This window comes from Lactobacillus paragasseri (genome assembly GCF_003584685.1).
Lineage (GTDB): Bacteria > Bacillota > Bacilli > Lactobacillales > Lactobacillaceae > Lactobacillus > Lactobacillus paragasseri.
In genome coordinates, this window is sequence record NZ_AP018549.1 from 1,556,684 (window position 1) to 1,672,026 (window position 115,343).

Annotated in this window: 80 protein-coding genes, 48 tRNA genes, 9 rRNA genes and 3 pseudogenes (2 of these 140 running past the window's edge); 25 read left to right on the forward strand and 115 right to left on the reverse strand. The window is 36.6% G+C overall.

All coding sequences use genetic code 11. The features are described 5' to 3' along the window. Nucleotides 1-181, forward strand: the end of a protein-coding gene (locus LpgJCM5343_RS07550; protein ID WP_049151016.1) for an ATP-binding cassette domain-containing protein. The gene continues 1,388 nt to the left of window position 1, outside the view; the window shows 181 of its 1,569 coding nt (coding positions 1,389-1,569); its start codon lies off the left edge, out of view; its stop codon occupies nt 179-181. Between the two features lie 87 nt (nt 182-268). Here the strand turns inward: LpgJCM5343_RS07550 and LpgJCM5343_RS07555 are convergent, their stop codons facing one another. The 6 genes from LpgJCM5343_RS07555 to LpgJCM5343_RS07580 form a co-directional block, all read right to left on the reverse strand. Further along, nucleotides 269-2,944, reverse strand: coding sequence for a calcium-translocating P-type ATPase, PMCA-type (locus tag LpgJCM5343_RS07555; RefSeq protein WP_049151015.1), 2,676 nt, complete (start codon nt 2,942-2,944; stop codon nt 269-271). A 171-nt stretch (nt 2,945-3,115) separates the two neighbouring features. Continuing rightward, entirely contained in the window at nt 3,116-3,949 is an 834-nt protein-coding gene (gene nadE / locus LpgJCM5343_RS07560) for an ammonia-dependent NAD(+) synthetase (protein WP_049151014.1), read from the reverse strand. Between the two features lies 1 nt (nt 3,950). Next, nucleotides 3,951-5,423 (reverse strand): nicotinate phosphoribosyltransferase, encoded by a 1,473-nt coding sequence (locus LpgJCM5343_RS07565; protein ID WP_101891092.1) that lies wholly within the window; start codon nt 5,421-5,423, stop codon nt 3,951-3,953. A 111-nt stretch (nt 5,424-5,534) separates the two neighbouring features. Further along, on the reverse strand, nt 5,535-7,508 hold the full coding sequence (locus LpgJCM5343_RS07570) for a glycosyltransferase family 2 protein (RefSeq protein WP_101891093.1): 1,974 nt from the start codon (nt 7,506-7,508) through the stop codon (nt 5,535-5,537). Next, nucleotides 7,508-8,608 (reverse strand): glycosyltransferase, encoded by a 1,101-nt coding sequence (locus tag LpgJCM5343_RS07575; protein ID WP_049151011.1) that lies wholly within the window; start codon nt 8,606-8,608, stop codon nt 7,508-7,510. The genes LpgJCM5343_RS07570 and LpgJCM5343_RS07575 overlap by 1 nt, the downstream gene beginning before the upstream one ends. A 19-nt stretch (nt 8,609-8,627) precedes the next feature. Further along, nucleotides 8,628-9,356, reverse strand: coding sequence for a WecB/TagA/CpsF family glycosyltransferase (locus LpgJCM5343_RS07580; RefSeq protein WP_049151010.1), 729 nt, complete (start codon nt 9,354-9,356; stop codon nt 8,628-8,630). A 142-nt stretch (nt 9,357-9,498) separates the two neighbouring features. On the opposite strand from LpgJCM5343_RS07580, the gene tagD reads away from it, so the two are divergent. Next, nucleotides 9,499-9,885, forward strand: coding sequence for a glycerol-3-phosphate cytidylyltransferase (tagD, locus tag LpgJCM5343_RS07585; RefSeq protein WP_003646836.1), 387 nt, complete (start codon nt 9,499-9,501; stop codon nt 9,883-9,885). A gap of 49 nt (nt 9,886-9,934) precedes the next feature. Here tagD and LpgJCM5343_RS07590 read toward each other — a convergent pair whose 3' ends face one another. Further along, nucleotides 9,935-10,636 carry a GntR family transcriptional regulator gene (locus tag LpgJCM5343_RS07590; protein ID WP_020807422.1) on the reverse strand — a complete coding sequence of 234 codons (702 nt, stop codon included), beginning with the start codon at nt 10,634-10,636 and terminating at the stop codon, nt 9,935-9,937. A gap of 54 nt (nt 10,637-10,690) precedes the next feature. Beyond that, on the reverse strand, nt 10,691-11,812 hold the full coding sequence (locus tag LpgJCM5343_RS07595) for a hypothetical protein (protein ID WP_049151009.1): 1,122 nt from the start codon (nt 11,810-11,812) through the stop codon (nt 10,691-10,693). Nucleotides 11,813-11,904: 92 nt separating this feature from the next. Between LpgJCM5343_RS07595 and LpgJCM5343_RS07600 the strand changes: the two genes are divergently transcribed. Continuing rightward, nucleotides 11,905-12,207 carry a rhodanese-like domain-containing protein gene (locus LpgJCM5343_RS07600; RefSeq protein WP_020807424.1) on the forward strand — a complete coding sequence of 101 codons (303 nt, stop codon included), beginning with the start codon at nt 11,905-11,907 and terminating at the stop codon, nt 12,205-12,207. Nucleotides 12,208-12,277: 70 nt separating this feature from the next. On the opposite strand, the gene LpgJCM5343_RS07605 is transcribed toward LpgJCM5343_RS07600, so the two are convergent. The 4 genes from LpgJCM5343_RS07605 to LpgJCM5343_RS07620 all read right to left on the reverse strand — a co-directional run bounded on the left by LpgJCM5343_RS07605 (nt 12,278) and on the right by LpgJCM5343_RS07620 (nt 14,402). Further along, a tRNA-Gln gene (locus tag LpgJCM5343_RS07605) sits at nt 12,278-12,349 on the reverse strand. Nucleotides 12,350-12,403: 54 nt separating this feature from the next. Next, a tRNA-Tyr gene (locus LpgJCM5343_RS07610) sits at nt 12,404-12,485 on the reverse strand. Nucleotides 12,486-12,581: 96 nt separating this feature from the next. Beyond that, nucleotides 12,582-13,490, reverse strand: coding sequence for an L-lactate dehydrogenase (locus LpgJCM5343_RS07615; RefSeq protein ID WP_003648253.1), 909 nt, complete (start codon nt 13,488-13,490; stop codon nt 12,582-12,584). A 72-nt stretch (nt 13,491-13,562) separates the two neighbouring features. Next, complete coding sequence (locus LpgJCM5343_RS07620; protein ID WP_048685707.1) at nt 13,563-14,402, reverse strand: MurR/RpiR family transcriptional regulator; 840 nt, start codon at nt 14,400-14,402, stop codon at nt 13,563-13,565. Nucleotides 14,403-14,649: 247 nt separating this feature from the next. On the opposite strand from LpgJCM5343_RS07620, the gene LpgJCM5343_RS07625 reads away from it, so the two are divergent. Then, nucleotides 14,650-15,219, forward strand: a complete 570-nt coding sequence (locus LpgJCM5343_RS07625) for a ribose-5-phosphate isomerase A (RefSeq protein ID WP_250881822.1) — start codon at nt 14,650-14,652, stop codon at nt 15,217-15,219. Between the two features lie 5 nt (nt 15,220-15,224). Continuing rightward, nucleotides 15,225-16,211 carry a Gfo/Idh/MocA family protein gene (locus tag LpgJCM5343_RS07630; protein ID WP_049151191.1) on the forward strand — a complete coding sequence of 329 codons (987 nt, stop codon included), beginning with the start codon at nt 15,225-15,227 and terminating at the stop codon, nt 16,209-16,211. A gap of 45 nt (nt 16,212-16,256) precedes the next feature. Here the strand turns inward: LpgJCM5343_RS07630 and LpgJCM5343_RS07635 are convergent, their stop codons facing one another. From LpgJCM5343_RS07635 to LpgJCM5343_RS07655, 5 genes are all read right to left on the reverse strand, one after another. Then, nucleotides 16,257-16,577 carry a DUF898 family protein gene (locus tag LpgJCM5343_RS07635; RefSeq protein WP_020807429.1) on the reverse strand — a complete coding sequence of 107 codons (321 nt, stop codon included), beginning with the start codon at nt 16,575-16,577 and terminating at the stop codon, nt 16,257-16,259. A gap of 57 nt (nt 16,578-16,634) precedes the next feature. Further along, a tRNA-Gln gene (locus tag LpgJCM5343_RS07640) sits at nt 16,635-16,706 on the reverse strand. A gap of 183 nt (nt 16,707-16,889) precedes the next feature. After that, nucleotides 16,890-17,759 carry an aggregation-promoting factor gene (gene apf / locus LpgJCM5343_RS07645; protein WP_049151190.1) on the reverse strand — a complete coding sequence of 290 codons (870 nt, stop codon included), beginning with the start codon at nt 17,757-17,759 and terminating at the stop codon, nt 16,890-16,892. A 224-nt stretch (nt 17,760-17,983) separates the two neighbouring features. Further along, on the reverse strand, nt 17,984-18,763 hold the full coding sequence (gene apf, locus LpgJCM5343_RS07650; protein ID WP_020807431.1) for an aggregation-promoting factor: 780 nt from the start codon (nt 18,761-18,763) through the stop codon (nt 17,984-17,986). Between the two features lie 228 nt (nt 18,764-18,991). Next, a complete protein-coding gene (locus tag LpgJCM5343_RS07655; RefSeq protein WP_003648246.1) occupies nt 18,992-19,714 on the reverse strand; it encodes a putative ABC transporter permease in 723 nt (240 codons plus the stop codon). Nucleotides 19,715-19,857: 143 nt separating this feature from the next. Between LpgJCM5343_RS07655 and psiE the strand changes: the two genes are divergently transcribed. Then, on the forward strand, nt 19,858-20,262 hold the full coding sequence (psiE, locus tag LpgJCM5343_RS07660) for a phosphate-starvation-inducible protein PsiE (protein WP_048686666.1): 405 nt from the start codon (nt 19,858-19,860) through the stop codon (nt 20,260-20,262). On the opposite strand, the gene LpgJCM5343_RS07665 is transcribed toward psiE, so the two are convergent. The 5 genes from LpgJCM5343_RS07665 to LpgJCM5343_RS07685 form a co-directional block, all read right to left on the reverse strand. Continuing rightward, on the reverse strand, nt 20,257-20,778 hold the full coding sequence (locus LpgJCM5343_RS07665) for a GNAT family N-acetyltransferase (RefSeq protein ID WP_049151189.1): 522 nt from the start codon (nt 20,776-20,778) through the stop codon (nt 20,257-20,259). The genes psiE and LpgJCM5343_RS07665 overlap by 6 nt on opposite strands. Before the next feature lie 79 nt (nt 20,779-20,857). Beyond that, nucleotides 20,858-21,844, reverse strand: coding sequence for an Rpn family recombination-promoting nuclease/putative transposase (locus LpgJCM5343_RS07670; RefSeq protein ID WP_049151188.1), 987 nt, complete (start codon nt 21,842-21,844; stop codon nt 20,858-20,860). 146 nt (nt 21,845-21,990) lie between these two features. Next, a tRNA-Thr gene (locus LpgJCM5343_RS07675) sits at nt 21,991-22,063 on the reverse strand. Between the two features lie 99 nt (nt 22,064-22,162). Next, nucleotides 22,163-23,020, reverse strand: a complete 858-nt coding sequence (locus LpgJCM5343_RS07680) for an aldo/keto reductase (RefSeq protein ID WP_049151186.1) — start codon at nt 23,018-23,020, stop codon at nt 22,163-22,165. A gap of 75 nt (nt 23,021-23,095) precedes the next feature. Next, nucleotides 23,096-24,427: an FAD-containing oxidoreductase gene (locus tag LpgJCM5343_RS07685; protein WP_049151185.1), complete on the reverse strand. Its 1,332-nt coding sequence runs from the start codon at nt 24,425-24,427 to the stop codon at nt 23,096-23,098. Nucleotides 24,428-24,660: 233 nt separating this feature from the next. On the opposite strand from LpgJCM5343_RS07685, the gene galE reads away from it, so the two are divergent. After that, the gene (galE, locus tag LpgJCM5343_RS07690) at nt 24,661-25,653 is read left to right on the forward strand and encodes a UDP-glucose 4-epimerase GalE (protein ID WP_003646820.1); all 993 of its coding nucleotides are present in this window, start codon (nt 24,661-24,663) and stop codon (nt 25,651-25,653) included. Nucleotides 25,654-25,716: 63 nt separating this feature from the next. On the opposite strand, the gene LpgJCM5343_RS07695 is transcribed toward galE, so the two are convergent. From LpgJCM5343_RS07695 to LpgJCM5343_RS07705, 3 genes and pseudogenes are all read right to left on the reverse strand, one after another. Further along, nucleotides 25,717-27,108 carry an IS3 family transposase gene (locus tag LpgJCM5343_RS07695; RefSeq protein ID WP_307857701.1) on the reverse strand — a complete coding sequence of 464 codons (1,392 nt, stop codon included), beginning with the start codon at nt 27,106-27,108 and terminating at the stop codon, nt 25,717-25,719. Nucleotides 27,109-27,154: 46 nt separating this feature from the next. Next, nucleotides 27,155-28,354 (reverse strand): annotated as a pseudogene (locus tag LpgJCM5343_RS07700) (TerB N-terminal domain-containing protein); the annotation flags it as partial. Nucleotides 28,355-28,463: 109 nt separating this feature from the next. After that, nucleotides 28,464-29,171, reverse strand: coding sequence for a carboxymuconolactone decarboxylase family protein (locus tag LpgJCM5343_RS07705; protein ID WP_049148676.1), 708 nt, complete (start codon nt 29,169-29,171; stop codon nt 28,464-28,466). A 289-nt stretch (nt 29,172-29,460) separates the two neighbouring features. Here LpgJCM5343_RS07705 and LpgJCM5343_RS07710 point away from each other — a divergent pair. Then, nucleotides 29,461-29,878: pseudogene (locus LpgJCM5343_RS07710) on the forward strand (hypothetical protein). Nucleotides 29,879-29,994: 116 nt separating this feature from the next. Here the strand turns inward: LpgJCM5343_RS07710 and adhE are convergent. Further along, nucleotides 29,995-32,604, reverse strand: a complete 2,610-nt coding sequence (gene adhE / locus LpgJCM5343_RS07715) for a bifunctional acetaldehyde-CoA/alcohol dehydrogenase (RefSeq protein WP_049148682.1) — start codon at nt 32,602-32,604, stop codon at nt 29,995-29,997. A gap of 305 nt (nt 32,605-32,909) precedes the next feature. Here adhE and LpgJCM5343_RS07720 point away from each other — a divergent pair, with 305 nt between their 5' ends. Further along, complete coding sequence (locus tag LpgJCM5343_RS07720) at nt 32,910-34,283, forward strand: amino acid permease (protein WP_049148684.1); 1,374 nt, start codon at nt 32,910-32,912, stop codon at nt 34,281-34,283. Nucleotides 34,284-34,471: 188 nt separating this feature from the next. Here LpgJCM5343_RS07720 and LpgJCM5343_RS07730 read toward each other — a convergent pair. From LpgJCM5343_RS07730 to LpgJCM5343_RS07915, 38 genes are all read right to left on the reverse strand, one after another. Then, nucleotides 34,472-34,544 (reverse strand) — tRNA-Val (locus tag LpgJCM5343_RS07730). 5 nt (nt 34,545-34,549) lie between these two features. After that, nucleotides 34,550-34,666: ribosomal RNA gene (gene rrf / locus LpgJCM5343_RS07735) — 5S ribosomal RNA — on the reverse strand. Between the two features lie 60 nt (nt 34,667-34,726). Next, nucleotides 34,727-37,632: ribosomal RNA gene (locus LpgJCM5343_RS07740) — 23S ribosomal RNA — on the reverse strand. Between the two features lie 220 nt (nt 37,633-37,852). Beyond that, nucleotides 37,853-39,425 (reverse strand): 16S ribosomal RNA (locus LpgJCM5343_RS07745). Between the two features lie 383 nt (nt 39,426-39,808). Next, nucleotides 39,809-39,898: transfer RNA gene (locus LpgJCM5343_RS07750), tRNA-Ser, on the reverse strand. Nucleotides 39,899-39,900: 2 nt separating this feature from the next. Then, a tRNA-Ile gene (locus tag LpgJCM5343_RS07755) sits at nt 39,901-39,974 on the reverse strand. 12 nt (nt 39,975-39,986) lie between these two features. Next, nucleotides 39,987-40,057 (reverse strand) — tRNA-Gly (locus LpgJCM5343_RS07760). A 17-nt stretch (nt 40,058-40,074) separates the two neighbouring features. Then, a tRNA-Phe gene (locus tag LpgJCM5343_RS07765) sits at nt 40,075-40,147 on the reverse strand. A gap of 4 nt (nt 40,148-40,151) precedes the next feature. After that, a tRNA-Asp gene (locus LpgJCM5343_RS07770) sits at nt 40,152-40,224 on the reverse strand. A gap of 3 nt (nt 40,225-40,227) precedes the next feature. Then, nucleotides 40,228-40,301 (reverse strand) — tRNA-Met (locus LpgJCM5343_RS07775). 31 nt (nt 40,302-40,332) lie between these two features. Next, nucleotides 40,333-40,406, reverse strand: a tRNA-Ile gene (locus tag LpgJCM5343_RS07780). 13 nt (nt 40,407-40,419) lie between these two features. Beyond that, nucleotides 40,420-40,493: transfer RNA gene (locus LpgJCM5343_RS07785), tRNA-Met, on the reverse strand. Between the two features lie 28 nt (nt 40,494-40,521). Next, nucleotides 40,522-40,595 (reverse strand) — tRNA-Pro (locus tag LpgJCM5343_RS07790). Nucleotides 40,596-40,600: 5 nt separating this feature from the next. Further along, nucleotides 40,601-40,674: transfer RNA gene (locus LpgJCM5343_RS07795), tRNA-Arg, on the reverse strand. 9 nt (nt 40,675-40,683) lie between these two features. Further along, a tRNA-Leu gene (locus tag LpgJCM5343_RS07800) sits at nt 40,684-40,769 on the reverse strand. Between the two features lie 12 nt (nt 40,770-40,781). Continuing rightward, a tRNA-Gly gene (locus LpgJCM5343_RS07805) sits at nt 40,782-40,853 on the reverse strand. Between the two features lie 20 nt (nt 40,854-40,873). Beyond that, nucleotides 40,874-40,946: transfer RNA gene (locus LpgJCM5343_RS07810), tRNA-Thr, on the reverse strand. A gap of 1 nt (nt 40,947) precedes the next feature. After that, nucleotides 40,948-41,032 (reverse strand) — tRNA-Leu (locus LpgJCM5343_RS07815). 19 nt (nt 41,033-41,051) lie between these two features. Beyond that, nucleotides 41,052-41,124 (reverse strand) — tRNA-Lys (locus tag LpgJCM5343_RS07820). Nucleotides 41,125-41,126: 2 nt separating this feature from the next. Next, nucleotides 41,127-41,199 (reverse strand) — tRNA-Val (locus LpgJCM5343_RS07825). Nucleotides 41,200-41,204: 5 nt separating this feature from the next. After that, nucleotides 41,205-41,321, reverse strand: a 5S ribosomal RNA gene (gene rrf / locus LpgJCM5343_RS07830). A gap of 60 nt (nt 41,322-41,381) precedes the next feature. After that, nucleotides 41,382-44,287 (reverse strand): 23S ribosomal RNA (locus LpgJCM5343_RS07835). Nucleotides 44,288-44,507: 220 nt separating this feature from the next. Continuing rightward, nucleotides 44,508-46,080 (reverse strand): 16S ribosomal RNA (locus tag LpgJCM5343_RS07840). Together the 16S, 23S and 5S rRNA genes with 17 tRNA genes alongside form the textbook arrangement of a ribosomal RNA operon. A gap of 508 nt (nt 46,081-46,588) precedes the next feature. Continuing rightward, nucleotides 46,589-48,658: an LTA synthase family protein gene (locus LpgJCM5343_RS07845; protein ID WP_020807946.1), complete on the reverse strand. Its 2,070-nt coding sequence runs from the start codon at nt 48,656-48,658 to the stop codon at nt 46,589-46,591. 84 nt (nt 48,659-48,742) lie between these two features. Further along, the gene (locus LpgJCM5343_RS07850) at nt 48,743-49,759 is read right to left on the reverse strand and encodes a lysylphosphatidylglycerol synthase transmembrane domain-containing protein (RefSeq protein WP_003650068.1); all 1,017 of its coding nucleotides are present in this window, start codon (nt 49,757-49,759) and stop codon (nt 48,743-48,745) included. Then, the gene (locus LpgJCM5343_RS07855; protein ID WP_003650069.1) at nt 49,759-50,802 is read right to left on the reverse strand and encodes a glycosyltransferase family 4 protein; all 1,044 of its coding nucleotides are present in this window, start codon (nt 50,800-50,802) and stop codon (nt 49,759-49,761) included. Before LpgJCM5343_RS07855 ends, LpgJCM5343_RS07850 begins: the two co-directional genes overlap by 1 nt. Then, nucleotides 50,795-51,961, reverse strand: a complete 1,167-nt coding sequence (locus LpgJCM5343_RS07860; RefSeq protein ID WP_049151100.1) for a glycosyltransferase family 4 protein — start codon at nt 51,959-51,961, stop codon at nt 50,795-50,797. Before LpgJCM5343_RS07860 ends, LpgJCM5343_RS07855 begins: the two co-directional genes overlap by 8 nt. A 114-nt stretch (nt 51,962-52,075) precedes the next feature. After that, nucleotides 52,076-52,159, reverse strand: a tRNA-Leu gene (locus LpgJCM5343_RS07865). 31 nt (nt 52,160-52,190) lie between these two features. Then, nucleotides 52,191-52,261, reverse strand: a tRNA-Cys gene (locus LpgJCM5343_RS07870). A gap of 20 nt (nt 52,262-52,281) precedes the next feature. Then, nucleotides 52,282-52,353, reverse strand: a tRNA-Gln gene (locus LpgJCM5343_RS07875). Nucleotides 52,354-52,360: 7 nt separating this feature from the next. After that, nucleotides 52,361-52,433: transfer RNA gene (locus LpgJCM5343_RS07880), tRNA-His, on the reverse strand. Between the two features lie 14 nt (nt 52,434-52,447). Further along, a tRNA-Trp gene (locus tag LpgJCM5343_RS07885) sits at nt 52,448-52,518 on the reverse strand. Nucleotides 52,519-52,525: 7 nt separating this feature from the next. Continuing rightward, nucleotides 52,526-52,607: transfer RNA gene (locus tag LpgJCM5343_RS07890), tRNA-Tyr, on the reverse strand. 4 nt (nt 52,608-52,611) lie between these two features. Beyond that, a tRNA-Phe gene (locus LpgJCM5343_RS07895) sits at nt 52,612-52,684 on the reverse strand. A gap of 4 nt (nt 52,685-52,688) precedes the next feature. After that, nucleotides 52,689-52,761: transfer RNA gene (locus LpgJCM5343_RS07900), tRNA-Asp, on the reverse strand. 3 nt (nt 52,762-52,764) lie between these two features. Continuing rightward, a tRNA-Met gene (locus LpgJCM5343_RS07905) sits at nt 52,765-52,838 on the reverse strand. Nucleotides 52,839-52,845: 7 nt separating this feature from the next. Then, nucleotides 52,846-52,936: transfer RNA gene (locus tag LpgJCM5343_RS07910), tRNA-Ser, on the reverse strand. 25 nt (nt 52,937-52,961) lie between these two features. Next, nucleotides 52,962-53,033 (reverse strand) — tRNA-Glu (locus tag LpgJCM5343_RS07915). A 223-nt stretch (nt 53,034-53,256) separates the two neighbouring features. On the opposite strand from LpgJCM5343_RS07915, the gene LpgJCM5343_RS07920 reads away from it, so the two are divergent. Continuing rightward, complete coding sequence (locus LpgJCM5343_RS07920; protein ID WP_003650072.1) at nt 53,257-53,619, forward strand: hypothetical protein; 363 nt, start codon at nt 53,257-53,259, stop codon at nt 53,617-53,619. 335 nt (nt 53,620-53,954) lie between these two features. Here LpgJCM5343_RS07920 and LpgJCM5343_RS07925 read toward each other — a convergent pair. From LpgJCM5343_RS07925 to LpgJCM5343_RS08030, 22 genes are all read right to left on the reverse strand, one after another. Beyond that, nucleotides 53,955-54,044: transfer RNA gene (locus LpgJCM5343_RS07925), tRNA-Ser, on the reverse strand. 2 nt (nt 54,045-54,046) lie between these two features. After that, nucleotides 54,047-54,120: transfer RNA gene (locus LpgJCM5343_RS07930), tRNA-Ile, on the reverse strand. Between the two features lie 12 nt (nt 54,121-54,132). Next, nucleotides 54,133-54,203: transfer RNA gene (locus LpgJCM5343_RS07935), tRNA-Gly, on the reverse strand. A gap of 17 nt (nt 54,204-54,220) precedes the next feature. After that, a tRNA-Phe gene (locus LpgJCM5343_RS07940) sits at nt 54,221-54,293 on the reverse strand. Nucleotides 54,294-54,297: 4 nt separating this feature from the next. Further along, nucleotides 54,298-54,370 (reverse strand) — tRNA-Asp (locus tag LpgJCM5343_RS07945). A 3-nt stretch (nt 54,371-54,373) separates the two neighbouring features. Next, nucleotides 54,374-54,447, reverse strand: a tRNA-Met gene (locus tag LpgJCM5343_RS07950). Nucleotides 54,448-54,478: 31 nt separating this feature from the next. After that, a tRNA-Ile gene (locus LpgJCM5343_RS07955) sits at nt 54,479-54,552 on the reverse strand. A gap of 13 nt (nt 54,553-54,565) precedes the next feature. Next, nucleotides 54,566-54,639, reverse strand: a tRNA-Met gene (locus LpgJCM5343_RS07960). Between the two features lie 28 nt (nt 54,640-54,667). Then, nucleotides 54,668-54,741: transfer RNA gene (locus LpgJCM5343_RS07965), tRNA-Pro, on the reverse strand. 5 nt (nt 54,742-54,746) lie between these two features. Further along, nucleotides 54,747-54,820: transfer RNA gene (locus LpgJCM5343_RS07970), tRNA-Arg, on the reverse strand. Between the two features lie 9 nt (nt 54,821-54,829). Next, a tRNA-Leu gene (locus LpgJCM5343_RS07975) sits at nt 54,830-54,915 on the reverse strand. Nucleotides 54,916-54,927: 12 nt separating this feature from the next. Beyond that, nucleotides 54,928-54,999: transfer RNA gene (locus tag LpgJCM5343_RS07980), tRNA-Gly, on the reverse strand. Nucleotides 55,000-55,019: 20 nt separating this feature from the next. Continuing rightward, nucleotides 55,020-55,092: transfer RNA gene (locus LpgJCM5343_RS07985), tRNA-Thr, on the reverse strand. Between the two features lies 1 nt (nt 55,093). Further along, nucleotides 55,094-55,178 (reverse strand) — tRNA-Leu (locus tag LpgJCM5343_RS07990). 19 nt (nt 55,179-55,197) lie between these two features. Continuing rightward, a tRNA-Lys gene (locus LpgJCM5343_RS07995) sits at nt 55,198-55,270 on the reverse strand. A 2-nt stretch (nt 55,271-55,272) separates the two neighbouring features. Continuing rightward, nucleotides 55,273-55,345: transfer RNA gene (locus tag LpgJCM5343_RS08000), tRNA-Val, on the reverse strand. A gap of 5 nt (nt 55,346-55,350) precedes the next feature. Next, nucleotides 55,351-55,467, reverse strand: a 5S ribosomal RNA gene (rrf, locus tag LpgJCM5343_RS08005). Nucleotides 55,468-55,527: 60 nt separating this feature from the next. Further along, a 23S ribosomal RNA gene (locus tag LpgJCM5343_RS08010) occupies nt 55,528-58,433 on the reverse strand. Nucleotides 58,434-58,653: 220 nt separating this feature from the next. After that, nucleotides 58,654-60,226 (reverse strand): 16S ribosomal RNA (locus tag LpgJCM5343_RS08015). A 490-nt stretch (nt 60,227-60,716) separates the two neighbouring features. Beyond that, nucleotides 60,717-62,027 carry a serine--tRNA ligase gene (serS, locus tag LpgJCM5343_RS08020; RefSeq protein ID WP_020807618.1) on the reverse strand — a complete coding sequence of 437 codons (1,311 nt, stop codon included), beginning with the start codon at nt 62,025-62,027 and terminating at the stop codon, nt 60,717-60,719. A 211-nt stretch (nt 62,028-62,238) separates the two neighbouring features. Beyond that, complete coding sequence (locus LpgJCM5343_RS08025) at nt 62,239-62,793, reverse strand: GNAT family N-acetyltransferase (RefSeq protein ID WP_035430303.1); 555 nt, start codon at nt 62,791-62,793, stop codon at nt 62,239-62,241. Continuing rightward, entirely contained in the window at nt 62,793-63,392 is a 600-nt protein-coding gene (locus LpgJCM5343_RS08030) for a TVP38/TMEM64 family protein (RefSeq protein ID WP_049148993.1), read from the reverse strand. The genes LpgJCM5343_RS08025 and LpgJCM5343_RS08030 overlap by 1 nt, the downstream gene beginning before the upstream one ends. Before the next feature lie 165 nt (nt 63,393-63,557). Here LpgJCM5343_RS08030 and LpgJCM5343_RS08035 point away from each other — a divergent pair, with 165 nt between their 5' ends. The 3 genes from LpgJCM5343_RS08035 (at nt 63,558) to LpgJCM5343_RS08045 (ending at nt 66,667) form a co-directional block, all read left to right on the forward strand. Next, nucleotides 63,558-64,346 carry an alpha/beta hydrolase fold domain-containing protein gene (locus LpgJCM5343_RS08035; RefSeq protein WP_048686050.1) on the forward strand — a complete coding sequence of 263 codons (789 nt, stop codon included), beginning with the start codon at nt 63,558-63,560 and terminating at the stop codon, nt 64,344-64,346. Between the two features lie 4 nt (nt 64,347-64,350). Beyond that, nucleotides 64,351-65,193: a helix-turn-helix domain-containing protein gene (locus LpgJCM5343_RS08040; RefSeq protein WP_039155748.1), complete on the forward strand. Its 843-nt coding sequence runs from the start codon at nt 64,351-64,353 to the stop codon at nt 65,191-65,193. Between the two features lie 100 nt (nt 65,194-65,293). Continuing rightward, the gene (locus LpgJCM5343_RS08045; protein WP_049148985.1) at nt 65,294-66,667 is read left to right on the forward strand and encodes an NAD-dependent succinate-semialdehyde dehydrogenase; all 1,374 of its coding nucleotides are present in this window, start codon (nt 65,294-65,296) and stop codon (nt 66,665-66,667) included. A gap of 51 nt (nt 66,668-66,718) precedes the next feature. Here the strand turns inward: LpgJCM5343_RS08045 and LpgJCM5343_RS08050 are convergent, their stop codons facing one another. After that, nucleotides 66,719-67,729, reverse strand: coding sequence for a zinc-ribbon domain-containing protein (locus LpgJCM5343_RS08050; protein ID WP_049148984.1), 1,011 nt, complete (start codon nt 67,727-67,729; stop codon nt 66,719-66,721). 72 nt (nt 67,730-67,801) lie between these two features. Then, nucleotides 67,802-68,485 carry a TVP38/TMEM64 family protein gene (locus tag LpgJCM5343_RS08055; protein WP_174705302.1) on the reverse strand — a complete coding sequence of 228 codons (684 nt, stop codon included), beginning with the start codon at nt 68,483-68,485 and terminating at the stop codon, nt 67,802-67,804. Between the two features lie 148 nt (nt 68,486-68,633). Here LpgJCM5343_RS08055 and LpgJCM5343_RS08060 point away from each other — a divergent pair, with 148 nt between their 5' ends. After that, complete coding sequence (locus tag LpgJCM5343_RS08060; protein ID WP_049148981.1) at nt 68,634-69,437, forward strand: Cof-type HAD-IIB family hydrolase; 804 nt, start codon at nt 68,634-68,636, stop codon at nt 69,435-69,437. 83 nt (nt 69,438-69,520) lie between these two features. On the opposite strand, the gene LpgJCM5343_RS08065 is transcribed toward LpgJCM5343_RS08060, so the two are convergent. The 3 genes and pseudogenes from LpgJCM5343_RS08065 to LpgJCM5343_RS08075 all read right to left on the reverse strand — a co-directional run bounded on the left by LpgJCM5343_RS08065 (nt 69,521) and on the right by LpgJCM5343_RS08075 (nt 74,840). Then, on the reverse strand, nt 69,521-73,183 hold the full coding sequence (locus LpgJCM5343_RS08065) for an MMPL family transporter (protein WP_101891084.1): 3,663 nt from the start codon (nt 73,181-73,183) through the stop codon (nt 69,521-69,523). A gap of 17 nt (nt 73,184-73,200) precedes the next feature. Beyond that, nucleotides 73,201-73,764: pseudogene (locus tag LpgJCM5343_RS08070) on the reverse strand (TetR/AcrR family transcriptional regulator). A 131-nt stretch (nt 73,765-73,895) separates the two neighbouring features. Further along, on the reverse strand, nt 73,896-74,840 hold the full coding sequence (locus tag LpgJCM5343_RS08075) for a serine hydrolase (RefSeq protein ID WP_039155739.1): 945 nt from the start codon (nt 74,838-74,840) through the stop codon (nt 73,896-73,898). 188 nt (nt 74,841-75,028) lie between these two features. On the opposite strand from LpgJCM5343_RS08075, the gene LpgJCM5343_RS08080 reads away from it, so the two are divergent. Continuing rightward, nucleotides 75,029-75,952, forward strand: coding sequence for a BadF/BadG/BcrA/BcrD ATPase family protein (locus tag LpgJCM5343_RS08080; RefSeq protein WP_080974396.1), 924 nt, complete (start codon nt 75,029-75,031; stop codon nt 75,950-75,952). 50 nt (nt 75,953-76,002) lie between these two features. On the opposite strand, the gene LpgJCM5343_RS08085 is transcribed toward LpgJCM5343_RS08080, so the two are convergent. Genes LpgJCM5343_RS08085 through LpgJCM5343_RS08095 form a run of 3 tightly spaced genes read right to left on the reverse strand, consistent with a single transcriptional unit; the run spans nt 76,003 to nt 77,427 of the window. Beyond that, nucleotides 76,003-76,443: a GNAT family N-acetyltransferase gene (locus LpgJCM5343_RS08085; protein ID WP_049149793.1), complete on the reverse strand. Its 441-nt coding sequence runs from the start codon at nt 76,441-76,443 to the stop codon at nt 76,003-76,005. Then, on the reverse strand, nt 76,443-76,991 hold the full coding sequence (locus tag LpgJCM5343_RS08090; RefSeq protein ID WP_049149795.1) for a GNAT family N-acetyltransferase: 549 nt from the start codon (nt 76,989-76,991) through the stop codon (nt 76,443-76,445). The genes LpgJCM5343_RS08085 and LpgJCM5343_RS08090 overlap by 1 nt, the downstream gene beginning before the upstream one ends. Beyond that, nucleotides 76,969-77,427: a MarR family winged helix-turn-helix transcriptional regulator gene (locus LpgJCM5343_RS08095; protein WP_049149797.1), complete on the reverse strand. Its 459-nt coding sequence runs from the start codon at nt 77,425-77,427 to the stop codon at nt 76,969-76,971. The genes LpgJCM5343_RS08090 and LpgJCM5343_RS08095 overlap by 23 nt, the downstream gene beginning before the upstream one ends. A gap of 144 nt (nt 77,428-77,571) precedes the next feature. Here LpgJCM5343_RS08095 and LpgJCM5343_RS08100 point away from each other — a divergent pair, with 144 nt between their 5' ends. Then, the gene (locus LpgJCM5343_RS08100; protein WP_020807605.1) at nt 77,572-77,940 is read left to right on the forward strand and encodes a DUF1304 domain-containing protein; all 369 of its coding nucleotides are present in this window, start codon (nt 77,572-77,574) and stop codon (nt 77,938-77,940) included. Between the two features lie 64 nt (nt 77,941-78,004). Here LpgJCM5343_RS08100 and LpgJCM5343_RS08105 read toward each other — a convergent pair whose 3' ends face one another. The 7 genes from LpgJCM5343_RS08105 to LpgJCM5343_RS08135 form a co-directional block, all read right to left on the reverse strand. Further along, entirely contained in the window at nt 78,005-79,309 is a 1,305-nt protein-coding gene (locus LpgJCM5343_RS08105) for an extracellular solute-binding protein (protein WP_003650041.1), read from the reverse strand. Between the two features lie 43 nt (nt 79,310-79,352). Then, entirely contained in the window at nt 79,353-80,654 is a 1,302-nt protein-coding gene (locus LpgJCM5343_RS08110) for an MBL fold metallo-hydrolase (RefSeq protein ID WP_048686024.1), read from the reverse strand. After that, complete coding sequence (locus LpgJCM5343_RS08115; protein ID WP_003650039.1) at nt 80,638-81,468, reverse strand: carbohydrate ABC transporter permease; 831 nt, start codon at nt 81,466-81,468, stop codon at nt 80,638-80,640. The genes LpgJCM5343_RS08110 and LpgJCM5343_RS08115 overlap by 17 nt, the downstream gene beginning before the upstream one ends. Before the next feature lies 1 nt (nt 81,469). Continuing rightward, entirely contained in the window at nt 81,470-82,333 is an 864-nt protein-coding gene (locus LpgJCM5343_RS08120; RefSeq protein WP_039155725.1) for a carbohydrate ABC transporter permease, read from the reverse strand. Continuing rightward, entirely contained in the window at nt 82,333-83,418 is a 1,086-nt protein-coding gene (locus tag LpgJCM5343_RS08125) for an ABC transporter ATP-binding protein (protein ID WP_049149800.1), read from the reverse strand. Before LpgJCM5343_RS08125 ends, LpgJCM5343_RS08120 begins: the two co-directional genes overlap by 1 nt. 310 nt (nt 83,419-83,728) lie before the next feature. Continuing rightward, nucleotides 83,729-85,162 (reverse strand): C69 family dipeptidase, encoded by a 1,434-nt coding sequence (locus LpgJCM5343_RS08130; protein ID WP_049149802.1) that lies wholly within the window; start codon nt 85,160-85,162, stop codon nt 83,729-83,731. Nucleotides 85,163-85,182: 20 nt separating this feature from the next. After that, nucleotides 85,183-86,031 carry a DNA/RNA non-specific endonuclease gene (locus tag LpgJCM5343_RS08135; protein ID WP_049149805.1) on the reverse strand — a complete coding sequence of 283 codons (849 nt, stop codon included), beginning with the start codon at nt 86,029-86,031 and terminating at the stop codon, nt 85,183-85,185. Nucleotides 86,032-86,167: 136 nt separating this feature from the next. On the opposite strand from LpgJCM5343_RS08135, the gene LpgJCM5343_RS08140 reads away from it, so the two are divergent. Both LpgJCM5343_RS08140 and LpgJCM5343_RS08145 read left to right on the forward strand, forming a co-directional pair. Beyond that, nucleotides 86,168-86,992, forward strand: coding sequence for an aldo/keto reductase (locus LpgJCM5343_RS08140; RefSeq protein ID WP_049149808.1), 825 nt, complete (start codon nt 86,168-86,170; stop codon nt 86,990-86,992). A gap of 20 nt (nt 86,993-87,012) precedes the next feature. Then, nucleotides 87,013-88,137, forward strand: coding sequence for a low temperature requirement protein A (locus tag LpgJCM5343_RS08145; protein ID WP_101891082.1), 1,125 nt, complete (start codon nt 87,013-87,015; stop codon nt 88,135-88,137). A gap of 24 nt (nt 88,138-88,161) precedes the next feature. On the opposite strand, the gene LpgJCM5343_RS08150 is transcribed toward LpgJCM5343_RS08145, so the two are convergent. From LpgJCM5343_RS08150 to pnuC, 7 genes are all read right to left on the reverse strand, one after another. Beyond that, the gene (locus LpgJCM5343_RS08150; RefSeq protein ID WP_049149809.1) at nt 88,162-89,124 is read right to left on the reverse strand and encodes an exonuclease domain-containing protein; all 963 of its coding nucleotides are present in this window, start codon (nt 89,122-89,124) and stop codon (nt 88,162-88,164) included. A gap of 3 nt (nt 89,125-89,127) precedes the next feature. Then, nucleotides 89,128-89,937: an SIR2 family NAD-dependent protein deacylase gene (locus LpgJCM5343_RS08155; RefSeq protein WP_003651568.1), complete on the reverse strand. Its 810-nt coding sequence runs from the start codon at nt 89,935-89,937 to the stop codon at nt 89,128-89,130. A gap of 14 nt (nt 89,938-89,951) precedes the next feature. Then, nucleotides 89,952-90,587: a DUF421 domain-containing protein gene (locus LpgJCM5343_RS08160; RefSeq protein WP_003650030.1), complete on the reverse strand. Its 636-nt coding sequence runs from the start codon at nt 90,585-90,587 to the stop codon at nt 89,952-89,954. Nucleotides 90,588-90,594: 7 nt separating this feature from the next. Continuing rightward, nucleotides 90,595-91,044: a DUF3290 domain-containing protein gene (locus tag LpgJCM5343_RS08165; protein ID WP_003650029.1), complete on the reverse strand. Its 450-nt coding sequence runs from the start codon at nt 91,042-91,044 to the stop codon at nt 90,595-90,597. Between the two features lie 5 nt (nt 91,045-91,049). After that, complete coding sequence (pepT, locus tag LpgJCM5343_RS08170) at nt 91,050-92,327, reverse strand: peptidase T (RefSeq protein ID WP_039155710.1); 1,278 nt, start codon at nt 92,325-92,327, stop codon at nt 91,050-91,052. A gap of 69 nt (nt 92,328-92,396) precedes the next feature. Then, a complete protein-coding gene (locus LpgJCM5343_RS08175) occupies nt 92,397-92,933 on the reverse strand; it encodes a PAS domain-containing protein (RefSeq protein ID WP_020807596.1) in 537 nt (178 codons plus the stop codon). A 71-nt stretch (nt 92,934-93,004) separates the two neighbouring features. Continuing rightward, a complete protein-coding gene (gene pnuC / locus LpgJCM5343_RS08180) occupies nt 93,005-93,775 on the reverse strand; it encodes a nicotinamide riboside transporter PnuC (RefSeq protein WP_003650026.1) in 771 nt (256 codons plus the stop codon). A gap of 496 nt (nt 93,776-94,271) precedes the next feature. Between pnuC and LpgJCM5343_RS08185 the strand changes: the two genes are divergently transcribed. The 4 genes from LpgJCM5343_RS08185 (at nt 94,272) to LpgJCM5343_RS08200 (ending at nt 101,197) form a co-directional block, all read left to right on the forward strand. Further along, nucleotides 94,272-99,368, forward strand: coding sequence for a mucin-binding protein (locus LpgJCM5343_RS08185; RefSeq protein WP_239667485.1), 5,097 nt, complete (start codon nt 94,272-94,274; stop codon nt 99,366-99,368). A 133-nt stretch (nt 99,369-99,501) separates the two neighbouring features. Next, nucleotides 99,502-99,879, forward strand: coding sequence for a large-conductance mechanosensitive channel protein MscL (gene mscL, locus LpgJCM5343_RS08190; RefSeq protein WP_003650024.1), 378 nt, complete (start codon nt 99,502-99,504; stop codon nt 99,877-99,879). 111 nt (nt 99,880-99,990) lie between these two features. Then, nucleotides 99,991-100,827, forward strand: coding sequence for an Rpn family recombination-promoting nuclease/putative transposase (locus tag LpgJCM5343_RS08195; protein WP_049149813.1), 837 nt, complete (start codon nt 99,991-99,993; stop codon nt 100,825-100,827). Between the two features lie 31 nt (nt 100,828-100,858). Next, nucleotides 100,859-101,197, forward strand: coding sequence for an Rpn family recombination-promoting nuclease/putative transposase (locus LpgJCM5343_RS08200; protein WP_049149815.1), 339 nt, complete (start codon nt 100,859-100,861; stop codon nt 101,195-101,197). 69 nt (nt 101,198-101,266) lie between these two features. On the opposite strand, the gene LpgJCM5343_RS08205 is transcribed toward LpgJCM5343_RS08200, so the two are convergent. The 6 genes from LpgJCM5343_RS08205 to LpgJCM5343_RS08230 all read right to left on the reverse strand — a co-directional run bounded on the left by LpgJCM5343_RS08205 (nt 101,267) and on the right by LpgJCM5343_RS08230 (nt 107,592). Beyond that, nucleotides 101,267-101,758 (reverse strand): PTS sugar transporter subunit IIA, encoded by a 492-nt coding sequence (locus tag LpgJCM5343_RS08205; protein WP_020807592.1) that lies wholly within the window; start codon nt 101,756-101,758, stop codon nt 101,267-101,269. 4 nt (nt 101,759-101,762) lie between these two features. Continuing rightward, entirely contained in the window at nt 101,763-102,272 is a 510-nt protein-coding gene (locus LpgJCM5343_RS08210) for a hypothetical protein (protein ID WP_039155699.1), read from the reverse strand. Beyond that, the gene (locus LpgJCM5343_RS08215; RefSeq protein WP_049149817.1) at nt 102,250-103,056 is read right to left on the reverse strand and encodes a MurR/RpiR family transcriptional regulator; all 807 of its coding nucleotides are present in this window, start codon (nt 103,054-103,056) and stop codon (nt 102,250-102,252) included. Before LpgJCM5343_RS08215 ends, LpgJCM5343_RS08210 begins: the two co-directional genes overlap by 23 nt. An 88-nt stretch (nt 103,057-103,144) precedes the next feature. Then, a complete protein-coding gene (locus LpgJCM5343_RS08220) occupies nt 103,145-105,031 on the reverse strand; it encodes a PTS sugar transporter subunit IIBC (protein WP_049149819.1) in 1,887 nt (628 codons plus the stop codon). A gap of 86 nt (nt 105,032-105,117) precedes the next feature. Then, a complete protein-coding gene (locus tag LpgJCM5343_RS08225) occupies nt 105,118-106,461 on the reverse strand; it encodes a family 4 glycosyl hydrolase (protein WP_049149822.1) in 1,344 nt (447 codons plus the stop codon). Between the two features lie 393 nt (nt 106,462-106,854). Next, a complete protein-coding gene (locus LpgJCM5343_RS08230; protein WP_049149824.1) occupies nt 106,855-107,592 on the reverse strand; it encodes a PAS domain-containing protein in 738 nt (245 codons plus the stop codon). A 411-nt stretch (nt 107,593-108,003) separates the two neighbouring features. Here LpgJCM5343_RS08230 and LpgJCM5343_RS08235 point away from each other — a divergent pair, with 411 nt between their 5' ends. From LpgJCM5343_RS08235 to LpgJCM5343_RS08245, 3 genes are all read left to right on the forward strand, one after another. Continuing rightward, nucleotides 108,004-109,392: an L-cystine transporter gene (locus LpgJCM5343_RS08235; protein ID WP_049149827.1), complete on the forward strand. Its 1,389-nt coding sequence runs from the start codon at nt 108,004-108,006 to the stop codon at nt 109,390-109,392. 516 nt (nt 109,393-109,908) lie between these two features. After that, nucleotides 109,909-111,003, forward strand: a complete 1,095-nt coding sequence (locus tag LpgJCM5343_RS08240) for a vitamin B12 independent methionine synthase (protein ID WP_049149828.1) — start codon at nt 109,909-109,911, stop codon at nt 111,001-111,003. A 35-nt stretch (nt 111,004-111,038) separates the two neighbouring features. Then, nucleotides 111,039-111,515, forward strand: a complete 477-nt coding sequence (locus LpgJCM5343_RS08245; protein WP_003651528.1) for an S-ribosylhomocysteine lyase — start codon at nt 111,039-111,041, stop codon at nt 111,513-111,515. Between the two features lie 84 nt (nt 111,516-111,599). On the opposite strand, the gene LpgJCM5343_RS09685 is transcribed toward LpgJCM5343_RS08245, so the two are convergent. Next, nucleotides 111,600-115,343: the 3' portion of a mucin-binding protein gene (locus tag LpgJCM5343_RS09685; RefSeq protein WP_123812588.1), read on the reverse strand. The gene runs 2,226 nt beyond the window's last position; 3,744 of the gene's 5,970 nt are visible here — the last part of the coding sequence; its start codon lies beyond the right edge, outside the window; the stop codon is at nt 111,600-111,602.

Genomic DNA, 115,343 nt, shown 5'->3' on the forward strand with positions numbered 1-115,343 from the left:
TTTAATTGTTGACGAAGGGACAGCTTCGCTTGATCCCACCACAGCTAATCAGATTCATGAAGTGTTCTTAGATTCTCCATTAACAGTAATTGAAATAGATCATCATATTCCACCTAAAATTATGCAAATGTTTAATCATCATTATGATCTGCACGACAAGCAATTAGAACGGATATTCTAATTTGTAAAAAAAGGCAGCTAGAAAATTTAAACTAGCTGTCTTTTTTCATGCATATTTTTTATTCTACCTGCTAGAAGATGATATTTATTATTTTCTAGCAGTCCGTCTTTCAAAGAATTTAACGATTTCAACAATGATAATCATCAAAAGTCCTGCAATAATTACAACCAACCATTGCATCCCATCTAATTCAGTCACATCAAAAATCTTAGTTAAAAACGGAATTTCTACTGCAGCCATAACTAAAGCAGAAATAATAATTGCTCCGTTGAACCACTTATTTTCAAATGTTTGCCCTCTAAAGATTGACTTGTGAATAAATTTAGAGTTAAAGGCATGGAACAACTGAATTAAGCCTAAAGTAAGGAAGGCCATAGTTAAAGCATCTGCATGTTGCATAGCTGCGTTTCCAACGTGAGGTCCGACATGTAAACCAAACTGATATGCACCTAAAACTAAAATACCTTCTAAAATACCTTGGTAAATAATCGAACTTGCAACACCGCCACTAAAGAAGTTTGACTTTCTACCACGTGGTTTCTTCTTCATAATTCCTGGCTCAACTGGTTCAACACCCAAGGCAATTGCTGGTAAAGTATCAGTGACTAAGTTAATCCACAACAATTGCACTGGCATTAAGATATCCCAACCAAGCATCGTCATCATAAAGACTGTCAAAACTTCACCAACGTTACAACTCATTAGATAAAGGATCGCCTTTTGAATATTAGCAAATACCTTACGTCCTTGCTTGATTGCTTCAACGATTGTCGCAAAGTTATCATCGGCTAATACCATATCTGCTGCACCCTTTGATACTTCAGTACCAGTAATTCCCATACCAATACCAATATCAGCCTGCTTTAGACTAGGTGCGTCATTTACCCCGTCCCCAGTCATTGCAACGATCTTATTATTTGCCTGCCAAGCTTTAACAATTCTAACCTTATTTTCAGGAGATACACGAGCATAAACGCTATAGTCTTGAACGTGCTTGTTAAAGTAATCATCTGACAATTTATCAAGTTCAGCACCTGTAATTACGGACTTATCTTTGTCTGAACCTGTTTCTAATATACCTAAACGAGAAGCAATTGCAGCAGCAGTGATTTGGTGGTCACCAGTAATCATAACTGTTCTAATACCAGCACTCTTGGCTTCTGCGACAGCGGCTTTAGCCTCTGGTCTTTCTGGATCGATCATTCCGACTAAACCAGCAAAAATTAAATCTTGCTCAACGTTATTAGTAGTTGGATCGTCATAAGCCTTATCCACAATCTTGTAAGCCAGTCCCAAAACACGTAAGGCTTGTTCAGCCATATTCTTGTTAGAAGCTAAGATGTTTTCCTTTTCACTGTCAGAAACTGGCGTTACTTGACCCTTTTTTTCGATCTTAGTTACACGTTTTAATAATTCGTCAGGTGCACCCTTCACAGCAACAAAGAATTTATCACCATAATGGTTAACCGTCGACATTAATTTTCTCTCTGAATCAAAAGGAACTTCTTGAACACGGCTATCTTTCTTGAGTAAATCTTCAACTTTGACGTTTTGATCAAAAGCATATTGAATCAAAGCTGTTTCAGTTGGATCTCCTAAAAGCCGTCCACCATCTTCAATTTTAGTGTCGTTAGCCAAAATCATGGCCATCATAGCTGGATTATCTACCTTAACTGCCTCTTCATCATTATGAAGTTCACCATCATAGTAAACTTTTTCAACAGTCATTTGATTTTGCGTTAAAGTACCGGTTTTATCAGAACAAATAATATCTGTTGCACCTAAAGTTTCAACAGCAGGTAGCTTTCTAACAATCGCCCTATGCTTAGCCATCGTTTGCGTGCCAAGAGCTAAAATAATCGTTACAATTGCCGGTAAACCTTCTGGAATTGCAGCAACAGCTAAGGAAACAGCAACTAAGAACATGTCAATAATTAACTTATTAGTTGGCTCGCTTCCTTGCTTGGTAAACATCCCCACGACAAAGACAATTACACAAATTGCTAAAATCATGATGGTTAATGTCTTACCAAGTTGATTTAAGTTTTCCTTTAATGGAGTAGCTGTTTCATCGGCATTGTTTAACATTGTCGCAATTTTACCGACTTCAGTCTTCATTCCAGTTCCAACTACAATACCTTCTGCTCGGCCATAAGTTACATTAGTATTGGCATAAGCCATATTAACGCGGTCACCTAAAGCTACATCATCAGCTTTTAAGATGTCGCTATCTTTTTCAACCGGAACTGATTCACCAGTCAAAGCAGACTCTTCAACTTTTAAACTAGCTGTCTTAGCTAAACGCATATCAGCAGGAACAACGTCTCCTGCTTCAAGTAGCACAACATCACCCGGCACAATGTCAGTACTTGGAATCTCTAGAATTGCTCCTCCGCGTCTTACATGTGCATTCGGCGTCGACATTTCTTTCAAGGCATCAATTGCGGCTTCTGATCTGGCTTCTTGAATTACGCCTAAAATTGCATTTAGCAAGACAACAATCATAATAATTGCTGCATCCGTCCACTCATTTGCCACAACTCCTGATAAAACTGCGGCTACAATCAAGACAATGATCATAAAATCCTTAAATTGATCAATGAAGCGCATGAACATACTGCGTTTTTTCTTTGATGCTAAAGAATTAGGCCCCTCTGAAGCTAATCGTTTCTTAGCTTCATCATCAGACAGCCCATTATCTAGTGATGTATGTAGTTCTTTCTCGATTTGAGAAATATCTTGAGCATAGTACTTCTCTTTCAAAGCCAATCCCTCCAATAACTAAAAAAGACTTATAACGAACCCATCGTCATAAGTCTCACTAATTAAGATAAGCCCAGAGACATTCATCCCGGTTGTTGAACTTATCGCAATAAATTGCCGTTACTCTCTTATGCAAGTTTATTATATTAAACTAACGAGTCCGACACAAGTTTAGTTCTTTTTATAAAAATCATCAAAAATAGTTACTGGCAAGTGACGCTTATGCTCACTCTTCTTCCATAACTTTTCAATTTGTTCAGCAGCTTTATCGCTTACTTCTTTACCTTCTAAGTAATCGTCAACTTCCTTGTAAGTTACGCCTAAAGCTACTTCATCTGGTAAATCTGGTTTTTCTTCTTCTAAATCAGCAGTAGGTGCCTTTTCATACAGATGTTTAGGACAACCAAGCTCTTTAAGCATCGCCTTTCCTTGACGCTTATCTAAGCGGAAAAGCGGAGTAAGATCAGCTGCACCATCGCCGTACTTAGTGTAAAAGCCAGAGAAGTTCTCTGCAGCATGGTCAGTTCCGACAACTGCCCCATTATTTGCACCAGCAATTGCATATTGAACAACCATTCTTTGACGCGCCTTAATATTACCCTTATTAAAATCAGTAATCTTTTGACCAGTTGCTTCAACTACTTTGACCATTGCATCAACTGGTTCTTTAATATTTACGATTAAATCTTGATCAGGCTTTTGAAAAGCAATTGCATCTGCAGCGTCGCTTGCATCAGCTTGAACGCCATAAGGAAGACGAACAGCGATAAATTGGTAAGAATTATCGCCAGTTTCTTCACGCATTTCTTCAATTGCCATTTGGCAAAGCTTACCAGTTAAAGTTGAATCTTGACCACCAGAAATCCCCAAAACATAGCTCTTTAAAAATGGGTTTTCTTTTAAATATTCTTTTAGAAAATCAATTGATTTACGAATTTCTTTTTTAGGATCAATTTCTGGTAATACATGTTCATAAGCAATAATTTTTTCTTGTAATGGACGCATTCTAATATCCTCTTTTCACAATTCGGCTGCGAATATTATTAATCAAGTTTACCTTGTTGTCATATAATTTTTGCGATAAATCGACTGGGTAGTCTTGTGGATTCAAGCTACGCTTGTATTCATCCCATAAACCATCGAGGTTATTTGCTGCAAACTCTTTCGTTTCTTTTAGAGTAGGTTCTTGATAAACTAACTTACCTTCATGGAAGATTTCGTGCAATAACGGACGAGCAGTATAGTCGGTAACAACCTTATTGATATAAGTATATTGAGGGTGGAACATGAAAAGAGCATCGAACTTTCTTGGGTCTTCATCATAGCGTGATACCCAATCACCTTCATTTTTCTTTTCAGAGTTAGCTTGAATTCTCCAAACTTGCTTTTTACCTGGAGTAGATACTTTTTCCGCATTTGAAGAAATCTTCAAAGTATCACGCATATTGCCATCCTTATCTTCAATAGCAACTAACTTGTACACTCCACCTAAAGCTGGTTGATCAAAAGCGGTAATTAATTTAGTACCAATTCCCCAAACATCAATTTTTGCGCCTTGCATCTTAAGGTTTTGAATAGTCTTTTCATCCAAGTCATTTGAAGCATAAATCTTTGCATCAGGGAAGCCAGCATCATCTAATTGCTTGCGCACTTTTTTAGAAATATATGCCATATCTCCCGAGTCAATACGAACACCTTGGAAGTTAATCTTATCGCCCATTTCTTTAGCAACTTTAATTGCAGTTGGAACGCCGCTTCGCAAAGTGTCATAAGTATCAACTAAAAAGACACAATTTTTATGTGTTTCCGCATATGCTTTAAAGGCATCATATTCATTATTAAATGCTTCAACTAAAGAGTGCGCATGTGTTCCTGCAACAGGAATGTTAAATAACTTTCCTGCTCTAACATTACTAGTAGCGTCAAAACCACCGATATATGCTGCACGAGTTCCCCAAATAGCTGCATCAGTTTCTTGAGCACGACGTGAGCCAAACTCCATTAAACCGTCATTACCTACTGCCACCTTAATTCTAGCGGCTTTAGTTGCAATTAAAGTCTGGAAGTTAATAATATTTAAAATTGCAGTTTCTACTAATTGTGCTTGAGCTAATGGGCCTTCGATCTGCATAATTGGCTCATTTGCAAAGACCAGTTCCCCCTCTCTAGCACTGCGAATGGTTAATTTTAATTTTAGATTACGTAAATAATCAATAAATTCATCATCATAACCACAAGTTTCCTTGAGATATTCTAAGTCGCTTTCCTTAAAATGGAGGTTATTCAAGTATTGAATAACATGGCTTAAACCAGCATTAACTGCGTAGCCGTTACCAAAAGGTTCTTTTCTAAAAAATACTTCAAATACTGAATTTCTTTCACTTACACCCTTTTTAAAATAGGTATACATCATATTAATTTCATACAAGTCTGTATGAAGAATTAACGAATCGTCTTGATCAATTTGTGGGTAAAACATTTTGTCTCCCTCATCACTAAATAAATAATTTCTTTCTTGTACCTTATTATAATCAAAGACACGCAGATATCAAAAAGAGACACCAAAATGATGTCTCTAAAAATATTTAAGCTATTTACTTATGATATTTACATAGTCTCTAATTGTAAAAAATTCTAGAATTTCAGTTAATTTTTCTCGATCTTTTTTGTTCACCACGTAAAGGCTTGTTCCCTGACTAATTACTTTCATTAAATTAGCGTAAAAAGGCGCTAGTTTATTTTGTTTGAGCTTTTGAATAAATTCTTCAATATCTGCTCCGTGGTACACTTTTAGGTCTTTAGGAATAATGATTTCTATCTTTTTTTCAGGATTATAGTTAGTACCAAAACCGACAATTGTTTGTAAGTAAGGTGACTTAACATTCTTAAGCCTATTTTCAATAATTAACGGAGTAATTTCTTTCAATGAGGTCTTACCCTGTTTAAAAATCACTGGACAAAGCGAAGCAATATGACACTTATTAAATGCATAATAAATAGCAGCTTGAAGACGATAAAATGGTATTTTAATTTTACTTGTAATGTGATGCAGAGTGCGTAATTCTGCTATAACCTGATCTTGATTCAATTGCTTATCTGCTGGCTTTTTATTTTTAACAATTCGATATTTTAGACCTACAAAGTTACCATTGACCATTCTTAGACCAAAATTAATTTGAGCATTATACCAAGATGGCATTCCATTCACTAAATAGTTCTCTCGCACACTAGTTTCAAAAACTTCTCTGCGCCAAAAAGCATAATTAGTATAAATGTTTACACCCATGCCGAGCGCTGTTTTTACCAAACTAATTTGATTACGATAATATGGTCTAATTAAATGCAATTTACCATCTTTTAAGCGTTGATACATTGCTCGAATACCAACAAACATTCCATCGCATTTTTCACCATAAAGCGTACTAGCTGCACGATAAAAGACATTCTGATTAAATAAAACTTTATCAGCATCTAGAACAAAAATTATCGAGCCTTCTACAAATTTTGTTCCGTATTCAATCGCATGCAAATAATTATGCTGCTTTTGCTTATGATATTTAACTGGTAAAGGTGTATTTTCTAAATAACGCTTAACAATTGTTTCCGTTTCATCACTTGAACCATCATTAATTAAGATAATCTCCCAATCACGGTACGTCTGATTCTTGATTGATTCTAACGCCTCAACAATTGTATTAGCACTATTATGAGCTGGAATGATAACTGAAATTTTTCGCTGATTTCTGCCTAATTCAATATTGCCGAATACGTTGACTATACATAAATCTATGATCAAGACTAAAACTAAATAACTGGTATTAATTACATTTGATTCAGCAATAATCAAACTACCTTCGTTAATAATTAAAAATAATACAGTCCCTAAAATTAAATGACTGTTTATGTTCAACTGCCTTTTAAGCCTTATATAGACAATTGCTCCCAGCGTTTCTAACAATAAAGAAATTGCTTCAATATTCCAGGAAAGATTTTTAAAAACAAAGTCAGTAAACTCAGGTGTGTACCAAACTAGCGAAACGAGCAAAACAATTAAATAAACGCATAGTAAAAAGGGTCTCAATTGTTCACTAAAAGTAACTACTACTCTAATTACATAGAAAATAAAAGTTAAAACAGCAACAATTAAAATTAAGATTGTTCCGGACCTAACTGATAATTGAGCTAGAATATTTAAATTCAACAAAAGCAAGACTAAATTTTTAGTATTAAAATGTCTATCTAAGAAATATAAGGTTCCCATATAAGCAATGATAGCTAAACGGTATAGCGATCCTATCTCAGCAAAGGGCAAAACTTCGCTCTTATTCAAAATCGCTGTCAAAGATAGAAAAACTGATAAATAGCTTAGAGCCTTTTCTGCAAACCACTGATCTAGATCTTCAATTTCAATTGATAAAGTTAACAAAAGCAAGATCAAACCATATGCCGCGCTAATTATAAAAAAGCCATTATCGCCATGCCAAATATTGCTGCTTAGTTCAAAAATTAGCGGTAGAATTCCAATCAAAATTGCCAGCAGACTACTTTTATGATAATTTTCCACTATTTTTCACCCAAGATGAATTTGTAATAATTTTCAATTGCCACTAACTGATTTTTCATTGAAAAGGCATGCATCAAATACGTCTTTTCTTTTTCTGCCATCTCTTCAAGTTTTTCTTGACTAGTTGAAATTGCTTGCTTTAGCTTTTCACTAATATCATTTAAGTTTCCAATTTTAGCAACAAATCCATACTTTTCACTAGGAATCATTTTTTCAATATCGCCAACATCTGTTGACATAATTGGTACTAAATTATCGCTAGCTTCAAGCAATACCAACGGAAAACTTTCTGAGTAAGACGTTAAAACAGCCAAATCCATTTTTTGATAGAGCTTGCGGATCTCTTTCTGGTTCAAAAAGCCGTGGAAAGTTACCTGTGAACTAATCCCTAGATCTCGCGCAAGTGCTCTTAAATTATTAAATTCGCTTCCATCACCAGCAATATGTAAGCGAACGTTTTTATCATTGATCTTTTTAATGGCCTTTAAAAGCAAATCTTGTCCCTTAACTTTTTCTGTTCTTCCAACATCAATTATATTGAAATAGGGATGAGCATATTTTTTAGGTAATTCTTTATTGTCATGGAAAAAAATCCCATTATAGATTACACAAATTTTAGTTTTCGGGATGCCTACCTTTTCAACTAAAAGATCAGAAAAGTTCTGCGTAATCGCAAAAATACCATCAGCTTTTTTTAAAGCCATAATGTTCAACTTAGTAAAAATGTTTCCAATCATTCCCCGTCCTTCAAAATCTTTTAAAGGATCAGAATGAACTGTGATAATCCATTTAGCCTTAATTTGCTTTTTAATCATCGAAACAAATAAATTAGCTCGTGCACCATGAGTATGAACGATATCAAAGTTGCCATTATTAATGAATTTAGCGAGTCTTTTTAAAACAGTTAAATCATAACGACTTTGGGCACCTAAAATCGTTGTCTTAATTCCTGCTTTTTTGGCAGCTTTTGCCACCGGGCCATCTGCTAAGGTCAGCAATTCAAAATCAGCATCTTGCCGATTAGCTTCTGTTAATAAATTAACAATATGAGACAGGCCCCCGCCCTTTTCTAATCCAGCGTTAACATGTAAAACTTTCATTTAATTTATATTCTTTCTATTATTTTTGTTTCTTAGACTTTTCGACTTCAACTACAAATTCTGGTAAGGCCAGCATCCGTTTAAAACGTGTTGGATTGGTAATCAAGCGATAAAACCATTCAAGATGAGTTTTTTGAAATACTTCCGGAGCACGTTTAACCGCACCCGAAAAGACATCAAAACTTCCGCCCACTCCCATCATAATTGCTGGCACCTCTGCTTGCCGCAATAAAGAAATTAACTCTTCTTGTCTAGGAAAACCAATTGCTGCAAAAACCAAATCAGGCTCAGTATTTTCAATTCTTTTAGCAACGGTTTTAAGATCATCCTTAAAGTAGCCATCTTCAGCCCCAACTAATTCGATTCCTGGATAATCTTTAGCAATTTTGGCCTTAGTAATTTTCATTACTGCAGGCGTTGCACCAATTAAATAGACACGGAGCTTTCTTAAATTTCCCACATGCAAAAGCCAGGTAAACAAATCATAGCCTGTTACACGTTCCTTGATTGGAGTTTTAAGCATTTTTCCGCCTAAAACAATTCCAATTCCATCAGCTGTAACTAAATCTGCATCCTTTTTGATAAGTTCCATAAATTTAGGATCTTTATTTGCAGCCATCACAATTTCAGGATTAGCTGTTACCACCATAGTTGATACTTTATTGTTTAACCGGTTAATTAATCTATCTTTAAATTCTTCTAACGAATAATTATCAAATTCTATTCCTAAAATACTAACTTTATTCATGCTCTGTTTTTAACCATTTCTAATCGAAATATATCTTTACTTACCATTTTAACAAAAAAGTGCTACTAACTTTTTTAAACATAAAAGTTTCACTTTTTTCTACTTCTGCTAGAATAGTAACTATTACAAGGGAGTATTTATTATGAAAAAAATTATCACCTACGGTACCTTTGATCTACTGCATTATGGTCATATTCGTCTTCTAAAAAGAGCGCGTGCACTAGGAGACTACCTAATAGTAGGACTATCAACAGACGAATTTAATGAATTCAGCAAGCATAAGCAGGCTTACAATAATTATGCCGAAAGAAAATATATTCTTGAAGCAATTCGATATGTGGATCAAGTTATCCCTGAAGAAAATTGGGATCAAAAAATCAGCGATGTCCAAAAATATGATATTGATACTTTCGTAATGGGGAATGATTGGGAAGGAAAATTTGACTTTCTAAAACCCTACTGCAAAGTAAAATATCTTGAAAGAACTCCTGGAATTTCTACTACTCAAATCAAAGAAGACTTAAAATAAAAAATGCATGGTGCAGTCAATAAATCAAAATCAACTGTACTATGCATTTTTATTTTTCAAAAGTAAATTCAAATCTTTCAGCTACATAAGATGCACGAACGTACTCAAAAGGATAGTGATCGTTAAGTTCTGTAACTTGCCGTCTCGTTACTAATGGTTCACCCTTTTTCACTGATAATAAGCGCGCTTCATTTTCATTGGCAACAGATGCACCAATATTTTCAACTACACTACCAATCTTATAGCCACCTTTTTTTTCAAGAGTTTGATATAAACTACTCGAAATCTCATCTTTAGAGAAACGTGAAACTAATTTATAAGGAATTGTGGCTACTTCGTAACAAATTGGCACATTATCAGCAAAACGAACACGTTCCATTCTTAAAACATTATCCGTATCCTTAATCTTTAACTTTTCTTTTTCAGATAAAGAAGGCTTAGTTACGCGGTAAGACAATAATTTACTAGAAGGGACTTGACCATTAGCACGAGTTATATCCGTAAAGCTCATAATTCCAGACATTTTTTCTTGCACCTTTTGGCTAGAAACATAAGTCCCGCTTCCTAAGCGTCTTTCTAAAATTCCTTCATCTTCCAATGTCTTAATTGCTTGACGTAATGTCATTCTAGAAACATTAAATTTCAAGGCTAATTGCCGCTCAGCAGGGATTCGCTCTCCAACTTTATATTTTTTATTTTCAATATCACGCTTTATTTGGTTGTGAATTTTAATATACATCGGTTCTTGCATGATAAACCCTCACTTCATTATCCTATCAAGTTTATTTTAGCTTAAAGTAGCCAATTAGTCATTGTTCTTCTTTGCTTCCCAACGCATTCCTAAAATATTTACATTAGGCCGACTATTACATTCTACTTCTAAATCTTTGCTGCTGCTTGAAACAATATTCAGCTTGATCTTAGCATCATCTTGAACTGCAAGCGTACTACCATTAGGGTTAAGAATTAAATCTCTACCACCTAAACTCGCTTGCCCATTTAAAGCTAAAAAGTATTCGAAATCATCTCTACCAGAAAAAGCAACTCTAGTCGCATCAGCACTTGCCTTATCCTGAAAATCAGCATGGCTCACAATACTTGAATTATTGAGTGTAACTTTAGCATTATCACAGGCAATTAAACGATCTATTTTACTATTTTGAATTAAAGTTTTAGTATTCTTATCAATAAAAACTCCGCCTTTAAATTCAGATTGTAAAATATTTACCCAAGAATCATCAGAAATATAAAAGCTAGAATCATCATTTTTTTCAACAGTCGAATTAAGCATATTTACCCAGGTCTGTCCATGAATTAACCCATAAGAAATCGAGGTATTATTCAAATCAACTTCTGCATTTGAATCAGGATAAGTACTTAAATTACCGTGAATCACGCTATTAGAAATAATTGCCGTCCCTTTTCCCTGAATACCTAAAGCAGCGTAATCTTTAGAATCGTAATCAATTAAAGAATCAGTCATGGTCAATCTAAAATCAGCTTGCGCAAATAAAGAAACGCTAGAATTTAAAATTCTACTGGAAAACAGCTCAAGGGTACACTTACCATTTACAGCAATTGCAGCCATATCATTTTCATCGCCGTAAAGATTAGTGTTGCGCAAAGTCAGATAAGTATCCGCGTTGTCTTCAACATAAATAGTATTATGGTCAGATTTTGTTTGAAGACAAATATTTTCTAAAGTAAAAAAACTGCAATCCCTATCAAGTACAAAAAAGCCGCTAATTACAGTTTCTTCTGATGCATTACCTGTTCCTTTGATAGTAATATTATTTACTTCTAAACCTTGATTTAGCTCATAAAAACCTGGAGCAAGCAATAATACGTCATCAGGCTGTAAGTCTTTTAGTGCACTTTTCCAATCAGTCCCGTCTCCGCGACCACTAACTTTAATAAGACGTGTCATATCGACTAATCCTTTCTACACATAAATTTCACACATTATTCCTTCAAATTTCATTTTTTTTAGCTTAAATATAATTGTTAATGGAGGTAACTATGATTAACATTACTACAAATCAATTAGCAGAAATTCTAGCAAAAGATTCTACAATTAATTTATATGATTTACGAACACCAATTGAATTTGCATCAGGACATATTCCTGATAGTCATAATCTTCCCTTTGAAGAATTAAAATACTTCAATGATCCCAAAAACGAGACCTACTACTTCATTTGTCGGTCTGGAGACCTTTCTTATTATGCTTGCCAAACCTTAAAATCTAAGGGTTATAAACACCTAATTAATATTAACGACGGCATCCTTAATTGGAAGGGAAAAATCCAAAGTTTAACTTAAAAAATATAATACAACAAAAAAGGTCATCAAATGATGACCTTTTTTTCGGGTTGGGTGTTCTTTCGAACGATTGGGTTAGCTGGATTCGAACCAGCGCATGATGGTACCAAAAACCATTGCCTTACCACTTGGCTATAACCCATTTGATTGAACTTTTACTTGTTGTTCAATGCAACCAGCTGGAATAATCCAGCAATGGAGGCCAGTGGATTCGAACCACCGAACTCAGAGAGAGCGGTTTTACAGACCGCCGCGTTTAGCCACTTCGCTAGGCCTCCGAAACGTTACTTAATTATAATAACGAACCGCCTAGCAAAAAGCAAGTAAAAAAATAAAAAAGTTGGAAAAACTCCAACTTTTTATTTTCTAGCTTTCTATTTTAGTTGAGCAATATGCTTTTTAATAATTTCAGCTGACTCTCTTAGTTTTTGATCTTCTTCACTAGGTAACTCTAAAGGAATAACTTTTTCTACACCATTTTTACCAATAATTGCTGGATAACCAATATATGTTCCAACCTCATCTAAATAAACTGAAGCTGGTGCAAACAAGCGTGCATTACTAAAGACAGCCTGAATTAAGCGCACTCCGCATGTAGCAATTGCATAGGAAGTATATCCTTTACCAAAGGCAACTTTCATTGAGTTCTTATTAGGCTGTGCGCTCAATTTTTCTTCTTGTTCTTTTGTAAACAATTCTTTAGCGGATTTGCCATTAATCGATACCGTCGACCAAGCAGTAAATTGGGATGCTCCATGTTCACCTAAAACAAAGCCAGCAACATTTCTTGGATCTTCATTTAGTTCTTCACCAACAATTCTTTGCATTCTAGCCGTATCTAAGAAAGTACCTGTGCCCAAGACTTGCTTTCTTGATAAACCAGTCGTTTCTTGCAAAATAGTTGAAATAGCATCACATGGATTTGAAATATTAATTAAAACACCATTGAAACCTGATTCTTTAATTTTTGCTCCGACTTCTTTAGCATTTTTAGCGTTAATCTCAAATTCACCAAATCTGTCCCCAGTCTTAACTGTTGCGGCAATATCACCAAAAGAAGTTACAATAATATCTACATTCTTTAAATCATTGTAGTCGCCTAAAAATACATTAACATGATAATCATTTCTAGCTAAAGTATCACGTAAATCATTGTATTCAGCTTCTGCTTTAGCTTGATTTTTATCTAATAAATATAAATTATCAACAATTCCATGAGTAAACAAAGTGAATGCGACTGTTGCACCAACGTGTCCCATTCCAATTACGGCTACATTTCTCATTATAATTCCCGCTTTCTATAAAATTTCTTACACCTTTAGGATAATCCACTTAAGACAAGTTTTAAATTATTTTTAGATTTTTTGACTAGAAATAATTTGTTCATGCTGTTTAATATTCTCAATTCGCTTCTCGTTCCTTTTTATAAGTAATAAAAATAGAGCTTCAGTAATCGTAAAAGCTGCTACACGAGAAAAATAATATTGATTTTGCAAAATTGTCTGTCTTACACCAGTCTTTAAATGATAGTCACTCGCTAAAGCAATTGGAGAAGCAGGATTATTAGTGATACTAATAACTTTTAGCTTATTTTTGTGTGCTAACTTTATTTCCTTTAACAAAGCTGCTGATTCCCCAGAATTTGAAATAACAATTAGACAATCCTTCTTGCCTAAATTCATTGTTTGCGCATCAGCTGTTTCAACATTTCCACCAGAAGCAAATGACAATAAGCCGATTTGATTAAATTTGTAGACAGCATCGGCAGCTACTGGATAAGTATCACCTTCTGCGCTAATCTGGATGATTCGGCTTGCTTCAATAATAGAAAGAATCTTTTCTAATTCATCAGTTGGAATTTGATTTAAAGTAGCGTGAATTTCACCAACTTTATTTTTTTCTATCTCTCCTAGCGCTGCCTGCATATCGTCTTTTGGTAGTTTCTTTAACGATTCACTTTCTTTTTGACCAATGCATTGTGCTAATAAAATTTTTAGCTCATGAAAACCAGATAAGGATAAATTACGACAAAATCTTGTAATAGATGCATCACTTACACCTGCTCTTTTAGCTAATTGAGAAATTGTAATGTTTATAATCGTTGCTGGATTCTTGAGAATTGTTCTACCTACCTTTTGATCAGAAGGGGACATGCTACTCATTTGTGCATAAATTTTATCAATAATATTTTCCACGGTTCTACCTCATTTCATAGAAATTATATCATGATTGTAAAATTATTTTCGCACATTGATGTTTGACTAAAATAATTTTTAATATTATTATTTTCTACGTAAATAATTTTCATGTAATTTATCAGTTGAAAATAATTAACGGAGATTTTTCATGTCAATAATTAGTTAAAAAGCGCTTAGTAAAATACAACCTAATATGACCGTTAGCCTCGGTGGCGGAAGCAACGTCTTAACGCTAGCTAAAGACATGAATAACGCACAAATACCAGGCTTACGCCTTTACTCACCATCTGAGATTACTAAGTTTCAATGTGAGCAGCTTGGATTAAATATTTTAGCTTTAAATGACAATATGCCTAAATTTGATCTAGCATTTGATGGTTGTGATAGTATTGATCAAAATTTTAACGCATTAAAAAGTGGTGGCGGAATCCATCTTTTTGAAAAAATAGCCGCTGAAAATGCAAAAGAATATATTTTATTATTACCAAAAGAACGTTTTAAAGAGACGCTTAATCCTACTATTTCCTTGTGTATTGAAATCATTCCAAATTGTTTAAATAATTTAATGAAAAAAATACCCCAAGGATATACAGCTAAGATTCGTTTGAGCCAGTCAGTAGCATCATTCGCTCATTCACCATTGGGCAATCTCTTAATTGATATTTATCCCAACAATTCTTGGTCAGACATTGAACAATTAAATGATTTTCTTCTAAAGCAAAATGGCGTTATAAGTAGTTCTTATTTTAAAAATCTTGTTACAAGTATTATTACCGAAAACAACAATGAAGCAATTGAAATAAAGAAAGGATAATTAAAATGACAAAATATAATTGGGGAGTTATTGGTACCGGTTGGATTGCACATGAAATGGCAGATGCTCTTCAAGCAGTTAAAGGCGAAATATATGCAGCTGCTAACCCAAATGAAATTAGTTTAAAAAAATTTGCAGCTGAAAAAAACATTAAGCATTTATTCACCAGTCCAAATGAAATGATTCAAGATCCAAATATCAATATCATTTATATTGCTACACCACATACTTTTCATTATGACTATATCAAAAAAGCCTTAAAGGCTGGTAAACATGTTTTCTGCGAAAAGGCCATTACGGTCAATGCAGATCAATTTGACGAAGTGGAAAAATTAGCAAAAGATAAGCATTTAATTCTTTCTGAAGGATTTACGCTTTACCATATGCCTATTTATCAAAAGGTAAAAAAATTGATTAGTGATGGTAAGCTTGGTCAAATTAAGCTAGTCCAAGTTAATTTTGGTAGCTTAAAAGATTATGATCCTAATAACCGCTTCTTTAATAAAGATTTAGCAGGTGGAGCTCTGCTTGATATTGGCGGCTACGCTACTGCATTTGCCAGAATGTTTTTATCAAAACAACCTGAAAGTATTCTTACCACAGTAAAATTTTTTGAAACTGGTGTTGATGAACAATCAGGAATCATTCTTAAGAACACTAAAGATGAGATGGCAGTCATGGCTCTTTCAATGCGAGCTAAGCAACCAAAGCGCGGTGTAATTTCCGGAACTAAAGGTTATATTGAGATATCAAATTATCCGCGTGCAACAGAAGCGCAAATTACTTATACAGCTAGTGCTCATGAAGAACGTCATGAGACAATCAATGCTGGAAGCACTTCTGAGGCCCTTGAATATGAGGTTAAAGACATGGAACGTTATATATCTCAAGGACATGATGATGGTGAATTAGCAATTTCACGAGATGTAGCCCATATTTTAACTAGTGTCCGTACCTCATGGGGGATGAAATATCCTTTTGACGAAAAATAACTGTATATAAAACATAAAGACTAGGAAAAATTCCTAGTCTTTTTATTAATTAATGAAAATCGTATTTCTAGCCTTCCAGTCTCTAATCTTTATTCCAACCCAGAAGCCATAAATGCCAAGAGTAATAATCGTTAATAGAAGCCACTTTATCCAATTACCAAATAAACCAAATGCACTTCCGGTAAATTTCATCCGATATCCTTCGATTACAGTATGATTGATTTCCCATCCATAAATCATGCACACTGCCCAAGGGTAACAAATACCGAAAGTACAAACTGTAATAATTGTTCCTAATAGGTGCCAGCCAATGAAAGATAGCAAACCACCATCAAAAAATGAATTACGCCCATGTCTTGTTTCCATCAGAATAAACCTCATTTCTAGGTACAAAAAAAGCCAGGTAACAACCTGGCAAAACTATTGGGTTAGCTGGATTCGAACCAGCGCATGATGGTACCAAAAACCATTGCCTTACCACTTGGCTATAACCCATCCTTCAAGCCTTTTACTTGTTGGCTCTATTTGAATGAACTTAATCACTCAACGTTTAATATCATATTATAAATAGTAAAAGCTGTCAACAAAATTATCAAAATAAACTTTATTATCTTAAAAAAGTTAAATAAAAAAAAGACCACCAAAAAGGTGATCTTCCTAATTATAATTCAGTTGATATTAGTACCAACCGTTAGTTTGCCAGAACTTTTGAGCACCAGTCCATGAACCGTAGCGTGATTTTACGTAGTTATCTGCTACACGTTCTTGGTTTGCTGCTGAATAGTCTCCACCAAGGTATGATGCTGATAATTGGTATTTACCGATGTATTGACCATTTCTTGCTGAGTATGAACCACCTGATTCACGTCCTGCAATCCAAGCCTTAGCTGCAGCTTCAGAGCCAGAAGCATTTGAAGTGTAGCTAGTAGTTGTTTGGGTCTTTTGTGCTACTTGAGTAGTTTGTTTTTGTGCTGAAGCGTAGCTGTAAGTTCTTTGTTGTACTGGAGCTGAGTAAGTACGTTGTACATTGTAGTTGTAGTTAGTCTTAGGAGCTTGTGCAACAGTTTGGTGTTGAACTTGAGTTGCAGCCTTAGCTTGAGTATTTACTTGTTGTGAAGCTACAGAAGTAGTTTGCTTTTGTGCTGATTGTTGTACTTGGGTAGTTTGTTGCTTTTGTACTGAAGCTTGAGCTTGTTGAACAGGAGCTTGAGCAGTTGTAGCATTTCCACCTTCTACAGTGTACTTAGCCATGATCCATTGGTTTGCGCCAAGGTCGTACCACTTATTACCCATAGCATCATAAGCAGTTCTGATAACTTTCCAAGTTGTACCATGTACTAATTCTTTGCCAGTAAAGTGAGCATTTTCAACGCCATCCCAAACGGCAACAGTAGAATTTGCATTATTAATAGTTACAACATTAGTATCATTTTGAACAATAGTAGCAGCTTGTGCGTCATTAGTATTTTGTGAATTTAAAGCTACCAAACCAGTTGCGGTAAGAGCAGCTGCTGCAAGTGACTTAGTTAAGATAGATTGAAATTTCAAGAGAAATTCTTCCTTTCATATTTGTCAGTCATTTAATTTACAAGTTACATAATACAGTCTCAAAATGTCAAAACTATAACATAAATGCTACTACATTATTAAATAAAAGTGCCTTATGTTACAGTTTGTGTAATATTTGTAATTTACACACGCTTTCTTGTAATATTCGGGGTACAAAAAAGAGATGTCATTAAAACATCTCTTTTTTACCTATTCGCTATTTTTTAGTACCAGCCGTTTGATTGCCAGAAACTTTGAGCATTAGTCCATGAACCGTAACGTGACTTTACGTAGTTATCTGCTACACGTTCTTGGTTTGCTGCTGAGTAGTCTCCACCAAGGTATGATGCTGATAATTGGTACTTACCAATGTATTGACCATTTCTTGCTGAGTATGAACCACCTGATTCACGTCCTGCAATCCATGCCTTAGCTGCTGCTTCAGAACCAGATACGTTTGAAGTGTAGCTTGATTGTGATTGTGAAGGTTGTGCTTTTTGTACTGGAGCTTGTTGAGTTTGAGTACTTTGTACTGATGAGTAAGAACCTACTGAAGTCTTAGGAGCTGAGTATGAACCTTGAGTAGTTTGAGTTTGTGCTGCAGTATTGTATGAACTTGCTTGTGAAGTAAACAATTCTGAAGCAACATTAGGGTCAACAGTATCTTTACCTAAGCGAGTGTACTTCGCCATTACCCATTGGTTTGCACCAAGGTCGTACCACTTGTTACCTGCATCATCGTAGGCAGCTCTGATAACTTTCCAAGCAGTTGCATGTGGTAAGTACTGACCGGTCATTTGCTTATCAGGACCGTATGAATTCCAAACAGCAATGCTCTTATGTGGAAGATAGTTAATTGTAACAATCTTTTCTTGTTGGCCAACAGTAACTTCTGCGGCCTTTACAGTATTTTGAGTATTATTTACAATTGCGGCACCTGCTAAAGTAAGAGCAGCTGCTGCAGCGGTTTTAGTTAAAGTTGATTTCAAATTATTGTTAAGCATATTCAAAATTAAATTCTCTCCTTGATAAATTTGATTTGAATCATTTATTTCGTCAATTTCAATTTACAGCATATATAATACATGCCCAATATTTCAGAATAGTTCCCGGAAAATTAAGGATATATTTCATCTTGTTACATTCTTGTAATATTTGCGCCTTAAATTACAATAATGTAACGATGTAACCTTTCTGTAGCAAAAAGGGCAAAAAAATAAGGGCTAGTAGCTCTAACTCTTATTTTTCCTTCTAATCATTCTTTTATGCTTAATTGCATTAAATTGATCTATATCCGTAAATTTAAGTTGCGGGAAACTTGTAAGAAATCTTTTTTGATTCCATGACAGTGACTCAAGTAATTTATCAAAACGTTGATTAAGCCTATTTTCATCTAGCTTTATCTGCGTATTTAATCGCTCGTCCCATCGTTTAGTGCTAATATGAAATTTTTCAACACTAATAATTGTAAGAACAAAGTCTGTCCCCATTCCCAATAAAATGATTAATGCCAAGTAGCCATGAGTTCTCGCTTCTTCCCAATTAATTATCTTTTGAATAAAAGGTTGAATGATTTTTACTAAAAAGACCACTCCTACTCCCCAAAATAAAGAAATTACTGGAGCCACTCTCCCCTGTACATTTCCCCACAAATGGGAGTAATCCCATAACTTCATATGAAAAACATATTGTAAAAATACACTCGCGCAATACTCAAAAATTGTCGCCACTATTATTCCTACTACATACAATAGGAAAAGATTATCCTGAATATGATAAGTAAAGATCAAAATGGTAGTTACTGCAAATCCATAAACCGGACAATACGGACCAAATAAAAATCCGCGATAATCATAATGATGATCTTTAATTGAACAATATATCGTCTCCCACATCCAACCAATCACTGAATATGTAAAAAAGAGAACGATAATTTCAGAAAAAGTAAATGGCATTTTTAATACCTCATGAGCAAACTTTAGTATTTCTTCTATATTAAAGATATCATTATTTAACTAAATAGCATCCTAAAACAACTCTGGAAAAATCAGCTAAAAAGCGTAAAAATAAACTTATCTACATATGAAAGGTATATATAATGAAGAAATTCAATAAAATTGCTAGCAAATATGCAAACTTTCTCCGCTTTTTTATCATGATCGCTTTAGGAATTTTAGGCGCGTTACTTATTGTTCTAATGTTTGGACAACTACTTGCAATTGGACAAAGAATGATTAGAAATAGCTTCATTCACATACCAATCAAAGTTTTGGATGAGATTGTTACTTTCTTCCTCTTTTTTGAGTTTTCAGCAATGATTGTTGCAGCCCTTAAACACATGGGACATACAAGCTTAAATTTTTTGATGAGCTTAGGAATTACCGCCTTGTTAAGAAATTTAATTACTGCTCATGGGGAGCCTATGCAAATTTTAATTCATTCAATTGCAATTTTATTATTAATTATCGGAATCGTTATTTTGAATAGACACATAAAACTATAAATTCAATTCATAGGCTAATCGATTAGGATCTTTTGGATCCTCCTCTACCTGAATAATTCCTCGTTCACTAAAATTATGCTTTAAAGCCAAATGTTGCATGATTCTATTTTTACGTGACGTATCAATTCTAAAATTTCTAATTTCTTGGCTAACCATTATTGAGATTAGATCCGAAAACATCAAGTTTGCAAGATGCATTCCGCGGTATTTATTACTAATAGCTAATCGATGAAAAGTCGCATAATCAGGTGTCTTATTTTTCCAAGAACCATCAATCTTTTGGTAGGTTGGCTCTTCGCCAATTATACTGGCTGCATAACCAGCAACTTGATTATCTACTACTAAGACAAAAGCACATTTATTTCTGATATCATTTTGTATCGTTTCTTCATTAGGATAACTGCCCTGCCACTGACTACTTCCGCTTTGCTTTAGAAATAATTTTGCTTCATTAATAATTGTCATAATTTCAGATAAATCATGATTATTAGCATAACGTGTATAAATTAAAGTCACTATTTTTCACTACTTTCATTTTTCTAATAGTATACCTAAAAAAGCAGGGAAAAAACCCTGCTTTTCATAATGTTTATTTCTAACTTTCCTTCAAAAATTTTTCTAATTCTTCCTTAGAAAAACTATCTCCATAATCTTTTTCTAAACGTTGTAAAATTTGTTGATCGTTTCCACCAAAATCTTTTAGAGCTAGAATCAATTTCTTTATTCCTATTAATTTTTCTTTTTTCTTTCCTTCTTTCGTCCCTTGTTCGATACCTTGCTGAATCCCTTGACGAATACCTTGCTGTATTCCTTGTTGTATTCCTTGCTGAATCCCTTGCTGCATTCCTTGCTGCATTCCCTGATTTATTCCTTTTTCAATTCCTCGTTTTAAGCCTCTCTCTTCTGCATCTTGTTCACGTTCTAGCAGCTTAGTTTCATAATCCATAATCATATCCCTCCATTTCTCATCACTATTAATTTCTTTAATTCTATTTTGAGCAATATCAAAATATGCATCACCAGATATAGGCAAGTTTTTCATTAGCTTTACCAAATTAAGTAAAGTCTTAGTTTCATTTCCACTAGGAATTCCATTTGAATTAATTATAATTTTGGTCAGTCCATCCTGCAATACATCTGTTTGGTTATCAGAATTTATAGTTAAATACTTACTTTTAATTAGCTTCTTTTCAGCTAAATTAAATGAGCAGAGAAAAATTATATAGACATTCTTTAGATTTCGATATGTACTTCCCTTCTTCAAAGTATATCTTTGATCTGCCTTCGCAGCATAGTAACGCATTCTGCGTGCTATATCATCAGTGTTTGTTGTCTGTACTTCAATGTTATAGAGATTATGATTATAATCTTCAACTAAGATATCTAAACGAACGTCTTTCTGATCATAATGTTCAGGATCATTTATTTCTTCTTGCTTATGTGGAAAATAGATGTCTTCAATAGCTAACTCTGGCAAGATTCCTTGCAAAACATGCTTGCAAAATTCTTTATTTGACATTACTTCGCCAAATACCTTGTCTTCTGTAAAACCGAACCATGGTTTTTTGTGCATATTTTTCATTCGGCACCTCTTTCATACTTTTGTTCTATTAGTTATTACGCGAAAAAATGCCGAATTTTTTCATTATATTAAAAATGTGTAAAAAAAGCCTTTCAAAGCAAGTTCTACGGAACTCTTTGAAAGGCTTCTTTAGTTAATACCCTGAGTGCTGAATGCCAGAATCGAACTGGCGACCTCTTCTTTACGAGGGAAGCGCTCTACCAACTGAGCTAATTCAGCAACTAACATTAGAATTATAACAAAGATTTTCTTTCTCTGTAAAGTATCAACAAATTTTTGCAAATAAAAAATCGAAGTAGTATCTACTCCGACTTCTAATTAAAAATTAGCTGCATCTGGATCAGTAGCTAAGCCACTAACTCCATGTAAACTATCTAATTTATTCATCTGTTCAGAACTCAAGTTAAAATCAAACACTCCAGCGTTTGCTCGAATGTACTTGTCATGAACTGACTTAGGTAGTGGTAAAAATCCATGTTCTAAAGACCAGCGAATTAAAACTTGTGCTGGAGATTTTCCTACTTCACTAGCTATTTCATTGACAGTTTCATTACCTAATAATCCACCAGTACCTAAAGGACTATATGCTTCACTAAGTAATTTTAATTCATTATTAATTTTAACTACATCTGGTTGTAAATCACTTGGATTAAGCATAATTTGGTTAACCACAGGTTTTATTTCTGCAGTTTTCAGAAGTTCATCTAAATGACGTTTTCTAAAATTAGAAACTCCAATTGCCCTAATCTTTCCAGCTTGTACTGCTTCTTCCATTGCTCGCCAGCTTTCAGCATTTGCTTCAGCCCAATGGTCACGCATATCAACAGGATTAGGCCAGTGAATTAAGTATAAGTCTAAATAATCAACCATTAAATTTTGCAAACTCCTATCAATTGCTGCCTTAGCCGATTTATAACCATGGTCTGCATTCCAAAGCTTAGTTGTAATAAACAAATCATGACGATTTATGCCACTATTTTTTATCGCTTGACCAACACTTTTTTCATTACCATAAGCTGCTGCTGTATCAATATGCCGATAGCCTGCATTAAGTGCTACTTCAACTGCATGTTTTGCAATATCTCCATCAGGTGTTTGCCAAGTTCCAAAACCAATAATTGGAATCTTTACACCATTATTTAATGTATATGTATCTTCAAGTGAATTAAAATTCATACATCTACCTCATTTCTATATCTAACCGTATTATAAAAGTAAATTAAGAAACTTTTATAACAGAGATGTGCCTATCTACTTAAATAAATCGTTAAAGGCTTCTGACATAGTTGGATGAGTATAAATCTGATCTCTTAAAACCGTATAAGAAAGATGTGCCTTCATTGCCAAAGAAATCATATTAATTAACTCATAAGATTCAATTCCATATAAAGTTGCGCCTAGAATTTCTTCAGTCTCAGGATCAACTAAAGCCTTAAACAAACCTCTACTATCTTTAGCAACTTTTGCTTTTGGAATGGCTGCAACTGGCAACTTAAATAATTTATATTCCTTATTTTGATTGTGTGCTTGCTTTTCATTTAAGCCAACTTGAGACAAAGCAGGTGAAATAAAGACACTATAAGGGACCACTTTACGATCACTGATCATCCGTGCACCTGTACCAAATAATTGATCTTTAATAATTCTAAAATCATCTAAAGAAATATATGTAAATTGAAGACCACCCTTAACATCTCCAATCGCCCATACTTTATCAACTGTTGTTCTTAAAAAATCATCTACTTTAACTGCACCGCGGTCTGTTATTTCAATTGAAGTATTTTCTAAACCAAGATTTTCAATATTCGGCTTTCTTCCCGTTGCAGCTAAGATCCGATTTGCGCTAATTTCTTTTTCTTGACCGTTTATTTGATAACGAACTTTTGCTTCATTTTCTTCATCAATAATTTCTTTGATATCAGCTCCAAGTTCAAAATGAACCCCTACATCTTCTAAGTCCTTTTTGACTAATTGACTAATATCGACATCTTCTCTACTTAAAAATTCTCTGCTATGATCAAGCACTGTTACTTTACTGCCGTATTTTGCAAACATACTTGCAAATTCTAACCCAATATAACCAGCACCAATAATTGTTAGATTTTCTGGCATTTTCTTTTCATCCATTGCTTGCGTAGAATCAAGAATATACTTACTTTCTTTTAAACCTGGAATTGGTAACATTACCGGAACAGCTCCGGTATTAATAAAAATACGCTCTCCCTTAAACTGCTCCTTTTCACCATTAGTTAAAACTACTTCAATTTCATGATCCGCAATAAAGTGAGCTTCACCATCCAAAACTGTCACTGTCTTTTCATCTGCTAACATATGATAGTTTTTATTCCGCAATTGTGCAGTCATTTCATTTTTTCCACTCACTGCATCCACATATGAGACACCATTTGAAGCTTCAATAATTAATCTTTTTGACGGTAAGCAGGCGATATTAATACAAGTACCACCGTACATTTTATTAGATTTTTCAATTACTAATACTTCTTCACCTTTTTGAGCTAAAAACTTAGCTAAAGTTTTCCCACCTTTACCAAAACCAATGATAATATTTTTAATTGTTTTCATAATTTTATCCTCTTACTTTTTATAAGCTTGCTTCTTTAACTATTATTTTAAACATATAATATAAAATTGCACTATTTTTGCTTATAATTTTTTGTGATTATCTAATATCAAAGAAAAAATAAAGAATCATAGTGGCAACACACAAATTTTTTAATTAGAATTTTCAAAATAAGTTATTGTGCTAAAATTAACTTGATTCGGTTATTATTTAATAAAAAAGGAGTAACTAGTTAATGCGAGTATTAGTTATTGGTGGGGCCGGTTATATTGGTTCTCACGCTGTTAGAAAATTAATTGAAGAAGGTAACGATGTCGTTGTCCTTGATTCTCTCTATACTGGCCACAGAAAGGCTGTTGACAAGAAAGCCAAGTTTTACCAAGGCGATATTGAAGACACTAATTTAGTAAGCAAAATCTTACGTGATGAAAACATTGATGCTGTAATGCACTTTGCCGCTTACTCATTAGTTCCTGAATCAGTTAAGAAACCACTTAAGTACTACGACAATAACGTTTCAGGTATGATTTCTCTTCTGCAAGCAATGGATGACGCGAAAGTTAAATACTTAGTATTCTCATCTTCTGCTGCAACTTACGGTATTCCAAAGACTTTACCAATTACTGAAGATACACCGCTTGATCCAATCAACCCATATGGCGAAACCAAGATGATGATGGAAAAGATTATGCACTGGGCTGACAAAGCTGACGGCATTAAGTCAATCGCTCTTCGCTACTTTAATGTGGCTGGTGCTTCAAGCGACGGTTCAATTGGTGAAGACCATGGTCCTGAAACTCACTTAATTCCAAACATCTTAAAGAGTGCTATTTCTGGCGATGGCAACTTTACTATCTTTGGTGATGACTATGACACTAAAGACGGTACTAATGTCCGCGACTACGTTCAAGTTGAAGACTTAATTGACGCTCACATCTTGGCACTTAAGCACGTGATGGAAACTAACAAGTCTGACGTCTTCAACCTAGGTACTGCTCAAGGCTACTCAAACTTAGAAATCCTTGAAGCTGCTAAAAAAGTTACTGGCATTGACATTCCTTACACTATTGGACCAAGAAGAGGCGGAGATCCTGATTCTTTAGTTGCTGACTCAAGCAAGGCTCGTAAAGTCTTAGGCTGGAAGCCAAAGCATGAAAATGTTGATGATGTAATTGCAACTGCTTGGAACTGGCACAAGAGCCATCCAAAGGGCTACGAAGATAAGTAAAGGTAATAAAAATAACCATTCAGTGATTGTAGTGACCCACAAAAATTGGACACTTTATTAATATTATGCAACTAAGGATTGATTCCGATATTGAATCGGAGTCAGTCCTTTTAGTTTACTCTTTGTTCTTTCGTAATTATAAAAGTGAATATAATCTTTAATCGCTTGTTCTAATTCATTCAGATTGGCATAGTTTGATTCTTTGCCATAAAACATCTCTCTTTTAAGTATGCCAAAGAAGCCTTCCATAAGCCCATCGTCTGGAGAACAGCCTTTCCTAGACATACTTTGTTCAATGCCACGTCTTGCAAGTTCATATTGATAAGTCTTATGTTGATATTGCCAGCCACGATCTGAATGAAATACTAATCCATTCAATGAATCATTAACTTTAAATGCATCATCAAGCATAGTCAGTACCTGCTGCAAGTTGGGACGACGAGAGATATTATAAGCGACAATATCTCTCCCACAGCCATCGATAATAGGCGATAGATAAAGCTTTTGTCCTCTTAAGTTGAATTCAGTAATATCCGTGTACCACTTCATATTTGGTCTAATAGCAAAGAAGTTGCGTTTAATTAAGTTAGGTTTAATTCTTCCTTCAATTTCACCCTCAAAGCTGTTGTAGCGTCTTCTACGTTTCATACGATATCCAATCAAATTAAGTTTACGCATTAAACGATAGACTGTTTTTCGATTGATTATAAAGCCTTCACTATGTAAGTGATCAGTTATTGTTCGATAACCTGGAGCAGTGTATCTATCTTTAAGTTCAAAGAATATTTCTTTAATTCGTTTAATTAGACTGTGGTGCTTTATCTCATCTTGATCTTCGCGCTTTAAAATATTGTAATAATTGCTTCTGGATAAGCTAGGTAAAGCATTATTCGGATCACTTAAAATCGACAAGATAGTTTTAACACCCAACCCAAGTTCTAGCCTTAATTCTCTAACAGCTTGTGCTATTTCTGTTTTGGTTGGTTTTTTCTCTTTTGAACCAAGGCATCCAATTTTTTTATAAATGCATTCTCGACAGTAAGCTTTAAATTCTGGTGACGCAATTCTTCGTTTTCTTTCTTCAATTTCTCTAGCTCTTTGTTCACGGGTTCGTCGTCCTTTCCTCTTGATAACGACATTATACCCGTTTTCTTTATAAGAGCGAATCCAGTTAATAAGCATCCCTTGACTTTTCAAGCCCAATTCTAAAGATACAGAGTAAGCAGCTTCATGATTGACTAAAACCCGATTGATAGCTTCTAGCTTAAATTGGGCTGAATAATAAGTATGGGGCTTATCTAATATATCCATTCCATGCCTATGAATGAGTGAAACTAAGTACTTAATACTAACTGAGCCTATTCCATACTTTTTACTTAAATATGTCGATCTTTTATTTTCAATAGTCCATTCTTTATAAATATTCAATTTATCTTTTTTAGTTAATTTAGACATAGTAAAACCCCCGAAATCCGTGTCCGAATTTCGGGGGTCACTACAAAAATAACTGAACCGTCATTTGATTTTTATAAGTAATATAATTGGTCAAAAAATCAAAACCATCTTGGCGTAAATCTAATATTTGCTGCCAAACTAAAACTAATAAATGTTCAAATTTTTCTGGATTCTTTTTATACAAAGGACAATTTTCAATTTTATAATTAGATAAATTTATTAAGCTTTCTGCAACTTCATGCTCAGAAAATTGTTTTGGGTACAACAAATGTTCATATTTTTTATCCTTTTCTTGTTCTTTCTGAAAAAATTCATTTCTTTTTTCACTAATATTATAAAAAATAATATAGTCACGAATCCATCTATCAAGATATGCTGCCATTTCTGGAGAAAAGCTTTGAGCATAATTTTTATCAAAATCTATTAACTTATCTAACCCTTCTTGAGGATTCTCTACGCCTATTCCATTTAATAACTCATATAAATAAATATAAGCATATGAATTTGATACCTTTTCATAAATACTATTCCTAATCTTGGCACGCCAAGTAAAATAAGTCCTTGCTTGTCCAACCGTTAAGTCATGATAAGTCGGATAATAACGCAAAAATGACTGCCTTTTTTGATAATTGTCTTCATAAGTAGCCATTAATTTGCCTTGTAAATAAAAATTTTGTTCTCTGCGAACTGAACCTGCCAAATCATAACGATATGCCTTAATCATTTTCTGAATTTGCTCAGGAACAGATTCCGTATTTTCAAAATTTAATTCTATTTTTTCTTTGGGAGAATTATTTTGTTTAGAATTATTAGTTTTTTCCCAACTATCAAAGTTTATTTTTTGTTCGTGATAAACATTTTGCTGATTCAATTTATCCGTACTCGCATCAGGTATATAAATTAATTTTTCAGGATTAGGAGCCTTATTTGACATGAGCACTACTTTAAAGGCATATTCTAAAGCTTGTTTTATTTTTTGCTCGCTTAAAAGCAAACTAACTTCTACCCATTTATTATCCTTTATCAAAGAAGCAGCTGAGAACCCAGGTAAATCTTTAATAGTCGTTGCAAAATTGCCACAATTAATATTTAATTTTTTATTTTTAGGATCTAAATCTAAAAGAGCAAACCAATTTTTAGTAATCGGTGAACTAAAAGCAACTAAATTAGAATTATCATTAAGCTCACTAACACTATTCTTTCCAAAGTGTCTAATAGCATAGCTCAAAAGTTCATCAATATTCATGGCTTCAGCTCCTTTCGAACGTATATTCTACTATATTTTACTTGGTTGATCCATAAACTTGCAGTAAAAAAGGCACCGAAATTATTCAATTTCAGTGCCTTGAAAATGATTATTTTACTTGATTAATGACATTAATTGCATTCAGGCTACGTGGATAGCCAATAAATGGGACATTAGCTAAAACTATTTTGGTTAAAAATTGTTGATCATTTCCTAATCCCACATTCGCCTTAGCATGAGCTAATAATTGTGGTTCACAACCGCCTTGGGCAGCTAAGTAACAAAATGTAATCATTTCGCGCTCTTTGTCACTAAAACCTTTCCTCGTATAATAATCACCAAAACAATTATCCACCAACCATTTATTAATAGTCCCTTTTTTAGCAAAATCCTTCATTTGAGGACCAAACAATCTCATTTGAGTTTCCTCGCCTTTTTCAAGTCTGTTTTCCATAGTTGTTGTAGCTTGTTTTGGCAAAGGTAACTTTTCTCCACGATCAAGTAAAATAGTATTAGTTACTTTAAAAAATGGCATTACGCGTCCTAATCCTAAATAATCAACTGCTTGATAAACAATTTCTTTTACTTCAACTGGACTTACACCATTATCTAAAGCTACAGGTAACATCAAGCGATATTCTTCTAAGCCCTGCATCCCTAATAAATAAGCTAAATTAGAAATTAATTTTGTCTTATTTGGTAAATCTACATCATCTTGAACTTCTTCGAAAGTAAAATGACTAATTCGCTCCCATGCTTCTGGATCATTTTCTTTTAAAACTTTTTCATGAATATTTTTTACATCTTCTCTAAACATTAGTTCACGCCTCTTTCTTATGTTTTATATTATAAAGAGAGCCAGATGGATTGAAAATTACTTTCTTTCTATGTAGAAATATGCCATTAAAGTATAGAATAAAAATAGTAAATATAATAACAGCTAAAACTATAGAATAAATTAATTACGTCTGTATTTATGTTGATATTAGTTATTTTAAACCTATACGTTTATTTTATAAAATAACATATTATTCTTGAAGTAATGACAGTTAGCTTTTATATTAAAGATGATTAAATTAACAAATTGATTTGAGGAGGTATATGTAATGACTGATTATGCAAAAAGAGAACTTAAAAGCATTAGACAGAATTGCTAAGAAAATTTCAGATGCAGAAAGTCATTTAACAAAGATTGAAGATAGTATTGATGATAAGAAACATCGCACCGCTCAACACGAAACAATTAAAGATATTAAATCAATTCTTAAGCACGCAAGAAAAGTCGATAAAGACGAAGATAAGATCGAACAATTCAAAGGCGAAGGTTCTAAAGATTCAACAGAAAATCACTACGTCTACGAACAAGAAGAAGAACCTGTTATCAACGACTTAAAGAAAGATTTTAATGAATTAAATAATAAGCTTTCTAAATTAAACGACTTTAACGGCGGAGATATTGATGCTTTTAGAACTGAACACCACTATCTTGAAAAAAGCTGGAAAATTGAACTGATTAATTTATAAAAGGTAATCTAGTAATTAATTTACATACACATCAAAAAAGGAGAAGCAAAATTGCTTCTCCTTTTTATATGCGAATTCATATTGATATTTAAATGAGATATTGGAATAGAGATAAACTAGGCTTCAATACCCTTTCCCTTATAAGTTTCTTTCATTAAGTCTTTAATTTCACTAATTAATAAAGCGGAAGGATTAGTTACGACATTTTGATCTCCATAAGCTTCAACAGCCATAGCGTCAACTTTGTTATTGAAATCAGCCTCATCAACTCCGTTAGCCTTAAGACTAAGTTTCATTCCTACACCGTGCCCTAATTCAACAACTTTCTTAATTAAAGCATCCACTAATTCTTGATCCGTATTACCTTTTAAGCCTAAGCTACGAGCAATTGTAGCATAATCCTTATCAGCTCTGAAAGTTGAATAGTGAGGACGCATAGCAAGTTTTCTTGGTTTCTTAGAATTAAATCTAATTACATATGGCATAGCAATTGCATCACTCAAGCCACTTGGAATACCAAATTCAGATGATTCAGTATGAGCAATTGCATGTCCTACTCCTAAGAAAGCATTAGCATATGCCATTCCAGCTAGAGTAGCCGCATTATGCATTCTACTTCTTGCGTTTTGATCGCCGTTATATGATTTTTCTAAGTTTTCAAAAATCAACTTAATAGCTTCCATTGACCAGCCACGAGTAAAATCGGTAGCCATTGTAGAAACGTAACTTTCTACTGCGTGAGCTAATGCTTCAAAGCCAGAACGTGCAATCAATTCTTTAGGCATTGTTTCTACAAATTGATCATCAACAATGGCAACATCAGGATTTAAAGAATAATCACAAAGAGTATGTTTAATGCCAGTTACAGTATCTTTAATAATGGAAAATGGTGATACTTCTGAGCCAGTGCCTGAAGTTGTTGGGATACATACTAATTGAATGGCGTTATATTTTGGAAACCTTACCGTTCTTTTTCTAATGTCTAAAAACTTTGAATAGGCATCTTCAAAACTCATATCTGGATTTTCATAGAATAAACGCATTGCTTTAGCAGCATCCATTACAGAACCACCACCAACAGCAATAACTACATCTGGTTTAAAGATATTCATTCTGTGAACACCATCAGCAATTATAGTGGTATCTGGATCTTTAGTTACTGCTTGAAAGACTTCATAGCTCTTCTTTCCACGACGTTGACTAATGATATCAGTAATTTCATTAATGTACTTACTTGCTACGCCTTCATCAGTCACAATGAAAAATCTTTCAACATCTGGCATATGTTTTAAGTAATTTGCAGCATTATGTTCAAAATACGTCTTCTTTGGTACTTTAATCCACTGCATATTATCGCGACGCTTTGCAACCGTCTTAATATTAAGCAAGTCTCTAGCACCAATATTATGTGAGAAAGTATTTGCTCCGTATGAACCAGTTCCCAAAGTAAGAGAAGGAAGCATATTGTTGTATAAATCACCAACCCCACCAACTGAAGCAGGAGAGTTTACTAAGATACGACATGCATCCATTTTCATTGAAAAGTCATCAATAACCTTTTCATCTTGTGAGTGAACACCAGCAGTATGTCCACGACCACCATAGTTTAGAAGATCAGTACAAATCTTATAGGCATCTTCATGATCTTTAGCCTTGTACATAGTAAATACTGGGGAAAGTTTTTCAGCAGATAAAGGATACTTTTTACCTACACCCTTATATTCAGCAATGATTACTTTGGTATCTTCTGGAACATCTACGCCACATAACTTAGCAATTTGATAAGCTGAACGTCCTGCGACTGGACCAGCAACTGTTCCTCTTCTAGGATCGATAAACTTTTCTTCAAATTTTTTAATTTCATCTGGTTTCAAGAAATAGCAGTTCCAAGACTTAAATTCATCTTTTACTTTGTTGTAAATTTCTTCATCAACTACTACAGAGTTTTCAGATGAACAAATCATTCCATTATCAAAAGTCTTAGACAAGACAATGTCATAAACAGATTCTGGAATATTAGCAGTCTTTTCAATATAAGATGGACCATTACCAGGACCAACACCAATAGCAGGCTTACCAGATGAATAAGCTGCCTTAACCATTCCGGGACCACCAGTAGCCAAGATAGTTTGAACATTTGGATGATTCATTAAAGCACTAGTGGCTTCAAGACTTGGATATTCAATCCATTGAATAGCATCTTTAGGTGCACCCGCCTTAATTGCAGCCTCACGAATAATTTCACCAGTTTTTACACAACTCTTCTGTGCTTGTGGGTGAAAACCAAAAATAATAGCATTTCTAGTCTTTAAAGCAAGCATTGCCTTAAAAATTACAGTTGAAGTTGGGTTAGTAACTGGAGTTACACCAGCAATTACACCCTTAGGTTCTGCAATTTTGACTAATTGCTTTTCCTTATCTTCTTCAATAACACCTACAGTTTTTTCGTGGCGAAGACTATTCCAAATATTTTCACTAGCAAACATGTTCTTGATTGTTTTGTCTTCTACTACACCACGACCAGTTTCTTCAACTGCCATTTTTGCAAGAAGATAACTGTTTTGCTCTCCAGCACTTGCAATAGCTTCACATATTTTATCAACTTGTTCTTGATTGAAATCGGCCATCTCATCTAAAGCAACATGAGCTTTTTCAACATAGCCATCAATCATTTTATTTACATCAATTGTTTTTTCTTCTTTTGTAGCCTTTTTATCTTGCACCATCTAAATTGGGCCTCCTACTCGGAAATCTAGGCATATTTTTATGAACAATGACAGTATAGCGCCTATCTTAGACATTTGTAAATGACTTTGTGCACTCTTTTACAAATTCACAATATGATAAAAAGTAAGAAATAACTGTTTTCAGTAATGATATCGTTTACATTTTTAATAATATTGAAAAATATTTCACAATTGAATTTTGCTTTACGATCTTATAAAAAATATTAAAACCTATACGTTTTAGCTATTGTCATAGATTTTTATGTTAAAATTTTAATAAACTATGAAAGGAGTTTTATATTTTAATGTCAAAAAACAACTCAGAAGCATCTGAGGTTAAAACTATGAAACGTAGTTTAACAAATACCCATATTCAACTAATTGCATTGGGGGGAACGATTGGAACTGGGCTTTTTCTAGGAGTTGGAAACAGTATTGAACTAGCCGGACCAGCAGTAATCTTCATTTATTGTCTAGTTGGCTTCTTCCTTTTTCTTTTAATGAGAGCTCTAGGAGAATTGATACTGTCTGATATTAAAAAAAATACCTATATCGATTTTATTACAGAATACCTAGGAAAAAGCATTGGTACAACAACGGGATATTTGTATTGGTTTAGCTGGCTCACGTTAGCTATGGCGGAAATTACCGCCTTAGGTATTTACTTTCAATATTGGTGGCCAAATTTGCAAAGTTGGATTCCGGGATTAATTACTTTATTAGTTTTACTATCTATTAACCTAATCTCAGCTCGAGTATTCGGTAACTTAGAATTTAGTTTTGCAATTATTAAAATAGTAACAATTATTGCATTTGTTATTCTAGTTTTTTATTTATTAATCACAAACTCTGCAACAAAATACGGACAAGTAAGCTGGCGGAATATGGTAATTGATGGCGGAATTTTCGCTAAAGGTCCCAAAGGCTTCTTATTAGGTTTCCAAATGGTTATTTTCAGTTTTATCGGAGTTGAGCTAATTGGATTAACAGCTGCAGAAGCAAAAGAACCAAAGAAAACCATTACTCGAGCAATTGATCAATTACCAATTAGAATCATTTTATTCTATGTCTTAGCAATTTTAAGTATCTTATTAGCTATTCCTTGGGATAAGGTTTCCACTTCTAGTTCACCATTTGTTCAGGCATTAGGTGCTACTGGTATTAAAAACGCTGGCTCAATAATTAACTTCGTTGTAATAAGTGCAGCTATCTCATCAACCAATAGTTTTATCTATAGTGCAGGACGTTTATTATTCTCAATAAATTATAAAGGTAAAACTAAATTAAGTAGGCATTTAGGAAAACTAGATCATCGACAATTACCTAAAAATGCATTAATATTTTCAACGATTTTAATTGCTTTAGCTCCACTTTTAAATTTATTTTTAAAAGATGCGTTCACATTTATTTCTGCTACAGCAACTAGCATGTTTTTAGTCATTTGGTCAATCATGATTATCACCCACATGGCTTACCGAAAGAAAACCTTAGAAAGCGAACTACCAACCTTCAAAATGCCATTATATCCTTTATCTGATATAGCAGTACTAACTTTCTTTATAGCTATGATCATTATTCTATTAATTTTTCCAAATTATCGTATTCCAATGATTAGTGCAGGCATAATTTTCATAGTACCAGTATGTATAACTCACTTTATACAGAAAGAAATGAATTAGTTCTTTACAGTCTCTAGTTAACCCTAGAGACTTTTTATATACTCTATTAACCTACAAAAAAAGAGAGAATGAAAATATTTTCGTTCTCTCTCTTTCATTTCTTCATTTACTTACTCCGGCTGGCAGGCTCGAACTGCCGACCCTCTGATTAAAAGTCAGATGCTCTACCAACTGAGCTAACGACTCAATGGAGGATACAGGGCTCGAACCTGTGACCTCCTGCTTGTAAGGCAGATGCTCTCCCAGCTGAGCTAATCCTCCATTTAGCACGGCGACTGCCTACCCTCGCAGGCAGTTTCCCACCAACTACTCTCGGCGTTAAGAAGCTTAACTTCTGTGTTCGGCATGGGAACAGGTGTATCCTTCTTGCCATCGCCACCGTACTCTTTCTGAGCTTTTACACTCAAAACTGAATATAATCTTCCGCTCTAAACCTTTGAGCTTTGGTCAAGTGCTCGACTGATTAGTACTAGTCCGCTCCACATATCGCCATGCTTCCACTCCTAGCCTATCTACCTCATCGTCTTTAAGGTGTCTTACTGCTTGCGCATCGGAAATCTCATCTTGAGGGGGGCTTCGCACTTAGATGCTTTCAGCGCTTATCCCTTCCATACATAGCTACCCAGCGATGCCTTTGGCAAGACAACTGGTACACCAGCGGTATGTCCATCCCGGTCCTCTCGTACTAAGGACAGCTCCTCTCAAATTTCCTACGCCCACGACGGATAGGGACCGAACTGTCTCACGACGTTCTGAACCCAGCTCGCGTGCCGCTTTAATGGGCGAACAGCCCAACCCTTGGGACCGACTTCAGCCCCAGGATGCGACGAGCCGACATCGAGGTGCCAAACCTCCCCGTCGATGTGAACTCTTGGGGGAGATAAGCCTGTTATCCCCAGGGTAGCTTTTATCCGTTGAGTGATGGCCTTTCCATGCAGTACCACCAGATCACTAAGCCCGACTTTCGTCCCTGCTCGAGGTGTACCTCTCGCAGTCAAGCTCCCTTATACCTTTACACTCTGCGAATGATTTCCAACCATTCTGAGGGAACCTTTGGGCGCCTCCGTTACATTTTAGGAGGCGACCGCCCCAGTCAAACTGCCCACCTGACACTGTCCTCCAGAACGCTCAGCTCTGCGAGTTAGAGGATCCATCAAACAAGGGTAGTATCCCAACATTGCCTCCAGTAAGACTAGCGTCCTACTTTCTCTGGCTCCTACCTATCCTGTACATGTTTAACAAATACTCAATATCAAGCTACAGTAAAGCTCCATGGGGTCTTTCCGTCCTGTCGCGGGTAACCCGCATCTTCACGGGTATTATAATTTCACCGAGTCTCTCGTTGAGACAGTGCCCAAATCATTACACCTTTCGTGCAGGTCGGAACTTACCCGACAAGGAATTTCGCTACCTTAGGACCGTTATAGTTACGGCCGCCGTTTACTGGGGCTTCAATTCAAACCTTCGCTTACGCTAAGCTCTCCTCTTAACCTTCCAGCACCGGGCAGGTGTCAGCACCTATACGTCATCTTACGATTTTGCAGATACCTGTGTTTTTGATAAACAGTTGTTTGGGCCTATTCACTGCGGCTGATCTTTTACCATCAGCACCCCTTCTCCCGAAGTTACGGGGTCATTTTGCCGAGTTCCTTAACGAGAGTTCTCTCGCTCACCTGAGTGTTCTCCACTCGACTACCTGTGTCGGTTTGCGGTACGGGTAAAATTGCTCTGGCTAGAAGCTTTTCTTGGCAGTGTGACATCATGACCTTCGCTACTTTGATTTCACTCCGCGTCACAGCTTGAAATCTAAAAATAAGCATTTGACTCATCTTTTTTCTTACTGCTTGCACATGTTTTTCCAGCTACATGCGTCATTAGCCTCCTGCGTCCCTCCTTTGCTCTTATCGAACAATTTCAGTACAGGAATCTCTACCTGTTGTCCATCGGCTACGCCTCTCGGCCTTACCTTAGGTCCCGACTTACCCTGGGCGGACGAGCCTGCCCCAGGAAACCTTAGTCTTTCGGCGGATAGGATTCTCACCTATCTTTCGCTACTCATACCGGCATTCTCACTTCTAAGCGCTCCATTAGTCCTCTCGATCTAACTTCTCCGCACTTAGAACGCTCTCCTACCACGCATATCCTTTGATATGCATCCACAGTTTCGGTACTATGCTTAGCCCCGGTACATTTTCGGCGCAGCGTCACTCGACTAGTGAGCTATTACGCACTCTTTAAATGGTGGCTGCTTCTAAGCCAACATCCTAGTTGTCTACGCAACTCCACATCCTTTTCCACTTAGCATAGATTTGGGGACCTTAACTGGTGATCTGGGCTGTTTCCCTTTCGACTACGGATCTTATCACTCGCAGTCTGACTCCCGTGCATTGATATCTGGCATTCGGAGTTTATCTGGATTCAGTAACCCCTGACGGGCCCCTAGTCCAAACAGCGCTCTACCTCCATTATCATTCACACGAGGCTAGCCCTAAAGCTATTTCGGAGAGAACCAGCTATCTCCAAGTTCGTTTGGAATTTCACCGCTACCCACAACTCATCCCCGCGATTTTTAACTCACGTGGGTTCGGTCCTCCAGCGTGTTTTACCACGCCTTCAACCTGGTCATGGGTAGGTCACTTGGTTTCGGGTCTACGTCATGATACTCTCTCGCCCTCTTCAGACTCGCTTTCGCTCCGGCTCCGTCTTTTCTGACTTAACCTTGCACCATAACGTAACTCGCCGGTTCATTCTACAAAAGGCACGCCATTACACTTTAATGTGCTTTGACTACTTGTAGGCACACGGTTTCAGGTTCTCTTTCACTCCCCTTCCGGGGTTCTTTTCACCTTTCCCTCACGGTACTGGTTCACTATCGGTCACTAGTTAGTATTTAGCCTTGCGAGATGGTCCTCGCGGTTTCAATCGGGATTCCTCGTGTCCCGACCTACTCAGGATCCTGCTAAGTCTCTCTGCAATTTCGCTTACGGGGCTCTCACCCTCTCTGGCTTATCTTTCCAGATAATTCTGCTATCGCTTCAAGTACTTTATTGCAGTCCTACTACCCCAACTGGCAAGCCAGCTGGTTTGGGCTCTTTCCTGTTCGCTCGCCGCTACTTGGGAAATCGATTTTTCTTTCTCTTCCTGCAGCTACTTAGATGTTTCAGTTCACTGCGTCTTCCTTCAACAGCCTTAACAGCTCTTGATAATACCTCGCGGTATTGGGTTCCCCCATTCGGATATCTCCGGATCATCGCTTACTTACTGCTCCCCGAAGCCTTTCGTGGTTCGTCACGTCCTTCATCGGCTTCTAGTGCCTAGGCATTCACCATGCGCCCTTTTCTACTTGACCTATTTCAAGTTGAGTTTCTCTCTCTTCTCGGTCGCTCTTCAATCTGTTTTTTCGATTGTCTCGGTTTTTTGCTTTAGATTATATTCAGTTTTCAATGTACTAGCTCTCTGAGGTATTACCCTCAAAACTAAACAAAGTTTCTCAGTGTGCTTCCGCTTGGCTTTCTCGATGACTTCTCTTTAGTGCTCTCGCACTCTCCATCATCTTTCGCCTTCCTTAGAAAGGAGGTGATCCAGCCGCAGGTTCTCCTACGGCTACCTTGTTACGACTTCACCCTAATCATCTGTCCTACCTTAGACGGCTGACTCCTATAAAGGTTATCCCACCGGCTTTGGGTGTTACAGACTCTCATGGTGTGACGGGCGGTGTGTACAAGGCCCGGGAACGTATTCACCGCGGCGTGCTGATCCGCGATTACTAGCGATTCCAGCTTCGTGTAGGCGAGTTGCAGCCTACAGTCCGAACTGAGAACGGCTTTCAGAGATCCGCTTGCCTTCGCAGGTTCGCTTCTCGTTGTACCGTCCATTGTAGCACGTGTGTAGCCCAGGTCATAAGGGGCATGATGACTTGACGTCATCCCCACCTTCCTCCGGTTTGTCACCGGCAGTCTCATTAGAGTGCCCAACTTAATGATGGCAACTAATGACAAGGGTTGCGCTCGTTGCGGGACTTAACCCAACATCTCACGACACGAGCTGACGACAGCCATGCACCACCTGTCTCAGCGTCCCCGAAGGGAACTCCTAATCTCTTAGGTTTGCACTGGATGTCAAGACCTGGTAAGGTTCTTCGCGTTGCTTCGAATTAAACCACATGCTCCACCGCTTGTGCGGGCCCCCGTCAATTCCTTTGAGTTTCAACCTTGCGGTCGTACTCCCCAGGCGGAGTGCTTAATGCGTTAGCTGCAGCACTGAGAGGCGGAAACCTCCCAACACTTAGCACTCATCGTTTACGGCATGGACTACCAGGGTATCTAATCCTGTTCGCTACCCATGCTTTCGAGCCTCAGCGTCAGTTGCAGACCAGAGAGCCGCCTTCGCCACTGGTGTTCTTCCATATATCTACGCATTCCACCGCTACACATGGAGTTCCACTCTCCTCTTCTGCACTCAAGTTCAACAGTTTCTGATGCAATTCTCCGGTTGAGCCGAAGGCTTTCACATCAGACTTATTGAACCGCCTGCACTCGCTTTACGCCCAATAAATCCGGACAACGCTTGCCACCTACGTATTACCGCGGCTGCTGGCACGTAGTTAGCCGTGACTTTCTAAGTAATTACCGTCAAATAAAGGCCAGTTACTACCTCTATCTTTCTTCACTACCAACAGAGCTTTACGAGCCGAAACCCTTCTTCACTCACGCGGCGTTGCTCCATCAGACTTGCGTCCATTGTGGAAGATTCCCTACTGCTGCCTCCCGTAGGAGTTTGGGCCGTGTCTCAGTCCCAATGTGGCCGATCAGTCTCTCAACTCGGCTATGCATCATTGCCTTGGTAAGCCGTTACCTTACCAACTAGCTAATGCACCGCAGGTCCATCCAAGAGTGATAGCAGAACCATCTTTTAAACTCTAGACATGCGTCTAGTGTTGTTATCCGGTATTAGCATCTGTTTCCAGGTGTTATCCCAGTCTCTTGGGCAGGTTACCCACGTGTTACTCACCCGTCCGCCGCTCGCTTGTATCTAGTTTCATTTGGTGCAAGCACCAAATTCATCTAGGCAAGCTCGCTCGACTTGCATGTATTAGGCACGCCGCCAGCGTTCGTCCTGAGCCAGGATCAAACTCTCATTTTCCTTCTTGAAAATGAGCTTTTTATCGTTTAGCTCTAAAACTTTCTTTGAGTTATCTCAAATTTATTGCTTGCGAATTGACTTCGCTTTTGTTTGGGATTTTTATATCCCGCACACTTTCAGCGAAACTTTGTTCAGTTTTCAAGGTACTACCGTTGCCGTGTGACAACTTTTATATTATATCATGCCTCTTGAGTTTTGACAAGTCTTTTTTCCTCTTTCTCATCTCTCTCAAATGACAGCTTTATAATATTATCATCTTTCTGCTCTCTTGACAAGCTTCTCGCTCTGCTTCTTGCTTGCCTCAAACAGCATGTATTACTTTACAGACTTTAAATCAAAGGAAAATAAAATGCTCCATTAAAAAATGAAGCACATCTGCAAAGCGGAGATTGAGAGATTCGAACCCTCGCGCCGGTATAAACCGACCTACACCCTTAGCAGGGGCGCCTCTTCAGCCACTTGAGTAAATCTCCAATGGGCCTAAATGGACTTGAACCATCGACCTCACGCTTATCAGGCGTGCGCTCTAACCAGCTGAGCTATAGGCCCCTTTTCCTTTGAAGCGGGTAACGAGAATCGGACTCGCGACTAAAGCTTGGAAGGCTTTCGTTTTACCACTAAACTATACCCGCAACTTCTTGCTTCCTAATGGCGCGAGACGGAATCGAACCGCCGACACAAGGAGCTTCAATCCTTTGCTCTACCAACTGAGCTATCGCGCCATTACGGTCCCTACCGGATTCGGACCGGTGATCTCCTCCGTGACAGGGAGGCGTGATAACCCCTACACCAAGGGACCATATTGCGGGAACAGGATTTGAACCTATGACCTTCGGGTTATGAGCCCGACGAGCTACCAGACTGCTCCATCCCGCGATGTTTTTATATAAAAAAAGCCAAGATCCTATGGACCTTGTAGGACTCGAACCTACGACCCGACGGTTATGAGCCGTCTGCTCTAACCAACTGAGCTAAAGGTCCAAGCTTACCTCTATAGCGGCGGGGGGGATCGAACCCTCGACCTCCCGGGTATGAACCGGACGCTCTAGCCAGCTGAGCTACACCGCCATCCTGTAACTTCCTGTTTAAGCTACAATCGGGAAGACAGGATTCGAACCTGCGACCCCCTGGTCCCAAACCAGGTGCTCTACCAAACTGAGCCACTTCCCGAAGTGTGCACCCTGAAGGATTTGAACCTTCAACCTTCTGATTCGTAGTCAGACACTCTATCCAGTTGCGCTAAGGGTGCATCATTATATGCCGAGGACCGGAATCGAACCGGTACGGTTGTCACCAACCGCGGGATTTTAAGTCCCGTGCGTCTGCCAGTTCCGCCACCCCGGCATGATAATGATAAGCGGAAGACGGGATTCGAACCCGCGACCCCCACCATGGCAAGGTGATGTTCTACCACTGAACTACTTCCGCATTTTTTTATTCAATTTTTATGCCGATTAAAGGACTCGAACCTTCGACCCCCTGTTTACAAGACAGATGCTCTACCAACTGAGCTAAATCGGCATGGTACGGGTGGTGGGACTTGAACCCACACGTCCGAAAACACTAGAACCTAAATCTAGCGCGTCTGCCAATTCCGCCACACCCGCTTGAGTTTTTCTGGGCCAATGAGTCGTGGCAGGCTCGAACTGCCGACCCTCTGATTAAAAGTCAGATGCTCTACCAACTGAGCTAACGACTCAATGGAGGATACAGGGCTCGAACCTGTGACCTCCTGCTTGTAAGGCAGATGCTCTCCCAGCTGAGCTAATCCTCCATTTAGCACGGCGACTGCCTACCCTCGCAGGCAGTTTCCCACCAACTACTCTCGGCGTTAAGAAGCTTAACTTCTGTGTTCGGCATGGGAACAGGTGTATCCTTCTTGCCATCGCCACCGTACTCTTTCTGAGCTTTTACACTCAAAACTGAATATAATCTTCCGCTCTAAACCTTTGAGCTTTGGTCAAGTGCTCGACTGATTAGTACTAGTCCGCTCCACATATCGCCATGCTTCCACTCCTAGCCTATCTACCTCATCGTCTTTAAGGTGTCTTACTGCTTGCGCATCGGAAATCTCATCTTGAGGGGGGCTTCGCACTTAGATGCTTTCAGCGCTTATCCCTTCCATACATAGCTACCCAGCGATGCCTTTGGCAAGACAACTGGTACACCAGCGGTATGTCCATCCCGGTCCTCTCGTACTAAGGACAGCTCCTCTCAAATTTCCTACGCCCACGACGGATAGGGACCGAACTGTCTCACGACGTTCTGAACCCAGCTCGCGTGCCGCTTTAATGGGCGAACAGCCCAACCCTTGGGACCGACTTCAGCCCCAGGATGCGACGAGCCGACATCGAGGTGCCAAACCTCCCCGTCGATGTGAACTCTTGGGGGAGATAAGCCTGTTATCCCCAGGGTAGCTTTTATCCGTTGAGTGATGGCCTTTCCATGCAGTACCACCAGATCACTAAGCCCGACTTTCGTCCCTGCTCGAGGTGTACCTCTCGCAGTCAAGCTCCCTTATACCTTTACACTCTGCGAATGATTTCCAACCATTCTGAGGGAACCTTTGGGCGCCTCCGTTACATTTTAGGAGGCGACCGCCCCAGTCAAACTGCCCACCTGACACTGTCCTCCAGAACGCTCAGCTCTGCGAGTTAGAGGATCCATCAAACAAGGGTAGTATCCCAACATTGCCTCCAGTAAGACTAGCGTCCTACTTTCTCTGGCTCCTACCTATCCTGTACATGTTTAACAAATACTCAATATCAAGCTACAGTAAAGCTCCATGGGGTCTTTCCGTCCTGTCGCGGGTAACCCGCATCTTCACGGGTATTATAATTTCACCGAGTCTCTCGTTGAGACAGTGCCCAAATCATTACACCTTTCGTGCAGGTCGGAACTTACCCGACAAGGAATTTCGCTACCTTAGGACCGTTATAGTTACGGCCGCCGTTTACTGGGGCTTCAATTCAAACCTTCGCTTACGCTAAGCTCTCCTCTTAACCTTCCAGCACCGGGCAGGTGTCAGCACCTATACGTCATCTTACGATTTTGCAGATACCTGTGTTTTTGATAAACAGTTGTTTGGGCCTATTCACTGCGGCTGATCTTTTACCATCAGCACCCCTTCTCCCGAAGTTACGGGGTCATTTTGCCGAGTTCCTTAACGAGAGTTCTCTCGCTCACCTGAGTGTTCTCCACTCGACTACCTGTGTCGGTTTGCGGTACGGGTAAAATTGCTCTGGCTAGAAGCTTTTCTTGGCAGTGTGACATCATGACCTTCGCTACTTTGATTTCACTCCGCGTCACAGCTTGAAATCTAAAAATAAGCATTTGACTCATCTTTTTTCTTACTGCTTGCACATGTTTTTCCAGCTACATGCGTCATTAGCCTCCTGCGTCCCTCCTTTGCTCTTATCGAACAATTTCAGTACAGGAATCTCTACCTGTTGTCCATCGGCTACGCCTCTCGGCCTTACCTTAGGTCCCGACTTACCCTGGGCGGACGAGCCTGCCCCAGGAAACCTTAGTCTTTCGGCGGATAGGATTCTCACCTATCTTTCGCTACTCATACCGGCATTCTCACTTCTAAGCGCTCCATTAGTCCTCTCGATCTAACTTCTCCGCACTTAGAACGCTCTCCTACCACGCATATCCTTTGATATGCATCCACAGTTTCGGTACTATGCTTAGCCCCGGTACATTTTCGGCGCAGCGTCACTCGACTAGTGAGCTATTACGCACTCTTTAAATGGTGGCTGCTTCTAAGCCAACATCCTAGTTGTCTACGCAACTCCACATCCTTTTCCACTTAGCATAGATTTGGGGACCTTAACTGGTGATCTGGGCTGTTTCCCTTTCGACTACGGATCTTATCACTCGCAGTCTGACTCCCGTGCATTGATATCTGGCATTCGGAGTTTATCTGGATTCAGTAACCCCTGACGGGCCCCTAGTCCAAACAGCGCTCTACCTCCATTATCATTCACACGAGGCTAGCCCTAAAGCTATTTCGGAGAGAACCAGCTATCTCCAAGTTCGTTTGGAATTTCACCGCTACCCACAACTCATCCCCGCGATTTTTAACTCACGTGGGTTCGGTCCTCCAGCGTGTTTTACCACGCCTTCAACCTGGTCATGGGTAGGTCACTTGGTTTCGGGTCTACGTCATGATACTCTCTCGCCCTCTTCAGACTCGCTTTCGCTCCGGCTCCGTCTTTTCTGACTTAACCTTGCACCATAACGTAACTCGCCGGTTCATTCTACAAAAGGCACGCCATTACACTTTAATGTGCTTTGACTACTTGTAGGCACACGGTTTCAGGTTCTCTTTCACTCCCCTTCCGGGGTTCTTTTCACCTTTCCCTCACGGTACTGGTTCACTATCGGTCACTAGTTAGTATTTAGCCTTGCGAGATGGTCCTCGCGGTTTCAATCGGGATTCCTCGTGTCCCGACCTACTCAGGATCCTGCTAAGTCTCTCTGCAATTTCGCTTACGGGGCTCTCACCCTCTCTGGCTTATCTTTCCAGATAATTCTGCTATCGCTTCAAGTACTTTATTGCAGTCCTACTACCCCAACTGGCAAGCCAGCTGGTTTGGGCTCTTTCCTGTTCGCTCGCCGCTACTTGGGAAATCGATTTTTCTTTCTCTTCCTGCAGCTACTTAGATGTTTCAGTTCACTGCGTCTTCCTTCAACAGCCTTAACAGCTCTTGATAATACCTCGCGGTATTGGGTTCCCCCATTCGGATATCTCCGGATCATCGCTTACTTACTGCTCCCCGAAGCCTTTCGTGGTTCGTCACGTCCTTCATCGGCTTCTAGTGCCTAGGCATTCACCATGCGCCCTTTTCTACTTGACCTATTTCAAGTTGAGTTTCTCTCTCTTCTCGGTCGCTCTTCAATCTGTTTTTTCGATTGTCTCGGTTTTTTGCTTTAGATTATATTCAGTTTTCAATGTACTAGCTCTCTGAGGTATTACCCTCAAAACTAAACAAAGTTTCTCAGTGTGCTTCCGCTTGGCTTTCTCGATGACTTCTCTTTAGTGCTCTCGCACTCTCCATCATCTTTCGCCTTCCTTAGAAAGGAGGTGATCCAGCCGCAGGTTCTCCTACGGCTACCTTGTTACGACTTCACCCTAATCATCTGTCCTACCTTAGACGGCTGACTCCTATAAAGGTTATCCCACCGGCTTTGGGTGTTACAGACTCTCATGGTGTGACGGGCGGTGTGTACAAGGCCCGGGAACGTATTCACCGCGGCGTGCTGATCCGCGATTACTAGCGATTCCAGCTTCGTGTAGGCGAGTTGCAGCCTACAGTCCGAACTGAGAACGGCTTTCAGAGATCCGCTTGCCTTCGCAGGTTCGCTTCTCGTTGTACCGTCCATTGTAGCACGTGTGTAGCCCAGGTCATAAGGGGCATGATGACTTGACGTCATCCCCACCTTCCTCCGGTTTGTCACCGGCAGTCTCATTAGAGTGCCCAACTTAATGATGGCAACTAATGACAAGGGTTGCGCTCGTTGCGGGACTTAACCCAACATCTCACGACACGAGCTGACGACAGCCATGCACCACCTGTCTCAGCGTCCCCGAAGGGAACTCCTAATCTCTTAGGTTTGCACTGGATGTCAAGACCTGGTAAGGTTCTTCGCGTTGCTTCGAATTAAACCACATGCTCCACCGCTTGTGCGGGCCCCCGTCAATTCCTTTGAGTTTCAACCTTGCGGTCGTACTCCCCAGGCGGAGTGCTTAATGCGTTAGCTGCAGCACTGAGAGGCGGAAACCTCCCAACACTTAGCACTCATCGTTTACGGCATGGACTACCAGGGTATCTAATCCTGTTCGCTACCCATGCTTTCGAGCCTCAGCGTCAGTTGCAGACCAGAGAGCCGCCTTCGCCACTGGTGTTCTTCCATATATCTACGCATTCCACCGCTACACATGGAGTTCCACTCTCCTCTTCTGCACTCAAGTTCAACAGTTTCTGATGCAATTCTCCGGTTGAGCCGAAGGCTTTCACATCAGACTTATTGAACCGCCTGCACTCGCTTTACGCCCAATAAATCCGGACAACGCTTGCCACCTACGTATTACCGCGGCTGCTGGCACGTAGTTAGCCGTGACTTTCTAAGTAATTACCGTCAAATAAAGGCCAGTTACTACCTCTATCTTTCTTCACTACCAACAGAGCTTTACGAGCCGAAACCCTTCTTCACTCACGCGGCGTTGCTCCATCAGACTTGCGTCCATTGTGGAAGATTCCCTACTGCTGCCTCCCGTAGGAGTTTGGGCCGTGTCTCAGTCCCAATGTGGCCGATCAGTCTCTCAACTCGGCTATGCATCATTGCCTTGGTAAGCCGTTACCTTACCAACTAGCTAATGCACCGCAGGTCCATCCAAGAGTGATAGCAGAACCATCTTTTAAACTCTAGACATGCGTCTAGTGTTGTTATCCGGTATTAGCATCTGTTTCCAGGTGTTATCCCAGTCTCTTGGGCAGGTTACCCACGTGTTACTCACCCGTCCGCCGCTCGCTTGTATCTAGTTTCATTTGGTGCAAGCACCAAATTCATCTAGGCAAGCTCGCTCGACTTGCATGTATTAGGCACGCCGCCAGCGTTCGTCCTGAGCCAGGATCAAACTCTCATTTTCCTTCTTGAAAATGAGCTTTTTATCGTTTAGCTCTAAAACTTTCTTTGAGTTATCTCAAATTTATTGCTTGCGAATTGACTTCGCTTTTGTTTGGGATTTTTATATCCCGCACACTTTCAGCGAAACTTTGTTCAGTTTTCAAGGTACTACCGTTGCCGTGTGACAACTTTTATATTATATCATGCCTCTTGAGTTTTGACAAGTCTTTTTTCCTCTTTCTCATCTCTCTCAAATGACAGCTTTATAATATTATCATCTTTCTGCTCTCTTGACAAGCTTCTCGCTCTGCTTCTTGCTTGCCTCAAACAGCATGTATTACTTTACAGACTTTTCTCCTTTTCGTCAATATAGTTTTTAACAAAAAGATATATTCCGAATATTAACTATTAATAGATTTCAATTGTCTGATTTTCGTCTTTTATTTTTCCAACTTAAAAGCAATCTTTATTTTAAAAATTCGGATATAAAAAAACTGTGTTAAGCATATTTACTTAACACAGTTTTCTTCCTATTTTTTCAATTCTGGAGCATCCGTCTTAAAGTCACTTTGTGTGGACTTCTTACCATTTTGATACCATACGCTGTTTTTACTCTTCTTTTCCGCCTTTTTCAGTCTCTTCAAAGAGTCTGTCTTTTTATAAGAATAATTCTTTCTCTTTACATATTTAAATCCATTCGGCTTATAGAAACGAAGCAAATTACCGGTAATTACTCGATCAGACAGCGATAGCTCGGTTGTTACCGTATTAGAAATTGAAGCTAATTGTGCTTTTACCTTCTTACTTGGATGAGTTACACGCTTACCCGATTTAGTATAATAATAACTTCCTTCCACCTTACTATATTTTGGCGTAATAAAGTCACCATTTCTTTGAGCAACAATTTGTGGAGCATTTTTTGCTAAAAGACTATGTCCAAATTGAATCATATTCTGATCATTGATACCCAACAAGTTAAATAAAGTTGGTCTAACATCAATCTCTCCGCCATATGTATGATTAATGCCACCCTTAAGTCCTGGCATATGGAACATCAAAGGCACACGCTGAAATTGTAAGTTATCAAAATTATTAAAGCTATCTTTGTTCAGCAATTGTGCTGAAGCCTTATGGTGATTTCCTGAAATTCCATAATGATCACCATACAGCATGATTAGAGTATTCTTCTCCAATCCTGACTTTTTAAGATAACTCATAAGCTCTCCAATAGCTTCATCAAGATAGTGGGCCGTTTGTACATACCCATCTACTGTTTTATCACCAGTATCTGTTTTATCAATTGACTGATTTTTCTTATCTAAATCATACGGATAGTGATTGGTTACAGTAATCATCTTCAAATAAAATGGTTGCGGTAAATGTTCTATGTACTTAATAGATTGATCAAAAAAGAGCTTATCTTTAATTCCATACCCTAAATAATACCCCTTCTTATTTTGATAATAAGATAAAGGCATAAAGTAATCATACCCAAAGGATTTATAAGCATTATCACGATTCCAGAATGATCCTGCACCACCGTGCATAACCGCACTCGTATAACCAGCTTGTTGCCCTAAGATAGCTGGAGCACTTTCAAAAGTATTGGACGTTCCATAACTTGACATTGCTGAACCTGATTGTAAGCCAAAAATAGAATTTTCTAGCATCATTTCAGCATCTGATGTTTTCCCTTGACCTACTTGATTAAAGAAATTATCGAAGCTAATTGTATCATTTGCATGATATAGCTTATTTAAGTTAGGAGTAACTTCTTTTCCGTGCCACTTATAATCAATTAAAAACTGCTGGAAACTTTCTAAATGAATAACCAACACATTTTTATTTTTAGCTACACCATAATATTCAGGGTTCGGAGCAATATAGTTCTTCTTAATATAAGATTGAACAGTTTTTAAGTCACTATGATTTGCTTTTGCCATAATCGCATTACTTTGAGCTGTTTTTACACCATCATAAACAGCAAAAGAATTTAAACCTAGATATTTGACAATATAATTATTATCAAAAGTCCTTGTGAGCAAACCAGGTCTGTCTTTTTGCGCCATAGTTAGATTTGTTCCAATCAATACTACAGCTAACCCTTCAATTAGAAGAGATATCTTTAGCTTTAAACGACGAACATCAATTTTAAAAACTTTAAAAGCTATTAATAAAACAATAATAACTACATCCAAAAATACTAAAAAATCAGTACCTTTAGTAATTCCAGCAATACTCTTTCCCAAATTATCTGACGTAGATCCTGAAGTTTTAATAATGGATGTAGATAAGAAATCAGAAAATTCTCGATAATACAAAATATTCGAAAATAGCCACAAAGACAATAGGAAATCAATTATGACCATAATCCAATATGACTTTCTACCCTTAAAAAATAATCCGATTCCAATTAATAGCATGGCTGTTGGTAGTGGATTAATCAATAGCAAAAACTTCTGCATTGGGCCCACTACTCCTAGATTAAACTTAGTTATGTAAGTTAAATATGTTTTAACCCAGAAAAATACAACAACTACAGTAAAAAAGCCTAATTTAGTTTTAGTTAGCCAATTATATGATGCTTTTAGGCGTCCCATTTAAGTCCTCCTCAACTTTGTTCTTTCATGATATTACTACTAAAAAATAGTTTTGATAAATTAAAATAGTAAATTTAAGGAATTTTAATGACTTCTTATTTTCTTTGGCTTAAACAACCAACCAAATATTCCTAGAATCATTCCAAAAAAGTAAGTGGTAAAGCGCCACAAAAACATCCCTAAGGTTAATAATATATTTGAATGAATAAAGGTAGTAAATAAAGTCTGAAAGCTAAATTCAGCTCCACCTGACGCACCTGGAATTGGAACAATTGCCATAAACATAATAATCATGATATTCATCTGTGTCACTTCTAACCAAGAAGGCGTTAAATTTAAAGCTAACAGAATTAAATATGGAATTGAATAAAAGCACAGCAATTGTCCAATAGTCAAAATACTTGCACCAAGTAATTTTTTCTTTTCGCGTTTTAAATTTTGACCTTCTGCATAAAAAGTTTCAATTTTTTCCATAGTATTTTTACGCCATTTTTCAACAGTATTTTTGTTCATGAATCTTTCTAATAGATTCATCAGCCAATTAGTCGCGCTTTTTGTCCAGCGGTAAGCAAACATAATAGCTAATAAAAATATTATTGAACTAACATGAAGAATAAAACCAATTAAGATAAACAATGCTAACCCTGAAAACTTGGTTATCACCATATGGAAACCAAAAATAATTGTTGAAACATAAGCAAACAAAACACAAATCTGATAAATAATAAATTTCATCAATAAAATTGAAGTAGCACGGCCACCTTCTATTCCCATTTGAATCATTGCTACTAATTGTGAAGGCTGACCCCCAGTAGATAAAGGTGTTATGGCATTAAAAAGTGCTTGAATAATTGGAATTCTGAAAAAAGACCATGCGGAGCGATGAGGCTCTCCTTTTTTATGTTCTAAAATCCAAATAATTGCAGCTTCACAGGCATAAGATAAAACCATTACCAAAAGAACTAGTAATAAAAAGTTTATATTTAATTTCTTGCTAGCTCCCCATAATGCTTTAACTGGCGTTTTTCTTAGTTCTTGCCAAATAACGAAACCACTAATTAGAAGAACAATTAGCATTCCAATAAAATGTTTTTTGTTCATTACTTAATTTGCCCTAACTTTCTACCAATTTCATACTGCTCCATATAAAAGTCATACCAGATTTTAGCGAGATGGTCTTCTGAATACTCTTGACTTGCTTCAGCAGACAATTTTTGATATTTTTTCAATTTTTCGGGATTGGATACTACAGATTTAATTTGAGAATTTAACTCTTCAAAATTTCTACCTTTCATATAATATCCATCAATAATAGCTTGATATAAGTCCAAGTCACGCAATAATACAGGAGTATTACATGAAAATGCCTCTAAAACAGACATTGGAAACAGTTCATCGAAAGATGGCAATAAGAATAAGTCAGCAATATTTAAATAACTGACTAATTCTTCTCGTGGCACAATTCCTGTAAATTTTAAATTCTTAGGTGGATTATCAATTAATTTCTTAAAGTGTGCATATCCATCCGTCATTTTTCCAAATGAAAAGCCACCAGCCCAAATAAATTGAATACTTGGATTTGCTTCGGCTAATTTAACGAAATCATCTACGCCTTTTCTTTCTTGAACTTGTCCATCTCCGACAATTACAAACTTATCCAAAGGAATATTCAATTTATTTCTAAATGCATTTTTTTGAACTTGACTTTGCTCATAAAATTCACTTTTAGCTACAAAATTAGGTATATATTTTACCTTTTTTTCATTAATACCGTATTTTACTAGTTTATCAATAAAAATTGGATTAACTACTACTATTTGATCCATCCTTTTATAAAAATCGATTACATATTTATAAAAAATACTTTTTACAGGCTCGGGTAATTTAACAGAACCTTCTAAGGTTTCCGGTAAAAAATGTACATATCCAATTTTCCTACCTCGACTAGGCAAAAAACTGTTAGCAAAATATGTAGGATTAATTGTATGATAATGTGTTAAATCACTTGTTCCATATTTATTGATAGTTACATAAAATTCATCTACTAATCTTGTTCTAAGTAAACGAATTAGCTCTTTATACGCTGATCCCACGCCTTGACCTTGAACAGAGTCAGCTTGAGAAAACATATTAATTCTAATCATAATTTACCTCAGTCTTTTGTTTATTTTGAATTGCTTCTTGATAAAAATCTTCTATTTTATGTGCAAACGTATCTGCTGACACGTCTATTAACTTTTTCTCTTTTAGATTTTTAGGAATAGTGAAGTGATTTGCTTTTAAATAATCAATGATTTCATTCGTCATTTCATTTTTTGTTGTGAATGTACTCCCAAGCTCCTTATTATCAAAAACATGCTCAGTATAATCAGTACTATAGACAACGCATTTAGTACCAGCAGCTAGAGCCTCAATATATGTCAAGCCCTGCGTTTCAGTATCGCTAGCTGATACAAATAAATCTGCCATTCTATAATAATTTCCTACGTCACTGTGCTCAACACTACCAGCGAAAATAACATAGTCCTCTAACGAAAGTCTAGCAACTTGATCTTTTAAAGGCTGCACATCTGGGCCATCCCCAGCAATTACAAATTTTACATTTGGTTCACTTTCTAAAACTGTGGGCAAAACATCCAGAATTTGATCTATTTTCTTTTCCGCAGCTACACGACTCAGAGTAAGAATAACTTTCTCATTCGAATCTATTCCTAATTCTTTCCTTACATCTCGTCGTGGATTTTCATTAATAGCAGTCAAATCTACCCCCGTCGGAATTATTCGCATAGGTATGGTAACTCCATATCGTGTTAAAGTTTCTTTAACGCGTTCACTGGGAGCAACTACTCCATCCATATTATGCAAATAAGCTTTGGTAAATTGTTTTACATGATATGGCTTCAGTAAATGTCCATTTAAAACGTAGTGCAAATAATCTTCGTACATAGTATGGTACGTATGAATAGCGGGAATACTTAAAGAATGTGCAACATATTTTCCAATCATCCCCATTGAAAATTCTGTTTGTGTATGAACAATATCAAGCTTTACTTCCTTAGCGATTTTGGTAGCTTGAAAAAGTCCTCGAAACGCTATTCTCCTATCAGTAAAAGAAACAAAAGGAACGCTACTAACTCTAAAAACATTAGGTTCAATAGTTCCTTTACCCAAATGAGGATCTGTTGTAGTAAAAATAAAGACAGAGTGTCCATTTTTTTCAAGAGCATTCTTCAATGTTTGGATTGAAGTTGCTACCCCAGAAAGCTGAGGAAAATAAGTATCGGTAAATAGCCCAATATTCATGTAAAATACCTCCATTAAAGACCATTATAAAGTTAGTAGAAAGGAGTTGCAATTTTGGATAAAAAAAAGACGCGAGAACTAACTCACGTCTTTTTGCCAGAATGTCTGAATAAATAGCGGTGATCGGGGTCGAACCGATACGTCCCAGGGGACACCAGATTTTGAGTCTGACGCGTCTGCCAATTCCGCCACACCGCCATAAATGAAATTAATCAGGAAATTCAGGCGAAGGCGGTGATCGGATTTGAACCGATGATTAGGGTTTTGCAGACCCGTGCCTTACCACTTGGCTACACCGCCAACCTCTGATCATTAACAAATTGGGATAGTTGGATTCGAACCAACGCATGATGAAGTCAAAGTCCATTGCCTTACCACTTGGCTATATCCCAATGTTAGGGCGGAATGTGGGGATCGAACCCACGCATGCCGGATCCACAAACCGGTGTGTTAACCACTTCACCAATTCCGCCATAATATTAAAAACAGGGATAGTAGGAATTGAACCCACACTAGCGGTTTTGGAGACCGATGTACTACCTTTATACGATATCCCTATTTAAATGGAGGCCAGTGGATTCGAACCACCGAACTCAGAGAGAGCGGTTTTACAGACCGCCGCGTTTAGCCACTTCGCTAGGCCTCCAGAATGGCGCGAGACGGAATCGAACCGCCGACACAAGGAGCTTCAATCCTTTGCTCTACCAACTGAGCTATCGAGCCATTACGGTCCCTACCGGATTCGGACCGGTGATCTCCTCCGTGACAGGGAGGCGTGATAACCACTACACTAAGGGACCATATTGCGGGAATAGGATTTGAACCTATGACCTTCGGGTTATGAGCCCGACGAGCTACCAGACTGCTCCATCCCGCGATGATTAAGGAGGATGTGGGATTCGGACCCACGCGCGGGCAGAACCCGCCTGACGGTTTTCAAGACCGTTCCCTTCAGCCGGACTTGGGTAATCCTCCATTTATACCATCTTTAATATGGTAATGACCCGTACGAGATTTGAACTCATGTTACCGCCGTGAAAGGGCGGTGTCTTAACCACTTGACCAACGGGTCGTTTTTTAACGTACTTATTAATCATACTCTATTTATAAAGCAATGTCAACAAGTTTTTATTTTTTGATGCGTTGCTTTGTATTACCTTCCGCATCAGCAATAACTATATTACTAAAAACACCCAGTTGATGCAACCCCTAATTTGAACTTTTTTTCTTTTATTGCATTTTTACTCTCTATCGCTTAATAAAGGTGCTACACTTAGCGTATATGGAGGTACGTTATGTCTAGTAACAAATGTATTATTGACAATAAAAACAGCAAAAAACTATTAAAACTCGCTGACGGAAACTTAATTTGCGAAGATCACGCGAAATTAACACCCTGGCAAAAAGAAGAATTAATTGAAAAAGACGCTAATCAAGTTAATGAGTATATAGATAATTTGACCAATAAATATTTGGCCGAACACGAAATTAAACATGTCGAACCGTCCTATATATCTCTTCTCCATAAAACTGCTCAAAGTGATTTAATGGACGGAGTTTCACCTGAAGAGACTTTAAAGCTACAAAACTGGATCTTAATTAAGCAAAATAATGAAATTATTCGATTACTTAAAGATTTAAAAACCAAAAATAAATAAATTGAAAAATCTTACTAAATCTTGAGACTGATAATAGCCTTGATTTAGTAGGATTTTTCTTTTGAGCAAAAATCTAAGATTAGTTAAAAATCACATTTTTCCTGCAAAACCCTTAATAAGATCTAAACTACTTATTAATATACTCTTAAATAGACATATATAACTAATTTAGAGTTGTTTTTTAGCTTTCAAGATAAATGTGCTCAAAATTTGTAAAATCTCTTTGATAAGCGAATTTTTTCTTATTATAAAAACGCTACTATCATACTGAATAACTACTTTTTCTTAGCACATAAAAAAGCACATTGGAATATTCCAATGTGCTTAATTCAAAGCGGAGATTGAGAGATTCGAACCCTCGCGCCGGTATAAACCGACCTACACCCTTAGCAGGGGCGCCTCTTCAGCCACTTGAGTAAATCTCCAATGGGCCTAAATGGACTTGAACCATCGACCTCACGCTTATCAGGCGTGCGCTCTAACCAGCTGAGCTATAGGCCCCTTTTCCTTTGAAGCGGGTAACGAGAATCGGACTCGCGACTAAAGCTTGGAAGGCTTTCGTTTTACCACTAAACTATACCCGCAACTTCTTGCTTCCTAATGGCGCGAGACGGAATCGAACCGCCGACACAAGGAGCTTCAATCCTTTGCTCTACCAACTGAGCTATCGCGCCATTACGGTCCCTACCGGATTCGGACCGGTGATCTCCTCCGTGACAGGGAGGCGTGATAACCCCTACACCAAGGGACCATATTGCGGGAACAGGATTTGAACCTATGACCTTCGGGTTATGAGCCCGACGAGCTACCAGACTGCTCCATCCCGCGATGTTTTTATATAAAAAAAGCCAAGATCCTATGGACCTTGTAGGACTCGAACCTACGACCCGACGGTTATGAGCCGTCTGCTCTAACCAACTGAGCTAAAGGTCCAAGCTTACCTCTATAGCGGCGGGGGGGATCGAACCCTCGACCTCCCGGGTATGAACCGGACGCTCTAGCCAGCTGAGCTACACCGCCATCCTGTAACTTCCTGTTTAAGCTACAATCGGGAAGACAGGATTCGAACCTGCGACCCCCTGGTCCCAAACCAGGTGCTCTACCAAACTGAGCCACTTCCCGAAGTGTGCACCCTGAAGGATTTGAACCTTCAACCTTCTGATTCGTAGTCAGACACTCTATCCAGTTGCGCTAAGGGTGCATCATTATATGCCGAGGACCGGAATCGAACCGGTACGGTTGTCACCAACCGCGGGATTTTAAGTCCCGTGCGTCTGCCAGTTCCGCCACCCCGGCATGATAATGATAAGCGGAAGACGGGATTCGAACCCGCGACCCCCACCATGGCAAGGTGATGTTCTACCACTGAACTACTTCCGCATTTTTTTATTCAATTTTTATGCCGATTAAAGGACTCGAACCTTCGACCCCCTGTTTACAAGACAGATGCTCTACCAACTGAGCTAAATCGGCATGGTACGGGTGGTGGGACTTGAACCCACACGTCCGAAAACACTAGAACCTAAATCTAGCGCGTCTGCCAATTCCGCCACACCCGCTTGAGTTTTTCTGGGCCAATGAGTCGTGGCAGGCTCGAACTGCCGACCCTCTGATTAAAAGTCAGATGCTCTACCAACTGAGCTAACGACTCAATGGAGGATACAGGGCTCGAACCTGTGACCTCCTGCTTGTAAGGCAGATGCTCTCCCAGCTGAGCTAATCCTCCATTTAGCACGGCGACTGCCTACCCTCGCAGGCAGTTTCCCACCAACTACTCTCGGCGTTAAGAAGCTTAACTTCTGTGTTCGGCATGGGAACAGGTGTATCCTTCTTGCCATCGCCACCGTACTCTTTCTGAGCTTTTACACTCAAAACTGAATATAATCTTCCGCTCTAAACCTTTGAGCTTTGGTCAAGTGCTCGACTGATTAGTACTAGTCCGCTCCACATATCGCCATGCTTCCACTCCTAGCCTATCTACCTCATCGTCTTTAAGGTGTCTTACTGCTTGCGCATCGGAAATCTCATCTTGAGGGGGGCTTCGCGCTTAGATGCTTTCAGCGCTTATCCCTTCCATACATAGCTACCCAGCGATGCCTTTGGCAAGACAACTGGTACACCAGCGGTATGTCCATCCCGGTCCTCTCGTACTAAGGACAGCTCCTCTCAAATTTCCTACGCCCACGACGGATAGGGACCGAACTGTCTCACGACGTTCTGAACCCAGCTCGCGTGCCGCTTTAATGGGCGAACAGCCCAACCCTTGGGACCGACTTCAGCCCCAGGATGCGACGAGCCGACATCGAGGTGCCAAACCTCCCCGTCGATGTGAACTCTTGGGGGAGATAAGCCTGTTATCCCCAGGGTAGCTTTTATCCGTTGAGTGATGGCCTTTCCATGCAGTACCACCAGATCACTAAGCCCGACTTTCGTCCCTGCTCGAGGTGTACCTCTCGCAGTCAAGCTCCCTTATACCTTTACACTCTGCGAATGATTTCCAACCATTCTGAGGGAACCTTTGGGCGCCTCCGTTACATTTTAGGAGGCGACCGCCCCAGTCAAACTGCCCACCTGACACTGTCCTCCAGAACGCTCAGCTCTGCGAGTTAGAGGATCCATCAAACAAGGGTAGTATCCCAACATTGCCTCCAGTAAGACTAGCGTCCTACTTTCTCTGGCTCCTACCTATCCTGTACATGTTTAACAAATACTCAATATCAAGCTACAGTAAAGCTCCATGGGGTCTTTCCGTCCTGTCGCGGGTAACCCGCATCTTCACGGGTATTATAATTTCACCGAGTCTCTCGTTGAGACAGTGCCCAAATCATTACACCTTTCGTGCAGGTCGGAACTTACCCGACAAGGAATTTCGCTACCTTAGGACCGTTATAGTTACGGCCGCCGTTTACTGGGGCTTCAATTCAAACCTTCGCTTACGCTAAGCTCTCCTCTTAACCTTCCAGCACCGGGCAGGTGTCAGCACCTATACGTCATCTTACGATTTTGCAGATACCTGTGTTTTTGATAAACAGTTGTTTGGGCCTATTCACTGCGGCTGATCTTTTACCATCAGCACCCCTTCTCCCGAAGTTACGGGGTCATTTTGCCGAGTTCCTTAACGAGAGTTCTCTCGCTCACCTGAGTGTTCTCCACTCGACTACCTGTGTCGGTTTGCGGTACGGGTAAAATTGCTCTGGCTAGAAGCTTTTCTTGGCAGTGTGACATCATGACCTTCGCTACTTTGATTTCACTCCGCGTCACAGCTTGAAATCTAAAAATAAGCATTTGACTCATCTTTTTTCTTACTGCTTGCACATGTTTTTCCAGCTACATGCGTCATTAGCCTCCTGCGTCCCTCCTTTGCTCTTATCGAACAATTTCAGTACAGGAATCTCTACCTGTTGTCCATCGGCTACGCCTCTCGGCCTTACCTTAGGTCCCGACTTACCCTGGGCGGACGAGCCTGCCCCAGGAAACCTTAGTCTTTCGGCGGATAGGATTCTCACCTATCTTTCGCTACTCATACCGGCATTCTCACTTCTAAGCGCTCCATTAGTCCTCTCGATCTAACTTCTCCGCACTTAGAACGCTCTCCTACCACGCATATCCTTTGATATGCATCCACAGTTTCGGTACTATGCTTAGCCCCGGTACATTTTCGGCGCAGCGTCACTCGACTAGTGAGCTATTACGCACTCTTTAAATGGTGGCTGCTTCTAAGCCAACATCCTAGTTGTCTACGCAACTCCACATCCTTTTCCACTTAGCATAGATTTGGGGACCTTAACTGGTGATCTGGGCTGTTTCCCTTTCGACTACGGATCTTATCACTCGCAGTCTGACTCCCGTGCATTGATATCTGGCATTCGGAGTTTATCTGGATTCAGTAACCCCTGACGGGCCCCTAGTCCAAACAGCGCTCTACCTCCATTATCATTCACACGAGGCTAGCCCTAAAGCTATTTCGGAGAGAACCAGCTATCTCCAAGTTCGTTTGGAATTTCACCGCTACCCACAACTCATCCCCGCGATTTTTAACTCACGTGGGTTCGGTCCTCCAGCGTGTTTTACCACGCCTTCAACCTGGTCATGGGTAGGTCACTTGGTTTCGGGTCTACGTCATGATACTCTCTCGCCCTCTTCAGACTCGCTTTCGCTCCGGCTCCGTCTTTTCTGACTTAACCTTGCACCATAACGTAACTCGCCGGTTCATTCTACAAAAGGCACGCCATTACACTTTAATGTGCTTTGACTACTTGTAGGCACACGGTTTCAGGTTCTCTTTCACTCCCCTTCCGGGGTTCTTTTCACCTTTCCCTCACGGTACTGGTTCACTATCGGTCACTAGTTAGTATTTAGCCTTGCGAGATGGTCCTCGCGGTTTCAATCGGGATTCCTCGTGTTCCGACCTACTCAGGATCCTGCTAAGTCTCTCTGCAATTTCGCTTACGGGGCTCTCACCCTCTCTGGCTTATCTTTCCAGATAATTCTGCTATCGCTTCAAGTACTTTATTGCAGTCCTACTACCCCAACTGGCAAGCCAGCTGGTTTGGGCTCTTTCCTGTTCGCTCGCCGCTACTTGGGAAATCGATTTTTCTTTCTCTTCCTGCAGCTACTTAGATGTTTCAGTTCACTGCGTCTTCCTTCAACAGCCTTAACAGCTCTTGATAATACCTCGCGGTATTGGGTTCCCCCATTCGGATATCTCCGGATCATCGCTTACTTACTGCTCCCCGAAGCCTTTCGTGGTTCGTCACGTCCTTCATCGGCTTCTAGTGCCTAGGCATTCACCATGCGCCCTTTTCTACTTGACCTATTTCAAGTTGAGTTTCTCTCTCTTCTCGGTCGCTCTTCAATCTGTTTTTTCGATTGTCTCGGTTTTTTGCTTTAGATTATATTCAGTTTTCAATGTACTAGCTCTCTGAGGTATTACCCTCAAAACTAAACAAAGTTTCTCAGTGTGCTTCCGCTTGGCTTTCTCGATGACTTCTCTTTAGTGCTCTCGCACTCTCCATCATCTTTCGCCTTCCTTAGAAAGGAGGTGATCCAGCCGCAGGTTCTCCTACGGCTACCTTGTTACGACTTCACCCTAATCATCTGTCCTACCTTAGACGGCTGACTCCTATAAAGGTTATCCCACCGGCTTTGGGTGTTACAGACTCTCATGGTGTGACGGGCGGTGTGTACAAGGCCCGGGAACGTATTCACCGCGGCGTGCTGATCCGCGATTACTAGCGATTCCAGCTTCGTGTAGGCGAGTTGCAGCCTACAGTCCGAACTGAGAACGGCTTTCAGAGATCCGCTTGCCTTCGCAGGTTCGCTTCTCGTTGTACCGTCCATTGTAGCACGTGTGTAGCCCAGGTCATAAGGGGCATGATGACTTGACGTCATCCCCACCTTCCTCCGGTTTGTCACCGGCAGTCTCATTAGAGTGCCCAACTTAATGATGGCAACTAATGACAAGGGTTGCGCTCGTTGCGGGACTTAACCCAACATCTCACGACACGAGCTGACGACAGCCATGCACCACCTGTCTCAGCGTCCCCGAAGGGAACTCCTAATCTCTTAGGTTTGCACTGGATGTCAAGACCTGGTAAGGTTCTTCGCGTTGCTTCGAATTAAACCACATGCTCCACCGCTTGTGCGGGCCCCCGTCAATTCCTTTGAGTTTCAACCTTGCGGTCGTACTCCCCAGGCGGAGTGCTTAATGCGTTAGCTGCAGCACTGAGAGGCGGAAACCTCCCAACACTTAGCACTCATCGTTTACGGCATGGACTACCAGGGTATCTAATCCTGTTCGCTACCCATGCTTTCGAGCCTCAGCGTCAGTTGCAGACCAGAGAGCCGCCTTCGCCACTGGTGTTCTTCCATATATCTACGCATTCCACCGCTACACATGGAGTTCCACTCTCCTCTTCTGCACTCAAGTTCAACAGTTTCTGATGCAATTCTCCGGTTGAGCCGAAGGCTTTCACATCAGACTTATTGAACCGCCTGCACTCGCTTTACGCCCAATAAATCCGGACAACGCTTGCCACCTACGTATTACCGCGGCTGCTGGCACGTAGTTAGCCGTGACTTTCTAAGTAATTACCGTCAAATAAAGGCCAGTTACTACCTCTATCTTTCTTCACTACCAACAGAGCTTTACGAGCCGAAACCCTTCTTCACTCACGCGGCGTTGCTCCATCAGACTTGCGTCCATTGTGGAAGATTCCCTACTGCTGCCTCCCGTAGGAGTTTGGGCCGTGTCTCAGTCCCAATGTGGCCGATCAGTCTCTCAACTCGGCTATGCATCATTGCCTTGGTAAGCCGTTACCTTACCAACTAGCTAATGCACCGCAGGTCCATCCAAGAGTGATAGCAGAACCATCTTTTAAACTCTAGACATGCGTCTAGTGTTGTTATCCGGTATTAGCATCTGTTTCCAGGTGTTATCCCAGTCTCTTGGGCAGGTTACCCACGTGTTACTCACCCGTCCGCCGCTCGCTTGTATCTAGTTTCATTTGGTGCAAGCACCAAATTCATCTAGGCAAGCTCGCTCGACTTGCATGTATTAGGCACGCCGCCAGCGTTCGTCCTGAGCCAGGATCAAACTCTCATTTTCCTTCTTGAAAATGAGCTTTTTATCGTTTAGCTCTAAAACTTTCTTTGAGTTATCTCAAATTTATTGCTTGCGAATTGACTTCGCTTTTGTTTGGGATTTTTATATCCCGCACACTTTCAGCGAAACTTTGTTCGGTTTTCAAGGTACTACCGTTGCCGTGTGACAACTTTTATATTATATCATGCCTCTTGAGTTTTGACAAGTCTTTTTTCCTCTTTCTCATCTCTCTCAAATGACAGCTTTATAATATTATCATCTTTCTGCTCTCTTGACAAGCTTCTCGCTTTGCTTCCTCGCTCTGCTTCTTGCTTGCCTCAAACAGCATGTATTACTTTACAGACTTTTCTCCTTTTCGTCAACCCCTTTTTTCTAAAAATTAGCAATATTTTTTCAGACTGCTAATCTAGTGCTATCTTACTCTATATTAAATAAAAAATGGTATTCCCACATCTTTTGATGTTTGAATACCATTTTCTTTTATATTTAACTTTTATTCACCAAATTTTGGTTCTTTAGTAATTACTTTCATACCATGCATGTATGGTTGTAATGCTTCAGGTACATCTACAGTTCCATCTTCATTTTGATAATTTTCTAAAATAGCTGCTACAGTTCTACCTACAGCTAAACCTGATCCATTCAAAGTATGAGCAAGATGAAGCTTTCCATTTTCATCACGATAACGAATTAAGCTACGACGAGCTTGGAAATCCGTACAGTTTGAACAGCTTGAAATTTCACGATATTTATCTTGAGCTGGCATCCATACTTCAAGGTCATAAGTTTTAGCACTAGTAAAACTTGCATCCCCAGTTGAAAGAGCAACAACATGATATGGTAAGCCGAGCTTTTGAAGTAAATGTTCAGCATTATGCGTTAATTTTTCCAATTCATCCCACGAACTGTCTTCATCAACAATTTTTACCATTTCAACTTTTCTAAATTCGTGCATTCTAATTAATCCACGCGTATCACGTCCTGCAGATCCCGCTTCACTTCTAAACGCAGGAGAGAATGCAGTAACATTAATTGGTAATTGCTTTGCATCTAAAATCTTACCGCGGAAGTAGTTAACTAATGGAACCTCTGCAGTTGGAATCAAAGTTAGATCACGTGGCTTGTCAGGATCATCATTATCAACAATGGTATAAACATCCTCGGTAAATTTAGGAAATTGACCAGTTCCTTGCATAGAAGCATCATTTACTAAATATGGTGGAATCACTTCAGTATAACCATCTTTAGTATTTTCATCTAAGAAGAAATTTGAAACTGCACGTTCAAGTAATGCACCTGCACCTTTATAGTAAACAAAACGAGCACCTGAAACTTTAGCAGCAGTATCCCAGTCTAAGATATTTAATTCAGTACCAATTTCCCAGTGAGGCTTTGGTTCAAAATCAAACTTAGTTGGTTCATTCCATTTACGAACTTCTTCGTTATAGCTTTCATCTGGTCCAATAGGATCTGAATCTGCTGGGAAGTTAGGTAAACGAAGTAAAATATACTTTTGTTTTTGGGTAAGGTCTTCTACTTCTTTATCTAAATCCTTAATTTCTTTTCCAACTTCACGCATTGCCTTAATAGCATCACTTGCGTCTTCTTTATTACGCTTAGCTTGCGCAATTTGATCGGATACTTCATTACGCTTTTGCTTTAATTGCTCACTTTTAGTTAAAGCTTCACGTCTTTCTTTATCAATAGCCACTAATTTATCTAGTTCTTCTGGCTTTATTCCACGTGTAGCTAATTTCTTCTTTGACCAGTCTAAATTCTCTCGAATTACCTTTATGTCTAACATATTTCCTCCTTAAAATAAAAAAAGCCAATTCATCCCTCTCACTGGGACGAATCGACTTACACGGTTCGCGGTACCACCCAAATTTGGTTAAAAATACCACACTCAAAAAGCGATAACGGTGCTAACCGTGTAGAATTACCTACCCAATAATCGAAATCTGGAAACGACTTTCTACTCATTTACACCAACCATGAGCTCTCTGAAATTAGTCTTAGGATTTCATGTTTATCTGCATTATATCATGCCAATCCTGTGGTGTTAACAAATAATATTTTTCTTGATAATTAAAAAGCGAAGAAACCATTGAATAATCAGTTGTATAAACATATCTAAAACCTAATTTTTTTAGTAATCTTTGTGAGTTTTCATTAGAAACAAAAGTCCCGGCCCAAATTTGATTTTGGTGCAATTTTTCAAAAGCAAAATTGATTATTAGCTGCAAAGCCTCTGTCATTAATCCTCGATGCCAATAATTTTTATCTAATAAAAAACCTAAGTCTTTTGTCATCAATAAGCCATTATATTCATCTAATCCACGTTCATATAATTCAACTAATCCTATTAAGCGGCCACTTTCTTTCAATACTATTCCGTAACTATAGGGCCTTTCCCTATATTGACCAATGCTTTTTTGAGCAGCACTTAAATCTTCCAGATATTGATAACCAGCGCTTTTATGATACACACTATCTTGACCCCACTTGAGTAAGGTGGGCGCATCATTTGTCTCAATTTTTCTTAAAATAATTCGTTTACTTTCAAGCATTACTTGCCTACTAACTTTAATAACCATTTGGCACCATAAACTAATCCCAAACTATAAGCTGCAATTGTCCAAGGTTTTCCTAATAAAATTATCCATAAATATGTTGAAAATTTCATTTCAGTTAACCCAGCAATCATACAAAGAATATCATCTGGCGCCATTGGTGCAATAATACACAAAGCAAAGAACCAATTGAATTTCTTCTGATTTGCTGTCCACTTCATGTATTTTTCATATGTTTTTTCAGAAACCAAATGCAAAATAAATGGGCGTCCATAATGTCTAGCCAAAAAGAATAAAATGATCGAACCTAGACAAATTCCTACATAGTTATAAATAAATCCCCAGATTGGTCCAAAAAATATCACTCCACCCAGTAATGAAACTCCACCTGGAATAATAGGAATAACAACTTGAATTATTTGAATTAAAGTAAAAATCAAGGGACCAATGATCTGCTTATTTGCCAAATAAGCCTTCATTTTTTCCTGGCTTGTAAAAATGCCTAGCCTATACCAATAAATACTTAGTAAAACTAGGATAATTGTAGTAACAATCGTCAAAATATTGATTAATTTATGACTCGTTTTAGTAGACATTTTTCTGCCCTCCTTGGTATGTTAAATTAATGATAACAAAAACAAAACAAAATAGGCGCCTTAACCGATGAAATAAACTTAAATATAGGATGAATAAGATATGACTTATCGTTGACATTTATTCTATAATATTAGTGTGTTAAAAAATAACTAAGAGGCTTAATTATGGTTGTTATAAAAAAAGACATAATTTACGACGAAAACAACAATTTGAAGACAGACATTTATTTTCCTAACAATACTAATTCACAAACTAAAATTCTAATCTTTTGGCATGGCGGAGGATGGTTTGCTGGCTCAAAAAATGATGTTAAGAATCTTGGGATAAGATTAGCAAATGCAGGCTTTATGACTCTTATCCCTGACTATCGCTTAGCTCCTGCCTCTACTTTTCCGGCTGCTCATCAAGACAGTAAAAAATTTGTGAAGTGGTTACTAGAGTCAAAATATACCGATGAAGATGATCAACAAAATATCGTACAAATTGGTGCCAGTGTTGGTGGTACTTTGGCTATCTACCTTGCCGGAATATATGGTTTTCCTACTGTAACTTGGTCAGCATCTGTAGACTTCTCTAATTGGATGAAAACTCATCCAAACGTTATACCTTCAAGATATGGAGCGAACGAATTAAAGCTCACTAATTTACATGATATTTTTGAATCATTTTATAAGTTCTTTGTATTGACATACGCGGGTAAAGATGATCAAGCTATTTACAAACAAATGGATGCAGAAAATTATGATCTTAACAATTTAGGACGCTTAAAAATGATCAATTCTGCTCATGAACTTGTTCCATTAGATGGAATCTTAAAATTTGTCGACTTTTTAGCTAATCATGATCACGAAATTGAATTATTGATCATCAAAGGTCATCGTCATGCAATGGACTATGCCAAGGACTACTTGGATGAATCTTTAGATTTTCTTTTTCAGACAATCAAGGAGTAAAAGAATGATTAATATTAACAAATTTATTTCCATTCGCAAAAAATTAGGTTTATCGCAGACTGAATTATGCAATGGTATTTGTACTCAATCTACATTAAGTAAATTTGAAAATAATGGTCGTATTCCGTCTTTAAAAATTTTAAATAGTCTTTGCGACCGTTTGAATATTAACGTAGCAGATATTATGGATGTAGATTCTAATAAAAAAACATCTCATAAACTATTTGAAGCCGATTTTGCTGTCATTCAGCTTGATTTTCCAAAAGTAGCTCAACTTTTAGCTAGCATTAATAAAGATGGATTAACACGGCAAGAAGACATCCTTCATTATTACTATCTACGTGGGCTTCTTGCCTTAAATCTTGATCATGCTGAGACTGATGCTTTGTATTACTTCAATACAATTCTTGATGCACACTTGTCAAAACAGAATAAGATTTACCATCTTCTTGCACTTAAAGGTTGTAGTCAAGTTTATGATTTACAAAATGATGTTGAAAAAGCTCGCCATTACTATGACATCATTCTCTCTTCAATATCCAATGTTCAGCTTGAAGATGAAGATTCGTTACTACAATTTCTTTCTATTTTGTGTAACGGCGGGGAATTTTATGGTCGAAACCAGGATTATGGACAATCTAACAAACTATTAGAGATGGGATATGACTTATGCAAAAAACGGCATGTAATTTATTTTACTGCTCGCATACTTTTTCAATTAGCTCAAAATAATATTGCAGAAAATGGCTCACAACAAAGGACTACTCAATATTTAAACGATTCAGCCGCTTTTGCCCGTCTCAACAATAATCATGTATTATTAGAAAAAATTAGTAAACTAGCTTAAACTAAATCACTTCTTTTATATCTTACTAAAAAGAAGTGATTTTTATATACATCTGCAAGAAAGCGCTTTATAATGAAATATATTGGAAAGAGGAAATTTTATGTCTAAATATGAATCTATTAATCCGTATACTAATCAGCTGATTAAGAGTTACCCCGATGCTACTCAAGAAGAAATTGAACAAGCACTTGCTGCTGGAGAAAAATTATACTTGACTTGGCGTAGTCAGCTTCCTGCTACTAGAAGTCAATTACTTCATCAAATAGCCAATACTTTCAAAAAGCATCGTGAAGAGATGGCTAAAACTATGACTTTAGAAATGGGAAAGCTATATCATGAATCACTTGAAGAAGTAGACTTATGTATCAGCATTTGTAATTACTATGCTGAAAAAGCTCCTAAAATGTTAGAGCCTACTCCATTAGAAACAACCTTAGGGACGGCTTATTACCTAAAACAATCAACAGGTATTATCATGGCTTGCGAGCCTTGGAACTTCCCACTCTATCAGGTAATTAGAGTATTTGCTCCTAACTTCATGGTTGGAAATCCAATTATCTTAAAACATGCACACAATGTCCCAGCTTCAGCTCAATTAACAGAAAAAATTATTCAAGAAGCAGGCGCTCCAAAAGCAAGTTTGCAAAACTTATTTTTATCTTATGCCCAAATTGGTGATGTAATTGCTGACAAGCGCGTTCAAGGAGTTGCTGTTACAGGTTCAGAACGTGGCGGAAGCAGCGTTGCCGAAGCAGCTGGTAAAAATATTAAAAAATCGACAATGGAATTAGGTGGAAATGACCCATTTATAGTTTTAGCTGATGCCGATTCTACGATATTAAAAAATGTATTAAGTGACGCTAGAACTTATAACTGTGGTCAAGTCTGCACTTCTTCTAAACGAATCATCGTCGTCGAATCACGCTACGATGAAGTGATGAATATTTTGCAGCACACTTTCGCTAGTCTTAAACCCGGTAATCCTTTAGATAAAGAAACTAGTCTCGCACCAATGAATTCTCAAAAAGCTGCTGATAAGTTAGCAGCGCAAACCAAAAAAGGAATTGAACATGGAGCAGAAGTTGCCTATCAATATCCCGAAATTGAAAGTTCTGGTGCTTTCTTCCGTCCGATGATTTTAACTAATATTGATCAAAACAATCCATTATTCGATGAAGAATTATTTGGACCAGTTGCCGAAGTATTTAAGGTTAAAGATGAAGAAGAAGCAATTGCACTAGCCAATAATTCAAGCTTTGGTCTAGGTTCAAGCGTTATTTCTCAAAATAAAGCTCATGCGCAAGAAGTAGCCAGTGAAATTGATACTGGAATGACAGTTATTAATGGACGCTGGATCACAGCTCCAGAATTACCATTTGGCGGTGTTAAAAAGTCTGGTTATGGCCGTGAATTAAGCGAACTAGGTTTAATGTCATTTGTAAATGAGCATTTAGTGATTGACGTTTCAAAATAATTTTTTAAACATGCAAAAAAAGAATTGGATCAGATAATGACCCAATTCTTTTTAATTTTGTCTCATACTGCGAAACGCAACAACCGTTAAAAGAATACTTGATACAAATAATAAGTATGTAGAAACCCCAAATGAGATTGCATTTGCTACAATCCTCTGAATTTCAACACTATTTGCTGCTGCATTATTAGTAATTCCTAAGGAGGAACCAGCATTCATAAAAATTAATTCAACAGCACAAATTACTAAGACAATCGACTCGATTAAAGAAAGTAAGAAAACAATTCTTTTATTATTCTTACCATTCTTAATTGTCAAAATAATAATTGCAATTGGAACTCCAACTAGAAGAAACCACATTCCATAACCAATTAGAAGATACTTGCCATTAAATCTACCAATTGAAAGTAAGGCTTTTGAAATAGATAAAGTCTGATATCCTTGCATCATTCCTGATGAAAATGGGCCACTAAATACAAGAAGCAAGTTTAAAACTGCAATTAAGACTACTCCCAATTGAGTAGCTGTTCTCTTTTGCTTAACAACTTTTTTTATTGCTTCTGGATCGCGCCCTAACTTATTATCAATCTTTTGTCGATGAGCTTTTACTCGATTCTCCCCTTCTTCAAAAGAATTAACCACATCAGAGCCAACCTTATTAACATGCTCAGTTAATCGCTGATCAACAGTGTACTGTTCTGTTACTTTGCCTTTATTTTTATCACAAACTATAAACAACCATATTAACAATGCAAAGAAGCAAGACCAGCCTAATGATGGTGAAAAACTAGTCAAAATCAACAAAATTATCCCAACAACAAAAACAATCATTGAATTTACTTGAATCCAATTAATCATGCTAGCAATGGTAGAATTTTGCTTTTTCGGTTCAATCTTTTTAACAGAACGTGTTTCTTGCTTTTGACGATTGTCAGTGCTTTCATTACGAGTTTGATTTTGCCCAGTAAAAAATTCATTTCTAAATTTTTCTAAATCAAAATGACAGTTAGGACATTGTTTATCAGTCGACTTTACATCTTCACCACAATTTGGACATTTCATTTTTAATTCCCTCATAAACTTTTTTAGCTTATTATAGCATTTCAAGCAATTAAACTAAAAAGCAGAGAATGCTTACGCTGTTCTCTGCTTTTTTCTAGATGCCATTCTTACTAATAACCAAGCAATAATGAATAGAATTGCAATACCAATTAAAGATCCAATTAACTTTTTAGCATCCCCATTAAAGATTGCATCTCCACCAAAGGCATAGATAAAAGACGTAGGAAACATCCCCACGATTACCATCAACAAAAATTTATTTGCTGGCACTTTTAATCTAGCTGCTGTGTAATCAATTAACACACTTGGTATTACTGGCACCATAAACCCTAATGTCATTCCTAAACTTGGATGTTTTTGTGCCATTAGCCAATTTAAAAACTTATTTTTTTTAAACCGATGGGAAAAATCAACCCTTTTGATTAAACTCTCTACAATACAATTTCCTAAAATATTGCCGGCCCAGTTAATTGCTAGTCCAATCCAAGGCCCATAGCAAAGTCCTGCTAAAATGCAAAAAACAGAGTTTGACATACCAGGAATAGCATTCAGAACTGTTATTAGACCCAATAAAAACAGGCTATCACGTACTTCATGCTGGCGAATTAAATAGAGTAACTTTGTTTTAGTATGGCTATCAGGATGCATTAAAACATTAATTTCAGGACGATAGTCGCGGTAGAGTAAGTAAAGTAAAATGATTGCGGACAGGATTCCACAGATGATAAAGATTACTTTTCTCAATTTTTTTGTCATAATTTCACTCATCTATTTCAATTATACGTAGTTATTAATTATAATTTTTACTATTTAAAATAATAAGCAAAAGCAATTCGTGCTCATTAGTTCTTATCTTTATCGTATTATAATAAGATAGATAAAGCCATCAAAGGAGAAAATTTTTATGACAGCAAAACTAATTTTTAGTGATATTGACGGCACCCTGATTACATCTGGTGGTGATGTATCGCCTGATACAATCGATGCCATTCGTAAACAAATTATCGCTGGTAACTTATTTATTCCTGTTTCTGCACGCATGCCCAAAGGAATTATGAACGTAGTAGATGAAATTACTAATTTCTGTCCTATTATTGCCTATAATGGTGCGTTAGTCTTAGATGAAATGGGAAGACCGCTTAATTCACAATTTTTTGATGCTGCAGAAGCAGTCCAACTAATTACCAAAATAGATGCTCTTAAAACTCAAGATCTTGCTTGGAATGTCTACAGTGGCTACAATTGGTTTTCTTCACTTAATAAAAATCCATTAGTTAAAAAGGAAGAAGAAATAGTTGGAATTAAATCACTTCCTGTTTCTCTAGAACGAATAAAAGATTTAAAAGGTATCCACAAGGTGCTAGTCATTGGCAAGCCTGACACACTTGATAAGATTATCCCTACACTCCAATCTGATTTTCCTAAACTAGCTTTTGTTAAATCCGCGCCCCATCTTTTAGAAATTATGCTTAAAGGTGTTAATAAAGGAAAAGCAGTTAAAATTGTTCTTGATAGCTTTGCAATAGATAAGACGAACGCTTGGGCTTTCGGGGATAATTATAACGATGAACCGATGCTTAAAGCTGTTGGGCATCCAATTTTAATGGGTAATGCACCAGAAGAGCTAAAGAATAAGTTGAATATTCCAGTAACCTTAGATAATAATCACAACGGGATTGCAGCTGCCTTAAATAAAATATCTAATTAATTTTATAAAGAAAAAAGATTGAAGTTTTATCCTGATCAAAAATAGGATAAACTTCAATCTTTTATTTTTTAGAATATTAAATACTATTCAGCATCTTTTTTATTCTTTTTTCTGCCTAAGCCTTCATATGTAATCTTCATTGCAGCGGACATGTTAATTGGAAGTAAGAATACTAATAGTAATAACCCAATATCCACACATAATGCAACTTCAATTAAAGTTGGGACACCTGATGGAATTAAGGCTGCAAAAGTACCACCAAGAATAATAGCAGCAGAAATTACCACAGTTCCGATGATGTCACAAGCTTGAAGCATCTTTTCACTTGTAGTCCAGCCTGGGTTTACTTCTCCTAATTCACGATAACGCATCATTAAGAAGATCGAGTAGTCAACACCTAAGGCAACGATCATGATAAAGCTAAAGAATGGAGTATTCCAAGCTAATAATGATCTACCTAATAAGGCGTGAACTAACCATTGGTTGATAGATAGAGAAGTTAAGTAAGCAATTACTAAAGTACCTAGAATAAATAATGGTTGCAATACTGATCTAGTAACAAAGATCAAAGCAATTCCGATACCTACCAACATAATAATTGCAGTTCTTAAGAAGTCGCTACTTGCAGTTTCTTGAGTATCATAAATCTTTTCGGATTGTCCACCCATAGCAATAGTTGAGCTTTGAAGGCTGGTACCCTTCACTGACTTCTTAACCATGTTGCTGAGTTCGTGAGCTTTCTTTGCCCCTTCAGTTGAAGCTGGGTCTAATTTCAAGATAATGATAATCTTAGTAGATTTCAAATCAGAACTCATGTAGTTATCAAGAGCTGGTTTGAAAGTTGATGAATGAATCATCTTAGCTGGGATGTAGAAAGTCTTACCAGCAGCTGAATCTGCTAAGCCAGTTAAGTATTCTTGGCCTTCACCTAAACCGCTATTAACTTTATCGATTCCAGCAGTAATCTTAGGATTATTTGATGCAATTTGACCAGCACCATTTGCTAATTGACTTGCACCACCATTAAGTTGACCAATACCACTTGCTAATTGACCGGCGCCACCGTTAAGTTGGCCAATACCATTGGCTAATTGATTAGTTCCGCTTAGTCCGGCTTGTAAGCCTGTGTTCAATTGACTGGCACCGTTTGCTAATTGTCCAGCACCATTTGCAAGTTGACTAGAACCTGATACACCAGCTTGTAAGCCTGTTGCAAGTTGACCTGCACCGTTGTTTAAGCGAGATGCGCCTGAATTAAGTTTATTAGCCCCAGCTACTCCTTGAGCCATAGCGCCTTGAACTTGTGTTAAGCCAGAGCTCAATTCACTTAAAGCTGTGCTTGCCCCTGGTAATGCTTGGTTTGAAGCATCTGCTAATTTATTTACATTTTGCTTCAATGTTTGTAATTCCTTAAGTGAACCAAGCGAATTACCAACTTTAACTGCAGAATCACCTAATTTTTTATCAGCATCTGCCGCTGCTTTTAAGTTTCCTGCCACCTTTGTTAAACTAGATAAACCAGAATTTAACGCTTGAGACTTTTGTTCAGCTGCAGAATTTACCTTACCTAAAATGCTATCAAAGGCTCCACTCATTATTTGTTTTTGTTGGTCATTCAACTTAGCACTATTCATTGCTTGAGCATAAGCTTGAGTAAGTTGGGCTTTTTCACTATCACTCATAGTAGCTGATGATCCTTGAACATTATTTAAGCTATTTAAAGTAGCCCCAGCTTCTTTTAATTGTGTAGCGATAATTCCCGCCTGTGTACCTACATTAGTTAATTCCTTCTTTATTTCATCAGAATCGATTGAATTAGAACCAGAATTTAGCTTTTGATTTAATAATTGAATATTCGCATTTAATTCTGGTAATCCGTGTTCTAATTTTTGAATATTTGCCTTATCTTTGGCACTCAATTTTCCTGATAACTGAGTACTCATAGAATTTAATTGGTTAACAAAGTTTTGTGTACCCTGACTCAATTCTCGTGTACCGTTTTGCAAGTTAACAGCACCATTCACTAACTTAATCGTACCGTTCTCAAGTTGTACAGCACCTTGTTGCAAGTTCAAAGTACCACTCTCTAAACGACCAGCACCAGTAGCCAATTGCATCGTACCCGCTCTAAGTGTATTAGCACCATTTTGTAGACGTGTAGTACCACTTAACAATTGATTTGCACCATTTTGAAGACGACCAGTACCATTAGAAAGTTGATTTGCACCGTTCTGCAATTGAACAGCACCATTGGTAATTTGCTTGCTACCGTTACTTAAAGTGCCCAAACCATTTCTGGCTGTATTAACACCTGAGTTAACAGTTCCTAACTGATTATCAACGTAAAGACGTTTAATAGACTTACCATTTGGTTCAGTTACTGATGAAGCAAATTTCACGTCTGGATCAGCTTGAATTTTCTTAACAATCTGATCAATTTCTTTTAAGCTCTTCTCATTGTCGAGTTTATGACCACTTTGAATATATAAGGTTGAGTATTCTGGTGTACCTTCAGAGAAGTGATCTTGCAGTAATAATAGCCCGGCCTTTGAAGGAGTAGAGTCAGAAATTTCATCTGCATCGTTATAGTTCAAATTATTTGAATAGAACAAGCAGAATGGTAAAACTACAACAGCCATCACAACTAAATAAGTAATTGGATGAGCTAAGCTTCCCTTAGAAAGAGCGTGCCATAATTTAGAATTACTTTCGCCTTCAAAATTCTTAACTGGCCAGAATAATTTCTTACCTAAAACAGCCATAAAGAATGGATTTAAGGTCAAAAGTACAACTAGTAAAACAGCAACACCAACAGCAACACCAACAGCTGATTGGTAAATTGAGAATTTAGCTAGTCCTAAAGCACTAAATCCAATTAAAATTGAGGATCCAGAATAAAGGATGGTCTTACCAGCTTTACGCAAAGCATCGTTTGTCGCATCGTGGTTCGACATCCCCTTACTCAAGTTCTCTTTAAACTTGTCATACAGCAGGATATTGTAGTCGGTCCCAATACCAAACAGAACAATAACCATGAAAACTTGAGTAAAGTTTGAAAATGGAAAGTTAAACTTCTCTACTAAATTAGTAACAATTGAAAATGAAGTAATAAAGGAAACTCCAACTGTCAATAATGAAATTATTGGTACAATTGGTGACTTAAATACAATTACTAAAACAATAAAAATAAAGAAGATAGTAATTAATTCAGTCTTTTTAATACCTTCCTGAACTGAAGCCGAGAAGTCATCTTCAAGGATTCTTACCCCAGTTACATATGTTCTAATTCCAGATGTTTTAACTGCTTTAGTTAAAGACTTATTAACGTTAGACACAGTCGAATGATCATTTGCAATATTCAATTGCACAATTTCAGTCGTTTTATCTTTTGAAATTAATTGCGCTTTTGTAGCGTAATTATCATTCGGAGTCATCATTGACTTAATACCCAGCTTTTTCTTGTTGTCTTTCAAAAAGCGAATAGTATTGTCAATTTTCTCCTTATCACTTGAGGTTAATTTTCCATGCTTTTTATTAAAAACAACCCCTACAACATAAGTATTATCTTGCCCGTGTCCCCACTTACTTTCGATGTTTGTCGCAATCGAGCTTTGAACATCTTCAGGAAGTGAAATTTCCGAATGCTGACGCGTTAAAGCATCTACATCTGGCAATGAAAAGATCGCAATCAGTAGAATCGCAATCCACGCTACCAAAGCACCAAGATGGTTTTTCAGTAATTTCATGTATACTTTTCTTTCCTCTATTTTGTACCCTCAACTTGAAGTTTTGGCGCTACAAGTCGCAAAAGCATCTCATGGTAATTATCATCAGCTTCTTTTTCTGTTTCATCGATCACATAACGATCTAAGAAAACGTATCCCAAGACTGCTCCCAGCAAACTGTGCAGGGAGACGATATTTTTATTATCTACATCTAGCTTTTCTCCTAGTTCTACTATTTTCATAACTTCTTCGTGAATTTGTTCATTTTGAACATATTCATTTAATCCATAGTAAATTCCAGAAATTGCTTTATCATGTAGCAAAAAATCTCGTATCTCATCTGCGAATCTAAACAAGGCGTCTAAGCCAGAATGACCTATTATCTTTTTTGTTAAATGTTGACGCAAAACTTGTAGTCTATTCACTCAAACTAGAACTAATAGATCATTACGATTAGCAACATAATGATATAAAGACTGAGATCTAATTCCTAATGCCTTTGCTAAAGCTGGCATGGTTAGCTCACTTAGTCCCTTATCACTAATAATTGCTATTGCTTGATCAATTACTTTTGAGCGGTCTAAAGCTCTTTTTTTAGCCAAGATAATCACCTTCTTTTTGTGTACTCATATACTTTAACACGACAATCTGTAGAAAACAATCTACAATGTGTAGAAATTTATCTACTTTTTGAGCAAAAAGAAAAAGGAGTCACGAAACTCCTTTAATATAGTTATCTTTGTTTAATCATCCAATTATTAATTGCATCTCCAACTTTAGCTAGATCTGCATCTTCCTCACTAACCATTGCCATTGCATATGTTTTTCCGTTTTCTTGAATTAAGGCTGCGCCTTGTTTTTTATCAGCTATTTTATAAACTACACCATTAATATTTTTAGCTAATCCTTTTTCGGGGAAATTAGCTAATTGACCTAAAATCTGATTATCAATATCAGTGCCTAACACTTTCCCCTGATATAGTTTCTGCATAGTCGTAACTAAATCATTGCTACTGGTTTTCCCGGCAAAATCCTTACCAAAATTTTCTGTAATTTCAGTCTTGCTTGCGCCAAATGTTTTTGCAGTTTTATTTACTTTATCTTTTCCAATTTTATTTAAGATGATATTAGCCGCATTATTATTTTGCTGCCGTATCATTAAATCGAGCAAATAAGTATAAGAATAGGCCATATCAGCCTTCAATACTTTATCTCCACCGTTTAAATCACTTGCTTTAACTTTATATGGAGTAGCAGAATTTAAGCTTTTATCTTGAACTGCCTTGTAATAAGCAAGTAGGACGTATAATTTCAAAACGTTTCCTGCATTTAAAGTGTCTTGACTAGTATTAGTTAAATCGGTAAAAACTTTAGTACTATTCAAGTCTTTTACGCTTATTTGATAATTGCCTTGAACATTTGAGCTTGCCTTAACAATAGCCTTAGCTAAGCTTTTATTACTATTTTTTGAAATAGCAGCTTCGCCAATCTCGCTTTCCCCATTAGTTAAACGAGTCTGCTTACTGCCCTCTTTCATTTTGCTTTTTTGAGCTACTTTCGCGGTTGAATTTCCATATATCTCCAATGTTTGTGTCTTCATATGATTTATGCTTGTCATATAAAAAGCTAAAGCACAAAAGGATGACAAAATTGCTCCTAAAAAGATTTTATTTTTCATTAAAATTCTCCTTAATTACATATTTTTATTTTATCATGCAATTTAATAAAAATGCTTCAAAGATAAGGATTATTATATTTCTTACTTATCTTTTTATTTAGATAGTATCAGTTGAATGCGTTCACAAATTGATTTTTTTTTAGTACAATAATTCCAGTATTAATATTTACAGTGAGGGATAATTAATTATGTTGAAATATATGATTGGTATTGACGCAGGTGGTACACACTCTAAGGCAATTGCTTATGATGAAAATGGTAAAGAATTAGGTCGTGCAGAATCTGGCCCAGGTCAAATCAACAACGACTACGAACTTGGTATTAAAAATATTGCTCAAGCAGTTAACGAATTGCGCGATAAGATTGACGGTGACTGTATCAAGGTCTTAGCCGGAATTGCTGGTTTATCAGTTGTTGGTAATGCTCCAGAAGTTGCGGCAACTATTTCTTCAATGGTTGGTAACATTCCAACCCGTGCCATTACTGACTCACTTCTTGCCCTTTACAATGGTCTTGAAGGAGCAGATGGTGCTCTAGTTATTGCTGGTACTGGATCTGTTGTTAATGGTCGTCAAAATGGCTCATTAATTGCTGTTGGTGGTTACGGTTCTTTACTTGGAGACGAAGGTAGTGGCTATGCTATTACCAAGGCTGCTCTTCAATCTGCACTTCTTAGCTGGGACAAACGCGAGAAGAATTCCTTAATTGACTTATTTGTAAAAGAATTTAATGTTGACAACATGGGTGAAGTTCCGGCTAAGTTTTACAGCTTAACTAGTCCAGAAGTTGCTTCAAAAGCTGTCAAAGTTGCTAAACTGGCAGATAGCGGCGATGAAGATACTCGTAAGATCATCGCCGATCAAGCTCATCTTTTAGCACGCGATATTATTATGTGTTTAGATCGTTACGAAGATCCTAAGCCAATGCGCATTGCTTTAACTGGTTCAGTTCTTTCAAACAATGCTATGATGCGTTCCTACATGGAAGCTGAAGTTAAAGAAAAATACCCAGATGCAGTATTCAGCGTTTCAAACGGTGAAAACGCACGTGGTGTAATTTTTGATAAGAGTAAAGACTACCGTTACTTCACTAACCATAACGATGATGAATAATTAAAAGTTAAAAAGGCCTCGGAATTCTATTTTCCGAGGTCTTTTTCTGTCTATAAATCTTTATACATTAAGATGTGATCAATGCCAGCTTCATTAAATATATTGCCCTTCACTTGATAGCCAAGATAATCGTAAAATGGCTTAGCTGTCATCTGTGCATGGCAATATAATCTATCAACTCCATTTTCTTTTAAATAATAGTGAACTTCTTCCAGCATCTTGCTTCCTAGATGCATCCCCCGTGCTTTCTTTGAAACTGCGACGCGTCCTAAATACCAAGCTCCATTTTTATCTTTAAAAATTCGGCAAGTAGCTAATGCATTATCGTTACTTTTATTTAAAGTAAAAACATGAATAGCATAGAAATCCTCATCATCTATTTCAGGCACTATGATTTTTTGCTCGCTAACAAAAACTTCATTTCTTAATCTTTCAACACAAAAAGCCTCTCGTCCCGTCATTTCATCAATTGCTTTAAAATAAAACCTCATTACTTTAACTCCTTAACTAAAATAAAGTCTGTTTGAGGATCATCTCCAACTACAAATGTATGTTGACTAACTCTCTTAAAGCCATCTTTTTTGTAAAAAGTCTGGGCTTGATAATTTTTCTCCCAAACACCAAGCCACATATTAGCCTTGTTCTTTTTCCTAGCCAGTTCCTCAGCTAATTTAATTAAAACCAAGCCCAATCCCTGATGCTGAAAGTTTTGTTTCAAGTAAATTCTTTCCACTTCTAAAGCATTGTCTGCCACCTGCTCTGTTTGAGCATCGACTTCATTTACCTTTAAATAGCCAGCTACTTGATTATTTACAATTAAAAAATAAAAATTACTATTTTTGTTTTCGATTTCAGATCTCAATTTTTCTTCTGCATAAGCTTTATTCAGAAATTTTTCCATGTTTTCAGTACTATTTTGCGAGCCAAAAGTCTCTGAAAAAGTCTCGCGCGAAATCTGTTGTAAGTCTTGAATATCAGCTATCGTCACTTTTTTTATTTCATATGCTTGCATCGTCCTAGTACTCCCTTTTTCCACCATTCTTTACAAAGCTCCAATTCTCATTAGCATTTTTTTCAATAATGCTCAAATATCTTCCTAACTCAGCTTGTTCAGTCTTACTTAGTCCCTTTATCATTAGTTCATTGGAATAAGTATTTTCTTTTTCTATCTCTTTCGCTAATTTTTCACCAGCTTCTGTGACAAAAAGATGCTTAATTTTCTTATTAACCTCATCATCTTTTTTAAAAACAAGTCCTGCCTGTTCAATCTTTCTAACTCCACGTGAAGTAGTAGTGCGATCGATATTCAATAATACAGCTAATTGATCGGAAATAATTCCAGGATGTTCAAAAATTCGAACTAAATATAAGTATTGTCCCCGATTCAACTTCAAATCCTTAAATTCAATATTCGCAATCGAATCTAATGCCCGTGAAATTGAACCGATTTGTCTTAGAATATCCTCTTTTTCCATGTTTACTCCTTTTATTTTTATCTAGTATATTTCATTATTGTTGTAAATGCAACAATATTACTAATTTATATTAAGTTGATCAGTTGCTTTACCTACTAACAATAAGTAAAATTTATCTGAAAGAATTAGTAAGGAGAGTACAAAATGATTTTAAGAAATATTGGAGTTATTCTAACAATCCTTGTCGGAATAGAACATATTGGAATTATGTGGTTAGAAATCTTTGGAAAGCCCGATTTACAAGCCAAATCATTTGACATGGATATAAATTTTGTTAAACAACCTGCTGCCAAAACTGCCTTAGCCAACCAAGGCATCTATAATGGAATGTTAGGTTTATTAATTTTAATCGTATTTTTCTTCTTTAGAATGCCAACTTTAATCACGATCTGGCAACTATTACTAGCATTTGTTGTAGTTGTTGCTATTTTTGGCGGTTTTACAGCAAGTAAAAAAATTTTTGTTGTTCAGATGTTACCTGCGTTAATTGCCTTTATTCTACTTTTCTTTTAAAAATCATCAAAAAAATGAGGATTGTCATCACGACAGTCCTCATTTTTTACTTAATATTCTGTTTTTATTGATTCCAAGCACTTTGGAACTTAGTCTTACCAGCATCAATTTGTGAATTCCAGCTTTGACCCTTCTTTGCTTGTGCAAAGATGTTTTGCATAATTGAATTCAATTGAGTGTATGCGGCATTACTGTTCTTAACTACAGGAACACTGTATAAGTGCTTCATTGCCTTATCTAATTGAGCAGGAACTTTAGTCTTAGTTGAGTTCTTGTAAGCACTAGAATTAATTACTTTATTAGTTACAGGAATGTATCCAGTCTTATCAGCCCAAGTTAATTGTTGGTCCTTACCTAACAAGTACTTAATGTACATGAAGGCAGCTGCTTTTTGTTGAGCAGTACCCTTGTTAAACATATAAATATCAGTACCTTGTTGCATATTGTACTTAGAAGGACGAGGTGCAACACCGTATTGGAACTTGTTACCAACACCCATCTTAACGAAGCCTTCACCAGCACTAGTACCTACAAACATAGCAATCTTTTGGTTAGAAAAGTCACCTGAAAGGTAGCCAGCTGAACCAGCAGTCTTAAAGTAGCCAGCCTTAATACCATCAGCATAGTAATTAATTACTTTCTTAGACTTAGAACCAGTAAAGTTGATGTTCTTAGAGAAGTTTACGCCTTCATCCTTCATACCTAAAACGTAGTAGTTTGAAAGTGAGTCAAATCCAGCACCAACAACTTTGTGGTTACTCTTTTCATAGATCTTCTTAGAAGCTGCCTTTAATTCAGACATAGTCTTTGGTACTTTAACACCGTATTTGTCTAATAAATCCTTGTTGTAAGTTAACATTTCAACAGATTTATTAAATGGAATACCATATTGAGTCCCCTTAATTTGAGCACCCTTTAATAATTCTTCACGGATATCACTCTTTTTAGCTGAACCCCAACCAATCTTACTATTATTAATGTAAGGGGTCATATCAACTAAGCGTTTGCTGTTAGCGGCATTTAATAGCCAGCCAGGATAAGCTTGAGTAATTGTAGGTAAGTTATTTGGTGATTGCAAAGTTGAGTTAATCTTTGCTTGCAAATCATTGTACTTACCTTGGTTTTCAAGCTTAATAGTAATGTTAGGATTCTTCTTTTCAAAATCCTTAGTCAAGCTTTGCAAAGTCTTTTCTTGAGTACCAGTCATACCATGCCAGAAAACAACAGTAGTCTTCTTGGTAATCTTAGTTGGAATATCAGCAGACTTACTACTTGAGCTATCATTACTCTTAGAATTTGAGCAAGCAGTAGTGCCAACAAGGGCTAAAGCAGCAACTGCAACTGCTGCAAATTTTTTAGTGAACTTCATATGTTCCTCCCAATAAAAACAACAACAAAATAAAATTTTAATTTTAACTAAGCGTAAATACCTCTCCGCGCTTAGGTAAAATCCTTTCTCCAAATGGGTTTTCTTCTAATTCAGGATGCAATGTGTGCACTGGAGCCAAGATTTTCGGCTCAAAACCCGCAATAATTTCTTTTAATTCAGCTACATCCGCATGTCCTGAGCAACGCAAAGTTATTAATTCAATTCCACGCTTCTCAATATTTTCAATAAACGGAGCATAGGCTGGATCAAAATCCCCTAAAGGCTCGGCATTACTGTGAATGTACAAGCCACCTTGTTGTAATTGATCATAATGACCAACTACTTGCCAGAAATATTGATGATCGTCCTTTAAAAGATCTTGATAACTAATTTCAAGATCAGGATCGAGCGCATCAATTTTTTTATCTTCTGGTAAATAATAATAAGGAACATCTTGCTTTAATGCTAGCTTCAAGAGTTCAGCACGTTTAGCATGAAGGACTACTTTTCGAGGTGAATCTGAAATGATTCTCAAAATTCGCTCTACATTTGTAGGATAAGTATTAAAAGTTAATTGGCGCTTCGGATTATCTTTTTGGTATTGAACTATTCTTTTTGTCAATTCAATTTCATTCTTAACGCCTTTAAATTCCTCGCTATCGTCTTCACTACGATCTGGCCATGAAACACCAGTACCTTCAATAATTAGCATATCACATCCCTTACCAGCTGCCATAAATTTACGCACCCAATCAGGATGATAGCCATGCAGACGTATATCACCAGTATGAACAATTGTTTTATCTGGCGTCTTCACAATTAAACCTGTTGCCCCATAAGCATCGTGGTCACTTGGGACAACTGTTAAAGTTATGTCACCAACATGAATTGGCTCATTTAACTTAGCAGCAATTATTGGGCGAGTATAATTTTTAGGCTTATCAGCCGCTGGCAATAAAAATTCGCCATCACGATTTAGCACTGGCAACAAGGCTGCTGTTAATGGACCTGCATATAAAGGAATTTCTGGCGCTAACAAGTTCATTGCCTTACTGTGATCTAAGTGAAGATGAGAAATATATGCTGCGCTATGTTCCCACCGTTCATGATCAATTTCTTTTCCTGTAACTTTAGGATCATAGAAATCTGGCACATCACCAATTAGTTGATACTTGAGCAGAGTAGCAAAATCTTCATCTTCCATTTTTAGCCCTAATTCTGGACGATATACTTCTCCTAAATCAAACAATACATGCGACTTATCATAAGCCACTTCAATCATTGGACCACCGATGGTAGTTAATCCATTATAAAAAGTAACTTTAGTTTTAGGCTTTGAGGTCATTACGTACTACTCCTCGAATAATTTGCTTTCTAAAAATGAAGTAAACAATTAAAACAGGAACAACTGTTAAAGTTGCAGCTGCTAATTGCAGTTGCGTTTGAGCTCCTGCATCTGACGCAAATGCAGCTAACCCATTGTTTAATAAACGCATCTTATCTTCATTTGTAACCAATAATGGCCATAAGAATGAATTCCAGCCAGAAATAAAACTAAGTAACGCTACAGTAATTAAACCACCTTTAGACATTGGAACTAAAATTCTCCAAATATATTCCCAATCAGAAGCCCCATCGATCATAGCTGCTTTATAAATTGTTGGTGAAATTGCTGTGAAGTAACTTTGCAAATAATACATATAGAAGATTGAAGTTAAGAATGGTAAAACTAATCCTAAATAAGTATTCAATAAGCCTAAATGAGCAATCGTGTTATAGTTGGTAAAAATTATTGCTTCTCCAGGCACCATTAACAATGAAAGAAAGACCAATTGAATTAATCCTTTTCCCCTGAACTTTAAGTTAGTCATTGCAAAAGCACCAAGGATTGAAGTAAATAGAGTAACAATCGTTGTAGTTGCTGCTGTGATAAAGGTATTCAAAAAATATCTTGCAAATGGCGCTTGTTCGAATACTTTTTGATAGTTACTCCACCTAAAGACTTTAGGAATCAAAGTTGGCGGAATAGTCGTGGTTTCTTGATATGACATCAAGCCACCTAAAATCATATAAATAAATGGGAAAACAGTTATAATGCCAAAAATTCCAATGAATAAATAGACAAAAATCATTCCCCAACGTAATTTTTTCTGCTTCATTTTAACTGTTCACCTTTTTCATCAATTTTCTTTGTAAGAAAGTTACGAACAATATAAATAGGAACAAGACCACAGTAGCAGCCATAGCTACGCCCGGAGTTCCAACAATTTGGAATTTATTATAAATATAGTAAACTGCCGTCATTGCTGAATTTCCTACTCCAGCTTGTCCATTAAATAATGCATAAACTTGAGTATAGATCTTAAATGCCCCAATTAAGTTAACTGTTAAAAGAAAAGCTAAGGTTGGTACTAGTTGAGGAACAGTTATCCGCCAAAATTTTTCTTTACTTGTTGCCCCATACATATCAGCCAAAACATAGTAATTCGGTTCAATATTTCTTAACGCACCCATTAAGATAACAATATTAAAAGCTAAGGATGACCAGACACCAAAAATAATTAGTGAAACAAGACTTAAGCTAGGATTATCTAACCAATCTGGTTGCGGTAAATGAACAAGTTTTAATAAGAAATTCAATAGGCCATATTCACCATTGAAGATGTAGCGAAAAACAATTCCGATTGCAATTGTACTTGTAACATATGGCATAAAGAACATTGTTTCAAAGAAAGCTGTATGTTTAATTTTAGAAAAAATAAACCAAGCAAGGGCAACAGAAATTACTAAAGCAATTGGAACAGCTAAAAATGAATAAATAGCTGTATTCATAATTGCACGCCAAAATTCTGGATCACTAAAAATATACTGATAGTTTGAGAAGCCATTAAAATGCAGATCAATTAATGGGCCTCCCTCAAAACTCATCGTAAAGGCACGTAAAATCGGCCAGATGCTAAATACAGTAACGCAAACAATTGCCGGTGCTAAGAATAACCAAGCTTTTTTCTGATTATCTTTCATTAATAGATTCGCTCCCCATCTGGCTTAAATAAGTAAATGCGATCCAAGTTCATCTTAAATTTAACTTTATCTCCGCGTTTTACTTCTTGCTCTAAATCAATTAATGCACGTTGACTAATTCCAGCATGATTAAACTTTAATACACGCTCACGTCCAATTAACTCAATATCATCGATCACTTCAGAGAGTTCGCCTTCATCAGCTAGCTTCAAGTTTTCTGGACGAATACTTAATGTATAATCGCCATCTGCTAATTTGCTTCTAAATTTTGAGCTATTTAACTTTGCAACTGGAATTTCAAAATCTGAGCCAACAATTTGATCATTTGCTACCTTAACATCAAAGTTATCAATTACTGGATTACCAATAAAGTTAGCCACAAATTGATTATTTGGTTCTAGATAAAGATCTTGTCCCTTATCATCTTGTTGAATTACACCATTATGGAAAAGAATAATCTTATCTCCGATTGATAAAGCTTCTTCTTGATCATGCGTAACAAATAAAGTTGTAATGCCAACTTCTTTAACTAAATTACGAATCTCTTCACGAATCTTTAAACGCAGGCGTGCATCTAAGTTGCTTAGCGGTTCATCCATTAATAAAATCTGGGGTTCTTGCACTAAAGCACGTGCAATTGAAACACGTTGTTGTTGACCACCAGAAAGGTTACCTGGTTTTTGATCAGCCAACTCTTCAATATGAGTTAACTTCATAAATTTTTTGGCAATTCTTTCAGCCTCGTCCTTAGGTTTCTTGTTCTTTCCAACTGTCATTGGAAACATTACATTTTGTAAGACTGTCATATGAGGGTACAAGGCATAGTTTTGAAAAACATAGCCAATATTACGATCTTTGGGCGCAACATTAAGAAGAGACTTACCATTTACAATAATGTCTCCCCCAGTTGGATTCAATAAACCCGCGATCATATTTAAAGTAGTGGTTTTTCCACAACCACTAGGACCCAACAAACATACCAAGTCGCCTTTCTTTACGGAAAAGGTGACAGATTTAATTGCTTGGTAACCATTCTCATAAGTTTTTTCTAGGTTATTTACCTGAATGAATTTATCTTCGTTCATATATCTCTCACTACTACATTTAGATTTAAATCATATTACACCACAAATTTTATGATAAAAGCAACAAAATCACAAATATTTTTTCAGTAAATAATTCGTACTTTGTGAATTTTTTATTGCTTTTTTGTGGATAAGATGTGGATAATAATATCATTTTAAGAACATTTTTATATAAAAAATATTAATAAATCGTATTTTGCTACTTGCATTTTTTAGTTTTATGTTTTGTATTGGTTTTCTCAATATACAAGATAGAGAAAGTCGAACAATAAAAAAACACTACATCTTGTGCAGTGTTTTCTCAAAAAAATTATAAATTATCGCCGCGTTCAAATTGAAATTTAGATGTATTTAATGCTTGTCTAGTTAAGTCGCTAATCAATTTCTTAGTTTCAGTAGTAATATGAGCAGCAGTTTCAGCATTAGCAGCCGTTAAATATTTAGTTTGTTCTTTTCCAGACATTTCTCTTGCTTTCTCATCAGTTGCTGAAACACGACTTACAGCATAACTTTGACATTCATCTCTAAAGTTATCAACTTGGTAAATAAATTGATGGTATCTTGGTTCTACTAATACTTGTAAGCTCTTATATAACCAATAAGCACTAGATTCAGGCGTAACCATATGACTAGCTTTTTGATAGTTAAGTGGCGTGTCATCAATATTGGTATAGAAAGGTACATAAGGACTATAAGCATAAAAACCAAAGTTAATCCATTGAATACCAGCTATTTCTTTAGGAACATCATTTCTAATTTGAAGAATACAACTAGATTGGTTTCTATCTAAAGCAATTGATCTGAACATCTTTTGCTTCTTATCATCCCCAGAAGCAAAAGATCCCATTGGATCATATTCAGTCCCGTTATAGTGACTTGATAAGAAATACTCTACATCTTCAACGCCAATCTTCTTTTCAGGCTTTCTGATAAATGGCATTTCTTGACTTAGAGGATCTTGTTCAACACTAGGGTTAAACAACTTTTGGCCATACCAAGTTCTTGGAGTGTTGTAATAACTATCAGCTTCAGCTTTAGTACCGAAAATATCTCTAAAACTCCACTTACCATCAGTACTTGGATTTAAATGGTTCTTTTCCACAAAATCACGAATTGTAGAAGCATACATAAAATTCTCATGATCATCAAAGTCGATATCTTGAATAACCATAATATTCGGACAAATTGCATAAGAATCTTCTGGAATTCTTTGAGCAACCCATTGATGGCCAGCACCAGTTTCAAAATACCAAACTTCATTGTGATCAGAAAAAGCGATACCGTTGCTTTCACCAGTACCATATTTTTCAATTAACTTACCTAAGCGTTCCACACCCTCACGAGCACTTTTAACGAATGGTAAAACAAGATACACCATGGAATCTTCATCAACACCATTTTTAACTAAAGGATCATGCCCTAAACAGCGAGCATTGGTTGCTTCAGTTTCAGTAGCTGACATTGCTACGTTATATTCATTAATTCCTTGCTCATCCCAGCGACCTTCTGAAGCATCTGCTGTTGGTGTAGCAGTCCACTTGCAGCCATGCCCCTTTAAGTGAAGCTTCAAGCCGTTATACTTTGATACATAGTCTTCATCATAGTCCTTAGCTTCATGAACGACAAAAAGCTTTTCATTAATACCACCATAACCATCTTCATCACGTGCAATGATAGTTGAACCATCAATTGTAGCTTTTTTTCCGACAATCATTGCCGTACAGTTATCTTTACTTTTCTTCATTGTTTTCTCCTAAAAATTATTTATTGATTAACTACCATATTACGATCTATTTTAGCCCTACCATTATTATAATCAAACACATAATCAGGCTGCACGTTAAAAAGATAAACATTAAAGTTCAAATTATTGTTCAAGCTTATTGCCTGTAAATTAATACCACGCGCCATTAATTCATTTCCCCTAAAAATTGGTGTTGCTTGAAAAATAATTTTATTTCCTTGTTTTAAAGAATTTCGAACTTTTCCCTCAAAAATAGTCTGGATTTTTTGATTAGAAAATGCAGTTTGCGTAAATAAATTTTTCGGATTATTTTGATCACCTGACTGATTATTAGGATTATAGTTACCATCCTGATCAATTCCTGCCGAAATCGAATAAGCAATCAAATGACCACGATTATAGATTTGCGTGCCATTTTCTCGATTAGAATGCCATGCCGTAGGATTAATAAACTGTCTTACTCTTAAAGAATCATTAGCCACATTTCTTGGTTCGAGAAAAGCAGTATTTGAATGAGAAGTACGATTTAAATTATCTAAATTAGAATAGATTACCTTGTTAACTTTCCAGGCATTTTTAATTAACGTGGACTTATTATTATTTACATAGACATAAGCCTTGTCGCCACTTTTAAAATCCAAATTGGCTAGTTTTTGATAATCATCACTAGATAATCCGCCATAATTAGTATTAGCTGTTGTAGCCTTATTTACTACTTGCTGAGAACTACTTGGTTCTTGACTTTGATTTGATGTGTGGTTAGAAGATTGAAGCTTAAACCAACCACCCCAAATAATAATTACAATTGCTATAATCCAGCTTGCTACTGTATTTTTTTGCTTTTTTCTATATTTTCTTCTCTTTGCCATTTCCTATTCCCCTAGCTTTATTTCTTTCAGCATAGATATTTGAACGTATGTTTGCAATATGATTAATAAGTTTTTATTCATTTAGACTGCTACAATAAACATGGCAACTCTATCAAAAATAGAAAGAAGAAAAAGAATGGAATATTTCAATTTAAACGATGGGAATCGTATCCCCAAAATCGGTTTTGGAACTTATAAATTAAACGGTTCTCGCGGCGTTTTTGCTATCCAAGCAGCCTTAAAAAATGGTTATCGTCTACTAGATTCCGCCGTTAATTATGAAAACGAGGGAGCTGTAGGGCGTGCCATCAAAAATAGTAGTGTAAACCGCGACAATATTTTTATAACTTCTAAATTACCTGGGCGTCATCACAAATACCAAGAAGCACTTGAACAAATTCAAGAATCTCTTTACTCTGCCGACCTCGACTATTATGATCTCTATCTAATCCACTGGCCAAATCCAAAGGAAAACCACTACCTTGAAGCTTGGCAAGCCATGATTGATGCACAAAGATTCGGCTTAATTCGCTCAGTAGGAGTTTCTAACTTCGAACCAGAACATATTGAATACTTATACCGTGAAACTGGTGTTATGCCAGCTGTTAACCAAATCGAACTGCATCCTTACTGGTCAAGTAAAAAAGTTCGTGAGTATGATAATCAACATCATATTATTACTGAAGCTTGGAGTCCGCTTCAGCGTGGTGGTGAAGCCTTTCAAGAAAAAGAAATTATTGAATTAGCACAGAAATATCACAAATCTCCCGCTCAAATAATCTTACGCTGGGAAACGCAAATCAATGTTGTGCCAATTCCAAAAGCCAGTTCTTATAAGCACCAACTAAGCAATTTAGACATTTTTGATTTCAAATTAACTCCTGAAGAAGTTCAAAGCTTAATTGATTTAGATAAAGAATCCGCACGCCGTTTCGATCCGAACGAGCACGAAGAATTCTAAAGAAAGCAGGTAAAATCTTCATGCAAGCAATTTTAAATAAACGAGTTTCAAAAATTGCTTTATTTTATGATCTCGTTTTTGTCTACATGATCTCTAAAACAACTGAGATACTTCATCATCTTGAGCATGGCCTTGTTTCCCCTACATCTTTTGCGCTATTTGCATTAATTGTTATTATCTTTATTAATTCATGGATGGTTCAAACTGTCTTTACTAATCGCTATGGGATAGGTAGCTGGGCAGACATTGCTTTTTATTTCATTGACATGATGATTCTGCTTTACATGTCTAACTCTTTTGACACAAACAACCTAACTGAAATGAAAATTTTATTTATTTCTGCTGGTTTACTTTCTTTTACTTTAGCAAGTCATTACTTAATTAATTATTTTCAAATTAAAAGTGAAATTGATCAAAATATTTCCCGGGCATTTTTCCTAATTTTAATTTTTAGATCAATCACTTTAATCATTGGCGGACTATTAGATAATATTCCTGGCTTTGTTTTAGCAGTCATTGGCATTATTTTTAGTTGGTTAATGCCTATTTTAACCACAAAATATACTATTAAACATCCTATTATTTTTCCTCATTTACTTGAAAGATTAAATCTTTTAGTAATTATTATCTTTGGTGAAACAATTATTGGAATTGCGGATTATTTTCGACCTAATACTTTTTCACTTTATTCAATTCTTATCTTTTTAACAGTCGCTTTATTATTTTTCACTTATGCTTTACAATTCGATAAGTTTACTGATGAAGATCAAGATGACGTTACAGGTAATGCTTTAATTTATTTACACTATTTAATAATTTTTGGAATCAGTCTAATTACTGTTAGCATTAAATTTATTCACGAAACAGACGCTAATTCTTGGTTTGCCGTCTTATGTCTATATTGCGGGGTTGGTTTATTTTATTTAGGATTATTATTTGCAACACGCTACAATAAACCGCAATTCAAATTAAGAAGATCTACTATTCTGGTCTTTTTAATTACAACTATAATTGGAGCAACTTCTTGCCTTATTTGGTCTAGTTTTGAGGTAATTACAATTCTAACTTTTATAATCGTAGCAATTAATATCAGCTGGTTAGTCCATCTTAATCTTCCCCACATAAAAAAAGGAATCCTACTATAGGATTCCTTTTTAGTATCTAGATTTTTAACTACGTGCCCAATTATCAAGCACATTTAAGAAAAAGCTCTCTGACCAAGTTCTAATGTTTTGCCCTTGTTTTTTCAGAGCTTTTGCCTTATTTAATTCAGTAACATCTGTTCTGAAGAAATCGTGATCACCAACTAGAACGTAATCCGTATCTTGCCCCACTTCTTCTTGAATAAAGCCGCCTAGATTTTTTACTGCGTTAGCTAATTCATACTCATCTAGGTCTAAATCACCAGCAATTACCACTTTTTTATGAATAAAAGGACTGCGAAAAGCTTGCGTTTGCTTAACAATATCAGGCCACTCACTAGTTAAATCTAAAGTTTTAACTGCCTCTTGTGCTCTAAGCATATGCTCTTGTTTAAATAGTTTATGAAACTCATCAAAAACCTTTTTAGTATCTAAGCAATCATCTAAACCACGGTGTTCTTGGTTCTCTGCAATATTCATTCGATGCATGCAATCAAGCAAGCGACTATGTCGCTCTTGTGGATAAAAGCTACGCGCCAAACGGTAAACATCTACATAGTCATTGTTTAAAACTGTCAAATGATACTTTTCAGCTAAATCATAAACAAAGTTCAAATCAAAATTTACATTATAGCCAACAATTGGATCACTGCCGATAAATTCGCGATACTTCTTAATTGCTTCTTGAACTGGTAATCCTTTTTCTTCAATAGCTGCTTCATCAATTCCATTTAATTTAGTAATAAAAGCAGGTACCTTATTATTATCAGGAAACTTCACTAATTCTGAAAAAGTTGCTACTACTTCTCCATGACGTACTTTCAAGCCACCCATTTCGGTAATTCGATCACGATATGGACTAAGACCAGTAGTTTCAACATCAATTAAAGTATAGTTTTCTGGAAAACCAGGCTTTTCAATTCCTTTTTGACGTATTTTATCTTGAGCAGCTGGAATTCGTAGCACACCTTGAATAACTGAAATACTCATTTTTTAACCTTCATTTTTAGAAATTTTTTCAATCACTTCAGGAAGCGCCATCCCTAACCCGGCACTTCTTTTTTGAATGTTATCAGGTAATTCATCCTGACTTAAATCGGCTGCAACATAATGCCAATCTTTAAATTGTTCTACTAATTTTACCATTGGATCAAGCAATTGTGGACTAGTTGGATCAACACCTAATTCTAAAACCACAACTTTCTTAGTTTGATTTCTAGTTAAAAACCACCGAAATCTTGTATTAGCATCTTCATCTGGGAAGAAATGTGCATTAAGCGGCATATGAATTTCCATTGGTGAATCACAATCTTCGCAGCGCGGAATCTCGCCTTGTCCATTAATATATCTCTTTACAACAGACAAATCAGAGTAAGTACCATGGTTTAATCCACTAGAACACTGCATTCTAGTCCAATCGCCAAAAACATCAAAAATTTTCTCTTGCTCAAATCCCGCTGTTTCAAAAAAGTGACCAAAAGCACTGGTCGCAATAAAATAGTTCTTTCCATTTAAGAGCTCTTTTAATTGCTTCATTGCCTTACTTGGTTCATATTCAACTGAATATTCATTAATTAACTGACTCCAAAACTGCCATTTTTCATCCCAGGAATCAAAATTTTTGTCTAAGGCATCTGCAATAGTTTTAACATGATATTTTTTGCTTACTGCTTGATATTCAATTGGAAAAGCCGCGTCCTCAAACATATCAAGCCCCTCCATTTGTGCAAAGCCATTACCAGCAGTAACAATTACTGCATCTGCTTCAGCTAGCCATTTTTGTATTTGTTTAAAATCTTTCATGTTATTTCTTCCTTTTATTTTTCAGAATATCCAACCAAACGTAGTTTTCCTTCGATATATTCTCCTAAAAAGACATCATCAATACTATTATAACCAGCTTTAGTTACTTCTTGTTCAAGCCAAGCACTAGATTTATGAATTAAATCTAAAACGTCATCATTAATTTGACCATCACTAATAATTGGAAAGCGAATATTATCTTCATCGTTTTCAATTACCGTTAACTGCCCATTTTGTTCAAAAATGCAATTTTTAACTTTTTCAACTGAATAAATTCCTCGACTCCTCAATCTAAACATTAATTCATTAGCTGAAATACCCGCCTTCATGCAATTTCCAACTAAGACCTGACCATTCTTTATCACTTGAACCGGTTTTCCATCAATTAAATTACGAACCCAATTACTACGTTCACGTCCAAACTTCAAAATAAAGACTACCAAAGTCCAAATCACTAATACGAGTAAAAATTGAATAATTGTAATGCTGGAATTATAAATTAAACCACCAATAATTCCACCAAGGACATAATTTTGTAACTGATCTAATGCTGTAGTTGGTGCTAAATTACTCTTACCAAAAACGTTAATCTGAATAATGAGAGTTAAGATCCCTAAAGCAAACTTAATAAATAATTGTGTATAATCCATCTTTTACCTACTTTTGTACATATACATGATGATCAATTACATGAGCACGAGTCAAAGTGTAACTATTATTATCTTCATTTAAATTCAATTGATAATCTTCATTTTTGGAATCGATTCGGATAATCATTCCATCTTGCAAGGTCGTCGAACTTACCATTACATCGCTTTTCTTAACATTTGCATCGTCTGCAATTGACTTAATAAAAGGAACAATTTGAGCAGCCTTTGATTTTTGCTCATTATTTTGAATATATTTTTCATACTGAGTACCAGCAAATAATACCAAAAATAAAAGTGCGATGATTCCTAAATCACGATACCTGGTATTAAAACGATCTCGTAAATAAAGAATAGTAAAAATAATCATCGCACTAGCTGCTACAATCATTAAGATATATAAGGCCGTCCGATCAGTGTTTTGGTGACTTTGAATATAATTTATTGTATAAAAATTCATTTAACTTAATACTTTCTCTTTAATGGACGTTCATCACGATTACTATTTAATAAAACATGTTGCCGAGCAATTTCAATCAAAGTTCTAGAAAGCAATGCCATACTCTCAGTTGTTACATATTCATATGGCCCGTGGAAGTTCGCACCACCATTAAATAAGTTAGGTGTAGGAATGCCCTTTTCTGAAATAAAATCTCCATCTGTTCCACCGCGAAATGGAATAATTTTAGGCTTTAATCCTAGAGCGTCATAGGCATGTAAAACTAAATTTACAACATAAGGATATTTCTTAATTAAATCACCAGGACTACGGTATTGATCATGCAACTCTAAGGTTACGCGATCTTTTCCATATTTTTCATTTAACTTATCCACTAGGTCTGTGACTAACTTTTTCTTTTTCTCAAAGCCATCAGTATCAAAGTCTCGGATAATCAATTGAATTTGGGCATGATCAACATTACCGTTATTGGATAAAACCATAAAATAGCCATCAAAGCCCTTACTATTTTCTGGGACCTCATCAGCTGGCAAGCCTTGGATAAATTCACTAGACATCAAAGCAGCATTAACCATTAAGCCATATGCTTCTCCGGGATGAACAACTGTACCATGAAAATGAATTGTAGCAGCTGCTGCATTAAAAGTTTCAAAAGCAATGTCACCTGGATCTCCATTATCTAGAGTATAGGCGAACTCAACTGGAAAACGTTGAACATCAAAACGAGCTGCTCCTTTACCAATTTCCTCATCAGGACCAAAAGCAACCCAAATATCGCCATGCTTTACGCTAGAATTTTCTTTTAAATATTTGAGCATTCCTAATAAACCCGCAATTCCGGCCTTATCATCCGCTCCAAGCAAGGTTGTTCCATCAGCAGTAATTAAAGTTTCACCTAAGTGCTTTTTCAAACTAGAAAATTCACTTGTGGACAAAACTCGCCCCTCTTTTAATACAATATCCTTTCCATCATAGTCTTGATGTACTTGCGGCTGAACATTTTCTGCATTGAAGTCAGCTGTATCCACATGGGCCACAAAACCGATCGGAGTAACTTGTTCATCTCTCACTGTGCCAGGTAGTTTTCCAACAAGATATGAATCTTTTTTAGAAAAAGAGATATTTTCTAAGCCCAAATTTTCTAATTCTTGTTCGATTATTTTTAGCAATTCAATTTGTCCAGGTGTTGTTGGTACTTCTTTACTTTGGTCATCTGAGCGCGTGTTTACCTTACAATATTCAATAAATTTATCTTGAATATACGCTTGATCAATTACAGCCATTTTAACTACATTCCCTTCTCCTAGATATTTTAATTATATTTTAAGGAAAAATATGCTTATGTCAATTTTCTATAATTCAGACGCTCCACTTTCGGCATCAATTTCTTGATTTTTACGATAAACTTCACCATTCGGATTATTTGGATCATCAACTAATTTTTGCCCAGTTTCCTTTAAATAATATTCCACAAGTGGATAAATATCTTGAATACTCTCATTAATTCCTGAAAATTGATGATTTTTATCAAAAACAGCACGATAACTATCCACCATAAACCTCTTTTGAGTATTAGTCTGGTCCGCAAAGCGGAATTCTTTTTCCCGACCTGTGCTTAATTTGTGGAAGACTTCCTCTAACTGTTTCTTTTCTTGCTCTGTTTTACCCAACGAAATAATATTTTCTCCAAGCTCTGGTGGATTATAGTTCATTCCCGGCAATTGTTTATAATATGTAAATTTTCCCAATTTATTAAAAGCAAGCAAGTTACTAGGAAAAGATGATAAATAATTATTTAAATCTGATACTCTCATTAAGCCCGTATTTAGCTTTACATAGTCATCATTATTTGCTGCATTTGCCAATTTCTTTTTCCACTTTTCATTCATCTATTTATACCTCACAAACAAAAAAGCATGCCGAAACTCGACATGCTCATTTTAACTTATTTCGATTTTTATTAGTCTTTAATAGCTTTTAATCCTTCACGCTTTCTTCCCATATTAAACCAAGGGGAAACAGTAAAGGCCAAAACGTCATTAACAACATAAATTAAGGAGTTAACTGCCATTGCTAAAGTTGCATCTCCTTGTGCGTAAGTTACACCCCAAAGAATTAATTGAAAAATTCCACTAGCAGTCCACCAGAAGTATTGGTTGTTGTAGCGTAAGAAACACATAATTCCAGCAGTTAATGAAATAGCGAAACTAATTGCATCAATCCAAGGACGTGGATCGTTAGTAAATTTACCAATTAAGTAACCTGATACTGCATACACAATTAAGGTACCAACAATTGCAATAATCCATTCTTTAGCACCAAATTTACGTAAATGGTTCTTAGTATCATCATTCCAAGATCTAACTGAAATAATAACTGGTAAGTCTAAAGTTAAAATATAAGCAATTTGCTCAAAAATCGATAAGTAATTTTTAGCAGCTAAACCTGCATAAATAAAACAAGCTGCCGAAATTAAACCAAGCCAACCATTAATTGCCTTAGTAGCATTGATTGCTAACACACATAATGTTCCAAGTAGAGTACCAATGAAAGTAATTAGTGTTAAAGTAGTAATTTTGTTTTGAATCAAAATAGCCAATTGAAACCCAAAGGCAAAGAACCAAAGCATATAGTTTTGTACTGGCCAGCCATGTAATTGCTTAAATAGCCAAACAAAGTAATTATCCTTTCTTTCCTTATGATCTTCTTGTAATGATGTTGAATTATCCATCCATTAACTCCTCTTTCTCTATATTAGGTCACACCATATATTGTGCCTTATCCGCCTTTTACTCAAAAAAGCATCTGTATCTAGTATAGTAGTCAAAAAATTCAAAACAAGAGTTTACATCTTTAGGTAAATATGCGGTAGGCGTTCCTTCCAGTTAAATAAAACGCTTTCTTTTCTTAGTCATTAGGATTTTCGAATAATTTAATATTTTTTTGACCTTTCAGCTTGCATCATCAGCATAACTTTACGTTCCAATTTATTTTTTTGATACTTTTTTTAATAACGTTTTTTAATTAGGTGCTTATTTTATTATGTTATAAAATTTATAGTCTTTGCCTTTTAAAGCTATTAATAGCAACTTTTTATCAAAAATAATATGAATATTCAGATTAATCAATCTTTTTTGATTTCATTATTTAAAGTTGAGTTATAATAACTTGTTGGAAAACAAAATTGTTATTTTATATATAAAATGATTGTAATCGAGGAAAAAGAAATGTCACATAAGAATGATTTATCTTTTATTGCTAAGCTTAATGGGAAAGAAAAGTTTAGCCTTAGAAAACTTTCAGTTGGATTAGTTACTGTTGCATTAGGTACAACATTCTTTTTAGAAAGTTCTAATACCGCGCATGCTGCTGAAGTAAACACTACAAGTCAAAATGTTACTAGCCAAGAAAGTACTTCCGATTCTCTCAAATCGCGCACTTTAAATATTCAAAAAACTAAAGCTTCAGAAGATTCCACAACTAGCACTAAAACTGTTCAAAATAATGAACAAACTTCTGTAAATCAAACTAGTAAAAATAGTGAAGCTACTTTTAGGCAAGAAACTAACTTATTCGCTACTAAGTCAGAAAAAGCAAACACTACACAAGCATCAGCTCAAGCAATTAATTTTGAAGAAAAAATTCAAACTACCACTGATCAGAATCAATCTACAGCTGTAAGTATTACAGGTGATGACGCTAATAAGTCAATGATGGCTAATGTTACTCAAGGAACAATTAGAGTTCATATTAATCAAAATAAAGAGAACCACATTACTATTAATAATGGACAAAAAATCACAGTTTCAATCGCTGCCACTAATAACTTGTTACGCTTTAGTACTCCTCCTTCTAAGATTAACGACTTTGAGATAAGCACATCACAAACAAATACCAATAAAATCTTTACTTTTACTTATACTGGTAGTGATGATGGGATTCTATCAAATTTTAATCCAACCTTTTATTTTACAGCTGATAATGACGCAACTAAGCAATATAAGGACATTCACGGTACTTACCCAGACTTCAATTTACCTGTTACCGTAACTTTATTTAATAACCAAAAATTTACTCAAAACTTACCAATCAAGATTACTCCATATAAAGATCTAGTTGTAACCAAAGAAATTCTTCACGGTTTTGTTATGGGACCAAAATTAATTGGAACCCCTGGGCAAGACGGTTATCCTGGTAATAATGGTTCTTATACCGAAAATGGTGCAACTTATTATGGACCAGAACCAAGTGCCGCGGCAGATGTTCCTGCTGATAAACAGAAATCTGCTCGGCTAATGCAATACGCACTTGAGTGGAATTATGGTTCTGCTAAAGATCCAAGTTTAAATCCATTAATGAATGTTTTAGCTAACATAAAATTTAATAATGGGCAAGAAATTCTTCCATCTACTATTAAGGCTTTCAAGATTCCAGCAGATATGGAAGTCGTTGATTCTGAGGGTCAAAGAGTACCAATTAATAAGTACTATGGTAACCTTGCAACTCTTCCTGAAGACACCAACTTTGAAAAATTTTTAAGAGACTCAATTTCTAGCGACAAAAAACAAATTACTATTGATCAAAAAGGCAATTTTACAGTTAACGGCGTAGATTATTCTACAATGGGGCCTTACTTTATTCAGTTAGATACCCTATTAAACCCTAACGCTATTGACAATTGGGCAAGTAATCCAGATTCCGGTGTGGGGCCTTCAATTACTACTCCAATTGTTAATGAAAATGATTGGAAACACTCCGGTTCAGGAAGTACAACTAATACCTCTACTCAAACTTATACCGACTTCAAATTTGATCCTGCAGTTGATCGTGTTGTTAGAATCTACTTCATTGACGAAAACACCGATAAAGAAATTCCAGATACCGTAAGATCAATTATTGCTAAAACTAATTCTACTGTTGATAACCCAACTAGCAATATTATCAATGATCTTAAGAAACAAGGCTACGTGTTAGATAAACAAGCAACTAACGGTGAAACAAGTGATTTCAGCAAGAATCTGAAAAATTACAATATAAGTAATCAAAACTTTAAGACAGATTCTTTAGAAAATAACTACAACAGTCAAAAGATTAATATCAAAGATAAATCACTTAAGTATTACGTTTACCTTTACCATGGTACTACACCAGTTAGCGACAAAAAGACAATAAAAGAAACAATTAATTACGTTTATGCTAACGGTACTCAAGAAGGAAAAACGGCCGCAAATCCTTATGATAAGACTGTAAGTTATACTCGCACTGGAACTAACGATTTAGTTACCGACCACATTACGTGGGAAAAGTGGCAACCTGATTCCAGTTTCAATGCTGTAGAATCACCTAATGCAAATGATAAGAATTATACCTTAGTTGATAAAGATGAAATCCCAGTCATTAAGTTAAATATCGACAATGACGGTAAGATTACTATTGAAAATAATGTTCCATTAATTTACACAGTTCATTACTATGCCCCAGAACATGCACGCCTTACTTTCTACGATGATACTGAAAATCAAAACTTATCTGATTATTTAACCAAAAATGGACAGAAGGCCTCATTAACTGATACTTATTCTGAATTAGACAATAATTCAAGCAAGCAGCCTATCTCATTTACTGATGCAGATAATATCGTTAACTTTTTAAAGAACAATCACTACATCTTTACCGGTGTTTCTGGTAATGGTTCTATCACAAATTCTGATTATTCAAAGATCGCTTATGGAAACTTCGATAATGATGAAACTAAGGATCAAGAGTTTATTCTTCATTTTAAGCATGCATTAGATAATCAGAATGAAACTGCTGTAGTTGCAGAAAAAGTTAACTATGTCTATGAAAATGGTCCCCACGCAGGTAAGACAGTGGTTGATGCTGCAACTTCTCCAATTGACCAAAAAATTACTTACACAAGAACTAGAACTGTAGACCTTGTCAATGATCCTAAAGGTGAAAATACTAAATGGTCTAACTGGACACCTGATAAAGCATTCATTGAAAACTTTAATTTACCAGAAAAAGTTAGTGGTCTTGATAACCAAGAAAAAATTTATTCATTAGATTTAGCTCAAGTTAAAGCTACAAAAGATGGTAAAGTGTTCGACTACTCTTCACTTAAACTGCCATTTGAAACATCAGAATTGAGTAATGATAAGACTATTAATCTAAAAGTCACTATTCCATATACTTTAGCTGAAAATATTACAGTTAACTATATTGATGACACGACTGGAAAAACTTTAGAGAGTAAGTCATTATCAGGTAAGCCTAATACAGAAGCCAATTATTCAACTAAGGATACTATTGATAAATATGTCGCTCAAAACTATGTTCTAGTTAACGACCCAACCAATCAAGCCCCTCTTTCATTTGACAACGACGAACTTCCTAATAATCAAAATTATGAAGTTCATTTCAAACATGGAATCGGTCCTGTTTCTAACAAGAAGACAGTTACCGAAACTATTCACTATATTTATAAAGATGGTTCCCCAGCTGCTAAAGATGCTACTAACCAACTCACTTTCACTGAAACTGGTACAAAAGATTTAGTTACTGGCACAACTGATACAAAATGGACTGCTCCACAAACTTTCGCTTCAGTCACTTCTCCAACAATTTCTGGCTATACTCCAGATCAACTTAAAATTGATGCTATTAAAGTTGACCATAACTCTCAAAATATTGAGAAGACAGTCATCTACAATGCTGATAAGCAAGGTGCTGTTCTTCGCTTCTATGATGATACTGAAGGAAAATTCATTGACTTTGCTAAAGACCTTAAGACAGATGGAACAAGCAAATCTACTATTTCATTTACTATTCCATCCAATTACGATTTTTCAAACTATAACTTTGTTGCAGTAAACGTAGGTAATGATCCTAAAAATATAACTACTAAGTTGTCAGGCGATACGTTGTCTGATGTAACTTACGGCAAGTTTGATACTAATGATCAAGTCGACCAGTACTTCATCGCTCACTTTACTCATAAGACAAATGACGTTAAAGAAAATAAGTCTATTTCTGAAAAAGTTGTCCTTTATGCCGAAAATGGTCCTAAGAAAGGTCAAGCTCTCCAAACTATTGAATTAGGTAATACCGGTTTCACTAGAAATGGACAAAAAGACTTGGTTACAAATCAAGTTTCTTGGGAAACATGGACAATAGAAAATAATAGTCACGCTGTTTCTCTACCAGTGACATTTTCAACTGTTTATAAGATTGATCCTACTAATATTACTCAAACTACACCTGTTTCCAAGAAGTTTGAAATTAATAATCAAATAGTATCTCCACTAACCTTCAATGCTACGACGGATCAAGATTTGATTAAATCTTTAGCAAACAGTACAGAATTTATGGTTAAAGTTCCGTATGAATTAACTGAAAATGTTAATGTAACTTATATTGATGATACTACTGGTAAAACATTAGAAACTAAGAGCTTATCTGGTGCGCCTAATACAAATTCACAATATTCTACTAAAGATACAATTGATAAATACGTAGCTAATAATTACGTTTTAATCAGTGATCCAACTGATCAAAAAAACATTTTCTATGATAATGATGAAAAGCCTAACAATCAAAATTATGATGTTCACTTTAAACACGCCTTTAAAGAGATCAATAATTCTAAGACTGTTAACGAAACTATCACCTATATTTATGATAACGGCAAAGAAGCTGCACCAACTTATAATACTTCTGTAGAATTTACTCAAGCTGGAAAGCTCGATTTGGTAACCAACAAGGAAGAATTGAATGATTGGTCTCCAGTTTCTAATACCTTTATCGCAGTTACCTCACCAGTCATTAAGAACTATACTGCCGATCAAAAACAAATTGCTGCACAAGCAGTTCAACCAAATAGTAGTGACCTTTCGTTCCAAGTTGTTTACACTGCTGTTCCAGTTCAACCTACCAAACCAACCGAGCCTACTAAGCCGGTTCAACCTACAAAGCCAACTGTACCTACTAAGCCGGTTCAACCTACTAAACCAACTATACCTACTAAACCGGTTCAACCTGCTAAACCAACTATACCTACTAAACCGGTTCAACCTGCTAAACCAGCTAAATCAACACAAACCCAATTAGTAAGAAAGAACAACGAAACAAAATCACCTATTTCTTCTCATTTAGCTTTACCAACAAACGCTGCTAGTCACGAAACTAAGAAAACTGAAGAAAACAACTTACCTCAAACTGGCGCTAAGCCAAATGATGCTAGCCTAATCGGTTTAGCCTTTGGCGCTACTTCATTCTTACTTGGTCTAGTTGGCAGTGAACTTAAACGAAAGAGAAAGAATTAATTTCTTTTCAACAAAAACGTTAGATTAAAACTCTAACGTTTTTTTGTGTTCTAAAAGCATTTTTCTAGTGAGAAGTTAATTACTTTCGGTATAATTTTTAATTAATAGCTACTTTTTTAGAAAGGAAAAGCAAATGATTAAAGAATTCAAAGAATTTATTTCTCGTGGTAACATGATGGACTTAGCTGTCGGAGTTATTATTGGTGCAGCATTTACCGCAATTGTAAATTCATTAGTTAAAGACTTAATTAATCCTCTCATTGGATTATTTATTGGTAAGATTGATTTATCAAACTTAAAATTCACTGTCGGTGAAGCTACGTTCAAATATGGCAGTTTCTTAAATGCAGTTATTAACTTTTTAATCATCGCATTGGTTGTCTTCTTCTTAATTAAGCTAGTCAACAAAATGATGCCTAAAAAAGAAGTCGAAGAAGATGATCCTACACCAACCAATGAAGAATTATATCTTCGTCAAATTCGTGATCTATTACAAGAAAAAAATAAATAGACTACTGCATCCCTTAAATGTTTGAGGGATGCTTTTTTTCAAAAAAATAAAACTCCTTTTTGCATAATTAAAATTAGAGATCTTTCTCTAATACACTTAAAGGAGCGTTCTATGAACAAAAAAGAGCTTGAAAAGCGCGTTGATGAAGCAGATATCACTGCTGATCCGATCTTTAGCTGGGTTATGGAACAAGGAACTAATTGCCGTGACCTTTTGCGGGCAATTGCACCTGAATTGCATATTCAAACTGCTAATTTTGAAACGCAAAAAAGATTGAAGTTTCATCCTGCTATGCACGGCATTATTCCAGATATCTACGCTACAGACGACAAGGGCCGAGTCTTTGATATTGAATTACAAATGACTCTGCCAGACTTTTTAGGAAAGCGAATGCGGTATTATTTTTCAATGATGGATAAAAGTCTGTTTATGCAAGGTGAAAATTATCGCAATTTGCCTACCACATATTTAATTTTAATTCTGCCAACTGATCCTCTAGGACTTGATCAGTATCGCTATGATACGACTTGGAGCACCGAGGGATTCAAGTATGATCCGCTAAATATTGGTCAAAAATTAATTTTGCTTAATGCAAGTGGAACAAAAGGAAAAATCACGCCACGTCTACAAGGATTTTTCGATCTAATGCGTGGTAAAATTAATACAAATGATAGCTTTATTCAAAAGCTACAAAGCGATGTTAAAAAATACAAAACTAATCCAGAAAGAAGGAAAGAACTCATGGATTATCAAATGAAACTTGATGACATGCGATATGTCGGAGAAAAAAATGGTAAAGAAGAAGAACGAATTGATGCTATTAAAAAGATGATTCGACGCTATCGTCAATTCAGCGCTAATGATGAAAAAATTTTAAGTCTCTTAACTCAGGATTATGGGAATGATTTTTCTCAAGAAGAATTAAAACAATTTATTAAAAATAATTAGATAGTTAAAAACCACATGAGTACTTAAACTCGTGTGGTTTTTTCAATATCACTGTTTTACTGGTAAAATTAACATAAATGATAGCTTTATCCAAAAGCTACAAAGCAACGTTGAGAAATACAAAACCAATCCAGAAAGAAGGAAAGAACTCATGGATTATCAAATGAAACTTGATGACATGCGATATGTCGGCGAAAAAGCGGGGATAAAAACCGGTAAAGAAGAAGAACGAATTGATGCCATCAAGAAGATGATTAACCTCAGTAGAAAATTAAATGCTAGTAATGACTTCATATTAAAACAATTAACTGATGATTATGGTGCATATTTTTCTCAGGAAGAATTAAAACAATTTATTAAAAATAATTAGATAGTTAAAAGACACCCATGACTCTATAAAAAATTAAGTCATGAGTGTCTTTTGTATTTAAACTAAAGTCTAATTTTTCCTAAAGGTAATTATTTGTACCTTATCACCAGAACTAATAGATCCTTTTTGAACAGGAGTAATAGATTCAATTAAATCCATATTAGTATAAACAACAATTACAGAATCATCGCGACCGCTATCAGTAACTTGTTTTAAGTCCATTGTTCCAAGCAACTGACCAGGAGTAACATGATCTCCCTTTTGAATTTCCATCTTAAAAGGTGCCCCATTTAACTCCACTGTATCAATTCCTAAGTGTACAAGGATTTCTAATCCTTCTTTGGTCTTAATACCAATAGCGTGCTTAGTAGGAAATAAAGTAGATATGTCGCCCTCTACTGGTGAATGAATTTCTCCACTAGTAGGCTTAATAGCATAACCATCGCCTAACATTTTAGTAGAAAACACATCATCTTTTACTTCGGTAATTGGTATTAATTCACCATCAACAGCGGCATCTACTTCTAATCCTTTATTTTTCTTTTTAAAAAAATTAAACATTTCTCTAACCTCTTAAACCTTTTAATCCAATTAAACCCAGCAAAAGAATACACAAAACATACAATACTGTACTGATGATAATAGTTGTCTTAAAATACGCTATTGCTCTGTCTGTAACTTTAAAACTATGTAAAGCACGTAAGCCAAAAAGACTTAATAGAAAACAAATAATATTGCCTACTAGCAACTGACAGAAACACTGACAAATCCAAAAAATTTTTAGTTCTTTGGTACTATTGACTAACTTATCTTTCTTTATCCAGCAATAATATCCTAAAAGAAAATCAGTAATGGCAACAATGACGGAAACAGCTATCGTGGGCTGACTATGAAACATATCTGCCAAACTTACTTTCGTCATTACAACTCTAAATTCAAGCAGTCCCCAAAAAAGTAGCGGAGCAACAAGTAGAATAATTGAGTACCACTTCAAAATAGAACGTATATTTAACCGTAGTCGTTCCATAATCTGATCACAAAAATCAGTTACTTTATTCTTCGTCATCGTCCACATTATCTAACTCTCCTTTTTGTTCCTCCCACTGATAGTACTTAGCAATCAAAAGGTCAATGAAAGTATACGCAGGACTAAAGGCGTCATTGGTAGCCTCTTCTCCCCCAGAAAATTTTTTAAACTTCAAGGTACGGAAGAAAAAACTATAATCTACTAATGAGATCAACTCTGCTGGGCGCAAGGTTGTAAATGATACTGTCGTTATTTTGTTATTCAAAAGTTTTATCTTACTTATTTCATCGCGGATTTGAATATTATCACCACTATAAGAAATGATAAACAGCATATCTCCCTCTACGGCCCGTCTACTTACTATTCTTAGTTCTTCAATTGCCGATGGAAGAATTACAGCTCTTTTCCCGATTATGAATAACTCATGAGCCAAATATTTTGCTATTAACTCTTGAGACCAACCTGTTGAATATAAATAAATTGTATTTGCGCGCTCAATATCAGAAAAAACCTTTTCTAAATCTAACGTATTATAGTAATTCAGCACCTCTTGACTTGCATTTTCTACTTCAGTTGCAACATCAATCGTATTCATTTTCTTTTCATGAGTTAAATCTGATAATTCAAACCGCAATTCACTGTAGCCTGATAAACCTATTTTTTTGCACAGTCTAAAAATAGAAGATTCTGAAACATACAATCTTTTTGCTAGTTTTGCTAAGCTCAAATGGCTACATAATGTTGAATTTGAAAATAAGAATCTAACAATTTCTTTCTCAGATTCACTTAACTCTCCGTTTTTTTCCCAAACGCGTCTTTTCAAGTCAGTCATTGTTACATTAATCTCCCCAGTAATGTAAATGCTATCATAATTACACTACTAGAATAACATAAGACTAGTCTAAAAAGCGTTTGGAGTACTACATATTTTCTTTCATTTTATCAACAATACTATCTGCATTTAAGCCAATAACAATATCAATTTCATTGTCTCTACGAGTAACTTCATGAGCTCCTAAATCTTTAAAGTGAGCATCATCTGCAACTTTAGATAGATCATAGACTTCAACCCTAATTCTAGTTGAGCACGATATTAATTTCTTGATATTATCACGACCACCAAGTAGATCAATAAATCCAATAGCTTGTTCAACTTCTGGATCTTGTTCTTGACTTACCTTTGTACTTTGACCAGCTTTTTCAATTAATGTTTGCATTCTTTCTAAGACTTGCGCAACATCAAGACCAACAATCACTTGAATAGCTTTACCATGGTGAACAACATTAACAGCTTTATTAGCTCTGAATTGAGCATCTGATCCCAACTTATCTGGATCCTTTACAGTTACACGTAATCTAGTAGCACATGACGATAATTCTTCAATATTGCTTGGTCCACCTAATAATTCTAGATAAGCTTGTGCTCTAGCAATATATGGATCAGAAGCATCGACACCAGTAGCTTGTTGAGCTGCCTTTTGTTGAGCCATCTTTTCTTTATATTCTTTCTTATTGATTAATTTAACATCTTCATCATCAGCTTCACGGCCTGGAGTTACGTAGTTAAATTTTTCAATCATTATCTTAAAAATAAAGTAAGTAAGAAGACCGAATACAATTCCGACAATAAATTGCATTACATAGATGTGCCAGTGATTTGCCCAAAGTGGAAGCCAGTTCATTGACGCAATACCAATTGCACCATCTGACATAAGTCCTCTTAAACCAAAACACCACATAACCGTATTCATAGTAGCAGCCATAACTGAATATACAATCCAGAGTACTGGGGCAGCAAACAAGTAAGTAAAGTCAATAGGTTCAGTAATACCAGCAAAAACAGAAGTTAGTGCAGCTGGGATAAGCAATGCTGAGGTTTGTTTCTTCTTATTCTTCTTAGCGGTTGCATAGAAAGCCCAACAAATAAATGGTACTAAGAAGACTTTTTCATTACCGTAAAGTTGAAATCCTTCTACAGAAGCAATTTGTGATAAAGGTTTTGTACTTGCAGCATATTCTGTTAAGTGCTTTAACCAATATGGTTGAAGTCCACCAGCAACCACGGCTGGTCCAAACTGGAATGGAATATATACTAAGTGGTGGAGTCCGGTAGGAATTAATACACGGTTCAAAAATGAATAAATCCATATTCCTACAAAACCACTGCTTACAATAAAGTGTTGCATACTGTTAATACCTAATTGAACTTTAGGCCAAATTAAACAAGTTAAAAATGCAACTGGGATCATTACAAAGAACCCTAAGAAGTAAACATAAGTTGACCCCTGAAAAGTACCTAGCCATTCTGGTAATTTCTTATCAAAGTAATGATTATGGAGATAAACAACAATACCAGCAATAATTAGGGAGAAGACAATATTAGTATCTAGTGTCTTAATACCGGCAATTTCAGTTAAACCACCGTTAGTCGCATTAGCAGTAATTTGAATCTTATTAAAGTTTGGTACTCCAAAGAAAGCACCCCAATGACTTAGCATAGCTCCAACAAAATAGTTGAAAGTCAAGTAAGTAATAAGAGCTTCCATTGCAGCACGTCCACGTGATTTATTTGCTAGGCCAATTGGCAATCCAACAACAAATAATAGACATTCTTGATTAAATACAGTCCAACCACCAGCAGATATTGTATCCCAAACTTTATACCAGCCAGTCGTAGGATTAGCTAATGATCCAAAAATCGTCGCATTGTTAAATAAGCTTCCTAGAGCTACCACAATACCGGCAAACGAGAAAAGCAAGACGGGTACGAACATTGCCGCCCCAAATCTTTGTAGTTTCTGCATCATAATCCATTCACCTCACAAAAAGAAGGACCTATTAAACCACAGCATTAACAAGTCCTCCTTTAATAAATCTTTTATCTATTAAATTTCTATTTCAATTCTGGCCAGTAAGGCTTGTTTTCTGGAATCATATCGTCAAGTATCTTCTTAGCCACAAGTGCATCTGGAACAGTCTTATTAAGTGCAAATGCTTCCCACATCTTTTCATATGAATGTTGTTCATATGCATCAACAACTAGTTTTTCACAAGTTTGTTGTTCCATCATCAAGCCTCTTTGGAAGATTCCAGCTTTACCAGTTGCCATTGGTTCAACGCCATGTGAGGTAAACAAGCAAGGAACTTCAACGATTGAATCAGGATCCATATTTGAAATAGCACCATTATTTGGAATATTTGCTAAGAACTTTTCTCCGGTGTTATAAGCAATTGCATGACAGATATCAACAATATATTCTGAGTGAGTTGCGTTACGATCCCACATATTATTTTCGGCAGTACCTTCTTTAACGATTCGTTCACACTCACCAAATACAATCTTTTGACGATACTCACGAATTTCATCAGTACGAGTATGATGTGGATCTGCATTCTTAACTTCGTATTGTGGGTAGTAATAATATTGCATGTAAGTGTTTGGTAACGTATTTGGTTCCAAAGCATAGCAATCAGCTGCTTTCTTAAAAGTTGCTTCCCAGCTAGGCTCAGTATCCTTATCAAAATCACCGCCTACCCAGTAACCATTCTTTGAAACGTATTTCTTAAGTTCTGGCATTAAATCTTTTCCAGTCTTCTTGTCCCAAACACCTTTCCACCAACCAAAGTGGTTTAAGCCGTAGTAGTTGAAATCTAAGTCATGATAATCTTTCAAGCCACAAATTTGTGCCATTCTTGTCATGATATCAATTGGCATATCACAAATATTAATAACTTTTGAATGTGGGCGAAGTCGACGACATGCTTCAGCAACAATGGCAATAGTATTAGAATAATTAATCATCCAAGCATTAGGTGAATATTCTTCCATCCAGTCAATAATTTGAATAATTGCTGGAATAGAACGAAGACCGTATGCCATTCCTCCGGGTCCTGTAGTTTCTTGTCCATTAACTCCATATCTCAATGGAATTTTTTCATCTAAACTACGCATATGGTATTTACCAACACGAATTGAACCCATAACGAAATCAACATCAGTAAATGCTTCCTTAGGATCAGTAGTATATTCGAACTCAATTTCTGGAGCTCTTTCTTTCATAATAATTGCTACTGCATCCCCAATTTTCTTTTGACGTTCTGCGTCATTATCGTAGAATTTTAACTTTCTTAATGGAAATCTATCTTGATTCTGTAATAAGTTCAGTACAAAGCCTGGTGTAAATGTACTACCACCACCAGCAATAACAACTGAAAACTTACGGTTATCTTTAGTCATACAGTTTCTACTCCCTTTTGTGATTCTCTTTTATAAGATATATCTCGAAAAACTTTTCCTTGTTTTTCCTCTTAGCTAGCTTACACATTATTTATACCGCTCCCAGTCTATTAAAGAAAGCGATTTCAACACTTAAGAATTCTATTTCACTTGTTCAAAAATTCTTGTCAAATACTGAAATATATTTCATCCATCAGTTTAATTAAAAACATTACGTATCAATACTGTTTAACAATACAAATTTTATCAATTGGTATTTACCATTGATGTGATATTTCATCATACTAATTAGTTAATAGACATCCCTTTAGTAGTTACTCCTTATCTACATACAAGCAAAAGAAAAAGCCTACTTCAAAAAAGTAGACTTTTTAAAATCTAAAAATTATTCAATTAATATTCTGAAGCGCCAGAATTGGTATCAGGTTTTGCTTCTTTCTTTTCTTCTACATGCTCTTCATGTTTAGAAGCGCCTGTTGCAGTATCAATGGTATCTCTCTTATAAGTTGCACCAGTTGTAGCATCGGGATCATCAACAAGTTTTTGTCCAGTAGTTTCACAGAAATATTTTACAAACGGATATATATCTTGTACCCATTCATAAGTACCAACATAGTTACCCTCTTCGTCTTCAATTCGCTTATAATCATGTAAAATCAACTTATGACGATTACCATTTGGAACAGGCATTTTAACTTCATCATGTCCACCGACTTTATTTCTTAAAGCATAGATAACTTTCTTTGCTTCAGGAATAACGTTACGAATATCAGGGTGAACAGCACCCATAGTATCACCAACTTGATCTGGTGTACGACCAGCAAGCATCTTTTTATCTGGATCAGTTGGCTTGTTATACCACAAGAATTGGTTGTTATCATCTACATAAGTTAATTCACCAAATGCACGACGAAGCATCCAGTTAATTTGGTTAACTGTAAGAAGTCCAGCATCAAGCTTTACGTAGTCGTCACCTTCAGCAGCATTTACTTTCTTGGCTGCCTTATCCAACCAGTCAGGATCATTTTTATCTACACCTTCAACAGTATAGCGTGACTTTCCGGTTGCATCGAAATCTTCTTTAAGATAATCTTCTTCTTTTAAATCTTTTAGCCACTTAGGTTCTGCCATTTTACTTCACCTCATAAAAACATTGTTACTTATCTTGATTATACCTACTAGCGAAAGGGCTTGCAACGTCTATATACAATATTTTATATACGAACTTGGCATAATATATATTTATGGAATATTACTTTCTTTTTAAAATTAACTGTTGACTAAAAGTAAGTTATAAGATATCATAACTTGTGAAAAGTAAGAAAGGAGCTAATGATTATGTTTAATGTACGTCAAGCAAATTCTTGTTGTTGTAATTGTCAAAAAAATTGGCAATTATTTGGCGTACAGTCATTAGTTCACTTCAGGAATTTCTCTAGTTAGAAACTAGCTTTTCAAAGTTATAACTATGATTTTTCTCAAGAGCTGTTGGCACTAGGCCAATGGCTCTTTTTTGTTTGCTTAGAATCGGGGTTGAATAAAGTGCAAACTACTCTCATTGTTTTAGTAGCCGTCGCTATTCTAGCTGGCATGGCTTACTTACATAAAAAGAATTGGGGATTTACCAAGCTAGTATTTCTCTCATTAGTCGTTGGAATCGTCTTTGGAGTTTCTATTCAATTAATGTTTGGTGCCAAAAACGAGATTGTAAAAAATAGTATTGATTGGATTTCAATTGTTGGAGATGGGTATGTCTCCTTATTACAAATGTTGGTTATCCCACTAATCTTTGTTTCATTAGTTGGTGCCTTTACGCAATTAAAAATGACTACTAAAATCCGAAAAATTGCTACAAGTGTCTTAGCCATCTTGCTAGGAACTACTGCAGTTGCTTCATTCCTGGGCTTTAGTAGTGTTGCAATTTTTAATTTAGGCGGAGCTGGCTTTGCTAAGGGAATGACTGCTTCTTCAACTGCTCTTAGTGCAATTAAGGACCATCAAGAACAATTGAAAGGCCTAACTTTACCGCAACAAATTACTTCGTTTTTCCCGCAAAATATTTTTGCCGACTTTGCAGGAATGCGTTCAACTAGTACAATTGCAGTTGTAGTTTTCTCTATCTTTGTCGGAATTGCATTCTTACAAATTAAGAAAGAAAAAGCTGAAGTCGCTGCTACCTTTGCACGTGGTATTCAAGCATTACGTGCAGTTATCATGCGGATAGTTAAAATTGTACTCGAACTCACTCCATACGGAATCTTTGCTCTAATTGCTAGAACTACTGCAACTAACAGTTTCGCAACAATGAGCAAATTATTGGTCTTCATCGTTGCCGCTTATGTTGCAATAATAGTTATGTTTATTGTTCACGCTGTTTTACTTTTAATTAATGGAATTAATCCTATTACTTACTTTAAGAAGGCGTGGCCAGTTTTAGTTTTTGCCTTCACTTCCAGAACTAGTGGTGGTAGTTTGCCACTTAATGTTCGTACCCAACGTGAATCAATGGGCGTTAGCGACACAATTGCCGATTTCGCCGCTAGCTTTGGTTTAACTATTGGTCAAAATGGATGTGCAGGTATTTACCCATCGATGGTTGCAGCAATTACTGCTCCCCTTGTTGGAGTTAATATTTTCTCATGGCAATTTGTCTTAACCTTAGTTGTAATTGATGTTATTTCAAGTTTCGGCGTTGCCGGTGTTGGTGGCGGTGCAACATTTACTACTTTAATGGTACTTGGAGCACTTAACCTGCCAGTTACAGTACTTGGAGTTTTAATTGCTATTGACCCAATCGTTGACATGGCAAGAACTGCTCTTAATGTTAATGATTCGATGGTCGCTGGTGTAATTACTGCTAAGCGTACTGGTGAATTAGATTGGAATATCTTTAATAATCAAAAAGATGATGTAGATACTGAAATTGAATAATTTTTATAAATATTCTTGACATTATTATTTAGTCATTGTAGTATTATGACAACAAAATTAATTAAAGCTTAGAAAAGATGAGTAAGTACTTAATGCATCTCACAGAGAGTCGGAACAGGTGTAAGCCGATGTTGCTAGAGTGAAGAAGATGGTCTTGGAGCTAAATTAAAATGCGAGCTATTTAAAGTAAGCAATTTACGATTGACGTACGTTATCACGTCTGAGTCTTCCATATTTTGGAGTACTTATTAAGGAACTGATTGTGAAATCGGTTTGAATATAGGGTGGTAACACGGTATTAAGCGTCCCTAGTGTAGTGTAATAGCTATACTAAGGACGCTTTTTCTTTTGCCGATTTTTTTTTGTCAAAGGAGGGATCATTATGAAAAATAAGAATATTATTTTTAACGAACGGGTATTTAATCGAATGTGCTACTTAAATATGATCCTCTGGTTAGTGGATCCTCAAAAAACATTTAAGTGAAAAAATTAGTTAAAATTAAGAGGTAGATTACTATGACAGAATTAGCACATTTCGACATTGTTGGTAGTTTTTTAAGACCGGAAGAATTAAAACAGGCTAGAGATAAATTTAATCACGGAGATATTTCGCAAGCTGAACTAACCCAAGTAGAAAACCAAGAAATTGAAAAGTTAATTCATACAGAAGAAAACTTAGGCTTAAAGGCTGTAACTGATGGCGAATTTCGTCGCAGTTGGTGGCATCTTGATTTTTTATGGGGTTTAACTGGCGTTAAAAAATATGATTATCACGAAAGCTACAAGTTCCATGGCGCTAAAACTAGAACAGATAATGCAGAATTAGCTGGCAAAGTAGCTTATAATCCCGAGCATCCATTCTTTAAAGCGTTTGAGTTTGTTAAAGAGCATACTAATGTGACTCCTAAACAAACTATCCCATCCCCTACACTGCTTTTTAGAGATAACCGATCAGATAATTGGCCTAATTTTTATAATAATAAACGAGCTTATCTTGATGATCTGGCTAAAGCGTACCATGAAACAATCAAGCATTTTTACGACTTAGGTTGTCGCTATCTTCAAATTGATGACACAACTTGGGCTTTTTTAATCAGTAAATTGAACGAATCCAAAAATGATCCCAAGGAACATGAAAAATATATTCAATTAGCGGAAGATTCAGTGTATGTAATTAATAAGTCACTAGAAAATCTACCAGATGATCTGATTGTTGCTACACATATCTGTCGTGGTAATTTTAAATCTACATTTCTTTTTTCAGGCGGATATGAACCAATTGCTAAGTATTTGGCGCAATTAAATTATGATCGCTTTTTCTTAGAATACGACAATGACCGTGCTGGAGATTTTGCTCCAATTAAAACAATCTGGAACAACCGGGATGATGTCACAATTGTTTTAGGATTAATTACATCAAAAGATGGACTGTTAGAAAATCCTGCTGCAATTATTCAAAGAGTTAATGAAGCAGCTAAATTAGTTCCATTGTCTAACCTCGCGCTTAGTACGCAATGCGGCTTTGCCTCAACAGAAGAAGGTAATATTCTCAGCGAAGCTGATCAATGGAAAAAGATAAAATTAGTCGTTGATACTGCTAACAAAATTTGAAAATAAAAGATATTTTTATAAGGAGGAAATTTATTATGGGTAAAGTTGAAAGTTTTGAATTAGATCACACTAAAGTTAAGGCACCTTATGTTCGCCTAATTACTGTTGAAGAAGGTAAAAAAGGTGACAAGATTAGTAATTTTGATCTTCGCTTAGTTCAGCCAAATGAAAATGCCATCCCTACTGGAGGCTTACATACTATCGAGCACTTGTTAGCTGGATTATTGCGTGACCGTATTGACGGCTACATTGATTGTTCACCATTTGGTTGCCGAACGGGCTTTCATCTCTTAGTTTGGGGTACCCCATCAACTACAGATGTTGCTAAGGCTCTTAAGGAAGCACTTGAAGAAATTCGCGATAATATTCAATGGGAGGATGTTCCTGGCACTACTATTGAATCTTGTGGGAATTACCGCGACCATTCTCTATTTTCTGCTAAACAATGGTCAAGAGATATTTTAGAAAAGGGTATTTCTGATGATCCATTTGAAAGAAACGTTGTAGAATAATTATTTTTGAAAAATAGGACAAAAAAGATGCATATTACTGCTTCAAACAGTAAAAATGCATCTTTTTTCGTATTTATTTAATTTTTATCTTTTTCTTCTCTTCCTTTCTTTACCACCAATTAGTCCAATTATTGCTCCGACAGAAGCTAATGCTAATCCTGCTAATGATAAATCTGTCTTTTGACTACCAGTTTGCGGTAGTGTTGTTCTAGCACGATTAATCTGCTTAGCTGATGTGACATTTCTTGAAGTTCCAACTGCATAAGTTGTATGAGTTAAGCTTGTAGAAGTGTTTGAAGCTTTAATATTCTTGGACTTGTTTAACTTATTAATTTGCGCAACAGTCTTAGATGATTCTGTTTCATTCGATTGATTTGGCTTGTTAGGTATTGTTTGTTCTTCCGGCTTTGTTGGTTCACTCGGTTGTGCTGGCTTACCTGGTGTTGTCGGTTCTTCTGGCTTCGTTGGTTCACTCGGTTGTGCTGGCTTACCTGGTGTTGTCGGTTCTTCCGGCTTCGTTGGTTCACCCGGTTGTACTGGCTTACCTGGTGTTGTCGGTTCTTCCGGCTTTGTTGGCTTACTTGGTTGTGTTGGCTTGTCCGGTGTTGTCGGTTCTACAGGTTTAGCTTTATAAATTACTGTACGTTCAATATCCTTCGAATCTTTTGAAACAACCATAGAATTAATCTTTCCTTGATCTGGTGTGTAACCTGGAATTTCTGGAGAGAACACTTCATTAAATACCTGTGGACCGCTCCAACTGCTCTTTTCTTTACCAGTTACTAAGTCTTTGCTCCCAGTCTTAGTGAATATTACTTGCTTTTGAACATCATCATGAGCTTTTGCGCCATCTTCATATAAATAGTGAACTATTTCAGTTACTGCCTTTGTATCCTTAACTGGTACAGTCTTGTGAGTAAAGTGAGCAATAAATACTTGATCTTCATTCTTATCCGTATCAAATCTGCCATAATTTACATTATCTAAACTATCACCATTCAACTTATCAGATTTATTTGCTGGATCATTGCTGCTATCAACCTCAATAAAACTATAGTTTGATAAATTATATGGAACATTGAAACTGATATTTTCATTGCTCTTACCTAGAGTATTAATATCTGGCGCTAATTCAATAAATTTATGATCAGTATCATCGTAGAATCTCAATTTAGCTTTTTGTTCATCAGCTTTGTACGTTACTGTTCTATCAATATCAGAGTCAGTTGGTTTTACCTTTATTTCAGGAACAGCATCAACATTAGGTATATATCCCACTATTTCTGGAGATTGAACCTTATCAAAACTATCCTTTTTAGTCGTCCAATCGTTCCACATATCTTCATTAGTTACTTCATCACGTTCTCCATCACGAGTGAAAACTACTGGAGTACCAATTACATCAGGTCTTGCAGTCTTGCCATCTTCATAAACGTAATGAATCGTTTCATTAATCGTCTTTGTATCACTAATCGAAGACAGATGATGGATCAAGTGTACATTGTAAACTTGGTCTACCTTATCATCGTGATCAAAGATCAATTCACTTCCATTTGTTTCATCAGAAACTAAATCATAATGTTGCTTTTCATAATTAGCAATTGAATCACCAGTTGTATAGCCTGACTTTTCATCAGATTTACCATTAAGCTCCTTGGTAGCTAAAGTCTTACCTGTTGTATCATCGACATAGTTTACTGTGATCTTTTGCGGATTTGCCTTATAAGTCACTATCCTAACAATATCTTTTGAATCATGTGAAACTGTGACAGAATCGATCTTTTCTTGATCTGGTGTATAGCCTGCAATTTCTGGAGAAACTACTTCTTCAAATTCTTTTGATTTACTCCAATTGCTCTTTTCTTCACCTGTTACTAAATCCTTAGTTCCTGTCTTAGTGAATGTTACTTCTTTTTGTACATCGTCATGAGCTTTTGTACCATCTTCATAAACATAATGAACTGTTTCAGTTACTGTCTTCGTATCCTTAACTGGTGCGGTCTTGTGAGTAAAGTGAGCTATAAAAATTTGATCAGTATTTTTATCCTTATCAAAATTACCATAGTTTACTTTATCTAAAGTATCTCCATTTAATTTGTTAGATTTATCCGCTGGATCATTACTACTATCAACTTCGATGAAACTGTAATTTGAAAAGTCATAAGGAACATTGAAACTAATATTTCCATTGCTCTGGCCAGTTGTATTAATATCAGGTGCTAACTCGATAAATTTATGATCAGTATCATCGTAAAATCTCAATTTAGCTTTTTGTTCATCAGCTTTGTACGTTACTGTTCTATCAATATCAGAGTCAGTTGGTTCTACCTTTATTTCAGGAACAGTATCAATATCAGGTGTATATCCAGCTACTTCTGGTGATTTTACTGCATCAAAGCTATCTTTTTCAGATTTCCAATCGTTCCAGTGTTCCTTATTAGTTACTTCATCACGTTCTCCATCATGAGTGAAGATTACGGGTGTACCAACTACATCAGGACTTGCAGTTTTGCCATCTTCATAAATATAATGAATAGTTTCGTTAATCGTCTTCGTATCATTAATTGGCGTCATATGATGAGTCAAATGAACGTTGTAAACCTGGTCCACGTCGTCATCGTGATCAAAGAGCAATTCATTTCCATTTGTATCGTCAGAAACTAAATCATAATGTTGCTTTTCATACTCTGCAATTGAATCTTTAGTCGTATAGTCTGATTTTTCATCGGATTTACCATTAAGCTCTTTAGTAGATAAAGTCTTACCTGTCGTATCGTCAATATAGTTGACTATGATCTTTTGATTGTCAGGACTGTAGGTCACAACATAGTTATAATTATGAGTCTTTTCATTTCCAAAATCACTATCAACTGGAACTGGAGCAGTAATTTCTTTCTTGTCAGCAGTATACCCATTAATTAATGGTGAAGTCACAGTTTCAAAATTAGTATCTTTTTGATTAATGACTGGTTTCCATGCACTCCACTCACTATCATTATTTGTCACTAAATCATGAGTTTTTGTACGTGAATATTTAATTGTACGGTCATAATCATTTGCAACTTTAGAACCATCTTTATATTGATACTTAATATTTTCATGTAGAGTAGCGTGTTGAACAGTAGTGGTTGTAGCATGTTTTAAATATACATAAACATCCTTATTTGGTGCAGAAATTATACCACTTGTTGCTGCATTAGGAACATCTGCTGCCAAAATATAATTATTCTGTGCATAATCCCAAAGCTCGTTACTGTAACTATCACCATAATTTTTATCGGTTAAATTCTGGGCAGTATCAGAAATCTCTGTACCATCGCTTGGATTGAAATCTTTAGTCTTAGCAGAACCATTTACGTCAATGTAGTGAACAGTTACTTTACCTTTCTTATAGGTAGCATAAATAGTAAATAACTTAGATTCAGTATCACTAAAGTTACCGTTAATTTTATCTGTTACTTTTAATTTTTTATTATCTGTTGGTTCTAGAACAAAATCATAGTTTTTATACTTAGGATTTTTCTTCAAAGTATCAATAATACTTTGATACTTTTGTTCAAGTGTTTCTAAACTATGTCCAGTTGGATCTGCAAAACTAGTGGCAATATCTTCATCCTGTCCACCTATTCCTAATTCAGTTAAGCCAACTAATTCTTTTTCAACCGTGCCATTATCATTTTCTAAGAGAACCTGATAATTTGCTGGATATTGCGCCTGCTTTTTGAGGAAAACATAGTAGTTTAAAGTTGCCCATAGATAGCCGCTATATCTCATTCCGGCATCATTACTATCATATGATCCATTTCCTTGATCGCTATCAAAGATATT

Bases quoted from the DNA above. Each gene is read 5' to 3' on its own strand.
- nadE (WP_049151014.1), bottom strand. From the start codon at position 3,949: ATGCGTCCATTACAAGAAAAAATTATTGCTTATGAACATGTATTACCA.
- LpgJCM5343_RS07565 (WP_101891092.1), bottom strand. From the start codon at position 5,423: ATGTTTTACCCACAAATTGATCAAGACGATTCGTTAATTCTTCATACA.
- LpgJCM5343_RS07575 (WP_049151011.1), bottom strand. From the start codon at position 8,608: ATGAAAGTTTTACATGTTAACGCTGGATTAGAAAAGGGCGGGGGCCTG.
- LpgJCM5343_RS07580 (WP_049151010.1), bottom strand. From the start codon at position 9,356: ATGAATAAAGTTAGTATTTTAGGAATAGAATTTGATAATTATTCGTTA.
- tagD (WP_003646836.1), top strand. From the start codon at position 9,499: ATGAAAAAAATTATCACCTACGGTACCTTTGATCTACTGCATTATGGT.
- LpgJCM5343_RS07590 (WP_020807422.1), bottom strand. From the start codon at position 10,636: ATGCAAGAACCGATGTATATTAAAATTCACAACCAAATAAAGCGTGAT.
- LpgJCM5343_RS07595 (WP_049151009.1), bottom strand. From the start codon at position 11,812: ATGACACGTCTTATTAAAGTTAGTGGTCGCGGAGACGGGACTGATTGG.
- LpgJCM5343_RS07600 (WP_020807424.1), top strand. From the start codon at position 11,905: ATGATTAACATTACTACAAATCAATTAGCAGAAATTCTAGCAAAAGAT.
- LpgJCM5343_RS07615 (WP_003648253.1), bottom strand. From the start codon at position 13,490: ATGAGAAATGTAGCCGTAATTGGAATGGGACACGTTGGTGCAACAGTC.
- LpgJCM5343_RS07625 (WP_250881822.1), top strand. From the start codon at position 14,650: ATGAATAACGCACAAATACCAGGCTTACGCCTTTACTCACCATCTGAG.
- LpgJCM5343_RS07630 (WP_049151191.1), top strand. From the start codon at position 15,225: ATGACAAAATATAATTGGGGAGTTATTGGTACCGGTTGGATTGCACAT.
- LpgJCM5343_RS07635 (WP_020807429.1), bottom strand. From the start codon at position 16,577: ATGGAAACAAGACATGGGCGTAATTCATTTTTTGATGGTGGTTTGCTA.
- apf (WP_020807431.1), bottom strand. From the start codon at position 18,763: ATGCTTAACAATAATTTGAAATCAACTTTAACTAAAACCGCTGCAGCA.
- LpgJCM5343_RS07655 (WP_003648246.1), bottom strand. From the start codon at position 19,714: ATGCCATTTACTTTTTCTGAAATTATCGTTCTCTTTTTTACATATTCA.
- psiE (WP_048686666.1), top strand. From the start codon at position 19,858: ATGAAGAAATTCAATAAAATTGCTAGCAAATATGCAAACTTTCTCCGC.
- LpgJCM5343_RS07670 (WP_049151188.1), bottom strand. From the start codon at position 21,844: ATGAAAAATATGCACAAAAAACCATGGTTCGGTTTTACAGAAGACAAG.
- LpgJCM5343_RS07680 (WP_049151186.1), bottom strand. From the start codon at position 23,020: ATGAATTTTAATTCACTTGAAGATACATATACATTAAATAATGGTGTA.
- LpgJCM5343_RS07685 (WP_049151185.1), bottom strand. From the start codon at position 24,427: ATGAAAACAATTAAAAATATTATCATTGGTTTTGGTAAAGGTGGGAAA.
- galE (WP_003646820.1), top strand. From the start codon at position 24,661: ATGCGAGTATTAGTTATTGGTGGGGCCGGTTATATTGGTTCTCACGCT.
- LpgJCM5343_RS07695 (WP_307857701.1), bottom strand. From the start codon at position 27,108: ATGTCTAAATTAACTAAAAAAGATAAATTGAATATTTATAAAGAATGG.
- LpgJCM5343_RS07705 (WP_049148676.1), bottom strand. From the start codon at position 29,171: ATGTTTAGAGAAGATGTAAAAAATATTCATGAAAAAGTTTTAAAAGAA.
- adhE (WP_049148682.1), bottom strand. From the start codon at position 32,604: ATGGTGCAAGATAAAAAGGCTACAAAAGAAGAAAAAACAATTGATGTA.
- LpgJCM5343_RS07720 (WP_049148684.1), top strand. From the start codon at position 32,910: ATGTCAAAAAACAACTCAGAAGCATCTGAGGTTAAAACTATGAAACGT.
- LpgJCM5343_RS07845 (WP_020807946.1), bottom strand. From the start codon at position 48,658: ATGGGACGCCTAAAAGCATCATATAATTGGCTAACTAAAACTAAATTA.
- LpgJCM5343_RS07850 (WP_003650068.1), bottom strand. From the start codon at position 49,759: ATGAACAAAAAACATTTTATTGGAATGCTAATTGTTCTTCTAATTAGT.
- LpgJCM5343_RS07855 (WP_003650069.1), bottom strand. From the start codon at position 50,802: ATGATTAGAATTAATATGTTTTCTCAAGCTGACTCTGTTCAAGGTCAA.
- LpgJCM5343_RS07860 (WP_049151100.1), bottom strand. From the start codon at position 51,961: ATGAATATTGGGCTATTTACCGATACTTATTTTCCTCAGCTTTCTGGG.
- LpgJCM5343_RS07920 (WP_003650072.1), top strand. From the start codon at position 53,257: ATGTCTAGTAACAAATGTATTATTGACAATAAAAACAGCAAAAAACTA.
- serS (WP_020807618.1), bottom strand. From the start codon at position 62,027: ATGTTAGACATAAAGGTAATTCGAGAGAATTTAGACTGGTCAAAGAAG.
- LpgJCM5343_RS08025 (WP_035430303.1), bottom strand. From the start codon at position 62,793: ATGCTTGAAAGTAAACGAATTATTTTAAGAAAAATTGAGACAAATGAT.
- LpgJCM5343_RS08030 (WP_049148993.1), bottom strand. From the start codon at position 63,392: ATGTCTACTAAAACGAGTCATAAATTAATCAATATTTTGACGATTGTT.
- LpgJCM5343_RS08035 (WP_048686050.1), top strand. From the start codon at position 63,558: ATGGTTGTTATAAAAAAAGACATAATTTACGACGAAAACAACAATTTG.
- LpgJCM5343_RS08040 (WP_039155748.1), top strand. From the start codon at position 64,351: ATGATTAATATTAACAAATTTATTTCCATTCGCAAAAAATTAGGTTTA.
- LpgJCM5343_RS08045 (WP_049148985.1), top strand. From the start codon at position 65,294: ATGTCTAAATATGAATCTATTAATCCGTATACTAATCAGCTGATTAAG.
- LpgJCM5343_RS08050 (WP_049148984.1), bottom strand. From the start codon at position 67,729: ATGAAATGTCCAAATTGTGGTGAAGATGTAAAGTCGACTGATAAACAA.
- LpgJCM5343_RS08055 (WP_174705302.1), bottom strand. From the start codon at position 68,485: ATGACAAAAAAATTGAGAAAAGTAATCTTTATCATCTGTGGAATCCTG.
- LpgJCM5343_RS08060 (WP_049148981.1), top strand. From the start codon at position 68,634: ATGACAGCAAAACTAATTTTTAGTGATATTGACGGCACCCTGATTACA.
- LpgJCM5343_RS08065 (WP_101891084.1), bottom strand. From the start codon at position 73,183: ATGAAATTACTGAAAAACCATCTTGGTGCTTTGGTAGCGTGGATTGCG.
- LpgJCM5343_RS08075 (WP_039155739.1), bottom strand. From the start codon at position 74,840: ATGAAAAATAAAATCTTTTTAGGAGCAATTTTGTCATCCTTTTGTGCT.
- LpgJCM5343_RS08080 (WP_080974396.1), top strand. From the start codon at position 75,029: ATGTTGAAATATATGATTGGTATTGACGCAGGTGGTACACACTCTAAG.
- LpgJCM5343_RS08085 (WP_049149793.1), bottom strand. From the start codon at position 76,443: ATGAGGTTTTATTTTAAAGCAATTGATGAAATGACGGGACGAGAGGCT.
- LpgJCM5343_RS08090 (WP_049149795.1), bottom strand. From the start codon at position 76,991: ATGGTGGAAAAAGGGAGTACTAGGACGATGCAAGCATATGAAATAAAA.
- LpgJCM5343_RS08095 (WP_049149797.1), bottom strand. From the start codon at position 77,427: ATGGAAAAAGAGGATATTCTAAGACAAATCGGTTCAATTTCACGGGCA.
- LpgJCM5343_RS08100 (WP_020807605.1), top strand. From the start codon at position 77,572: ATGATTTTAAGAAATATTGGAGTTATTCTAACAATCCTTGTCGGAATA.
- LpgJCM5343_RS08105 (WP_003650041.1), bottom strand. From the start codon at position 79,309: ATGAAGTTCACTAAAAAATTTGCAGCAGTTGCAGTTGCTGCTTTAGCC.
- LpgJCM5343_RS08110 (WP_048686024.1), bottom strand. From the start codon at position 80,654: ATGACCTCAAAGCCTAAAACTAAAGTTACTTTTTATAATGGATTAACT.
- LpgJCM5343_RS08115 (WP_003650039.1), bottom strand. From the start codon at position 81,468: ATGAAGCAGAAAAAATTACGTTGGGGAATGATTTTTGTCTATTTATTC.
- LpgJCM5343_RS08120 (WP_039155725.1), bottom strand. From the start codon at position 82,333: ATGAAAGATAATCAGAAAAAAGCTTGGTTATTCTTAGCACCGGCAATT.
- LpgJCM5343_RS08125 (WP_049149800.1), bottom strand. From the start codon at position 83,418: ATGAACGAAGATAAATTCATTCAGGTAAATAACCTAGAAAAAACTTAT.
- LpgJCM5343_RS08130 (WP_049149802.1), bottom strand. From the start codon at position 85,162: ATGAAGAAAAGTAAAGATAACTGTACGGCAATGATTGTCGGAAAAAAA.
- LpgJCM5343_RS08135 (WP_049149805.1), bottom strand. From the start codon at position 86,031: ATGGCAAAGAGAAGAAAATATAGAAAAAAGCAAAAAAATACAGTAGCA.
- LpgJCM5343_RS08140 (WP_049149808.1), top strand. From the start codon at position 86,168: ATGGAATATTTCAATTTAAACGATGGGAATCGTATCCCCAAAATCGGT.
- LpgJCM5343_RS08145 (WP_101891082.1), top strand. From the start codon at position 87,013: ATGCAAGCAATTTTAAATAAACGAGTTTCAAAAATTGCTTTATTTTAT.
- LpgJCM5343_RS08150 (WP_049149809.1), bottom strand. From the start codon at position 89,124: ATGAGTATTTCAGTTATTCAAGGTGTGCTACGAATTCCAGCTGCTCAA.
- LpgJCM5343_RS08155 (WP_003651568.1), bottom strand. From the start codon at position 89,937: ATGAAAGATTTTAAACAAATACAAAAATGGCTAGCTGAAGCAGATGCA.
- LpgJCM5343_RS08160 (WP_003650030.1), bottom strand. From the start codon at position 90,587: ATGGATTATACACAATTATTTATTAAGTTTGCTTTAGGGATCTTAACT.
- LpgJCM5343_RS08165 (WP_003650029.1), bottom strand. From the start codon at position 91,044: ATGAATTTTTATACAATAAATTATATTCAAAGTCACCAAAACACTGAT.
- pepT (WP_039155710.1), bottom strand. From the start codon at position 92,327: ATGGCTGTAATTGATCAAGCGTATATTCAAGATAAATTTATTGAATAT.
- LpgJCM5343_RS08175 (WP_020807596.1), bottom strand. From the start codon at position 92,933: ATGAATGAAAAGTGGAAAAAGAAATTGGCAAATGCAGCAAATAATGAT.
- pnuC (WP_003650026.1), bottom strand. From the start codon at position 93,775: ATGGATAATTCAACATCATTACAAGAAGATCATAAGGAAAGAAAGGAT.
- LpgJCM5343_RS08185 (WP_239667485.1), top strand. From the start codon at position 94,272: ATGTCACATAAGAATGATTTATCTTTTATTGCTAAGCTTAATGGGAAA.
- mscL (WP_003650024.1), top strand. From the start codon at position 99,502: ATGATTAAAGAATTCAAAGAATTTATTTCTCGTGGTAACATGATGGAC.
- LpgJCM5343_RS08195 (WP_049149813.1), top strand. From the start codon at position 99,991: ATGAACAAAAAAGAGCTTGAAAAGCGCGTTGATGAAGCAGATATCACT.
- LpgJCM5343_RS08205 (WP_020807592.1), bottom strand. From the start codon at position 101,758: ATGTTTAATTTTTTTAAAAAGAAAAATAAAGGATTAGAAGTAGATGCC.
- LpgJCM5343_RS08210 (WP_039155699.1), bottom strand. From the start codon at position 102,272: ATGTGGACGATGACGAAGAATAAAGTAACTGATTTTTGTGATCAGATT.
- LpgJCM5343_RS08215 (WP_049149817.1), bottom strand. From the start codon at position 103,056: ATGACTGACTTGAAAAGACGCGTTTGGGAAAAAAACGGAGAGTTAAGT.
- LpgJCM5343_RS08220 (WP_049149819.1), bottom strand. From the start codon at position 105,031: ATGATGCAGAAACTACAAAGATTTGGGGCGGCAATGTTCGTACCCGTC.
- LpgJCM5343_RS08225 (WP_049149822.1), bottom strand. From the start codon at position 106,461: ATGACTAAAGATAACCGTAAGTTTTCAGTTGTTATTGCTGGTGGTGGT.
- LpgJCM5343_RS08230 (WP_049149824.1), bottom strand. From the start codon at position 107,592: ATGGCAGAACCTAAGTGGCTAAAAGATTTAAAAGAAGAAGATTATCTT.
- LpgJCM5343_RS08240 (WP_049149828.1), top strand. From the start codon at position 109,909: ATGACAGAATTAGCACATTTCGACATTGTTGGTAGTTTTTTAAGACCG.
- LpgJCM5343_RS08245 (WP_003651528.1), top strand. From the start codon at position 111,039: ATGGGTAAAGTTGAAAGTTTTGAATTAGATCACACTAAAGTTAAGGCA.